This window comes from Pseudoalteromonas umbrosa, assembly GCF_030125375.1.
Taxonomy (GTDB): Bacteria; Pseudomonadota; Gammaproteobacteria; order Enterobacterales; family Alteromonadaceae; genus Pseudoalteromonas; species Pseudoalteromonas umbrosa.
On record NZ_JASJUU010000005.1, the window covers coordinates 127,102 to 242,444 of the forward strand.

109 protein-coding genes, 3 tRNA genes and 2 riboswitches (1 of these 114 running past the window's edge) are annotated in these 115,343 nt (G+C 43.3%); of the genes, 38 read left to right on the plus strand and 74 right to left on the minus strand.

Going from position 1 to position 115,343, the window contains the following annotated elements:
- Window positions 1-125: 125 nt before the first annotated feature.
- The 4 genes from QNM16_RS17680 to orn form a co-directional block, all read right to left on the minus strand.
- Window positions 126-201: transfer RNA gene (locus QNM16_RS17680), tRNA-Gly, on the minus strand.
- A 37-nt stretch (window positions 202-238) separates the two neighbouring features.
- Window positions 239-314 (minus strand) — tRNA-Gly (locus QNM16_RS17685).
- Window positions 315-425: 111 nt separating this feature from the next.
- A tRNA-Gly gene (locus QNM16_RS17690) sits at window positions 426-501 on the minus strand.
- Window positions 502-616: 115 nt separating this feature from the next.
- Window positions 617-1,162 (minus strand): oligoribonuclease, encoded by a 546-nt coding sequence (gene orn, locus QNM16_RS17695; RefSeq protein ID WP_023397748.1) that lies wholly within the window; start codon window positions 1,160-1,162, stop codon window positions 617-619.
- A 174-nt stretch (window positions 1,163-1,336) separates the two neighbouring features.
- Here orn and rsgA point away from each other — a divergent pair, with 174 nt between their 5' ends.
- Complete coding sequence (rsgA, locus tag QNM16_RS17700; RefSeq protein WP_063368189.1) at window positions 1,337-2,389, plus strand: small ribosomal subunit biogenesis GTPase RsgA; 1,053 nt, start codon at window positions 1,337-1,339, stop codon at window positions 2,387-2,389.
- Window positions 2,390-2,476: 87 nt separating this feature from the next.
- A complete protein-coding gene (gene asd / locus QNM16_RS17705) occupies window positions 2,477-3,343 on the plus strand; it encodes an archaetidylserine decarboxylase (RefSeq protein ID WP_284021717.1) in 867 nt (288 codons plus the stop codon).
- 62 nt (window positions 3,344-3,405) lie between these two features.
- Here asd and QNM16_RS17710 read toward each other — a convergent pair whose 3' ends face one another.
- From QNM16_RS17710 to QNM16_RS17745, 8 genes are all read right to left on the minus strand, one after another.
- On the minus strand, window positions 3,406-4,158 hold the full coding sequence (locus QNM16_RS17710) for a HesA/MoeB/ThiF family protein (RefSeq protein ID WP_284021718.1): 753 nt from the start codon (window positions 4,156-4,158) through the stop codon (window positions 3,406-3,408).
- A complete protein-coding gene (gene thiE / locus QNM16_RS17715) occupies window positions 4,158-5,675 on the minus strand; it encodes a thiamine phosphate synthase (RefSeq protein ID WP_284021719.1) in 1,518 nt (505 codons plus the stop codon). Before thiE ends, QNM16_RS17710 begins: the two co-directional genes overlap by 1 nt.
- A gap of 17 nt (window positions 5,676-5,692) precedes the next feature.
- A complete protein-coding gene (locus QNM16_RS17720) occupies window positions 5,693-6,490 on the minus strand; it encodes a thiazole synthase (protein WP_284021720.1) in 798 nt (265 codons plus the stop codon).
- A complete protein-coding gene (gene thiS, locus QNM16_RS17725) occupies window positions 6,491-6,688 on the minus strand; it encodes a sulfur carrier protein ThiS (protein ID WP_284021721.1) in 198 nt (65 codons plus the stop codon).
- Window positions 6,685-7,707, minus strand: a complete 1,023-nt coding sequence (locus QNM16_RS17730) for an FAD-dependent oxidoreductase (RefSeq protein ID WP_284021722.1) — start codon at window positions 7,705-7,707, stop codon at window positions 6,685-6,687. The genes thiS and QNM16_RS17730 overlap by 4 nt, the downstream gene beginning before the upstream one ends.
- Before the next feature lie 50 nt (window positions 7,708-7,757).
- Window positions 7,758-9,710, minus strand: a complete 1,953-nt coding sequence (thiC, locus tag QNM16_RS17735) for a phosphomethylpyrimidine synthase ThiC (protein WP_039607610.1) — start codon at window positions 9,708-9,710, stop codon at window positions 7,758-7,760.
- 172 nt (window positions 9,711-9,882) lie between these two features.
- Window positions 9,883-9,984, minus strand: a riboswitch (TPP riboswitch).
- Window positions 9,985-10,016: 32 nt separating this feature from the next.
- A complete protein-coding gene (locus QNM16_RS17740; protein WP_284021723.1) occupies window positions 10,017-10,424 on the minus strand; it encodes an META domain-containing protein in 408 nt (135 codons plus the stop codon).
- Between the two features lie 97 nt (window positions 10,425-10,521).
- Complete coding sequence (locus tag QNM16_RS17745) at window positions 10,522-10,911, minus strand: acyl-CoA thioesterase (protein WP_063362876.1); 390 nt, start codon at window positions 10,909-10,911, stop codon at window positions 10,522-10,524.
- A gap of 107 nt (window positions 10,912-11,018) precedes the next feature.
- On the opposite strand from QNM16_RS17745, the gene QNM16_RS17750 reads away from it, so the two are divergent.
- Entirely contained in the window at window positions 11,019-13,133 is a 2,115-nt protein-coding gene (locus tag QNM16_RS17750; protein WP_284021724.1) for a TonB-dependent receptor, read from the plus strand.
- A 46-nt stretch (window positions 13,134-13,179) separates the two neighbouring features.
- On the opposite strand, the gene speD is transcribed toward QNM16_RS17750, so the two are convergent.
- From speD to QNM16_RS17790, 8 genes are all read right to left on the minus strand, one after another.
- On the minus strand, window positions 13,180-13,989 hold the full coding sequence (speD, locus tag QNM16_RS17755) for an adenosylmethionine decarboxylase (protein ID WP_039607607.1): 810 nt from the start codon (window positions 13,987-13,989) through the stop codon (window positions 13,180-13,182).
- An 86-nt stretch (window positions 13,990-14,075) separates the two neighbouring features.
- Entirely contained in the window at window positions 14,076-14,489 is a 414-nt protein-coding gene (locus tag QNM16_RS17760; protein ID WP_063368107.1) for an OsmC family protein, read from the minus strand.
- A 68-nt stretch (window positions 14,490-14,557) separates the two neighbouring features.
- Window positions 14,558-14,896 (minus strand): DUF3802 family protein, encoded by a 339-nt coding sequence (locus tag QNM16_RS17765; protein WP_187301397.1) that lies wholly within the window; start codon window positions 14,894-14,896, stop codon window positions 14,558-14,560.
- 195 nt (window positions 14,897-15,091) lie between these two features.
- Window positions 15,092-16,564 carry a succinylglutamate-semialdehyde dehydrogenase gene (astD, locus tag QNM16_RS17770; protein ID WP_284021725.1) on the minus strand — a complete coding sequence of 491 codons (1,473 nt, stop codon included), beginning with the start codon at window positions 16,562-16,564 and terminating at the stop codon, window positions 15,092-15,094.
- Window positions 16,565-16,577: 13 nt separating this feature from the next.
- Window positions 16,578-17,606: an arginine N-succinyltransferase gene (astA, locus tag QNM16_RS17775; protein ID WP_284021726.1), complete on the minus strand. Its 1,029-nt coding sequence runs from the start codon at window positions 17,604-17,606 to the stop codon at window positions 16,578-16,580.
- 85 nt (window positions 17,607-17,691) lie between these two features.
- Window positions 17,692-18,903, minus strand: a complete 1,212-nt coding sequence (locus QNM16_RS17780; protein ID WP_284021727.1) for an aspartate aminotransferase family protein — start codon at window positions 18,901-18,903, stop codon at window positions 17,692-17,694.
- Window positions 18,904-19,226: 323 nt separating this feature from the next.
- Window positions 19,227-20,402 carry an HDOD domain-containing protein gene (locus tag QNM16_RS17785; protein WP_284021728.1) on the minus strand — a complete coding sequence of 392 codons (1,176 nt, stop codon included), beginning with the start codon at window positions 20,400-20,402 and terminating at the stop codon, window positions 19,227-19,229.
- A gap of 45 nt (window positions 20,403-20,447) precedes the next feature.
- Window positions 20,448-21,029, minus strand: coding sequence for an anthranilate synthase component II (locus QNM16_RS17790; protein ID WP_284021729.1), 582 nt, complete (start codon window positions 21,027-21,029; stop codon window positions 20,448-20,450).
- Window positions 21,030-21,303: 274 nt separating this feature from the next.
- On the opposite strand from QNM16_RS17790, the gene QNM16_RS17795 reads away from it, so the two are divergent.
- Window positions 21,304-21,459: a hypothetical protein gene (locus tag QNM16_RS17795; RefSeq protein WP_284021730.1), complete on the plus strand. Its 156-nt coding sequence runs from the start codon at window positions 21,304-21,306 to the stop codon at window positions 21,457-21,459.
- Between the two features lie 46 nt (window positions 21,460-21,505).
- Here QNM16_RS17795 and QNM16_RS17800 read toward each other — a convergent pair whose 3' ends face one another.
- The 4 genes from QNM16_RS17800 to QNM16_RS17815 form a co-directional block, all read right to left on the minus strand.
- Entirely contained in the window at window positions 21,506-22,021 is a 516-nt protein-coding gene (locus tag QNM16_RS17800) for a DUF2489 domain-containing protein (protein ID WP_284021731.1), read from the minus strand.
- A complete protein-coding gene (gene yihI, locus QNM16_RS17805) occupies window positions 22,018-22,596 on the minus strand; it encodes a Der GTPase-activating protein YihI (RefSeq protein ID WP_284021732.1) in 579 nt (192 codons plus the stop codon). Before yihI ends, QNM16_RS17800 begins: the two co-directional genes overlap by 4 nt.
- A gap of 26 nt (window positions 22,597-22,622) precedes the next feature.
- Window positions 22,623-23,273 carry a class I SAM-dependent methyltransferase gene (locus QNM16_RS17810; RefSeq protein WP_284021733.1) on the minus strand — a complete coding sequence of 217 codons (651 nt, stop codon included), beginning with the start codon at window positions 23,271-23,273 and terminating at the stop codon, window positions 22,623-22,625.
- Window positions 23,274-23,909: 636 nt separating this feature from the next.
- On the minus strand, window positions 23,910-24,542 hold the full coding sequence (locus tag QNM16_RS17815) for a c-type cytochrome (RefSeq protein ID WP_284021734.1): 633 nt from the start codon (window positions 24,540-24,542) through the stop codon (window positions 23,910-23,912).
- Window positions 24,543-24,894: 352 nt separating this feature from the next.
- On the opposite strand from QNM16_RS17815, the gene yihA reads away from it, so the two are divergent.
- Complete coding sequence (yihA, locus tag QNM16_RS17820) at window positions 24,895-25,539, plus strand: ribosome biogenesis GTP-binding protein YihA/YsxC (protein WP_284021735.1); 645 nt, start codon at window positions 24,895-24,897, stop codon at window positions 25,537-25,539.
- Here the strand turns inward: yihA and QNM16_RS17825 are convergent.
- The 3 genes from QNM16_RS17825 to polA all read right to left on the minus strand — a co-directional run bounded on the left by QNM16_RS17825 (window position 25,536) and on the right by polA (window position 29,839).
- Window positions 25,536-26,075: a DUF1285 domain-containing protein gene (locus tag QNM16_RS17825; protein ID WP_284021736.1), complete on the minus strand. Its 540-nt coding sequence runs from the start codon at window positions 26,073-26,075 to the stop codon at window positions 25,536-25,538. The genes yihA and QNM16_RS17825 overlap by 4 nt on opposite strands.
- The gene (locus QNM16_RS17830; protein WP_284021737.1) at window positions 26,065-26,631 is read right to left on the minus strand and encodes a YceI family protein; all 567 of its coding nucleotides are present in this window, start codon (window positions 26,629-26,631) and stop codon (window positions 26,065-26,067) included. The genes QNM16_RS17825 and QNM16_RS17830 overlap by 11 nt, the downstream gene beginning before the upstream one ends.
- A gap of 457 nt (window positions 26,632-27,088) precedes the next feature.
- Window positions 27,089-29,839, minus strand: coding sequence for a DNA polymerase I (polA, locus tag QNM16_RS17835; protein WP_284021738.1), 2,751 nt, complete (start codon window positions 29,837-29,839; stop codon window positions 27,089-27,091).
- A 421-nt stretch (window positions 29,840-30,260) separates the two neighbouring features.
- Here polA and elbB point away from each other — a divergent pair, with 421 nt between their 5' ends.
- The 3 genes from elbB (at window position 30,261) to QNM16_RS17850 (ending at window position 34,240) form a co-directional block, all read left to right on the plus strand.
- Window positions 30,261-30,914, plus strand: coding sequence for an isoprenoid biosynthesis glyoxalase ElbB (gene elbB, locus QNM16_RS17840; RefSeq protein WP_284021739.1), 654 nt, complete (start codon window positions 30,261-30,263; stop codon window positions 30,912-30,914).
- Window positions 30,915-31,121: 207 nt separating this feature from the next.
- Window positions 31,122-31,511: a c-type cytochrome gene (locus QNM16_RS17845; RefSeq protein WP_284021740.1), complete on the plus strand. Its 390-nt coding sequence runs from the start codon at window positions 31,122-31,124 to the stop codon at window positions 31,509-31,511.
- A 158-nt stretch (window positions 31,512-31,669) separates the two neighbouring features.
- On the plus strand, window positions 31,670-34,240 hold the full coding sequence (locus QNM16_RS17850) for a diguanylate cyclase domain-containing protein (RefSeq protein ID WP_284021741.1): 2,571 nt from the start codon (window positions 31,670-31,672) through the stop codon (window positions 34,238-34,240).
- Here the strand turns inward: QNM16_RS17850 and rep are convergent.
- Entirely contained in the window at window positions 34,229-36,241 is a 2,013-nt protein-coding gene (gene rep, locus QNM16_RS17855; protein ID WP_284021742.1) for a DNA helicase Rep, read from the minus strand. The genes QNM16_RS17850 and rep overlap by 12 nt on opposite strands.
- 188 nt (window positions 36,242-36,429) lie before the next feature.
- Between rep and ubiK the strand changes: the two genes are divergently transcribed.
- Window positions 36,430-36,693, plus strand: a complete 264-nt coding sequence (ubiK, locus tag QNM16_RS17860; protein ID WP_284021743.1) for a ubiquinone biosynthesis accessory factor UbiK — start codon at window positions 36,430-36,432, stop codon at window positions 36,691-36,693.
- A 65-nt stretch (window positions 36,694-36,758) separates the two neighbouring features.
- Here the strand turns inward: ubiK and can are convergent, their stop codons facing one another.
- From can to ilvG, 8 genes are all read right to left on the minus strand, one after another.
- Window positions 36,759-37,451, minus strand: a complete 693-nt coding sequence (can, locus tag QNM16_RS17865; RefSeq protein ID WP_284021744.1) for a carbonate dehydratase — start codon at window positions 37,449-37,451, stop codon at window positions 36,759-36,761.
- 14 nt (window positions 37,452-37,465) lie between these two features.
- The gene (locus tag QNM16_RS17870) at window positions 37,466-38,650 is read right to left on the minus strand and encodes a methyltransferase (protein WP_284021745.1); all 1,185 of its coding nucleotides are present in this window, start codon (window positions 38,648-38,650) and stop codon (window positions 37,466-37,468) included.
- Window positions 38,651-38,728: 78 nt separating this feature from the next.
- Complete coding sequence (locus tag QNM16_RS17875; RefSeq protein WP_284021746.1) at window positions 38,729-39,778, minus strand: ABC transporter substrate-binding protein; 1,050 nt, start codon at window positions 39,776-39,778, stop codon at window positions 38,729-38,731.
- A gap of 71 nt (window positions 39,779-39,849) precedes the next feature.
- Complete coding sequence (gene ilvA, locus QNM16_RS17880; protein ID WP_284021747.1) at window positions 39,850-41,391, minus strand: threonine ammonia-lyase, biosynthetic; 1,542 nt, start codon at window positions 41,389-41,391, stop codon at window positions 39,850-39,852.
- 2 nt (window positions 41,392-41,393) lie between these two features.
- On the minus strand, window positions 41,394-43,250 hold the full coding sequence (ilvD, locus tag QNM16_RS17885; protein WP_284021748.1) for a dihydroxy-acid dehydratase: 1,857 nt from the start codon (window positions 43,248-43,250) through the stop codon (window positions 41,394-41,396).
- Between the two features lie 70 nt (window positions 43,251-43,320).
- Window positions 43,321-44,244 (minus strand): branched-chain amino acid transaminase, encoded by a 924-nt coding sequence (locus QNM16_RS17890; protein WP_039607581.1) that lies wholly within the window; start codon window positions 44,242-44,244, stop codon window positions 43,321-43,323.
- Window positions 44,245-44,264: 20 nt separating this feature from the next.
- Window positions 44,265-44,507 carry an acetolactate synthase 2 small subunit gene (ilvM, locus tag QNM16_RS17895; RefSeq protein WP_063356859.1) on the minus strand — a complete coding sequence of 81 codons (243 nt, stop codon included), beginning with the start codon at window positions 44,505-44,507 and terminating at the stop codon, window positions 44,265-44,267.
- Window positions 44,504-46,153 (minus strand): acetolactate synthase 2 catalytic subunit, encoded by a 1,650-nt coding sequence (gene ilvG / locus QNM16_RS17900; protein ID WP_284021812.1) that lies wholly within the window; start codon window positions 46,151-46,153, stop codon window positions 44,504-44,506. The genes ilvM and ilvG overlap by 4 nt, the downstream gene beginning before the upstream one ends.
- Window positions 46,154-46,667: 514 nt before the next feature.
- On the opposite strand from ilvG, the gene QNM16_RS17905 reads away from it, so the two are divergent.
- Window positions 46,668-47,546, plus strand: coding sequence for a TraB/GumN family protein (locus QNM16_RS17905; RefSeq protein ID WP_284021749.1), 879 nt, complete (start codon window positions 46,668-46,670; stop codon window positions 47,544-47,546).
- Window positions 47,547-47,601: 55 nt separating this feature from the next.
- On the opposite strand, the gene QNM16_RS17910 is transcribed toward QNM16_RS17905, so the two are convergent.
- Entirely contained in the window at window positions 47,602-49,356 is a 1,755-nt protein-coding gene (locus QNM16_RS17910) for a response regulator (protein WP_284021750.1), read from the minus strand.
- Between the two features lie 170 nt (window positions 49,357-49,526).
- Window positions 49,527-49,703, plus strand: a riboswitch (Lysine riboswitch).
- A gap of 123 nt (window positions 49,704-49,826) precedes the next feature.
- Here QNM16_RS17910 and dapA point away from each other — a divergent pair.
- The 5 genes from dapA (at window position 49,827) to QNM16_RS17935 (ending at window position 54,174) form a co-directional block, all read left to right on the plus strand.
- Window positions 49,827-50,711: a 4-hydroxy-tetrahydrodipicolinate synthase gene (gene dapA / locus QNM16_RS17915; RefSeq protein ID WP_284021813.1), complete on the plus strand. Its 885-nt coding sequence runs from the start codon at window positions 49,827-49,829 to the stop codon at window positions 50,709-50,711.
- Window positions 50,712-50,720: 9 nt separating this feature from the next.
- Window positions 50,721-51,461, plus strand: coding sequence for a 2,3,4,5-tetrahydropyridine-2,6-dicarboxylate N-succinyltransferase (locus QNM16_RS17920; protein ID WP_284021751.1), 741 nt, complete (start codon window positions 50,721-50,723; stop codon window positions 51,459-51,461).
- Window positions 51,461-52,666: a PLP-dependent decarboxylase gene (locus QNM16_RS17925; protein ID WP_284021752.1), complete on the plus strand. Its 1,206-nt coding sequence runs from the start codon at window positions 51,461-51,463 to the stop codon at window positions 52,664-52,666. The genes QNM16_RS17920 and QNM16_RS17925 overlap by 1 nt, the downstream gene beginning before the upstream one ends.
- Window positions 52,667-52,668: 2 nt before the next feature.
- The gene (locus QNM16_RS17930; protein WP_284021753.1) at window positions 52,669-53,781 is read left to right on the plus strand and encodes a succinylglutamate desuccinylase/aspartoacylase family protein; all 1,113 of its coding nucleotides are present in this window, start codon (window positions 52,669-52,671) and stop codon (window positions 53,779-53,781) included.
- Between the two features lie 198 nt (window positions 53,782-53,979).
- Window positions 53,980-54,174 (plus strand): hypothetical protein, encoded by a 195-nt coding sequence (locus QNM16_RS17935; protein ID WP_237135646.1) that lies wholly within the window; start codon window positions 53,980-53,982, stop codon window positions 54,172-54,174.
- Between the two features lie 72 nt (window positions 54,175-54,246).
- Here QNM16_RS17935 and trpS read toward each other — a convergent pair whose 3' ends face one another.
- Genes trpS through rpe form a run of 3 tightly spaced genes read right to left on the minus strand, consistent with a single transcriptional unit; the run spans window position 54,247 to window position 56,626 of the window.
- Complete coding sequence (gene trpS / locus QNM16_RS17940) at window positions 54,247-55,251, minus strand: tryptophan--tRNA ligase (RefSeq protein WP_063362829.1); 1,005 nt, start codon at window positions 55,249-55,251, stop codon at window positions 54,247-54,249.
- Between the two features lie 14 nt (window positions 55,252-55,265).
- Window positions 55,266-55,934 carry an HAD family hydrolase gene (locus tag QNM16_RS17945; RefSeq protein ID WP_284021754.1) on the minus strand — a complete coding sequence of 223 codons (669 nt, stop codon included), beginning with the start codon at window positions 55,932-55,934 and terminating at the stop codon, window positions 55,266-55,268.
- Window positions 55,934-56,626 (minus strand): ribulose-phosphate 3-epimerase, encoded by a 693-nt coding sequence (gene rpe / locus QNM16_RS17950; RefSeq protein WP_284021755.1) that lies wholly within the window; start codon window positions 56,624-56,626, stop codon window positions 55,934-55,936. The genes QNM16_RS17945 and rpe overlap by 1 nt, the downstream gene beginning before the upstream one ends.
- A gap of 172 nt (window positions 56,627-56,798) precedes the next feature.
- On the opposite strand from rpe, the gene QNM16_RS17955 reads away from it, so the two are divergent.
- Together QNM16_RS17955 and QNM16_RS17960 are read left to right on the plus strand one after the other, a co-directional pair.
- Window positions 56,799-57,092: a hypothetical protein gene (locus QNM16_RS17955; RefSeq protein WP_284021756.1), complete on the plus strand. Its 294-nt coding sequence runs from the start codon at window positions 56,799-56,801 to the stop codon at window positions 57,090-57,092.
- A gap of 19 nt (window positions 57,093-57,111) precedes the next feature.
- Entirely contained in the window at window positions 57,112-57,312 is a 201-nt protein-coding gene (locus tag QNM16_RS17960) for a DUF2970 domain-containing protein (protein WP_336620311.1), read from the plus strand.
- Here QNM16_RS17960 and QNM16_RS17965 read toward each other — a convergent pair.
- The 9 genes from QNM16_RS17965 to QNM16_RS18005 all read right to left on the minus strand — a co-directional run bounded on the left by QNM16_RS17965 (window position 57,309) and on the right by QNM16_RS18005 (window position 66,267).
- On the minus strand, window positions 57,309-58,154 hold the full coding sequence (locus QNM16_RS17965) for a Dam family site-specific DNA-(adenine-N6)-methyltransferase (RefSeq protein ID WP_284021757.1): 846 nt from the start codon (window positions 58,152-58,154) through the stop codon (window positions 57,309-57,311). The genes QNM16_RS17960 and QNM16_RS17965 overlap by 4 nt on opposite strands.
- Before the next feature lie 46 nt (window positions 58,155-58,200).
- Window positions 58,201-59,640, minus strand: a complete 1,440-nt coding sequence (locus QNM16_RS17970; RefSeq protein ID WP_284021758.1) for an SPOR domain-containing protein — start codon at window positions 59,638-59,640, stop codon at window positions 58,201-58,203.
- Entirely contained in the window at window positions 59,640-60,710 is a 1,071-nt protein-coding gene (gene aroB, locus QNM16_RS17975) for a 3-dehydroquinate synthase (RefSeq protein WP_284021815.1), read from the minus strand. The genes QNM16_RS17970 and aroB overlap by 1 nt, the downstream gene beginning before the upstream one ends.
- A gap of 27 nt (window positions 60,711-60,737) precedes the next feature.
- Window positions 60,738-61,256 carry a shikimate kinase AroK gene (aroK, locus tag QNM16_RS17980; protein WP_036975093.1) on the minus strand — a complete coding sequence of 173 codons (519 nt, stop codon included), beginning with the start codon at window positions 61,254-61,256 and terminating at the stop codon, window positions 60,738-60,740.
- Between the two features lie 151 nt (window positions 61,257-61,407).
- Window positions 61,408-63,441 (minus strand): type IV pilus secretin PilQ, encoded by a 2,034-nt coding sequence (locus tag QNM16_RS17985; protein WP_284021759.1) that lies wholly within the window; start codon window positions 63,439-63,441, stop codon window positions 61,408-61,410.
- A gap of 18 nt (window positions 63,442-63,459) precedes the next feature.
- Entirely contained in the window at window positions 63,460-63,999 is a 540-nt protein-coding gene (locus QNM16_RS17990; protein ID WP_284021760.1) for a pilus assembly protein PilP, read from the minus strand.
- Complete coding sequence (locus QNM16_RS17995; protein WP_284021761.1) at window positions 63,996-64,601, minus strand: type IV pilus inner membrane component PilO; 606 nt, start codon at window positions 64,599-64,601, stop codon at window positions 63,996-63,998. The genes QNM16_RS17990 and QNM16_RS17995 overlap by 4 nt, the downstream gene beginning before the upstream one ends.
- The gene (locus QNM16_RS18000; protein ID WP_284021762.1) at window positions 64,598-65,200 is read right to left on the minus strand and encodes a PilN domain-containing protein; all 603 of its coding nucleotides are present in this window, start codon (window positions 65,198-65,200) and stop codon (window positions 64,598-64,600) included. Before QNM16_RS18000 ends, QNM16_RS17995 begins: the two co-directional genes overlap by 4 nt.
- The gene (locus QNM16_RS18005) at window positions 65,188-66,267 is read right to left on the minus strand and encodes a pilus assembly protein PilM (protein WP_284021763.1); all 1,080 of its coding nucleotides are present in this window, start codon (window positions 66,265-66,267) and stop codon (window positions 65,188-65,190) included. Before QNM16_RS18005 ends, QNM16_RS18000 begins: the two co-directional genes overlap by 13 nt.
- A gap of 226 nt (window positions 66,268-66,493) precedes the next feature.
- On the opposite strand from QNM16_RS18005, the gene QNM16_RS18010 reads away from it, so the two are divergent.
- Window positions 66,494-68,941 carry a penicillin-binding protein 1A gene (locus QNM16_RS18010; protein WP_284021764.1) on the plus strand — a complete coding sequence of 816 codons (2,448 nt, stop codon included), beginning with the start codon at window positions 66,494-66,496 and terminating at the stop codon, window positions 68,939-68,941.
- Between the two features lie 58 nt (window positions 68,942-68,999).
- Here QNM16_RS18010 and metL read toward each other — a convergent pair whose 3' ends face one another.
- The gene (metL, locus tag QNM16_RS18015) at window positions 69,000-71,348 is read right to left on the minus strand and encodes a bifunctional aspartate kinase/homoserine dehydrogenase II (RefSeq protein WP_284021765.1); all 2,349 of its coding nucleotides are present in this window, start codon (window positions 71,346-71,348) and stop codon (window positions 69,000-69,002) included.
- Between the two features lie 4 nt (window positions 71,349-71,352).
- Entirely contained in the window at window positions 71,353-72,576 is a 1,224-nt protein-coding gene (gene metB / locus QNM16_RS18020) for a cystathionine gamma-synthase (protein ID WP_284021766.1), read from the minus strand.
- A 328-nt stretch (window positions 72,577-72,904) separates the two neighbouring features.
- Between metB and metJ the strand changes: the two genes are divergently transcribed.
- Window positions 72,905-73,225: a met regulon transcriptional regulator MetJ gene (metJ, locus tag QNM16_RS18025; RefSeq protein ID WP_063362813.1), complete on the plus strand. Its 321-nt coding sequence runs from the start codon at window positions 72,905-72,907 to the stop codon at window positions 73,223-73,225.
- A 54-nt stretch (window positions 73,226-73,279) separates the two neighbouring features.
- Here the strand turns inward: metJ and QNM16_RS18030 are convergent, their stop codons facing one another.
- Both QNM16_RS18030 and rpmE read right to left on the minus strand, forming a co-directional pair.
- Window positions 73,280-74,521 carry a malic enzyme-like NAD(P)-binding protein gene (locus QNM16_RS18030; RefSeq protein WP_063362812.1) on the minus strand — a complete coding sequence of 414 codons (1,242 nt, stop codon included), beginning with the start codon at window positions 74,519-74,521 and terminating at the stop codon, window positions 73,280-73,282.
- Window positions 74,522-75,135: 614 nt separating this feature from the next.
- Window positions 75,136-75,351: a 50S ribosomal protein L31 gene (rpmE, locus tag QNM16_RS18035; protein WP_081216524.1), complete on the minus strand. Its 216-nt coding sequence runs from the start codon at window positions 75,349-75,351 to the stop codon at window positions 75,136-75,138.
- 253 nt (window positions 75,352-75,604) lie between these two features.
- On the opposite strand from rpmE, the gene priA reads away from it, so the two are divergent.
- From priA to QNM16_RS18060, 5 genes are all read left to right on the plus strand, one after another.
- Window positions 75,605-77,776, plus strand: a complete 2,172-nt coding sequence (gene priA / locus QNM16_RS18040; RefSeq protein ID WP_284021767.1) for a primosomal protein N' — start codon at window positions 75,605-75,607, stop codon at window positions 77,774-77,776.
- A 5-nt stretch (window positions 77,777-77,781) separates the two neighbouring features.
- Complete coding sequence (locus QNM16_RS18045; protein ID WP_284021768.1) at window positions 77,782-78,321, plus strand: SPOR domain-containing protein; 540 nt, start codon at window positions 77,782-77,784, stop codon at window positions 78,319-78,321.
- Between the two features lie 74 nt (window positions 78,322-78,395).
- A complete protein-coding gene (hslV, locus tag QNM16_RS18050) occupies window positions 78,396-78,914 on the plus strand; it encodes an ATP-dependent protease subunit HslV (RefSeq protein ID WP_023398436.1) in 519 nt (172 codons plus the stop codon).
- An 11-nt stretch (window positions 78,915-78,925) separates the two neighbouring features.
- Window positions 78,926-80,254: an HslU--HslV peptidase ATPase subunit gene (gene hslU, locus QNM16_RS18055; RefSeq protein ID WP_284021769.1), complete on the plus strand. Its 1,329-nt coding sequence runs from the start codon at window positions 78,926-78,928 to the stop codon at window positions 80,252-80,254.
- A 36-nt stretch (window positions 80,255-80,290) separates the two neighbouring features.
- A complete protein-coding gene (locus tag QNM16_RS18060) occupies window positions 80,291-80,665 on the plus strand; it encodes a gamma-butyrobetaine hydroxylase family protein (protein ID WP_284021770.1) in 375 nt (124 codons plus the stop codon).
- A 97-nt stretch (window positions 80,666-80,762) separates the two neighbouring features.
- Here QNM16_RS18060 and QNM16_RS18065 read toward each other — a convergent pair whose 3' ends face one another.
- The 3 genes from QNM16_RS18065 to QNM16_RS18075 form a co-directional block, all read right to left on the minus strand.
- Window positions 80,763-82,643 (minus strand): methyl-accepting chemotaxis protein, encoded by a 1,881-nt coding sequence (locus tag QNM16_RS18065; protein ID WP_284021771.1) that lies wholly within the window; start codon window positions 82,641-82,643, stop codon window positions 80,763-80,765.
- A 107-nt stretch (window positions 82,644-82,750) separates the two neighbouring features.
- Window positions 82,751-83,797, minus strand: coding sequence for an MJ1255/VC2487 family glycosyltransferase (locus tag QNM16_RS18070; RefSeq protein ID WP_284021772.1), 1,047 nt, complete (start codon window positions 83,795-83,797; stop codon window positions 82,751-82,753).
- Complete coding sequence (locus QNM16_RS18075; RefSeq protein ID WP_284021773.1) at window positions 83,794-84,315, minus strand: phosphatase PAP2 family protein; 522 nt, start codon at window positions 84,313-84,315, stop codon at window positions 83,794-83,796. The genes QNM16_RS18070 and QNM16_RS18075 overlap by 4 nt, the downstream gene beginning before the upstream one ends.
- Before the next feature lie 160 nt (window positions 84,316-84,475).
- On the opposite strand from QNM16_RS18075, the gene rraA reads away from it, so the two are divergent.
- Together rraA and QNM16_RS18085 are read left to right on the plus strand one after the other, a co-directional pair.
- Window positions 84,476-84,979, plus strand: a complete 504-nt coding sequence (rraA, locus tag QNM16_RS18080; protein WP_063362804.1) for a ribonuclease E activity regulator RraA — start codon at window positions 84,476-84,478, stop codon at window positions 84,977-84,979.
- Window positions 84,980-85,065: 86 nt separating this feature from the next.
- The gene (locus tag QNM16_RS18085; RefSeq protein WP_284021774.1) at window positions 85,066-86,121 is read left to right on the plus strand and encodes a formimidoylglutamase; all 1,056 of its coding nucleotides are present in this window, start codon (window positions 85,066-85,068) and stop codon (window positions 86,119-86,121) included.
- On the opposite strand, the gene QNM16_RS18090 is transcribed toward QNM16_RS18085, so the two are convergent.
- Window positions 86,118-87,896: a GGDEF domain-containing phosphodiesterase gene (locus tag QNM16_RS18090; RefSeq protein ID WP_284021775.1), complete on the minus strand. Its 1,779-nt coding sequence runs from the start codon at window positions 87,894-87,896 to the stop codon at window positions 86,118-86,120. The two genes, QNM16_RS18085 and QNM16_RS18090, sit on opposite strands and share 4 nt — an antisense overlap.
- An 86-nt stretch (window positions 87,897-87,982) precedes the next feature.
- Complete coding sequence (hutI, locus tag QNM16_RS18095) at window positions 87,983-89,164, minus strand: imidazolonepropionase (RefSeq protein WP_284021816.1); 1,182 nt, start codon at window positions 89,162-89,164, stop codon at window positions 87,983-87,985.
- Between the two features lie 154 nt (window positions 89,165-89,318).
- On the opposite strand from hutI, the gene hutC reads away from it, so the two are divergent.
- Window positions 89,319-90,029 (plus strand): histidine utilization repressor, encoded by a 711-nt coding sequence (gene hutC / locus QNM16_RS18100; protein ID WP_284021776.1) that lies wholly within the window; start codon window positions 89,319-89,321, stop codon window positions 90,027-90,029.
- Window positions 90,030-90,040: 11 nt separating this feature from the next.
- Here the strand turns inward: hutC and QNM16_RS18105 are convergent, their stop codons facing one another.
- Window positions 90,041-90,805 (minus strand): NAD-dependent epimerase/dehydratase family protein, encoded by a 765-nt coding sequence (locus QNM16_RS18105; protein WP_284021777.1) that lies wholly within the window; start codon window positions 90,803-90,805, stop codon window positions 90,041-90,043.
- A 256-nt stretch (window positions 90,806-91,061) separates the two neighbouring features.
- Between QNM16_RS18105 and QNM16_RS18110 the strand changes: the two genes are divergently transcribed.
- From QNM16_RS18110 to QNM16_RS18125, 4 genes are all read left to right on the plus strand, one after another.
- Window positions 91,062-93,092, plus strand: coding sequence for a methyl-accepting chemotaxis protein (locus QNM16_RS18110; RefSeq protein WP_284021778.1), 2,031 nt, complete (start codon window positions 91,062-91,064; stop codon window positions 93,090-93,092).
- 324 nt (window positions 93,093-93,416) lie between these two features.
- A complete protein-coding gene (locus QNM16_RS18115; protein ID WP_284021779.1) occupies window positions 93,417-95,348 on the plus strand; it encodes a HAMP domain-containing methyl-accepting chemotaxis protein in 1,932 nt (643 codons plus the stop codon).
- Between the two features lie 122 nt (window positions 95,349-95,470).
- Window positions 95,471-96,841 carry an oxygen-independent coproporphyrinogen III oxidase gene (gene hemN, locus QNM16_RS18120; RefSeq protein WP_284021780.1) on the plus strand — a complete coding sequence of 457 codons (1,371 nt, stop codon included), beginning with the start codon at window positions 95,471-95,473 and terminating at the stop codon, window positions 96,839-96,841.
- A 123-nt stretch (window positions 96,842-96,964) separates the two neighbouring features.
- Entirely contained in the window at window positions 96,965-97,246 is a 282-nt protein-coding gene (locus QNM16_RS18125) for a hypothetical protein (protein ID WP_284021781.1), read from the plus strand.
- A gap of 7 nt (window positions 97,247-97,253) precedes the next feature.
- Here QNM16_RS18125 and QNM16_RS18130 read toward each other — a convergent pair whose 3' ends face one another.
- The 12 genes from QNM16_RS18130 to rpsJ all read right to left on the minus strand — a co-directional run bounded on the left by QNM16_RS18130 (window position 97,254) and on the right by rpsJ (window position 103,068).
- On the minus strand, window positions 97,254-97,943 hold the full coding sequence (locus tag QNM16_RS18130; protein ID WP_284021782.1) for a hypothetical protein: 690 nt from the start codon (window positions 97,941-97,943) through the stop codon (window positions 97,254-97,256).
- Between the two features lie 160 nt (window positions 97,944-98,103).
- A complete protein-coding gene (gene rpsQ, locus QNM16_RS18135) occupies window positions 98,104-98,361 on the minus strand; it encodes a 30S ribosomal protein S17 (protein WP_023398452.1) in 258 nt (85 codons plus the stop codon).
- Window positions 98,361-98,552 (minus strand): 50S ribosomal protein L29, encoded by a 192-nt coding sequence (gene rpmC, locus QNM16_RS18140; RefSeq protein ID WP_039607538.1) that lies wholly within the window; start codon window positions 98,550-98,552, stop codon window positions 98,361-98,363. Before rpmC ends, rpsQ begins: the two co-directional genes overlap by 1 nt.
- On the minus strand, window positions 98,552-98,965 hold the full coding sequence (gene rplP, locus QNM16_RS18145) for a 50S ribosomal protein L16 (protein WP_023398454.1): 414 nt from the start codon (window positions 98,963-98,965) through the stop codon (window positions 98,552-98,554). Before rplP ends, rpmC begins: the two co-directional genes overlap by 1 nt.
- Before the next feature lie 13 nt (window positions 98,966-98,978).
- Window positions 98,979-99,680, minus strand: coding sequence for a 30S ribosomal protein S3 (rpsC, locus tag QNM16_RS18150; protein ID WP_023398455.1), 702 nt, complete (start codon window positions 99,678-99,680; stop codon window positions 98,979-98,981).
- Between the two features lie 12 nt (window positions 99,681-99,692).
- Window positions 99,693-100,025 carry a 50S ribosomal protein L22 gene (rplV, locus tag QNM16_RS18155; protein ID WP_010386167.1) on the minus strand — a complete coding sequence of 111 codons (333 nt, stop codon included), beginning with the start codon at window positions 100,023-100,025 and terminating at the stop codon, window positions 99,693-99,695.
- Window positions 100,026-100,037: 12 nt separating this feature from the next.
- Window positions 100,038-100,316 carry a 30S ribosomal protein S19 gene (gene rpsS / locus QNM16_RS18160; protein WP_010367084.1) on the minus strand — a complete coding sequence of 93 codons (279 nt, stop codon included), beginning with the start codon at window positions 100,314-100,316 and terminating at the stop codon, window positions 100,038-100,040.
- 16 nt (window positions 100,317-100,332) lie between these two features.
- The gene (gene rplB / locus QNM16_RS18165) at window positions 100,333-101,157 is read right to left on the minus strand and encodes a 50S ribosomal protein L2 (RefSeq protein ID WP_023398456.1); all 825 of its coding nucleotides are present in this window, start codon (window positions 101,155-101,157) and stop codon (window positions 100,333-100,335) included.
- 17 nt (window positions 101,158-101,174) lie between these two features.
- A complete protein-coding gene (rplW, locus tag QNM16_RS18170) occupies window positions 101,175-101,477 on the minus strand; it encodes a 50S ribosomal protein L23 (RefSeq protein WP_023398457.1) in 303 nt (100 codons plus the stop codon).
- Window positions 101,474-102,076 (minus strand): 50S ribosomal protein L4, encoded by a 603-nt coding sequence (gene rplD / locus QNM16_RS18175; RefSeq protein ID WP_023398458.1) that lies wholly within the window; start codon window positions 102,074-102,076, stop codon window positions 101,474-101,476. Before rplD ends, rplW begins: the two co-directional genes overlap by 4 nt.
- Before the next feature lie 17 nt (window positions 102,077-102,093).
- The gene (rplC, locus tag QNM16_RS18180) at window positions 102,094-102,729 is read right to left on the minus strand and encodes a 50S ribosomal protein L3 (protein ID WP_010376387.1); all 636 of its coding nucleotides are present in this window, start codon (window positions 102,727-102,729) and stop codon (window positions 102,094-102,096) included.
- A 27-nt stretch (window positions 102,730-102,756) separates the two neighbouring features.
- Window positions 102,757-103,068, minus strand: coding sequence for a 30S ribosomal protein S10 (gene rpsJ, locus QNM16_RS18185; RefSeq protein ID WP_005495349.1), 312 nt, complete (start codon window positions 103,066-103,068; stop codon window positions 102,757-102,759).
- Window positions 103,069-103,591: 523 nt separating this feature from the next.
- On the opposite strand from rpsJ, the gene plsB reads away from it, so the two are divergent.
- On the plus strand, window positions 103,592-106,018 hold the full coding sequence (gene plsB / locus QNM16_RS18190; protein ID WP_284021783.1) for a glycerol-3-phosphate 1-O-acyltransferase PlsB: 2,427 nt from the start codon (window positions 103,592-103,594) through the stop codon (window positions 106,016-106,018).
- A 21-nt stretch (window positions 106,019-106,039) separates the two neighbouring features.
- Here plsB and tesB read toward each other — a convergent pair whose 3' ends face one another.
- On the minus strand, window positions 106,040-106,897 hold the full coding sequence (tesB, locus tag QNM16_RS18195; RefSeq protein WP_284021784.1) for an acyl-CoA thioesterase II: 858 nt from the start codon (window positions 106,895-106,897) through the stop codon (window positions 106,040-106,042).
- Window positions 106,898-106,971: 74 nt separating this feature from the next.
- Here tesB and QNM16_RS18200 point away from each other — a divergent pair, with 74 nt between their 5' ends.
- Window positions 106,972-107,433, plus strand: coding sequence for an EVE domain-containing protein (locus QNM16_RS18200; protein WP_284021785.1), 462 nt, complete (start codon window positions 106,972-106,974; stop codon window positions 107,431-107,433).
- 1 nt (window position 107,434) lies between these two features.
- On the opposite strand, the gene QNM16_RS18205 is transcribed toward QNM16_RS18200, so the two are convergent.
- Both QNM16_RS18205 and QNM16_RS18210 read right to left on the minus strand, forming a co-directional pair.
- The gene (locus tag QNM16_RS18205) at window positions 107,435-107,641 is read right to left on the minus strand and encodes a hypothetical protein (RefSeq protein WP_284021786.1); all 207 of its coding nucleotides are present in this window, start codon (window positions 107,639-107,641) and stop codon (window positions 107,435-107,437) included.
- Window positions 107,638-108,699, minus strand: a complete 1,062-nt coding sequence (locus QNM16_RS18210; RefSeq protein ID WP_284021787.1) for a potassium channel family protein — start codon at window positions 108,697-108,699, stop codon at window positions 107,638-107,640. Before QNM16_RS18210 ends, QNM16_RS18205 begins: the two co-directional genes overlap by 4 nt.
- A gap of 204 nt (window positions 108,700-108,903) precedes the next feature.
- Here QNM16_RS18210 and QNM16_RS18215 point away from each other — a divergent pair, with 204 nt between their 5' ends.
- From QNM16_RS18215 to QNM16_RS18235, 5 genes are all read left to right on the plus strand, one after another.
- Window positions 108,904-109,845: a chemotaxis protein CheV gene (locus tag QNM16_RS18215; protein WP_039607532.1), complete on the plus strand. Its 942-nt coding sequence runs from the start codon at window positions 108,904-108,906 to the stop codon at window positions 109,843-109,845.
- A gap of 149 nt (window positions 109,846-109,994) precedes the next feature.
- Window positions 109,995-112,160, plus strand: coding sequence for a DNA helicase II (gene uvrD, locus QNM16_RS18220; protein WP_284021788.1), 2,166 nt, complete (start codon window positions 109,995-109,997; stop codon window positions 112,158-112,160).
- Entirely contained in the window at window positions 112,138-114,216 is a 2,079-nt protein-coding gene (locus QNM16_RS18225) for a GNAT family N-acetyltransferase (protein WP_284021789.1), read from the plus strand. The genes uvrD and QNM16_RS18225 overlap by 23 nt, the downstream gene beginning before the upstream one ends.
- Window positions 114,182-115,288 (plus strand): ABC transporter substrate-binding protein, encoded by a 1,107-nt coding sequence (locus QNM16_RS18230; protein WP_284021790.1) that lies wholly within the window; start codon window positions 114,182-114,184, stop codon window positions 115,286-115,288. Before QNM16_RS18225 ends, QNM16_RS18230 begins: the two co-directional genes overlap by 35 nt.
- Window positions 115,289-115,326: 38 nt before the next feature.
- Window positions 115,327-115,343 carry the 5' portion of a chemotaxis protein CheW gene (locus tag QNM16_RS18235; RefSeq protein ID WP_284021791.1) on the plus strand. It continues 832 nt past the right edge of the window, so only the first 17 of its 849 coding nucleotides appear in the window; the start codon lies at window positions 115,327-115,329; its stop codon lies off the right edge, out of view.

A 115,343-nucleotide genomic window follows, 5' to 3' on the forward strand; every position in this document is an offset into this window, starting at 1 on the left:
GAGCTAGTGCCGCTTCATAGTTTGCTCTAAATTGTCCGCTGGAGCGCGACAGGTCGCGTCTAACGTTTTAGCAGCTGAGCTAGTGCCGCATCACATTTGCTTATTATTTAATAAGACTTTTTTGTTGGAGCGGCACACGAGGTTCGAACTCGTGACCTCGACCTTGGCAAGGTCGCGCTCTACCAGCTGAGCTAGTGCCGCATCACATTTGCTTATTATTTAATAAGACTTTTTTTGTTGGAGCGGCACACGAGGTTCGAACTCGTGACCTCGACCTTGGCAAGGTCGCGCTCTACCAGCTGAGCTAGTGCCGCTTCATAGTTTGCTCTAAATTGTCCGCTGGAGCGCGACAGGTCGCGTCTAACGTTTTAGCAGCTGAGCTAGTGCCGCATCACATTTGCTTATTATTTAATAAGACTTTTTGTTGGAGCGGCACACGAGGTTCGAACTCGTGACCTCGACCTTGGCAAGGTCGCGCTCTACCAGCTGAGCTAGTGCCGCTTCATAGTTTTGTTTTAACAAAACCCGCTCAAAAAAACTCGCTCTTAGTCTTAAGAGCTTGTCGTTTCAAGCGGGGCAGGATTCTACAAGATACAAAATGCTTTGCAAGCTTTTTTTATAAATTGAAGAATTTTTCTTGATAAACCTTCAACTCCATAATGGAGTCTTTGATATCGTCCAATGCTAAATGCGAGCTTTTCTTCTTGATATCATTTAAAAGTTCAGGTCGCCAACGCCTTGCAAGCTCTTTAATCGTGCTCACGTCAAGGTTGCGATAATGGAAGTATGCTTCAAGTTCTGGCATATACTTGTGAAGAAAACGACGGTCCTGCCCGATGGAATTACCACACATAGGTGATTTACCCGGTGGCACCCACTGCTTCAGGAAGTCGAGTGTTTGTGCTATCGCGTCTGCTTCGCTAAAAGTACTTGCTTTACAGCGCGCTGTTAGCCCTGAGCGGCCATGTTGATTCGTACACCACTCATCCATATTATCAAGCAATTCATCACTTTGATGAATGGCAATCACTGGACCTTCAGCAAGCACATTTAAATCGCAATCTGTTATCACAGTTGCAATTTCGAGAATTTTATCTGTTTTAGGTTCTAGCCCTGTCATCTCTAGGTCGAGCCAGACCAAGTTTGATTCATGAAAAGACATACACTACCTTAACGGTACTTTCCTTTAGATCCAATGCAATTAGATATATCATATTAGCTTCATCACTCGACCAAAAGCTTTTTTTTACAAAGCGGGGCATTTTTATTGAGTTATAGCCTATGAATGGCTTATACACCAATCATTCGCAATAATTCGTCTCGTGAGTTTACAGATATGGCAAAACGAAAAAAACTCAGTCATGGCCAATCCAGACGGATTAAGGCCAACCAACAGAAGCGTTTGGCTAAAGCCAAACATAATGAAACCGCTGAATTACAGTGGCAATCAGACAACCTCGGCCCCACCGAGCCGGCTATCGTTGTAAGCCGTTTTGGTCAGCATGCAGATATTGAAGTAGAAGATGGCGAAGTACTACGCTGTAATATTCGCCGTACCGTGAACAGCTTAGTCTGCGGTGACAACGTTATTTTCCGCCGCGCAAAAGTCAGTGAGGGCGATTTAGCAGGTGTCATTGAAGCCGTTGAAGAAAGGCGCACACAGCTCACGCGTCCAGATTTTTATGACGGTGTCAAAGTCGTGGCCGCCAATATAGACCAAATTCTAATGGTCTCCGCGGTAGTGCCAGAGTTCACGCCACAGATCATAGACAGATATTTAGTGGCCTGTGAAGATATGGGCATCGAACCTATTCTACTGCTTAATAAAATTGACCTATTAGACCCAGAAGGTCTCGAATATGTCGACGAAGTGCTCGATATCTACCGTGAATTGGGCTACCGCGTCTTGCTGGTCAGTAATAAATCAGGGGAAGGCATCGACGAACTCAAAGAGTTATTAAAAGACAAAAACAACATATTTGTTGGTCAATCCGGTGTAGGGAAATCTACGCTGGTTAACACGGTTTTGCCTGATGCAGATATCTTAACTCAGGAAGTATCTGAAAACAGTGGCTTAGGGCAGCATACAACCACAGTATCTAAACTTCATCACTTACCAACTGGCGGTAACCTTATCGACAGCCCAGGGATCCGTGAGTTTGGCCTGTGGCACTTGGAAGTAGAGCGCGTTACTTGGTGCTTTAAAGAATTCAGAGAGTTTATCGGTGGCTGTCGATTTAGAGATTGTAAACACCTTAACGATCCGGGCTGTTTGATCACCGAAGCTGTAGAACAAGGTAAAATCAGTGAACTGCGCTTTGATAGCTATCACCGTATTTTAGAATCAATGGCCGATGGCCGTGCAGGTGCGCGCGCGCCAAGAGTTTGATACTATTCATTATCGGTTTTAGGTAATTTATGTAATTAACGCCAATGGCAGCGACGGTGCAGTTGGCAGGTACTTCAGGAAAATAATGTGAATTTGGATAAAATTAAAATTGCTCTGCAATATGCGCTTCCTAAACATGCAGTATCACGTTTAGTGGGTAAACTCGCTGCAGCCCAAGCTGGCGCACTGACAACTCAGTTAATCAAGCTATTCATTAAGCAATATAAAATTGATATGACCGAGGCATTGCACGAAGATCCTGCGCATTATAAGACGTTTAATGAGTTTTTTACTCGCCCGCTGAAGCCAGGTATTCGTCCGTTAGCCACTGAAGAGCATATCATTGCCCATCCTGTTGACGGTGCAATCAGTCAACTTGGCGATGTAGTCGATGGTCAGATCATTCAAGCAAAAGGCCATGATTACAGCTTGCAAACGCTATTAGGTGGTAACGAGCAAGATGTTGCGCCTTTCCTAGGTGGTAAGTTCGCTACGATTTATTTAGCACCAAAAGATTATCACCGCATTCATATGCCAGTAGATGGCGTATTAAAAAAGATGATCTATGTGCCCGGTGACCTATTTTCTGTTAATCCTCTAACGGCACAAAATGTACCCAACTTATTTGCACGCAACGAGCGAGTAGTCGCCATTTTTGATACCAACATTGGTCCACTGTCGATGGTGTTAGTGGGTGCAACCATCGTAGCAAGCATTGAAACTGTATGGGCAGGCACTGTTACGCCACCAGCTGGCAAAGATGTATTTAGTTGGGATTACCCAACGACAGGGCCACAAGCCATTAAATTGAAAAAAGGCGATGAAATGGGCCGCTTTAAGCTGGGCTCAACTGTAATTCTATCGTGGGGTGCAGACACTGCTGAATTCCTGGCGGATCAACAGCCCGAAACAGTAACAAGAATGGGCACGCCATTTGCGACCATCAATCAATAACAACTAAAAAGGCCCGCTCTGGGCCTTTTTGTTATCTTCACCTGCACTTTGCACAAATGAGTTTAATTACATACCTTACATGCTGGGTCTTTCGCTAATGCAAACCGTCTTTGCATCAGTGTTAATGCGTCAATGCTGACAAAAAAACTTTCCCCTTGTTGCAAACCCAATATCGCATTACACACGGCTTGTGCTTGCATTGAGCCAACCATACCCAGTAACGGACTCATAACCCCAGCATTTTGACAGTTAAGTCCTTCAGTACTTTGCTCCGACTCCGGAAACAAACATGCATAACAGGCGCTGTGCTCGCGGTAATCAAAAAATCCAAACTGACCACTGGTCGCCTGCGCTGCGCCCGAGATCAAAACTTTGCCATTATCAAAGCAATATTGATTGAGTAAATAGCGTGTGGTGAAGTTATCACTACAATCCACCACCCAATCAACGCCAGTTAATTGCGCTTCAATGTTGTCTTTAGAGAGGCGAAGGTTATACGGGTTAAGTTGAATATCATTGTTCAAACTGGCCAACACTTTTTTAGCAGCAAGACTTTTATCCTGCCCCAAGTGATTAACCTTATATAGTATTTGACGCTGAAGATTCGACAGCTCAACCTTATCATCATCATAGAATGACAAGGTGCCAACGCCGCTGGCCGCCAAATAAAATAACACCGGGCTACCGAGTCCTCCGCAGCCAATGACTGCTACATGCGCCGATTTGAGCTGTTTTTGACCCGTTTCTGACACTTTGTCTAACAAGATATGGCGGCTATATCTCAGCCGCTCTCTATCGGTTAATTCTTCGCTCATTACTCGCCTATGGCCTGCTTAAGGTTGATAATAGCTTGCTCTGGTGACTGCGCTTCGGTAATGGCACGAACCACAGCGACACTGCCTACCCCCGTCGCTGCAACTTCACTAGAGCGGGCCAAATCAATACCGCCAATGGCAACTGTCGGGTATTCAGCACGCATCAATGGCACAAAGTGACGTAGTTTTTCCAAGCCTTGGATCTGCCCTGTCATATCTTTTGTGGTTGTTGGATAAATTGCGCCAAAGGCTAGGTAGCTAGGGCGATAATTATGCGCACGTAGCATTTCATAAAAACCATGCGTCGATAGGCCTAATCGCAGCCCAGCTTGTTTTATGGCATTTAAATCAGCAACATTTAAGTCTTCTTGGCCCAAATGCACACCGTATGCACCATGTTTTATTGCCAGTTCCCAGTGATCATTGATAAACACACGACCGCCATAGGTGTTACCAAGCTCAATTGCTTTGGCAATATCCTGCTCAAGGGTCGGAGAGTCAGCATCTTTTATGCGTAACTGGACCGTTTTAACGTCATTTTTTAAACACAGCTCAATCCAATCAACGCTATCCACTACCGCATACAGGCCTAGCTCACCTTCAATGGATGCAAATCCAGCCGCATAGTTGTACTCATCAGGTACTAAAAATTCAAGCTCATCACCCAACCAGCTGCCTGGCTCTATCACCTGAGGGTAATCAGCAATAGACTCTGGGAAATGAGTATGGGCAACAGGCCCAATCCCCTCACCATAGCGTTTAGCAGCTTTAAGCCCAGCATTGATATAGGCTTTACCCAAAATAAAGGCATCTTTAAGTGGATAACCTTTTGCCAAACAAGCCGCAATAACCGAGGACAAGCTACACCCCGTACCATGTGTATGCGGTGTATTAACAGACTCATTGCCAAGCCAGTATTCTTCTTCATGATGCCAGCAGTAATCTATGCAATATCCTTTCGGGTAATCCCAATGGCCGCCTTTAATCACCACAGACTTTACCCCAAATGACAGCAGCTTTTGTGCCGCCTCTCGCACCGCATCAGGTCCAATCAAATAGACGCCCGTCAATAACTGCGTTTCATGGGTATTTGGCGTGATCACATCCACTAAAGGCAGTAAGTGAGTTTTTAGTGCATCAACCGTGTCTTCTTCTGTCAATGAATCACCACTGGTCGCAATTGCCACCGGGTCGTACACAATGACAGGCGGCGTTTCCCAACGCGCCTTATAGCGTGTCAAATGCTCAGCAATCAATTGAATTTGCTGTACATTGGCCAACATTCCTATTTTTATTACCGCAGCCGGCATATCCGACTCAAGCGCCAATAGCTGCGCTTCTATGACCTCTGTTGATACCACATTTAAAGACTCTACACCTAGACTGTTTTGTGCGGTCAATGCCGTAATTGCTGTGCAACCATGTACGCCAAAGCTGTGCATCGCTTTTAAATCTGCTTGCACACCTGCGCCACCACCGGAATCAGAACCTGCAATACTCCATACAACTTTTGACACTTGGACTCCTCATTTTATTAATCTTGATGCCAAAAAGGCATGCCCATAGTAGGCGTTGAAGGCGCTGCGACCTCTTTTTCTGGCATTGCTTGCGCAACATAGCCCATACGACCCGCTTCCACAGCATGAGAAAATGCTGCAGCCATCTTGACCGGATCGCCGGCACCTGCAACAGCACTATTTAATAGCACGGCATCGTAACCTAATTCGAGTGCTTGGCAAGCATGGGAGGGCAAACCAAGTCCAGCATCCACAATCAAGGTTTGCTCAGGTAGGCGTTCACGGATGGTCTTCAAGTTATAGGTATTAATGAGCCCTTTACCGGTCCCTATCGGCGCGCCCCATGGCATAAGTACTTCACAACCAAGATCCGCTAAACGCTGACATAACACTAAGTCATCAGTGCAATAGGGTAATACTTTAAAGCCTTCTTTGAGCAATATATCAGTCGCTTCTAACAAACCAAAAGGATCCGGCTGTAAATTATATTCATCACCGATTAGCTCTAGTTTTATCCAGTCAGTATCAAATACTTCTCGACACATTTGCGCTAAAGTAACGACTTCTTGCACACTATGGCAGCCTGCAGTATTCGGCAGCACTTTAAGTCCCGTTTCTTTTATCAACTGCCAAAAGTCTTCACCTGCAGAAACCGAGTTTTGTCTACGCAATGAAACAGTCACGATTTCTGCTTCTGAGCTTTGTATTGCTTGCTGCATAATTTGCGGCGAAGGGTAAAGCGCAGAGCCAATCAAGAGTCGGCTATTAAAATACTCACCATAAATATTAAGCTGTTCAGAATGTGAATTAATCATCTAACCCCCTTGAATAGGTGAGAGCACTTCAATGCTGTCCCCCTGACTCGGGACGGTATCACCAAGCCTTGCTGAGGGCACAAACTGCCCATTGAGTGCCACTGCAAATGGCGGCTTTGCGCCTTTACTGACGATAATTTGCTGCAAAGACTGCGCGCTTTCAACACGGATAGTCTCACCATTATAAGTTAGATTCATAGTAGCCCCTTTGAAAGTGCTTGTTGTACAACAACTGGCGCAAGTAAATACCCATGACGATATAAACCATTAATTGAAATAACATTATTTTGAACTTCGATATGCGGATGATTATCGACAAACGCAGGCCGCAAACCGGCATTTAAGGACATCACTCTTCCTTCAGCAAAACCACTATGTACCGTATAAGCCGCTGATAACAACTCCAATGTAGAGCGCACAGTAATGTCATTTGCATCTTGAGACTCTATCTCAGTTGCACCAATCACATATTGATGGTTTGGCTTGGGCGCAATGTAAATGGGGTAACGCGGATGCATTAAGCGTACTGGGCGCTGTAAATTCACTTCTGGTGCAAATATACGCGCCACCTCACCACGCACACCGCGTAGCCCAGGCTTATCTTGCTTAGCCCCCACCCCTCGGCAATCAATGATCCAATCGAATGCTTGACCATTGACTTTATCTGCTTCGATGTTGGCTGCTTGAGTAAATTGAAAATCGACACCACGACGGTACAGCGTCTCATAGCTACTTGTAAAAAAAGCGAAATTATCTAATTGCCCTTCACAGGGTAAAAACAGCCCTTGGTTAAATTTGTCGCCAAGCTCAGGTTCTAACGCAGCAATTTCACGTTGACTCACCCGTGTTGCTTGATGTTCATCCAAAGGTTTTAAACGCTGTTCGAAGCTCTGTAGATCGCCTCTATCTTGTTGGTGTGCGACGATTAAACTACCTTGCTGCTGAAAAAATACCGGTGTGTCTAGCTTTTTAAGTAAACTTGGCCACAAAGCAATGCTTTTCAAGCCTTGCTCAGCGAGTATTCGGTCACAAATCACTGATTCGGCCAAAGGCGCTAACATAGCGGCGGCCAAAGTGCCGGCACCCGTTTGCGCATCTTGCGGATCTTTTTCAAAAATGGTGAGCTGATAACGATCCATCAGCTCCAATGCCGCGACTCTGCCAACTAAGCCAAACCCAACGATAGCAACGGATGGTTTTGCTCCGTACTCTGTCATGAGGATTCCAGTTGTTGTGCGCTGCAGCACTAGACTGCAGCGCTATAAAGTTAAATAGCTTTGTGATAAATCTCAGAACCAGAGCTCTTAAACTCTTCTGATTTCGCTTTCATTTCAGCTTCAACATCAACCATTTTAATTTCAATCGCATCACCCACATTATTCGGGTCAATACCACGCGCTTCTAGCTCTTTTGCATAGTCACGAACGTCTTGGGTAATTTTCATCGAACAGAACTTGGGCCCACACATTGAACAGAAATGTGCTACCTTGCCTGACTCTTGTGGCAGTGTTTCATCGTGGTAAGACAAGGCTCTTTCAGGGTCAAGACTCAAGTTGAATTGATCGTGCCAGCGGAATTCAAAACGCGCTTTAGATAACGCATTATCGCGTATCTGTGCACCACGATGGCCTTTTGCTAAATCAGCAGCATGTGCGGCAATCTTATAGGTAATTAAGCCTTCTTTCACATCCTCTTTATTCGGTAAGCCCAAGTGCTCTTTTGGTGTCACGTAACACAGCATCGCTGTACCATACCAAGCAATCTGCGCCGCGCCGATACCAGAAGTAAAGTGATCATAACCAGGGGCAATATCCGTTGTCAGTGGGCCAAGCGTATAGAAAGGCGCCTCATGACAGTGCTTTAATTGCTCGTCCATATTCTCTTTGATCATATGCATTGGCACGTGGCCTGGGCCTTCAATAAAGACCTGTACATCATGCTCCCACGCAATTTTTGTCAGCTCACCTAATGTGCGTAGTTCAGATAACTGTGCGTCATCATTGGCATCTGCAATAGAACCCGGACGCAGACCATCACCTAGAGAGAAACATACATCATACTGCTTCATGATTTCACAGATATCTTCGAAGTGCGTATATAAGAAGTTTTCTTTATGGTGTGCAAGACACCACTTCGCCATAATTGAACCACCACGAGATACAATGCCGGTTACACGCTTTGCCGTCATAGGCACATAGCGCAGCAATACACCTGCATGGATGGTAAAGTAGTCAACACCCTGCTCAGCTTGCTCAATTAAGGTATCGCGGAAAATTTCCCACGTCAGATCTTCTGCAACCCCGTTTACCTTTTCAAGCGCTTGGTAGATAGGCACGGTACCAATTGGTACTGGCGAGTTACGCACTACCCACTCGCGGGTTTCATGGATATAGCGACCTGTAGAAAGGTCCATCACGGTGTCAGCGCCCCAGCGCGTTGACCATACTAGCTTTTCTACTTCTTCTTCGATTGATGAGGTGACCGATGAATTACCAATATTGGCATTCACCTTTACCAAAAAGTTACGACCCACAATCATAGGCTCAGATTCAGGGTGGTTAATATTATTTGGAATTATCGCTCTACCACGCGCCACTTCTGAACGAACAAACTCAGGTGTGATGAAGTCTGGGATCTCAGCGCCAAAAGACTGACCCTCATGCTGCTCTGCCAGTAGCTCTTCACGAATTTTTGCACGACCCATGTTTTCACGGATAGCAACAAATTCCATTTCAGGTGTGATAATCCCCTGGCGAGCATAGTGCATTTGCGTTACGTTTTTGCCCGGCTTTGCACGGCGTATCTTAGGTAGATTTTCAAAACGGATATGATCTAAACCTTCATCAGCCATACGTTGCTGAGAAAACTTTGAGGTTACTGAGTCTAACAACTCTGTGTCGTCACGATTTACGATCCAATTCTCTCTATACTTTGGTAAGCCTTCACGGACGTTTAGCGTAAACTCAGGATCTGTATAGGGACCTGATGTATCGTACACTCGAACTGGCTCATTTTTTTCATAGATAGGTTCTTCTTCTGTGCCCCCAACAAAAGAGTCGTTCAATGAGATCTCTCTCATTCCAACACGAACACCATCTTGCTCTCCATCCACATAGATTTTCTTTGAATTAGGAAAGGGTTGGCCTTTAAGGTTATAGATAAATTCTGAAGCCGCTTCGCGTGACTCGCGACGTGACAACTTGCTACTGTTATTTGACATGACATGCCTCATTGTTAGTTAAGGTGTCTTGTCAGAATTCCGAAAGGAAGAGATAGGGTTCACTTCTCTAAACCATATAAAAAGTATAGCTAGGCAGTGATGTTGGTGGAAAAATTTATTAGCACGACACTAACAAACTTGGCAGCCTTAACATCCATACACTTTGGTACAACCATCAAGGCAGCTTGTTCCCTACGCAGGCATTAACCTGATCAGGTCCACGGATCCCGCAATACAGCGATCTCAGCCCAAAAGGGCACTCCGACAAGTAACGAATTGAGACAAAGTCTACTGAATGTCATCTCATTAGTCAAAGCGACCTTCAACCAATTTAAAGCGCCATTCAAGGTCTGAACTTAAAATCAACTCACTTTGTGTATGCTGCATAGGCGCACCAATTTGGAGCATGTTTAAAAATGCATCCTCTCGCTTGTTGGTCGCTGCATCACATAACTTTCTGGTCATACCAATATTAGATACAAATAATTGTCCGTCTTTGATTTCAGCTTGGCCAAAAAAGCGATTGCAACCAGCAAAACCATTAACACGAAAAGCATCTAAAAATTCGATACGGATGGGGTTATTTTTGACGTTCGTATCATCTGATATAAACTGCCAGCTTGAATATTTGAGTGTGTCTGCGTTTACCGTCCCTGTACTTGAGCATCCCATCAAAACCACACTCAACAAGCATAATAAAAAGGAATATTTCATGGTAAACCAATCGTTTGATAATCATTGCTAATTATAACGCTTGGCAGCACAGAATAGGCAGTAAAAATATGTAATAAATTGCCTATCCTGTTAAAAATTACGAAAATAGTTGCTCAATTTCCTGAGGTAGGAACGGACGGCCGCGCTCATTGACAGATGTACCTGTTACGATCGCATCCAACATCAATTTATCATCTCGGCTTCTTAGTACTTTTTGATGAAATGCAAACTTCAGTTTACTGACTTTTTCTACTTCAACTTCAACATAAAACGCATCACCTGGTCGAAGTGAATCTTTGTAATTCATCTCAGAGCGGATCACAACCAAGTTCACTTTTTGCTCAGCCAATGCTGCGAAATCGATATTTTTATGCGCTAGAAATTCATGACGCGCATGCTCTAAATAGTTAAAATACACACTGTTGTTCACGATCCCCTGCAGGTCACATTCATAATCTCTTACTTTAAAGTCAACTTTAAACGTCATCATTCGTCCTCAAATTAGATTGCAAAAGTTTATAACACAATTTTTCAGTCATCTGGTCGGGCTTTTGCTAAACTAGTGCGCAACTAACACGGGACATATATAAACGAATGAAATTAAAACTCTCTTTACTCACCATGGGTCTGATGGTGGCATTTTCTAGCTTAGCGAATGAGACAAACTCTAAGGCAACAAATAGCATTGAAACCATTGAAGTTAGTGGCGACTTTCAGCAAGAATCACTACAAACATTAAGTGCAAGTGCCTCTGTCTTTGGTGAAACGCAAATTACTACACGTGGCGCTAGCTACTTAGATGAAATCCTAAACAGCGCAGCCAATGTCAACTTTACTGCTGGCGCTTCTCGTGGACGTTTTGTGCAAATCCGCGGGGTTGGCCTGCGCTCACAATTTGTTGATCCAATCACACCCAGTGTGGGCGTTTTAATCGACAACATTAACTATTCTGGCCTAGGTGGCAGTGCGTTGCTATTCGATACAGATCAAGTCGCCATTTATCGAGGTCCTCAAGGCACTAAATTTGGTGCAGACGCCATGGGCGGGATCATTGATATTCACTCAAATTCACCCACCCAAGAGCCCAGCCTCAACCTTAAATTAGGCGCTGCAAATTATGGTACACACGAAGCGGGCGTCGCGGTCGGTGCAGGTCTGACTGACACGGTTGCCGCACGTGCCAGTATTTATCAAAAGCAATCTGATGGCTTTGTAGAGAATGTGTACTTAGACGAAGACACTCAGGATTTAGATGAAAGCATCGCAAGATTTAAACTCAATTATGCTACGAGCGACGATTTAAACCTAGCCTTTGCCTATCACCACATTGATATTGAGAATGGCTATGATGGCTTTACTTTAGACAATACACGTCAAAGTGTTGCAAGCCAGCCCGGTCAGGATACACAACAAAGTGATGCATTCTCTTTAACCGCTGACTACACAGGATTATCTTCTGTCGACATTGAAGTACTTACCAGTGGTCTGCAAGCTGATACCGTATACAGCTATGATGAAGACTGGGTTTGTGCAGATTTAGCACAACCGTCACTGTGTGAAGCTGGCCTTCACCCAGATCATATCGCTTACTATGGCCAGTACTTTGACAAGTATGCGAGAGACCATGAGAGAGGCTCGGCCGAAGTAAGAATTAAAAGCAAAGATAAGTCTTGGGTTATTGGCGTAGTGAGTCGCAGACATGATGTCGATTTAGACCGTAGCAGAGGTAAACATGGTGACTTCCCAGCACAGTTTAAATCTAACTTCGAAACACAAAACCATGCCTTATTTGCACACAAGGTCACACAGCTACAAGATGATGTCAGACTAATCACAGGTATTCGCGTTGAGTCATATTCAAGTGATTACATGGACAGCAATGCATTCGACCTAGATACAGATGATACTATGATCGGCGGTAAAGTGGCGCTTGAGTACCAAGTTGTGCCACAAACAATGATCTATACCAGCTTAAATCGCGGTTACAAAGTGGGTGGTGTGAACGGTGAAGCACTCGCCAAAGCAAAAGATGATGGCATTACAATTCCACAATCAGGCTTCACCTTCGACCCAGAGTACCTCTGGAATCTTGAGTTTGGTGTTAAAGGCCAATCTGAAGACAAGCGCCATACTTTAAGCCTTAGCGCATTTTATATGCACAGAGAAGACATGCAATTAAAGCAATGGCAATTAGAAGGCGTGCAATTTGCCGGCTTTATTAGCAATGCTGGTAAGGGCACAAATTATGGCCTTGAAATCGAGGGCAGCAGCCAACTGCTTGATGCGCTGTCACTGCAATATAGTGTGGGTTATTTAGATACCAAGATTGAGGATTTTATTACTGTTAATGGCGACGATTTTGATGGCCGCGAACAAGCACAGTCACCTAAGTATCAATATGCCTTTAGCTTTGTCTATGACGTTACCAACAACATCAGTGCACAATTAGGATTTGAAGGTAAAGATGACTACTTCTTCTCTGATAGTCATGACTCTCAAGCACCAAACCAGAACCTGGTCAATGCCAGCGTATCCTACTACAGTGAAAGCTGGAGCTTAACGGCATGGGGGCGTAACTTAGCTGACAGAGACGTACCTGTACGGGGCTTCCAATTTGGTAATGACCCAAGAAATGGCTGGGCAACGGATACTTATGTGCAGTATGCTGAGCCTCGTGTATATGGCTTAACATTCAATTATACACTTTAATAAAAAAACGGCGCTTAAAGCGCCGTTTTTACTGTTATCTGTGACTTTATTCTGGATCCGGTAAATTTCTACCGTAAAAGACTTCTTGAATTTCACGATTTAATTTATTACGGATCTCTTCTTCTTCCTCGTCAGTGAGCTCATCCGTTGTAATACCAAATAGATAGGTATTCAAATCAGTTTCTTTAAGCATCATCTTAGTGTGAAACAAGTTCTCTTGATACACGTTCACGTCGACCATTTGGTAAGCGTCTTTTGTATCTTCAGTCATAAAATTCTGAATTGAGTGAATTGGGTGATCAATATAATGTTTTACACCATTCACATCACGGGTAAAGCCACGTACTCGGTAATCGATTGTCACCACATCTGACTCAAGCGAGTGAATTAAGAAATTCAGCGCTTTAAGCGGAGATATAATGCCACAGGTAGAGACTTCAATATCCGCTCTAAACGTACAGATCCCATCGTGAGGGTGCGCTTCAGGATAAGTATGAACACAAATATGGCTTTTATCCAAGTGGGCCACAACTGAATCAGGTAAAGGTCCAGGTGTTTCCTGAGAGTGCGGCATCGTCCCCTCAACTGGCTCCTCAGATACCAAAATAGTCACACTTGCGCCCTGCGGGTCATAATCTTGACGAGCAATGTTCAAGACATTCGCACCAATAATATCGACAACTTCCTTAAGAATATCCGTTAAACGCTCAGCGCTATACTGCTCGTCAATATATTCGATATATTCTTTTCGCTGTTGCTCAGTTTTGGCGTAGCAAATATCGTAGATACTAAAGCTTAAACTCTTTGTTAAGTTGTTAAAGCCGTGGAGTTTAATTTTATTAAAGGGCTTGTTCACGATAGACCCACCTTAAAACAAGAAAATCTGCGCTGCAGAACTAAAAGTTCGCGGATTTTATACGAAAAGTAACAGCTTAAAAAGCGTTATTTTTCTTCGCTTTGTACAACCTCGTGGGTATGCGTAATTTCCACTGCTTTTTCAAGCATTAAGGCAACTGAGCAGTACTTTTCGGCAGACAAATTCACGGCGCGCGCAAGATGCTTCTCAGACACATTGTCACCCGTAACTACAAAGTGTAGATTGATTTTGGTGAATACTCTAGGCGCAGACTCTGCACGCTCTGCAGAAAGTTTGACTTCCACACTCTCTACAGATTGCTTTGCCTTCTTAAGAATGCTGACAACATCCACAGATGCACAACTGCCCGCTGACATTAATACCATCTCCATCGGACTAGGTGCTGCACTATCAGCACCCGCATCAAATACCACATTATGACCAGAGTGAGAGCGGCCTAAAAATGTATCACCACCAACCCATTTTACACTTGCTTGCATAGTACACCTTCTAAAACCAATAACACCGCCATAAGGCGGTGTTATTAAAAATATTAATCTATTCCAGTTTACTGAATGGCAGAATCAAATAAATTTTTAACCAAACCAGCAAACTCTTCGATAAACTCTTGTTGTTCTTCTGTCACACGTTGATCAACAACACTTGATAACACTTCCTGTAGGTCGTACACAATGCCATCAACTTCACGTACGATCAAGCCGCGCTGCTCGGTTGATAAGCCAGTGTGCTGTTCACACAAACGGATCACATGTTCAGCGATAACGTCTTCAATTAATTCAACGACCTTAGGTGCATTCGGCTTAACCACACCCGGCTTTTCAAACAAGGCTAAATTTTGTGTCAGATACATGACTAACTCATCATATCCTTGTTTATCTAAAACCATATATTGCCCACCTGAGTTTACCAATGACATCTCCTATTGATTTAAGCAGAAACTCGATCTGATTGCTACTTTTGAGCGACCCTGAAAAATAAAAAAAGCAGCAAATGCTGCTTTTTAAGAATAAAGCGTGAGACTTAATCTCCGCATCACAACATTGCATTTAGCCATATTGTGAATTACCTAATGCAGGTAATTTTAATCTAATGATAGGCCTGGACTCAAGCTTCCTGGTAATGTAACTTTTTCAAGTTCAACAGAAGCAACTGGGTATGCGCAGTAATCTGCTGCATAATATGCACTTGCTCTGTGGTTACCAGATGCGCCAATACCACCAAATGGTGCGGCACTTGATGCACCCGTGATTGGACGGTTCCAGTTAACAATACCCGCACGAATACGACGTAAGAAATGGTCATAATCTGCTTCATTGTCACTCAATAGACCTGCTGATAAACCAAAGCTGGTATCATTCGCAAGCTCAATAGCCGCGTCGAAGTCAGTGTAACGGAATACTTTCAATAGCGGACCGAAGTGCTCATCATCAGGGAAGTCAGCAACCTTTGTACATTCGATGATGCCAGGTGTAACAAAGCCAGTACCCGCTGTGTGCGTCAGCTCAAGTAAGCTCTCTGCGCCAAGGTCGATAAGTTGCTGCTGTGCTGCAACCATACCAGCCGCCGCCGCTTCAGAAATCATAGAGCCCATGAAAGGCTGATCAGCATCGTCAAAGTTACCAATCTTAATCGCTTTCGTTGCACGTAATAGCTGCGCTAGGATTGCATCGCCCTGCTCACCTTGAGGCAAAAACAGTTTACGCGCACAGGTACAGCGCTGACCACTTGAAATAAATGCAGACTGGATAATGTCGTGTACAACCGCTTTAGTGTCTGTCACGTCTTTAACGATTAATGGGTTATTACCACCCATCTCAAGCGCTAAGATTTTGCCAGGCTGACCGGCAAATTGCTCATGCAGGAAATGACCTGTGCGAGATGAACCCGTAAAGAATAAACCATCGATACCTTTGTGTGATGCAAGTGCTTTACCTGTGTCTACTTCACCCTGTACTAGGTTGATAACACCTGCTGGTAGACCCGCTTTTTCCCAAAGCTTTAATGTCAGCTCAGCAACAAATGGCGTTAATTCAGACGGCTTAAATACCACAGTGTTACCAGCTAACAATGCAGGTACAATGTGGCCATTAGGCAAGTGACCAGGGAAGTTATAAGGACCAAATACCGCAACAACACCATGTGCTTTATGGCGAATAACAGCACGACCTACAGGCATTGCATTTTCTACTACACCTGTACGCTCATGATATGCTTTTTCTGAAATGGCGATCTTACCGACCATTGCACCCGCTTCAGTACGCGTTTCCCAAAGTGGCTTGCCTGTTTCTTTGGCAATTGCGATTGCAAGCTCTTCGCTATGCTCTTTCAAAACCTCAGCAAAACGTTTAACTACGTCTAAACGTGCTTCAAAGCTCAGGTCGCTCCACAGGTAATAAGCTTCGCGTGCTGATTTTACTGCGCTATCAACCTGCTCTGCGGTTGCTGCGTTTGCTGACCAAATCTGTTCATTATTTGCTGGGTTTACAGATGCAAACTCTGCACCTTCACCCGCTGACCATTTACCATTGATAAATTGTGCTGCATGTGTTGTCATAATTCTTTCCCGATTAAAGAGTTGCGATGCTTACAGTGTCGCCTTCAGTCACCTGAAGCGCATTTGCCAATTCAGCCGAAATGGTGATTTCCTCACCGCTTTGCGGCACATCTAGCTCAACTGCCGTAGCACGATAGCCTGCTAGTTTATCATTAGCAATAAGCACTGGGGAACCATTTGTCTGTGCTGGTACATTTTCAGCAATACGCACCTTAAAGAACTGCGTTGCACGAATAGTACGAATATTATCGACTTTAGCTTCTACCGTTGGACCCGCATCAAAAATATCGACATAGCCATTAAACGTGAAGCCTTCGCTTTTCAGTAATTCAATGGCAGGTCGTGTATTGTCATGCACTTCACCAACCACCGCCTGCGCTTCTTCACTGAGCAGGTTTACATAAATCGGATACTTTGGCATCAGCTCTGCAATAAATACTTTCTGACCAATACCAGTTAGGTAATCTGCTGTAGGGAAGTCCATTGAAAAGAAGTGTTCTTCCAACCACTTCCAAAATGGGCTACTACCATTTTCATCAGATACACCGCGCATTTCCGCAATGACAGTTTCTGCAAAGCGTGATTTATGTTGATTGATAAACATAAAACGAGATTTAGATAACAGCTTGCCGTTGAAGCCTTTACGGTACTTATCTTTTAAGAATAAAGTACATAATTCTGTCGCACCGGTATAGTCGTTACACAGCGTCAGAATATCCACTGCTTTATAAACATTTAAAGTGCGAGAAGAATGGATAACTTTACTTAAATGATAGTGATAAAACGCGTCATCTAACCCCACTGCAGCTTCAATTGCACTGGTACCGACAACCTCGCCCGTCTCTAAGTCTTCAAGTACAAATAGGTAACCCTCATCAAAAGGGACATCTGTTTCTTTACCAAAAGACGTCATAGAACGTTCAATTTTGTTTTGTAACAACTCTTCATTTAGAGGTAATGAAGTAAAACCATGCCCCGACTCTTGGGCAATGTTCAAAAGCGCTGGATAATCGCTTTTTTGGATTGGGCGAAGGATCATCATGAGCCCGCTTACTCCTCAGTAAACCTTTAGACAGGTGACGCTCTATCGAGCGTCACGTTGGTTATCGCTTGGTTTGTGCGACAACTTATGCGTTATTTTCTACAACGCGAGCAACTGCTTTTTCAAAGCGTGCCATACCTTCACGGATATCCGCATCAGAAATAACAAGCGATGGTGTAAAGCGCACTACGTTAGCACCAGCAACCAGTGACATAACGCCTTCTTTAACACCTTCAGTTAAGAACTCTTTTGCTTTACCAGCATATTTTTCAGTTACAACACCACCGATCAATAAGCCTTTACCACGAATTTCAGAGAATACGTTGTATTTGTCATTGATTGCAGTTAGTAACTCACGGAAAAGTGCTTCTTTTTCTTTTACGCCATTTAATACTTCAGGTGTATTAACTGTATCGAATGCAGCTTCTGCAACCGCACAAGCCAGTGGGTTACCACCGTATGTTGAACCATGAGTACCAATTTTAAGGTGCTGTGCAATTTCAGTTGTTGTGATCATGCCACCGATTGGGAAACCGCCACCAAGTGCTTTTGCTGTTGTTAAAATGTCAGGTGTTACACCTAAACCTTGGTATGCATATAACTCACCCGTACGACCTACACCGGTTTGTACTTCATCAAAAATAAGTAGTGCATTGTGCTTGTCACACAACTCACGAACACCTTTAGCAAATTCAGTTTCAGGTGAAACAATACCACCTTCACCTTGTAAAGGTTCCATCATTACAGCACAGGTATTGTCAGAAATAAGTGCTTCAAATGCAGCTAGGTCATTATAGTCACAGTGAACAACATCGCCTGGCTTTGGACCGAAACCATCAGAGTATGCAGCTTGGCCGCCTACTGTAACCGTGAAGAAAGTACGACCGTGGAAACCTTTGTTAAATGCGATAATTTGTGACTTTTCAGCGCCAAACTTGTCTAGTGCCCAACGACGAGCAAGTTTAAGTGCCGCTTCATTCGCTTCTGCACCAGAGTTTGCAAAGTAAACTTTATCTGCAAACGTTGCATCGGTTAGTTTTTTAGCCAATCTAAGTGCTGGCTCGTTAGTCATGACATTTGATAAGTGCCAGATTTTTTCGCCTTGCTCTTTTAATGCAGATACAAGTGCAGGGTGACAATGACCCAAACAGTTTACAGCGATACCACCTGCGAAATCGATGTATTCACGACCTTCTTGGTCCCAAACGCGAGAGCCTTCACCTTTGACAGGGATAACAGCAGAAGGTGAATAGTTAGGTACCATTACTTGATCGAATAATTCACGATTAATAGTCATTTTAAATCCTCATTTTAGCGAGTTCAGCACTGACACATGGGTACTCGGAATTACAAAGAATTACCTTCAGCAACACTGTAAAAGATCCGAAATTACCCAAATCGGCGCAAATTTCATACGCACATTATTCCAAAAAAATGCCGGAATGTCTCATATAAAACACTCCTGTAACCCTTGATATTCAAGGCTTTAATATATTCTTTCAAGAACAGTGAATAACTATTAACGTCGTGATTGGATACGACCCCACCATACAAGGATTTTAGTCGATCCTTACCAATGGGGCGAATGAATGAATAAGCGTGAAAAAATTTCCAGTTTTTTTACAAAATTGTCAGCTGGAGGCTTTGTAATGACGTTTTGGCCAACAATTTTTCTTCTTGAGCGGTTAAACCTAAGTAAGTAAACCAATCTTTGGCTTCATCCTGCTCAATCAAATGACTGTCTTTCAAAAGCTGATATTGTGCATACCCATACGCTTTTTTCAGAACCTGCGTTAATGGCAGTAACTCAACTGGATTGTTATTCATGTTTGGCAGATAACTTTGCGCAAATTCCGACATAGCGGCATTAAATGGCAAGTATTTAAATGACATCTGTTCAATCAAACGCTGAGAAACCACTGGGGCATGCTCAATTAACAAGTTACGTAAAAACAGCGGATCAGGACCCAACTCTAATAACGCAGTGTGTAAGTCTTTTTGGCTTTTGTCTCTGGCAATTTTAACTTTTCCTTGCCAAACACGTTCATAAGTTCTCAAATATAAGCGTGTCAGGGCAATTTTTCCTAAATCTAATAACATTCCCAGTGTAAACGCATGTTGCTCTTTCACATCATATAGAGGGGCTAATGCTTTTGCAGCAATTGCGCTCGCCATACTCACATCTCTAAGCTTTCTTTTAAGCAGTGGAAATGGCTCGGTTGAATGTGGCATCCAATGGCGCACGGCAAACGTTGGGATAACCATCTGTAGATTTTCCAAGCCTAGATAGCGAAGCGCTAATGCTGGCGTATCAACTTTAACAGAGGTACCTTTACTATTTACTTTTCGGTATTGGGGCAAATTCACCAGGGAAACAAGGTCCCGGCCAAGCCATGATAAATCATTTACTAACGGCTCTAAGCGCCCCACTGATGCAGACTTTACGGCTAAAATATCCAATACCGTTGGCACTGCATCTTGAATGCCAACCACATCAGTATAGATCGAATCTAAATCACTTAGTTGAGTTTCTATCCCACTTTCAATAACTTGATGTAAATGATTACTTGCCTTAGCGATATATTTGTGATGACTGGTGCTTTTCTCTTGACGTTTAGCAGCTGCTGCCAGCTCGACTTCGAGCATAGTACGTTGTGGGATAGATTCCCCGAAATTCATGTCAAATGTATGGATATAACCTATCTGCTGCTGTGCAAAATTATGGCTAATTAGAACGTCATGTGCACGCTGAGCGATAGCTTGAGCAATGTGCGACTGCCTAATATCTTGTGTCATCAATTATAATCTTTTTCGGTATATTAAAAGAAAGCTCTTTAAAGGTTAGAAGCGAGCAATAAAGTTATCAAGTAGTCTTAAACCATACTCGGTTAAGATTGCCTCGGGATGGAACTGCACGCCTTCTAATGCAAGGTCAGTATGACACAAGCCCATTATTTCATCTAGCTCATTAGAGCTGGTTTGCGTCCAAGCAGTAATCGCTAAGTTGTTTGGCAAGGTCTCTGCATCCACGGCTAAAGAGTGGTATCTACAGACATTGAACTGGCTTGGTAGCCCTTTAAACATCCCTTGATCTGCATGGTAGATACGTGACACTTTACCATGCATCACAGATTTAGCTTTCTGTACTCGTGCCCCCATTGCCTGTGCGATTGTTTGGTGACCAAGGCACACACCTAGAATCGGAAACTGCCCTTTTAACTGTTGAACGACTTGCAAAGATATTCCAGCTTCATTTGGGCTGCAAGGACCCGGAGAAATCACGATATGTGCAGGGTTTAACTGCTTTATCTGAGCAATGGACACTTCGTCATTACGCTTCACAACAACATCTTGATCTAACTTTTGAAAATACTGGACAAGGTTAAACGTGAACGAATCGTAGTTATCTATCATTAATAACATTCCGTCTTTACCTCTAAACTTTTTAGACTCACCATTTTACTTACTACATTAAACTCAAAGTACTTCTTCACTACGACTAACACCGTAGTAAGATGGCTCACACCCCGCTATTGGCTGCATCATAACACAATTTGTAATTTCACTGGCATAACCTCTCTCACCATAACCCCCTATCATATAGAGGGTCGCACATACGCTGTTACATAAGAAAATAGACAACAGAAGGCAAATAAAAATAGTATGGAAGAGCACTAAAACAATAAGGAATTAAAAAATGAAATTCACAATCAAAAAGAAACGCATTAAGAACCTATCTAGTGAGCACGCAATCAACACCCAAAAAACCAAACAGGTAGCTGGCGGTGCAGTATTCCAATCACCTGATAACGACTTTTCAATCGGTCAACAAAATACTTGTAAAACGGCTTAAACACCAAACTCAGCTGGGCCGTAGTCAGCCCAGCTGCAATATGTCATTATTGAAACACAACGTTTTCACTGCCCGGTAGAGCTTTAAACTCTTCTAGCAATTTGTCGCAATCTTTTAATATTTGTGCCTCAAGTCGCTCTTCAGCACGCCAGCGCTGCGTATCCATTTTGAAGATTTCCTTTTTTGAATACTTTTTGCGAGCATCGTGTGTCGGCATTTCTTTAACTTCATCATACATCTCAAAAACACCTGGATAGGTTTTTTCTAAAGCAACTTCAGAATCAAAGCTATATTGAGATATCAATACCCAAACACGTAAACACCCTTCAGAGTACTCACACTGCTTTTGCTTCATTGCTTTTGCAATCAAATTAATGCTATCTGCTAATTTACCATTGCGCTCTTGTCTGGATTTTTCCAGCTTCTTCACCTGCTCTTCTTTCAATTTAGCAATCGTGTCCTTTTGAACTTTTAGTTGCCATAATAGTTTGCCTGCATAAAATGCCAGACCTGCAACAATTAAAGCACCAACGACTAATGCGACCACCCAAATCGTGCTCATCGCTCATCCTCGTCATCATCTAACCACTCATCCGCCAGATCATTACTGACAAAATCAGCTAATGGATCAGCCTCAATCATATCTTCTTCTTCAAACTCATCATCTATGCCAAGAATTTCGCATAACTCTTGGTGACGAGCGATCGCGCGATTGAAGAACTTGGCATCTTTGCCTGTCAGTAACTCCCCATGTTCATGACGCTCTAATAGCTTCATTAAACGCTCATCATTTTCTAGCTGCTGTAGCTCTTCTTCAAATGTTAGCTCTGGCTCATTCGCCTTGCTGAGTATGACTTGTGGCGTCAAATGACGTTTCAACTGCGGCTCAGCCTTAGGTGTTTGTACTTCAGGCGTCAGTGCAATTTTTTTCTTACTGCCTACACGCGGATCTGTTTGCGTTCCAGTTTGAGATTTAATCTCAATCTTGGCTTCCTGGGCATTACGAGACCCTGCCTTATTCCCTTTATTCTTTTTTGTGCGTTGCTCTTTCATAGCACGCAATTCACGAAGCTTTTCCTTACTTAATCTCGGTGTGCCATTTTCACCTAATTTGCGTGATTTCTTCTTTCTAGTCATGCTTCTCTACCATCTACTTTAACCGACTATTGTTTACTTAGAATGATCACATCATTCCCAATAAACTCTAGCTTGGTGCCAAATTGCTTTGCTACATACTCAAACGTTTCGCGACTAAAAAATGAAATATGTGTTTGGTCATTTTTATAATGCCAAGATGCAAAACGTGTTGGATCTATGACAAGCTTGGTCATCATTGCAAGGGGTGCTTGAGGCTTCAACATCGCCACTAGCTGTTCAAATACAGCTTTAGGCCGCGCTATATGTTCAATCACTTCTGTACATGTGATGAAATCATATTGCGCATTTAAAACCATCGGGGTATTTGCATAATATAAATCATACAAGGCGACTGAGTGCCCCGCCTCTTGAAACATCTTGGCCAATAAAGGTCCTGGACCACAACCAAAATCAAGCCCTTGTTGATGATTTGGCAAACGCGCGTTAATCGGTTCGAATACCCGCGACAGAAAGCGACGATAACCCATATCATGCAAATCATTTTCATGACTATCATAAATGGCTTTTTCTTCTTGCGGTGATAATCTGTCACATGGCGCGACACTGACTAACTTACAGTGCTGACACTGCCAATAATCACGAAATTTGTCTCGATGATAGTGTTCTAGCGACTCTGATTCACAGAGGCCACACTGAAGCGTTTGTGGATTTTGCAAAGATGATGAACCAAACCTGCTTAAAAGGAGTATTGTAACAGCAATTAAAAAGTGTACAAATAAAAAGACGGCAGAGATTGCTCTCTACCGCCTGCTAATCTGAGCGTCTCAATCTGGACACTTCTCCCTTCGACTTTTAGTCTTTATTTTTCTTATTATTTATCATCCATTTTGTTTTTATTGTTACTTCCGTGGTGCTATCCATATTGTTTTTGTTATCAAACTTCCATTGCTTTTTTTATTTTCGGTCTTCCTAACGCTTTTGTACTCATCCTTGTTTAAGTGTATTCAAATGAATACTTAACATTGCCGCCTACGCTTCCATTACGAATTGTCCCTGTTTTTATGTTGTCTCGACGACAGGGATTAATCTACGCTTATTTTAAACAGTTACAACTAATCAATAACAAAATTATTACCTAAGTAACAGAGGATAAATTAAAAACAAAACAAATACATTAACTTACAAAAAAATACACATGTAATTTGCGTTAAGTCCTACAAATTAGGAACGCTACTATCTTACAATCAAAGTGAGATATATCTCACACGGAACAGATCAAAAAAAGGCAACGATCTCGTTGCCTTTTTCAATAATCAGAGTTTACGTTATATCACGAAAAACCAAATACGACTTTAGTGCAAGCCACCTAAGTACTTAGATAAAACTTCAATATCCTTGTCTGTTAACTTCGACGCAATATCCCGCATCATACCGTTCGCATCATTACCACGAGTACCATCACGGAACTTCATCAGCTGTGCTTTGATGTATTCAGGGTGTTGAAACGAAATTTTAGGGAATTGTGCCAATGATGTCCCATTGCCTCTTGGGCCATGACACGCCATACACGAGGGGATCCCTCGCTCAGCATCACCTGCTCGATATAATTTTTGACCCGTTTGAACAACATCTTCAGGGGTTGTACCTGCACTCATTGGCATACTTGCAAAATAGGCTGACAGATCTTTCATGTCTTGATCAGAGAGCGGCATTGCCATGCCACTCATCACAGGGTCCATACGACCCTTAGCACCACCTGATGTCATACCCAATTTAAACTCTTTGAGCTGTTTATACATATAATCAGCATGCTGACCTGCAATTTTTGGATACATGGTTACAGGGGCGTTGCCATTTGGTCCATGACATGCTGCACACGTTGCCGCTTTAGCCTTACCAGCCTCGGCGTCCCCATCGAATGCTACTGCGCTGTTGAATGACAGCGTGCCAAGCAGCATAGTTAAAGATAATGCTATTTTTTTCATGGTAAATTCTCTGTTTCGACCCTGTAACTATCTGCTTAAATGAAATACGCTAAATTTCACAATAATAAGCAGATACTAATCTGTGCACATTGACTTAAAATTTTTAAGTGACGCTCAATGTTTGTTGCTTTACCTTGTAATATTTAAATACTACACGATAAAAAAAGCCCCGCCATGCTTAGTGGCTATTATAAAACTGCTAATTTATAGGTAATTGACATAGATTAAACTTAGTCCAGAAATTCTCTTGACGCTGCTAAAAATTGTCGACTTTCTCAGCTTTTGCATTGTGTGCCAGATGTAATAAAATAGGTATGAATTAAAGAATCAAGCAATCCGCCTAGGAGTTAGAGTGTTAAAATCTCGTATGCCATATAACCGCGCTACTTTCATCACCAGCGCACCTGATATTACCCGCCTACCTGCAGACAGTGGCATAGAGGTCGCATTTGCTGGGCGTTCTAACGCTGGCAAGTCTAGTGCTTTGAATACATTGACAGATCAAAAATTGGCGCGTACCAGTAAAACCCCTGGCCGTACTCAATTGATCAATACCTTTGCTCTGGATGAAGACAAGCGCCTAATTGACTTACCTGGTTACGGTTTTGCTAAAGTCCCCATTGAGATGAAGAAAAAATGGCAAAAGTCTCTGGGCGAATATTTGCAAAAAAGACAGAGCCTAAAAGGCATTGTGGTGTTAATGGATATCCGCCATCCTATGAAAGACTTAGATATGGATCTCATCAATTGGGCAGTAGGAAGCGATATCCCTGTACTTGCACTGCTGACAAAAGCAGACAAATTAAAGCAAGGCAAACGCAAAGCCGAAGTCTTACAAGTACGAAAAGCCCTTTCTGAACTAGATGGCGATATTACTGTTCATGCCTTTTCATCATTAAAAGGGCTTGGACTAAAAGAGCTTGCTTGGCAGCTAGATGACTGGTTCCTCGGACCTTATGTCAAAGAAGAAGCGGACGATAACACGCCAAACGACTAGGTTAGCTCATACGCCTGACCAGCGGAGTGCAATGTCATCGACTGTCGTTGCTCATTGTACTTCGCAATCTCTGCCCATTGATAATAAACATTGCGCTCAATACGCGCGCACAACCCATAATTTAGCTGTAAATGCGGAACTTGCTGGTCTTTATACTCAGCCATGTACAAGGGAAATGCCTTACAAATAGGCCATAACCTGCCCAAATTATCTTCGCAAATAATCGTTGGCTCAAGGTCATATTGCTGAGCAACCTCAGAGACATGCCAAGCTACAATAATAAATGGACTTTCCTCTACAGTGACTGCACATGTTTCAGAGGGCGTTTTTAACGTATATTCACCCTGCTCACAACTGAGCACACTGGCAAATAAGCGCACCAATGTGAGGCGTTTAATCTCATCCCCTTGATGAAACCAACGTCCTGCACCATCAATTAAAAATGTGCCTACACCACACTCACCAGCTTGCCAACGTTCAGTCGGTGAATGTGCAGATACATAGTGCGCTATTAACTGTTCCAGTTTATCTGTCATGAAAAACCAAATTAAACGTCACAGGGACTGTTTGTGCGATGCTATTTAGGCCTGCTAATTTGCGTAAAGCTTCAATCCCATCAGTTAGGTCAAAATCACGGCTATTAATGAGTACTGCACGCAGTGGCGATACTTGCAGTGTTTTAGCCTGATTATTCACCATAAGGTCCAGCTTTAACACCAAGCTTTTACCATGCAAATTAAGTGTAACTGGTACTGCTTTGAGCACTTGAGGACCCGTATCAAGCTGGGATAACCATGGCTTAATGTCAGCCTTAATGGTTGCTGTTTGATATTGAGAAACATCAAACAGCACTTTTTTCATGCGCTCATTTCTGATTGGGATTAGGGATTCAATACTGCTTAAGTCAATCTCTATACTCAACTGGCCTGACTCAGTGATCTCACCAGACAGTGATGTGAAATGATGATTTTCAGCGACACTATTTAATTTTATAGAGGTGAAGCTCAGATCACTCAGCTCACTATTTAGCTGCCAAGCGGACACAGCTTGAGACATTAAACATAAGCTACCAACAAGAAAAGGCTTAAGCATGACATATTCCTATTTGTAAAATTTTTCACATCTTAACAAATAAATATGGAGAGAGTTAGATTTACACCTACTGATCAATATTTGATATGTCGAAATTTAAAAGACTGACAGATATATTATGAAGAGAAAAGCCGGCTCGTATAAACCTTTTACGAGCCGTTATAGCAATCTGGGGAGAAGCTATCAATACACAGTATCCTCTTTCGAGAGATACATCATCAACAGGATGTCCTACAGGATGAGGACGCCGCGAACTGTAGCAAATAGCCATCTAGAAATAAACAGCACAAAGCAAATAACGAGCCAATTTGATAAATGATAAACAAGCAGGCCACACTTATTACATTAAAGTTACATATAACCGATGAATTCGGGACGTATACAGCATTTTATGCAATACAAATAAAAAAGCATGACTAAGTCATGCTTTTATCTGTAAATACTAAGAGGTGTTTAATTAATGGGCTTGTTCCCAGTTTTCACCATGATCAGCTTCAACCACAAGTGGCACATCTAATTGTGCAGCTTCACTCATTAATCTGCAAATTTGTTGACTAAATTCAGCCACCTTATCGGCACTGATTTCAAAAACCAATTCATCATGTACTTGCATTAATAGCTTAATTTCATCTTGGCTATGTGTTTGCAACCACTGATGTACTTTGATCATGGCTTTTTTAATGATATCAGCAGCGGTTCCCTGCATTGGAGCATTGATTGCCGCACGTTCAGCAGCTTTACGACGCGCACCATTGCGCGCCTTAATATCAGGTAAATAAAGACGACGACCAAACAAGGTCTCAACGTACCCTTGCTCAGCCGCCTTTTCACGCGTGCTTTCCATATACTCTAAAACACCTGGGAAGCGCTCAAAGTATTTATCCATGTAATGCTGAGCTTCATTACGTGGAATATCTAGCTGGCGCGCAAGGCCAAATGCACTCATACCATAGATCAAGCCAAAGTTTACCGCTTTCGCTTTACGACGCATATCCGAGGTCACTTCTTCAAGTGGCACTGAAAATACTTCTGAAGCCGTTGCACTATGGACATCTTTGCCTTGCGCAAATGCGCTTAACAAACCTTTATCCTGAGATAAATGCGCCATAATTCTCAGCTCAATTTGGCTGTAGTCGGCCGCTAAAATCACATGCCCTTGATCTGCAACAAATGCTTGGCGGATCCGACGCCCTGCTTCATTACGAATTGGAATGTTTTGCAAGTTAGGATCGCTGGAGCTTAAACGACCTGTTGCTGTAACAGCTTGATGATATGAAGTGTGTACACGCTGCGTATCCGCGTTAACCAACTTTGGTAATTTGTCTGTATAGGTCGACTTCAGCTTTGCCAAGCCGCGATGTTCGATGATGAGCTTTGGCAAAGGATAATCATGTGCTAATTCCTGTAGCACTTCCTCAGCGGTAGAAGGTGCACCTTTTGGTGTTTTCTTCAAAATTGGCAGTCCAAGCTTTTCAAACAAGATTGTTTGTAATTGCTTTGTGGAGCTTAAGTTAAACTCTTCTTCAGCCAAGGTATATGCTTCTTGTTCCAGTTCTGCTAAGCGCTTTTCAATTTCTAAGCTTTGTTCACCTAGCATAGTGCTGTCAATTTGAACGCCCGTTCGCTCCATATCAGAAAGGACATTAATTAATGGCAATTCAATATCCTTAAACACACTCACTAGACTCGACTCTTTTTCTAGTAGCGGCCATAAATGCTGGTGCAAACGAAGCGTAATATCGGCATCTTCAGCAGCATAAGGCGCCGCCTTATCAAGCTCTATTTGGTTGAATGTAAGTTGCTTTTTGCCTTTGCCAGCGATATCTTCAAAGCTGATATTTTTGTGACCTAAATACTTCAGTGCCAATGAGTCCATATCATGTCTGGTACCCACACTGTTAAAGACATAAGATTCGAGCATAGTATCAAATGCGATACCATTTAATGTGATACCCGCACGGGCCAGTACGCTTTTATCATACTTTAAATTTTGCCCTACTTTTTTAATGCTTTCATCTTCTAAGATCGGCTGTAAATGTTCAAACACCAAACCTTTATCTAACTGTTCAGGCGCCCCCATATAGTCGTGGGTTAAAGGTAAATATGCCGCTTCACCAGCTTCAACCGCGAAGCTCATACCAACCAAGTCAGCCTGCATGTAATCTAGACTGGTGGTTTCAGTATCAAAGGCGAACACATCTGCGCCCTTGAGCTTCTCAACCCAAACTTTTAACTGCTCAACCGTTAAGATTGTCTCATAGTTGCCTTCAATCTCAGGTTGTTGTGCTTCGACAGCCGTTGGCGTTTTGCTATCAGCTGCTGATTTACCATCGAGTAGTTCACTCAACCATCGTTTGAATTCACATTGACCGTATAGCTCAACCAAGCGATCTTTGTCCATCGGTTGGATCTTGAATGTATCGAGATCTTCTTCAACATCACAATCAAGTTTGATGGTCGCTAGCTCATATGAAAGCTCAAGCTGTGCTTTATGCTCTTCTAGCTTTTTCGCCATGCTTTTTGAGCCACGAAAACCAAGTGGTGCAATTTCATCTAGGTTATCGTAAAGCGTGGTAATTGAGCCTAGGCCCTGTAACATTGCCAATGCCGTTTTTTCACCAACGCCCGGCACGCCTGGAATGTTATCGACCTTGTCCCCCATTAAGGCAAGGAAATCAATGATCAGCTCAGGACCGATACCAAACTTATCCACTACACCTGCCGGATCTAAAACCGTATCAGTCATTGTATTGATTAACGTCACATGCTCATTAACTAACTGAGCCATGTCTTTATCGCCTGTACTTATCAGAACATGGCGCTTTTGCTCAGAAGCAATACGAGAGAAAGTACCAATTACGTCATCTGCTTCAACCCCTGCAATACTGACCAGTGGCAGACCCATTGCTTTTATGATTTCATGAATCGGCTCAATCTGCGTACGCAAATCATCCGGCATCGGCGGTCGGTTTGCCTTGTACTCAGAGTACATGTCATTTCTGAACGTTGGCCCTTTAGCATCAAATATCACGACCATATGGCTAGGATCAAATTGCTTAAGTAAGCTCTTAAGCATATTGATTACCCCATAGATTGCGCCAGTGGCTTCCCCCTGAGAATTAGTCAAATGCGGTGGCGCATGATAAGCGCGGAATAAATAGGAAGAACCATCCACTAAAATTAAAGGGTTTTCTGGGATCTGAGGCATAATATTTTTGGATCCTAATAAATGAAATTGAATAACTCGCTAAGGATGCCACAAGGCATAGCATAAAACGAGAGGAGTGCAATGAAACTTAACAAGGAAAAACTGTGGATAACTTTGTAGATAAACATAAGAAAGGCACCAGCAATAAATTAAAGCTAGTGTTCTAATACATACAACGTAATGATAAATATAGTAAAATACACAAACTAAATTTCATACAATAAAATACGAATTTGTGGAAATGTATTAACTCATGTATTTTTCACCATAGAAAACTGGTGATAAAACGACCCGTTATTTCGAGCGGACGCGTATACTAACATAAATGATCAAAGATCAAAGCAGATCCTTTATATTTTTTTTCACAGTTGGTCGTCTTACATTGAATATAGCAGGCACAATAAGCCTTAGGAGATAAGAAATGAAACAAGTAGCAATCATTTTTAGTGGTTGTGGAGTATTTGATGGTGCAGAGATCCATGAATCTGTATTGACCATGCTTCATCTAGCACAGCAAGGCATTGCATACCGCTGCTTTGCCCCAAATATTGAACAGCACCATGTTATTAATCATATAACAGGTGAAGAGCAAGCCGAATCTCGCAATGTATTAACTGAAGCTGCGCGTATTGCACGTGGAGAAATTCAAGATTTAGCAGAGCTTAACGTGGATGATTTTGCTGCCTTAGTGATCCCGGGCGGGTTTGGCGTTGCTAAAAACTTATCTGATTTTGCGTTCAAAGGCGCAGAGTCACAAGTGCTTGAATCACTCAAGTCAATCTGTCAGCAATTTAACAGCAAAAATAAGCCGATAACGTATTTATGTATCGCACCAGCTCTGATTGGCCATATTCATCAACCAGGTACAAAAGCCACCATTGGTACAGATGCTGACACTGCCGCTGCAGTGAATGCACTCGGCGCTGAGCACGTAGAATGTGCTGTTACCGACATCGTTGTAGACGAGCTGCAACTAGTAATTAGCACCCCTGCTTATATGTTGGCAAGTAACATCGTTGAAGCGTCAGCAGGCATAGAAAAAGCAATAAAACGCCTCGCACAACTGATCGATTAAACGCGCAATTACTTGCTCACAAAAAATTTGCTTGGTTTTAAGCATAAACGACCAAATCTTTGCCCTAACGCAATAAAAGATGTTTTTTATACGCTTAAGATCAAGTTTAAATTTTAACTAATTTGGTGGTGACGTTATACTCAATTAGGAACCGTCATCCGTCGTGCTTCGTGATCGAAGACATTAAATTTGAAGTGAGCAAGGTAAATGAAGAAACTGTCAGCAGCACTCTTAATGCTATCCACGGCCGCCGTTGCCCAGCCGTATGATAATTCTCTAACCGAAGAAGCCATCAAAAAGCGATTAGCGCCGATAGGTTCAGTCTATTTAGCGGGTGCACAAGACACTGCAGCCGCAGTACCATCCGGACCACGCTCTGGTGAGCAAATCTACCAAGCTTCTTGCTTTGCTTGCCATGGGACAGGTGCATTGGGTGCGCCAAAAACAGCGGATGATTGGGCTGCACGTTTAAGTAAAGGTTCAGACGTGCTGCTTGACCACGCCATCAATGGATTCAATGCAATGCCGCCAAAAGGCACTTGTATGGACTGTAGTGACGAAGAAATTCAAGCCGCTATCGACTTCATGCTTAAATAAAACCGTTTAAAAAATAGAGACAAATACTCGCATATTTGTCTCTATTAGGGCAAAATGTTTGTCTAGTAACTGAATTAACATTTTGCACTTGACCCCTCTAGTCAAAAGTGAAAATATAAAGTTTAATAAATAAACAATAATAGCCTTTGGTTTTATCATTGGAAGATCCAAACGACGTTGCAATTCGCAAGCTGACTCGTAAGAATCGACGCTTAGAGTCCTTGTTGAGAAAATACAAACAAAACTATCACTTGCAACATGCCTTGATACAGCTTTCTGAGCAGGCTAGTACAGTTGCCGAGCTAACCCTTTTATACCCCGCTATTCATAGTATTTTAGAGCAACATCTACCCAGTAAAAGCTTCTATGTTGTGTTGCAGAACCAGTTTACCCAGACACTTGAGCTCTCTTATTTTGTTGATGAAAAGGATGGTATTTCTGTGCCATTACATGAATCACATCATTTTGATCAAGGGGTTACTGGCTATGTTTTTAATACCAAAAAGGTGCTGTATTTAACCAAATATGAAATGCAGCAAATGATCGATGACTGCAAATTTAAAGCCCTAGGTAGTCCTGCTGAACATTGGGTAGGTGTACCTATATTCCGAGATAAAAACATCATTGGCGTAATGGTATCTCAGAGCTATCAACCTCAACAAGCTTACAGTGAACACCAAATTGAGCTTCTTGAGGTGATGTCTTTATACCTAGCAACGGCAATTGAACGCGTAAAAAAACGTGAGCTACTCGAATCAGAAGTAAAGATCCGCACACGTGCGCTGATGCAGAGTAACGATGCACTCAATAAAGAGATTGAGCAACGTAAACGCGCCCTAGAGCGACAGCAAATCTTATTTAAGATTTCTGAGTTGGCAACTCAGTTTAGCGACATTGATGATGTGTACAAGCAAGTACATAAAATCATTCGTTCCATTACCTTTGCCAACAATCTCTATATCGCTTTACACGATACCGGCTCAAATTGGTTGAGCTTCCCCTACTGTGTCGACGAAGTCACTGAATATCGCCCGAGGCCTTTTGCCAAGGGGTACAGTGAACTGGTGATCACCACCGAGCGCAGTCAGCTTATCGACACCAATCGTGCAGCAATCTTAATTGAAGGCGGTGTAGTAAAACGTCCACCTGATTACGACGACTTAGAAACCGCAACAAGTTGGCTAGGCGCACCTCTGAAAACGGCCAAAGGGGTGATCGGTTTAATTGCTTGCCAAGCATATAACCATGAATACGAATACAATCATGAAGATGTTGAGCTGATCTCTTTTGTATCAAATCAAATCGCCTCAGTACTACAAACTCACTTAGCTAACCAAGCACTCAAAGCCAGTAACCAAGAACTTGAGCATCGCGTTGCAGAGAAGACAAAAGCGCTCAGACAAACCAATTTGCACCTACAAATGCAAATTGAAGAGCGTAAAAAAATTGAACAGCAACTCTATCATGACGCACATCATGACCCACTCACATCATTGCCTAATCGCAGTTTATTTTTGACTCAACTAGAAAAAACATTGCAAAAATATCAACGTTATCCTGAGCATAACTTTGCAGTATTATTTATCGATCTAGACAAGTTTAAAGTGATCAATGATGAGCTGGGGCACCAAGCTGGCGATCAGTTTTTAATCTGGGTCAGTACCGCATTTGCAGAATGTATTCGTGAACACGATTTACTTGCGCGTCTCGCTGGTGATGAGTTTGTTATATTATTGGACCACCTGACTGATAAACAGCAAGCTGAAGACGTAGCAAAGCGCCTCATTCGCGTTATGCAACAGCCGTTTTGTATGAAAGGTGTTTGCATGCAAAGTGGTGCCAGTATCGGTATTACTTACAGCAATAAGAAGTACAAAAATACCGACGAGATCATTCGTGATGCCGATGCTGCGATGTACTACGCAAAAAATGCTGGGCGAGGTCGCTATGAGTTTTATCATCCATTATTAACTGCGTCTACAAGTAACAACAACAAGCCTGAAGAGCAACACCATTTAACAGCGCTACCTACGCACTTTAGAAGTACAGAGGTGGTCGATTTTACCAACCACTCAACACAAATAATTACCTTAGAAGCATTTGGTGAGCATCCGGTGCTTGGTAGCACAAGTTTTGATGTACTAAAAAAATTTGCAGCTGCTAAAGATGAGCATTTAGACATTGAATTAGGCTTGCTGGAAAAAGCACTCAAAATAGCCCAAAACTATGATCAAGACGTGTTATTCGCGTGTTCAACCATTGTTCTAGAATCATCTGCATATGCGACACTTAAACAGATGCTTGCTCACAACAGTACCCAGCTTTGCCTTATGTTTGATGAAAGTGAAGTCCGTTATGCATCTAGTGTGCAATTAGAAAATCTCAAAGAACTGCCACTATTAGGGGTAAACATTGGCCTTAATGATTTCGCCAAAGAGCGCTGTGACCTCGCTTTCTTAAGTAGTATCGATTTTAAATATGTCTTATTGAGTTCTGTATTTAGCAAACGTGTTTTACAGCAAAACAGCTATGATATTCAGCTACAAGGGATATTGGCGATCACCAAATTAAAAGCCATACAAGTGATTGCTAAGGGACCAGCCATCTTAAACTTCAGAAGTTTATTGGAAAAACATGGCCTAAAACTGTTTTTTGGCAAGCAACAAAATTTAAAGAGCGCTCGCCAAAACAGCACAGGCATTGACGAGCAAGAAACACTAACGTTTTAACATCGCGCGTAAGTTAGCGACACGCGCTTGACCTTTCTCCATCCGTTCAGACTGAGATACCACTGCTTTTTTGCCTTCAAATTGCAAATCATCTTGTGGCAGCTCTTGTACAAAACGGCTCAGCTCTGGGGTGATCTGTTCACCAAATTGACGGCGGCTTTTGGCATAGGTCATAGTCAAAGTTTGCTGTGCTCGGGTGATCCCGACATACGCTAAACGTCTTTCTTCTTCGACGTTATCTTCATCAATACTGGTTTGATGCGGTAATAACCCCTCTTCCATACCCACCATAAAGACATGCGGATATTCCAAACCTTTTGAAGCGTGCAAAGTCAGCAGTTGTACAGCATCACTTTCATCTTCTTCTTCATTACGCTCTAGCATATCTCTGAGGGTTAACTTCGTTACTACTTCAGATAATGTCATCGGCGGATTATCTGCATCGCCCGTCAGCATATCACTGATCCAACGATACAGTTCAGAGACATTCTTCATGCGCATCTCTGCCGCTTTCGCACTGGTTGAAGACTCATATAAATAGGTCTCATAATTGATTTCGCGGATCATATCCTTCACAGCTTCGAGCGTATCACCTCTTACAGCGCGGTCACTCAACTCCACGATCCAACGTGCAAAACCTGCCAAGGCGTTAAAACCTTTACCCGTCAAACGCTGTGTCAATTCAGGGTCAAAACACGCCTCAAACAAACTAATATGTTTATCGTTGGCTAAGCTGCCTAACTTTTCGAGCGTCACAGGACCAATTTCGCGTCTTGGTGTATTGACGATACGTAAAAATGCATTGTCATCATCTTGGTTTACCAATAGTCGTAAATAAGCCATGATGTCTTTAATTTCACTGCGAGCGAAAAATGACATGCCACCACTGATCTTATAAGGAATACGGTTAGCCATAAGGGCTTTTTCAAACACACGCGCCTGGTGGTTGCCGCGATATAAGATGGCATAATCTTTATAGCTAGTACGCTTCATGAATTTATGTGAAATAATCTCAGCCACCACCCGCTCGGCTTCATGTTCTTCGTCACGGGTTGCTATTACACGCAGTGGATCACCATAACCCAATTCACTGAATAGCTTTTTATCAAATTCATGGGGGTTATTGGCAATTAGGATGTTAGCAGATTTCAATATGCGCCCAGCGCTTCGGTAATTTTGCTCTAGCTTAATTAACCTCAACCCCGGATAATCTTTACTCAATAACACCAAGTTTTGCGGCTTGGCACCACGCCAAGAATAGATTGACTGATCATCATCACCTACCACAGTGAAGCGAGCGCGCTCGCCTACTAGCAACTTAACTAGCTGATATTGACTGGTATTGGTATCTTGATATTCATCCACCAGCAAGTATCTAAACTGATTCTGCCAGCGTTCTCTCACCTCTGCGGAGCTGCCAAGGAGCAAGGTTGGGATCATGATCAGATCATCAAAATCCAGGGCATTATATGCGCGAAGCTGAGTTTGATAACGTGCATATAATTGTGCAAACAACGCTTTTTGCGGTTCACGCGCTTCCCTAATGGCGCGCTCAGGTAAGATCAAATCATTTTTCCAGTTACCAATTTGCATTTTCAATAAATTGAGCAAATCTTTATCTTTTTCGAGTTCTTTTTCTGTTAGCTCTGATAGCAATTGGTTGGTGTCTTGGTCATCAAACAATGAAAAGCCAGGTTTGAAGCCCAATGTTTTGACTTCTTTTTTAATGATGTTCAAACCCAAGGTATGAAACGTAGAGATCCACAGTCCTTTTGCGTCTTGCTTCCCAAGTGTTTGAGATACTCTCTCTCGCATCTCTTTGGCCGCTTTATTGGTGAATGTTACCGCAGCAATATTGCGTGCTTTATATTCACACTGCTGTACTAAGTACGCTATTTTATTCGTGATTACACGGGTTTTCCCCGAGCCTGCCCCTGCTAATACGAGGCATGGGCCACTAATATACTTAACGGCTTCATCTTGTTTGGGATTGAGTTTCATAAAAGGCGTGTACCCTGAGCAACTGGAGCCGCTTAGTTTATCTTATTCATGTCACAATACCAATTTGCAATGTTTTGATCGTGATTAAACGTAAACATATTTAGATACGTAACAGAGATTAAAATGCATTTATCGATATTCTTGTTTACGGTAAGATATTGCCTATCAACTAGCTATAAGGCACTGACATGATAAATCCAGCAAAAATCGAAGAGATCGCAAAGCAGATCTCAAGCAACATGCCACAAGGTGTGCGTAATTTAGCAGAAACTTTCGAAGCGAAAACCAAACAGGCAATTCAAACAAAATTGACCGAAATGGATTTTGTCAGTCGTGAAGAGTTTGATATTCAAAGTAAAGTTTTAATCAGAACACGCGAAAAGCTCACTGAGCTAGAAGCCAAAGTAGCAGAATTAGAAGCAAAACTAGACAAGCAAAGCGACGCTGAGTAAGACTTTAAGTTTTGAAAAGTACATCAAGCACGTTTTTAAACGTGCTTGGCGTTAATGCACCCGCATTACCCAGTTTGCTCAGACGGCTTATCTAAATGACGTGTGACTAACGAAAGCAAGGCCTGCTCATAGCTCATTGCCAAACAAGATTGAGAGCTCACATCTGGCACCAACTCATTCAGTAGACCATCTGCCAATCCATACACCCAGCCATGGACCTTTAGCTGTTGTCCACGCTGCCACGCATCTTGCACTATACTTGTGCGACAAACATTGCGTACTTGTTCGATGACATTCAGCTCGCACAATACATCACTGCGCTCAGCCTCTGTGACTTCACGTAACAATGCTTGATGCTTTTCTTTAATATCAACGACATGTCTCAACCAATTATCTATTAGGCCAAACTTAGCTTCTTCTAGCGCCGCTTTAACACCACCACAGCCGTAATGACCTACAACCATAATATGGCTAACTTTTAATACCTCGACCGCATATTGCATCACTGACAAGCAATTATGATCCGTGTGCACCACCACATTGGCAACATTACGGTGAACAAACAGCTCACCGGGCAATAGGTCAACAATTTCATTTGCGGGCACTCGCGAGTCAGAGCAGCCAATCCACAAGTAATCGGGATTTTGTTGCATAGATAAAGTCTTAAAAAACTCAGGATCACGTATCCGCGTGCGCTCTGCCCACTGACGATTATTTTCCAATAAGTGTGCTAAGTGATTGCTGTGTTTTTGGCACATTCTTTTTCCTCATGCTACTGGCGTTTGGTTGCCTGTATCAATAAATTCCTTGGTGTCAGTGACTTTTCACAAAACTGCTCTAGCGTCACGTCATACCCCTTTGCATGCAAATATAACACTCTATCTAGCACAAGCCACAATTCAATCGCACGCCGAAAACCATGGCGAACTAACTCAATGCGCTCGGTCACTTTTTGCCTTGTTTGTGCCTGTAATAAATAGCGCTGATAATCTATCTGCTCAGGCAATTCGATACCTTTTTTGTTTGCTGCCCACACACAAAAATCAGAAAACTCTCCAGAAAAAATAGCCTTATTGACTGACGGCACACTGACATAATGATCTGTCTGAGTAATGTCCCGTCGCAGCGCATCAAAAGCTAATCGCCACAGTACTTCTTTTTTACGTACCTTTGCCACTCTACTCGGTGCGGTCACAGTCTCCTGTAACGCTAGCTTCATGTCATTATGTGTTAAACGCAGCGCACTTTGTTGCCCCTCTTCACTCATTGGTTGGTATTCATCACTGGTAAACAGGTGATAACAACAAGGCGATAAGCTAATTTTCTCACAGCCCACCTTAGCAGCTTCACGCATAAAGTTCTGATGTAGTTTGCCACAAGCGTGCAGAGCCACCGCATGTTGCGCGGCTTTAAAATGATGACTCACAGGGTCACTCAACACATCAGCGCAGTGAAACGTCATATCGAGTTTTTGATGCGCAGCACTCTGTGCTCCTTGCTCACATAAATGTGCTTGTAGTTCAATACTGTCCACATGCGGTACACCCGTATAAGCTAAGATCCGGCCCAAGTGCCCTTTTCCTGCACACCACTCCAATACTGGAAGTTGCTGTTCATTCAGTGCAGAAACAAAATCTTGCAACTGTCCAACTTTACGTCCTTTGATACCATTACTTAACCAAAAAGGCAGCTCAGTGCGTGGACGTTCAGTCAATGTGATCTGTGTTAACTCACTTATCTCGGCTAACTGCGGAATGTAATTTGCCAAAGTTTGCTGTAATGCACCTTGATCCATGTCCAGTGTAGTGACCGTTTGCTCATCTAATTGCGATAAATACTCATCTAATTCAGGCCAAGGCGTGACCAGATGGTCAAAGGCTAATAATTGCCAATACTGGCGTGTTTCATGGAGCAGTCTATCAAGCGACTGAAAATGTGTTATATAAGACGAGATCATGGAATTTAGTAGTTACTACAAGTAGTCTTATTGTAATCTATCATCATGATGATAGAAAACCTCTAGCTCGCTTTCTCGTCAGTCCGTCAAACTATAGTTTTTTCTTTGCAGTGCCAAGCCAACATACATAGGGATGCAAAGTACACTCATCACGATAGCTAAAATGAGCATCCAAGACCAATTGATATCATTGATGCTCTCTTCGGAATATAAAAACGCATTTTTATGCTCATGAAAAGCCACAATATCTAAATGATATAGCTGCGCTATCCACTGCCACCTAGCCAGAGACATATTGCCAATTGGGATCCCGGGCGCTTTTATAAAAGGGACTAATTTATCTGCTTCATTAGCCAACTCCTCAAAGCTTTTTTGTGTCGCGTAAAGCTTAGTGATTTGCAAGGCTTCCTCTAAATTCGCCAGCGCATAGCGCCACCCTCGCAAACTTGCACTGCGAAATTTAGAGACCATTTCAGGTCGATACTTATAAACATCTTCAGAGGTAAATAAAATATCCGCATAAACATTGATGCCATAATGCTTTGGACATATCTGACGTGTTGCAATACCTTGCTGTGCCATTTTAAATGGCTCATTAGACACATACACTTGCAACGCATCAAACTGACCTGATTTAAAATCTTTCAAAGGAGACAAACCTGAATAAATAGGCAATTGGTTCACATCTATACCTGCACGCTCTAGTATCAATACCAACTCAGCCCCCTCAGTACGCCCCAAGTGACTAATTTTTTTGCCTTGGAAATCTTTTGGAGAGTAAATATCACTGTCAGCGCGAACCATCCAGCAATAAGGCGAAGATTGAAAAATCGCAGCCAAAGCAATTAAAGGCTTTCCTTGCATACGCTGATCTAACAACCCCGAATGTGTAACACCGAATTGAGCTTGGCCTGAAAGTACTTTGAACTGTTCATCAGGCTGGTGTTTCTGTGCAGGGACAATATTCACGTCTAACCCTGCTTGTCGATAAAAGCCTTTTTGTTTGGCAACATAATAACCAGCAAATTGAAATTGGTGGACCCACTTAAGTTGAAGTGTGACAGGCTCTAGTACAGATGCATGGACACTGGTGCAAATGAAGGCAAATAAATAAAAGCAACGAAGCATAGGCTGTCCTTAGAGAATCTATCAATGAATATAGAAGTCAAAGGACAGAAAGAACAGGAGTTGTAATTAATTCATCCCACTTTACGTGCAAAATCTTGTTCAGATTTAAGGTATTGAGAAAAACATGGGTTACTTGTTTCATCTCGGTAATCGTATCCCAGACGCCCAAGATGCTCCTCAAATTTAGCATACTCTTGCGGTGCCATTTCAAACCCTGCCAAAACATGACCTTTCGCAGCTCCATGATTACGATAGTGGAACAAAGTGATGTTCCATTCGCTGCCTAAAGTCTCTAAAAACCTGAGCAGTGCACCAGGGTACTCTGGAAACTCAAATCGTAATAATCGCTCTTGGATCTCAACAGGCGGCTTGCCACCGACCATATAACGAATATGCAATTTGGCCAGCTCGTTATCCGACAAATCGGTAAACTCATATCCATTTTCAGAGAGACTTGATGTCAACTCTTGTAGCTCTTGCTCTGCATTTCTTAGTCCAACCCCGACAAATATTTGTGCTTTTGTGCCACCGGCAAAACGGTAGTTAAACTCAGTGATCGCTCGCCCACCCAATGTTTGGCAGAACTGCTTGAAACTACCTCTTTGCTCGTCAATGGTCACGCCAAATAACGCTTCACTTTTTGCACCCAGCGCTGTGCGCTCAGCAATATATCTCAAACGATCAAAATTGAGATTTGCCCCAGAAAGTACAGCCGCTAAAGAAAGTTCAGAATCGCTCTGTGCCATACTCCACTTTTTTAGCCCAGCTAACGCAACCGCACCTGATGGTTCCGCGATTGCCCGCGTTTCAACGAAGATATCTTGTACTGCGGCGCAAATTTCGTCGGTTGAGACCAGTATCACTTCATCGCAATACGTCTGCGCAAGTCGAAATGTTTCTTCACCGATCCGCTTCACCGCGATCCCGTCAGCAAAACAACCTACTTGATCCAACTCTACCGGTTGACCCTGCTGCATTGCGGCATGCAAACACGCGCTTTCCGTTGCTTCGACGCCAACTACGCGTATATCCGGACGCAAAGATTTAATATATACCGCCATGCCGGCTAGTAGCCCCCCGCCGCCAACTGGGATAAACACCACATCTAACTTGTCTAATTGCTGCATCATTTCACGTGCAACCGTTCCCTGACCAACAATCACATCTTTATCATCAAACGGTGGCACAAACACGCCCCCTTCTTGCTGACATAAAGATTGCGCATACGTATTCGCTGCATCAAAGTGGTGACCATGTAATACAACATGTCCGCCCAAATTACGCACTGCATTCACTTTTATTTCAGGGGTCGTGACAGGCATAACAATGGTTGCCTGATGACCTAGGTGAGCAGCACTCAGTGCCACCCCTTGCGCATGATTACCTGCTGATGCCGTGATCACATGAGAATGCGCAGGCAGTTGGCGCAACTTATTGAATGCGCCTCTGAGTTTGAAAGAATAAACAGGTTGTTGATCTTCCCGCTTAAGCCAAACTTGGTGCTTGAGCCGTTCCGATAACCCTTTTAAGTGACTCACATCCGTTTGCTTCACCAGAGGGGCCATATTCGCTTGGATAATAGCCCGAAAGTAATCTAGCTCTTGTGCCACCATAGCTAACTGAGCTCCTCTAATTTCTCTAAATCACGCACAGCTCCTTTGTCTGCACTGGTTGCAAGCAATGCGTATGCTTTTAATGCAGGCGTCACGACTCGTTCGCGATCAACAGGCTTATATGCCTCTTTACCACGCGCAAGTTGCTTCTCTCTGCGCAGTGCAAGTTCAGTGTCATCGAGTAACACATCAATGCCACGTGTATGTATATTAATCGCTATCAAATCGCCATTTTCAATCAATGCCAATGTGCCTTCGCTCGCAGCTTCCGGTGATACATGACCAATTGATAGACCTGAAGTGCCCCCAGAAAAACGGCCGTCGGTAAGTAACGCACAATCTTTATCAAGGCCCATAGATTTTAAGTAACTGGTTGGATAAAGCATTTCTTGCATGCCCGGACCACCTTTTGGCCCCTCATATCGTATCACCACGACATCGCCCTTTTTAACTTGGCCACCCAAGATCCCTTCAACCGCATCATCTTGTGATTCATACACCACAGCAGGGCCTGTGAATTCCAACATTTCATCTACCACTCCAGCGCTTTTAACGATACAGCCATCAGGGGCAAGGTTGCCGGTTAAGACCGCAAGGCCACCATCTTGACGAAATGCATGCTCAGCACTGCGAATACACCCGCCTTCTCGGTCCAAATCTAATGTATCCCAGCGGTATTCTTGGCTCATTGCTTGCGTTGTACGGATCCCCGCTGGGCCTGCACGATAAAACTTTTGCGCTTTTTCATTATTGCTGTCATTAGCATCCCAACGCGCTAAGACATCACCTAATGTACCACCCGCCACGTGGCCCACACTCAGATCTAACTTACCTGCTTTTGCCAGCTCATTTAAAATCGCCATGATGCCACCAGCACGGTGCACATCTTCAATGTGATACTGCTGCGTAGCTGGTGCTACTTTACATAGGAAAGGCGTATTTCTTGATAACTGGTCAATGTCCGCCATATCAAAATCAACACCCGCCTCTTGCGCGGCAGCCAAAATATGTAATACCGTATTTGATGAGCCTCCCATCGCAATATCGAGTGTCATCGCGTTATTAAACGCCGCTTGATTGGCAATATTACGCGGTAAAACCGCTTCATTATCTTGACGGTAATATTCATCACACAGCGCAACAATACGTTTTGCGGCACCGTTATATAGTTGCCCTCTGTCTTTATGCGTCGCAAGGGTCGTGCCATTGCCTGGCAATGCCAAGCCTAGAGACTCAAGCAGACAGTTCATTGAGTTAGCGGTAAACATACCTGAACACGAGCCGCATGTTGGGCACGCAGAACGCTCAACCTGCTCAGAATCTTCATCACTGACCGTTGGATCCGCGCCTTTTACCATGGCATCCACTAAGTCCAACTTTAAGTCAATGTCTGCAAGACGGGTTTTACCCGCTTCCATTGGCCCACCCGATACAAAGATAACGGGAATATTTAACCTCAAAGCCGCTAATAGCATGCCCGGTGTGATCTTGTCACAGTTTGAAATACACACCATGGCATCCGCGCAGTGTGCATTTACCATATATTCTACCGAGTCCGCGATGAGGTCCCTTGATGGTAGAGAGTACAGCATCCCGCCATGACCCATGGCGATACCATCATCAATCGCGATGGTATTAAATTCACGAGGTACGCCACCAGCTTCACGGATGGCATCCGCCATCAAATCACTCAGTTGGTTGAGGTGAACATGGCCAGGTACAAATTGTGTATACGAATTGACGACCGCAATCATCGGTTTGTGAAAATCTTCATCCGTCATTCCTGTCGCACGCCAAAGCGCTCTTGCGCCTGCTCGTTTGCGTCCTTCAGTCGTTGTTTTACTACGTAACTTAGCCATGTTGACCCCTTTTTATTTAAATACCGATGCTCGGTAAACCCTCATTCCCAAAAAATATATACTCTCAGTACTAGCTGTTTACGTAATCTAACCAGCCCTGAGGATCGCTTGATTGCCCTTTAACTAAATCAAAATAGGCTTGCTGTAATTCTGCTGTGATAGGACCACGTTGACCTTCACCCACTTGAATTTGGTCAACACTGCGCACAGGTACCACCTCTGCCGCAGTCCCTACCATGAAAAATTCATCAGCAAGATACAGTGCTTCACGGGCAATCGGCTCTTCACGTACTTCATAACCTCGCTCTTTGGCTAGATGAATAATCGTGTCGCGCGTCAGACCTGGTAAAATACAAGCGGTTGTGGGCGGTGTATAAAGCACGCCTTTTTTAACCACAAATAAGTTCTCGCCCGCGCCTTCACTCAGATAGCCATTCACATCTAGCGCAATACCTTCTACATAACCGTTGCGCTTTGCTTCACCTGAAATCAGCTGAGATGATAGATAGTTACCGCCGGCTTTTGCCGCTGTCGGCATTGTATTTGGGGCAAGTCGACTCCATGAAGACACACAAACATCAACACCTTGTGCCAAACTATCTTCACCTAAATAAGCGCCCCACTCCATTGCTGCCACAGTGACATCCGCACGATGCGATTTTGGATTAAGCCCTAAACCAACATGCCCTAAGAAGGCAAACGGTCTTAAATACGCGTTGCTAAAACCATTTTCTTTTACTGCCTGCTTGCACGCTGTTTTGATCTCTTCTTTTGTAAAAGGGATCTCCATGCGATAAATTTTTGCTGAATCAAATAAACGTTGGATATGATCATCTAGGCGAAAAATAGCCGGACCATTAGGCGTTTCATATGCGCGGATCCCTTCAAAAACCGAACTGCCATAATGCAGAGCGTGGCTCAATACGTGCGTTGTTGCTTCTTGATAAGGGATCATTTCGCCGTTGTGCCAAATTAATTCAGATGTTTGTGTCATTCTTATAAACCTTAATTTTGTTATATTGCCTGCTGCTGTAATGTATGCAAATCAACCGATTGCACATCCACTAGCTTATTTAATTGTGACGTTAATAGATAGATAGGCTTGTCACTATCTACCGTCATTTTGACATGAAAGAGTTCATCCTGGCCCTCTAATTGAAGCTGCATCAAACGAAACCCACGGTGACGTGCCACACGCAAGAAACGCTCAACAGCCACGCTTTGATTTTTTACAGCTACAGTTAATTGATGTTTCATTGTGTATTCTCCGTTAACATTTCATCGTTTGCCGCACCCGGCGGAACCAGTGGCCATACATTTTCTTTATCATCAATACACGCGTGTAAGATGTAAGGCCCTTCACTATTTACGAGTTGTTCAATTGCACCATCGACTTCAGATGCGTGAGTAATGGTTTGCCCTGGAATGCCAAATACAGCAGCAAGTTGCACAAAATCAGGGTTGTCAGATAAATTTGTTTCACTATATCGCGCTGAGAAAAATAGCTCTTGCCACTGCCTCACCATACCTAGTCTTTGGTTATCTAAAATCACAATCTTAACCGCAAGATTGTTTCTTCTGATGGTGGCCAGCTCCTGAATATTCATCATGATAGAACCATCGCCAGATACGGTGATCACCATGTTGTCTGGACGCGCTATTTTTGCGCCAATGGCTGCTGGCAGGCCAAACCCCATGGTGCCTGCGCCACCGCTGCTAAGGTGATTACTCGGATGGGCAAACTTCATATGCTGCGCGACCCACATTTGATGCTGACCAACATCGCAGCAAACTACAGTATCTCGAGGGACATCCTGACTGAGCTTATTCAGTAAATACGGTGCAAATACTTTCTCCCCTGGGTAATCATATCGCCAAGCATGCTCTTGTTTCATGCGGCTGATGTGTGCTCGCCATGCTGCTGGTGCTAATGTGCCTTTGAGTAAAGGTAAGGAGGTATTCAAATCGGCCACCAATGACGCTGCCGCTGGCTTACGCTTTCCGATTTCAGCCGCATCAATGTCGAGGTGTATCACCTTTGCTCTCGAGGCAAATTTAGCCAAATTACCAGTAACTCGGTCGTCAAAGCGCGCGCCGATACACACCAATAAATCACACTCTTGTACGGCTAAGTTCGCTGCTTTAGTGCCGTGCATACCAAGCATACCTAAGTCATATTCGTATTCAGGCAACACACTGCCAAGGGCTTTTAAAGTCGATACAGCTGGCATATTGGTCTGTGCTAAAAATGCCATCAAAGCAGGCTGAGCATCGGCGCTGTGAACACCACCGCCAACATAAGCAACTGGTTTTTGCGCTTGTTGTAGCAATTCATTGGCTAAACCCAATTCATGCAAAACAGGTTCGTCTTGAGCCTGTACTTGCGCAGTCCATGGCGAAAACGGCACCAAGGCTTGTTGTATATCTTTTGGAATATCAACCAATACGGGACCTGGGCGTCCAGAGACAGCCAAGTGCATCGCTTGCTGAAGCACTTCAGCGAGCTCTTCCGGGCGCTCGACCATAAAGCTGTGTTTGGTGCAAGACAGCGACATGCCTAACACATCCACTTCTTGAAAAGCATCTGAGCCAATCGCCGCTGTGGGTACTTGGCCTGTAATAGCTAGCAAGGGCACAGAGTCCATCATGGCATCTGCCAATGCGGTCACCAAATTTGTAGCCCCTGGCCCTGAGGTGGCAAAACACACCCCTAACTTACCTGTACTGCGTGCATAACCGACCGCAGCAAATCCAGCACCCTGCTCATGGCGCGTTAAATAATGCTTCAGTGGTGCACCATAAAGCGCATCGTAAATCGGCATAATTGCCCCACCGGGGTAACCGAATACGTCTGAAATACCTTGTTTAACAAGGATATCAATCACCATTTGTGCGCCTGTCATTGTTTTGCTCATTGCCCTTTGCTCTGTTTTTTTGCCCTAAAACGAAAAAGCCCCCCGAACTTTTCAGTGCGGGGGGCTCTCAGCTGATTCTTTTCTTACAGCACTACGAAGCCCCCGCGGTAATAATAATCACCACGTTGATAATCACGACTAGTAGCGTTGCTGTTAGTAACATAAATCTAAATCCAAAATTAAACTGTGCTTGATGCCATTTTCGGCAGAACGATTCTTACTGCCTGTGCTTTATTCTATTAGTAACCCGCGATAGCCGACAAGTCAACCATAAAAACTATGCTAAATAAATGTCACAAAACCACAATAAAGAAAAATAAAACCTAAAAAACAACAAAAAAAGGATTAAATATTTAACTCGACTTGAATAACTTTGGATATGGCAAGGCGTCTCAAAAATATCGAAGACAATTATGCGCATCATGTTTTTGTATTAAATTTTTGTGATTTACATCAGCAATTGATTATGATGTTGACTCCAAGATTAAAAAGGACCGCCGCAGTGAAACAAATTTTGCCTTTCAAGTTACTTATCTCATTTTGCTTATTAGTGCTTTTTAGTACCATGAGTTACGCCTCTCCTGCGCTTTGGAGTGTCGAAAAAAATGGCGTAACATCTTACCTATTCGGCACGGTACATGTTGGGGATCCAAGTATGAAGGGTCTACCTGATAAAGTTAAAACCGCAATAGAGCAATCTGACCATACTGTTGTTGAACTTAATATCAGCGCACTCTCACCTTTTGAAATCCAAAATAGAACAGCAGCATTTATCGCCAACTCAAGTAGCAGGCCCTTGCCACAAGCACTTTCTAAAGAGGTCTATCAGCAGCTTAAGGCTTATTTCTCCAAACGCAATATCAATATAGCACTTTTCGATAGTATGCCGGCATGGACTGTTATCTTAACTATGGTGCAACTTGAATACCAAAAGTCTGGATTTAGTGACACATATGGAATTGATAAACAGGTAATTGCCTATGCCAATCAACATAATAAAAAGATTAAAGAGTTAGAAGTATTTGAACAACAGCTGGAAATGTTCAGTCATGTCGCCATATTCAGTGATGAAATGGTCACACAAACTCTATCGCAAATGCAGGATTCCGATAGTTTTATAAAAGAAATGATTAACGCATGGAAAACAGGTAACGACAGCAAATTGGCGAACTACTATGAATTAAGCTTTGATGGCTCAAAATATGCACGCCTCGCAGAGCAAGTTTTAGTGATCGACCGTAATCATACTTGGGTGCGGACGTTACTGCCGGACATGAAAAAGAGCTCACATTTCATTGCTGTCGGTGCTCTGCATTTACCAAAAAAAGACGGTCTCATCGCACTTCTAAGAGCGCAAGGCTTTACTATTAAACGAATTTAAACCAGATAAGGTGGGTGCGACCTTGTGCACCCGCCGCTATGTTTTAGCAACAGCTTTAAAGTGTATTACTAGCCATTGAAGGCATAGTCAGAATTTCAACTTTCTCTTGCAGTGCTTGTAGATCTACTGGTTTAAACAAATGTGTATTGGCTCCGAGCTCATAGACTCGACTAACCGCTTGCTCTGACGTGTTCGCTGTAAGCACTAATATCGGCACTTCAAGCCCGAGATTATGTCTGATCATTTTTATCGCCGTAAAACCATCCATGATAGGCATATTTAAATCCATCAGAACTAGGCTAAAGTCTTGTTTTTGCAGTTCAGACAACGCCTCCTGCCCATTCACTACATGCACGACTGATAATCCCAACTTTTCAAGTAAAGTCACGACAACGCGGGCATTAAGTAAATTATCCTCCACCAACAAAACAGGTATTTTGCATCTCTCTATGGCTGAATTTGCCGGTGATGGTGTAGCGATATCAACAGGCAACTCAAGCAAAACCTGCGTACCATGGGGCACATTGTCGTTGAATACAATTTTCCCGCCAAGCATAGTGACAATTAATTGCGCACGCGTTAGACCTAATTGCATGCCTTGAAAGTTTTCCTCTTCATCGATTTTAGCTTGTGACTGCGCAATACCCGGGCCTGTGTCAGAGATGATACATCTAAAAATGCCTTCGCCACTTTTTGTCACAATACAATCAGCTTCTAAGCTAACTTCGCCATATTCCGTATATTTCACGGCATTATCTAAAATTTGTCCAACCAACCAAGCGGTGCGATTATGATCACACATCACAGGTCTTGTGAGCCCTTCACCTAAGTCAGTGTTAAACAAAAGAGACTTTTGTTGCAGCAGCGGCTTATAAATCGCCACAGCATGGGAAATGGTCTCTGACAGACACGCCACTTTGCTCTCTAACTTAATGTCTTTATGCTCCGATAGCACGTTATAATCATCTATCGACGATAATAAAATATTAAGCTGCTTAGCCGCATGCTCAACAACTTCCAAATGCGCGGCTTTCGCCGATTCTTTAAACAACGTTAAATAGCCAATTATCGCTTGCAATGGCGTACGCATTTCATGACTTGCTCTGGCCAAAAACTCGCTTTTACTACGCTTTAAACGGTTTGCTTCTAAGCGTAACTTCTGTAAATGTGCAATCTTATTTTGAATGCTTTGCTCCATGGGGTAAAAAATCCAACGCGCTTCTAATATCAAGATTAATAAGCCAAAAATCCAAATAAAGAGTTCAACATTTTGTAACTTTTTAACCTTATCTGTCGCAACCAGTTCATGCAGCGTCACCGCTTGATCTAAATACACCAAGAGCTCACTAGCACGAGTTTGGACCTGGATCAGACGCTCTACTTTTAACTGACCTAATAAAGCTTGTTTATGTGCAGATTCAACCAATACAATAAACTGTTCTACGCGCGTAGCTAAAGCAGCGGGTTGCTGAAAATAAAACGCCTGTAAATCACGTGATAAATGGACATATCTTTGCTCAGATTGCTGCAGTAAAAAAGCTTGATTCTCAGCCATCGTACTCAATGTGTCATGCAGCAATTGCTGCTCATCAAATGTGCCGGGATGCTGCCTGATGTATTCAGCACCTAATAGCAATGCAGCTTTTTGCGATAGCATTCTCTGCATCCCAGCAGTATTAATTACCCGAGCACTGGCCGCTTGTTGGGATAACAGCACTTGCATCGTAGCCATAGCAGTTGTGATCACTATCATCATGATAGAAATGGCAAGAATGTATCTAAAACGAAAGGTTTTCAGTATTTTAAGCAACCGATTGCCTCCTTGTAGGATGCAAAAAACAATAATGTAGCACACAGCTTTTATATCCAAGTGTAGCTTAATTTTCATCTTTTACAGATTGATACTTGACACCTAGATGGCCAAAATGTTTCAATTTGCGCTGACCCTAATATCGCAAAATAGCTTTACAAGCTGTTTTGAGGGCTGGAAGAGGTGCGTTATTCAGGTAGCTAGGTTGAGGAGAGCAAACTCCGTCGACATCTAGTGAGGGGAAGTAACGCCGAGAAGAGATCATTTTTGCTGACTGATTTTTTCGGGCGCATGGGCTGAATCCCTGCGACTGTCACCAACATATTTGGTGGAGAGCTTCTGGTCTTAGAAAGATTAAGGCCAAGCCTTTTTCTATTTTAAGTCCATTGCTCTTCGAATTTTAATTGTTCGGAAGCTGGACTTCATATCTTATGTCCCACGTCTCCGAGCAGCATTTAAGTTCGGTAGAGATGAAATCTAAATACAACTTATCTGACTACCCGTTATGGACCGCGCTTGTTACGCCATTCGACGATAATAATCACGTTGATTATGCAACATTAACGCAGCTGGTGCATGCACAACAAGCAGCTGGCAACGGTATTTTGTTACTTGGCAGCACAGGAGAAGGTCTTGCACTTTCTCAACAAGAACAACGTGATATCGTACGCTTTGTCTGCGATCTTTCACCCAGTGTTCCATTGATGGTCGCTATAGGCGGTTACGATCTCGCACTCCAATTAGAGTGGGTTGAATTTTGTAATGCGCAACCTGTCGATGCATTTTTAGTTGGTTCACCTTTATACGCAAAACCCGGCAACGTCGGCCTGACTCACTGGTTCAAAACCCTGTTAGATGCGAGTAATCACCCTTGCATGTTATATAACGTACCGAGTCGAAGTGCCGTTTCAATTAGCCCAAATGTAATTGAAAACTTGTCTTCACATCCAAATCTATGGGCACTCAAAGAAGCAAGTGGCGACATTGCCACATTTGAATCATTCAGAAAGGCCTCTCCAGAGCTTGCTATTTATAGTGGTGATGATGGCTTGATGCCTTACTTTGCGCAAGCGGGAGCTACTGGTCTTGTGTCTGTTGCTGCCAACGCGTGGCCACAGCAAACTGCGGAATTTGTAAAACGCTCTTTGGCGGGCACCTTTCCAAATTTATTTACCACCTGGACAGATGCTGTAAATAGCTTATTTAGCGTTGCTAACCCGGTCCCTATCAAAGTGTTAATGCACTTACAGGGTCAGCTAGAAACACCGCGCCTGCGCCCACCACTGACACACTTAGAACTCAGTGACACCACATTTATTAAAACCGCAAATTCAACAATTTTATCTTGGAGTTAAAGAAGTATCATGAGCTGGTTAACCCTATTAAATAATCTAGAAAACGGCACTGTTCGCGCAGCAACACAGGATGAGCAAGGTAATTGGCATGCAAATGTCGAAGTCAAAGAAGGAATTTTAGAAGCTTTTAGAAATGGCACAAACACCGAGTACCCAGGTGGCTTTGTTGATAAAGATAACTTAGCACCACAAGGCTTTGCTGCTGACGCTGGCGTACGAATGGTGCCAGGTGGGAGCAGTGTTCGCCGTGGTGCATACGTCGCAGCAGGCACCATCATCATGCCACCAGCCTATGTTAATATTGGCGCGTACATCGATGAAGGCACTATGGTAGACAGTCATGCCTTGGTTGGTTCATGTGCGCAAATCGGTAAAAATGTTCACTTAAGTGCGGCAGTACAAGTAGGCGGTGTACTGGAGCCAGTTGGTGCCAGCCCTGTTGTTGTCGAAGACAATGCATTCATTGGCGCGGGCTGTGTACTTGTTGAGGGTGTAGTCGTTAAAAAAGGGGCTGTACTAGCACCTGGTGTTCGCCTCTCAGCCAGCATTCCTGTTTATGACTGTGTTAACGAACGCACGCTAGACAAAGGTGAAGCGATCCCTGAAAACGCCATCGTCATTCCGGGTTCTCGCCCTGCGAAAGGTGAGTGGGCTCAACAGCAAGGCCTCAATCTTTCGTGCGCATTGATTGTTAAGTATCGCGATGATCAAAGTGACGCAGCACTTGAGCTAGAAGAGGTGCTTCGCTAATGCCTGCTTTGAGTACGCCAGTAAAAAGTGCCATTACCACTCTGACACAGAGCCAGCATGAGCCATTCTATCTTTATGACTTAGATGCTTTGCGCAGTCACCTGCAGCAATTAACCGACCAATCCGTAGTGAAGCTATGGTATGCCGTTAAGGCAAACCCGCTGTCAAGTGTTATCCAAACACTAGATCAGGCTGGGTTTAACTTTGACGTTGCAAGCAGCGGTGAATTACAGCAAGTGCTCGCACAAGGTATCGACCCAAAGCGCGTACTCAACACAGGACCTGCAAAGTCCAAACGTCAAATTGAGGCCTTCTTAACCCAAGGTGTCAACACCTTTGTCGCCGAGAGCCTCAATCAAGTGGCTTGGTTGCAAGAAGCAGCCAAGCGACACAATACAAGATTGCGTATTTTACTTCGCGTTCAACTGCGCTGGCCTGATAACGAGAAGAACCCACTAGGTGGAGATAGTTTGACGCCCTTCGGTTTAGGCACACAAGAATGGTCTTCACTTGTGGTGACTGACTTTCCAAATTTAGATGTTGTCGGTTTACACATTTTCCAATGGGGAAATATGCTTGACGCTGAAAAATTATCCTCGCTTTGGCAGCAAATGGTGGATCCACTACTAACCCTTGCTCAGCAGCTTAATATTCATTTGCGTGTGCTCGATCTCGGTGGTGGTTTAGGTATCCCGTATCGCGAAGATCAGCCTGATATTGATTGGCCTGCAATATTAACCAGCTTAGAACACATAAAAACACAAACTAAAGTTGATGAGCTATGGATGGAACTTGGCCGCTACGCAGTCGGAGAATGTGGCTACTATGTTAACCCAGTCGTCGAGCAAAAACAGAACTACGGCAGTAATCAATTGATTTTGGCTGGGGGGATCAACCATATTTTACGCCCAGCGGTTACTACACAGGCGTTTCCAGCCAAACTCTTGCGTGACAGTGAACATGATTCAGTGCCTTTTACTTTACATGGCCCTCTTTGCACTGCACTAGATCACCTCGGTGAACATGTATTGCCAGAGGATATCAATGAGCATGACTGGATTGTATTTAGCCAATGTGGTGCTTACGGCTTCACTGAAAGTATGCCTTATTTTTTGTGCCACACGCTGCCCAGCGAATACGTTTATCAATCAGGTCAAACTCGATGTGTTAGACCACCATTAACGCCTGAAAATTACTTGAGGTAACCATGAATCAGATCAATCAAACATCAATTCAAGTTGCCGAGCTTGCAAATGGTCAAGCTATGTCTATCCCTGTGTTTACAGTTGGCGATAGAAATACTGGTCCTCATGTTTATATACAAGCCAATATGCATGGTGCAGAAGTGCAAGGTAATGCCGTGATCTATGCACTTTTAGAAAAGCTTAAAACAGTGCGTCTATCAGGCTCTATCACCTTGGTTCCCTACGCAAACCCAATTGGCTGCAATCAAAAGTCAGGAGAGTTTACCTTAGGTCGCTTTGATCCAATCACAGGTGAAAATTGGAACCGCATGTATCATGACCATACGCATCTGGTAGAAGAGTTTGCGATACATCATGCACAGTCTTCTGAGCAAGAGATCCGCAATGAATTTAAAAATTTATTAATTAAAAAAACGGATGAACTACTTAACCAGCCCTTGCATACAATGAATACAGGTATGCGTATCGCGGTTAATTTACAGCGCCTCGCCCATGAAGCTGACTTCGTATTAGATTTACATACGGGCCCTGTCTCTTCAAAACATTTATATTGCCCTGAGTACGCGCAAGCCAGTGCAGCCTATTTCAATATTCCACATACATTACTGATCCCCAATGAGTTTGACGGGGCGATGGACGAAGCCTGTTTCTGCCCTTGGTGGGCATTAAGTGAAGCCCTCAAAAAACAAGGTCGGCAATTCGATGTGATCAACGAAGCTTTTACTGTAGAGCTAGGTTCTCAAGAGCAAATCGACTTACAAGATGCGCAACTTGATGCAAACAGCATACTCAGCTACCTAACCTACAAAGAGGTTATTCTAGAAGGTGACTATCAACCAGCATCAATGAACCGTTATGCTTGTTACTTAAAAAACTATAAAACTTTTTACGCCCCTATGGGTGGTATGGTTGAGTATGTTGCACCTTTGGGCGAGCACATTAACGCGGGTGATACCTTAGTGAATATTTTACGGATGGACAAATATGTGCAAGGTGAAGCTCTAAACCCAATTAAGTTTGAACATGATGCCATTGCTATCTTGCATTTTGCCTCAGCAAGCGTCAATCAAGGCACTGAGTTATATAAACTATTTACTAACTATTTTGAACTTTAAAAAATTGCGTGAGAGTAGGTAGGTCTGAGACTTACTTGCTAAAGAGTGGTGAAGTCTCGCCACTCTTTTTTCCCCCGATAAGATTTCTATTATTTCTCAAAACCACTTCTCTATAGCTCTTTGAATTTATATCATTTTACTTTAGTCTAAATTTCAACCAATCTAGTGCTCTTTTGATACAACTAAATAAAGGAAATAATGATGAAACTAAATAAAAAGCACCTAAAGGCACTATCACAAGATAAACGATTACTACCTAATGAAAACACGCCGCATATCGCGGGTGGTACAGGTTCTTGGCCTACTCCTGCAACAACGACCTTTAGAAATAGAACATGTCCAACAGGAGATGCATGTAAAACTAATCAAGGTATCTACTGCGTAACACGCTAATTAATGCCTAAAACTAAAAAAGCCAAAGTACGTTATAAACACTTTGGCTTTTGATCTCGATTGTATATCGTTTTATGGGCGTGGAATAAATCCTACTGCGTCATAAACGGCCTTTAACGTTTTTTCAGCACGCTCGCCTGCTCTTTCTGCGCCGCTGCGCATGATATTATCGAGTAATGTCTGATCAGCTCGGATCTCACGAAAACGTGATTGAATAGGCTCTAGCATTTCAACAACCGCTGCAGCTGTATCCTTTTTCAAGTGCCCATACATTTTATCTTCATACTCTGGTACCAATGCATCGACCGAACGACCCGTTGCAACAGACAACAAAGTTAATAAGTTTGATACGCCCGGCTTTTCTTGACGATCAAAATAAATGCGCGCCTGCTCGTCAGAATCCGTTACTGCTTTTTTCAGTTTTTTCTCAATTTTTTTCGGTTCATCGAGTAAAAGCACAAATGCATTTGGATTTTCATCTGACTTAGACATTTTCTTTAACGGGTCTTGCAGACTCATTACCCGTGCACCTAACTCTGGAATATACGGCTCAGGTACTTTGAATACATCACCATAAATATTGTTAAAACGTGTCGCAATATCACGAGTTAGCTCAAGGTGTTGCTTTTGATCTTCACCTACAGGCACTTGATCAGCTTGATAAATTAAAATGTCTGCAGCTTGTAATACGGGATACGAAAATAAGCCAACGTTAACATTGTTTGCATGCTTTGAAGACTTATCTTTGAACTGCGTCATGCGGTTCAACTCACCCATCTGCGCATAGCAATTAAGCACCCAGCTTAACTGTGCATGCTCAGGAACCTGAGACTGAACAAATAACGCTGACTTTTCTGGGTCGATACCACACGCTGTATACATTGCGATGCCGTCAAGAACACGCTCGCGCATCAGAGCAGGGTCTTGACGCACCGTGATGGCGTGAAGATCTACTAGCATAAAGAAACAATCGTGATCTTCTTGTAGCTTAAGCCACTGGTTTATGGCACCTACGTAATTGCCTATTGTCATACCACCGGTTGGCTGAATGCCACTTAATACTACTGGTTTTGTCATCTTGTTCCTTTATATCAATTTTGGTTCGTTAAAATAGGAATTATATCTGAGAACTGCTCACAGAGGTACTGTGGATTAAACTGTGATAAAACTTCACCTTGATTATATCCATAATTTACAGCAATCACGGATATCTCGGAGCTTTGCGCAGCTAAAATATCACTTTTGGAGTCGCCCACCATCACAGCTTCTGTTGTGGAGATCCCCAGCTGCTCGCAGGCAAGCTGCAACAAATCAGGAGCTGGCTTTTTGTTTCCATCATCTCCACATACAATAACATCAAAATGCTTTTCAATGTTAAGCTTTTGCAACAACTGTAATGTAAATGCTCTACTTTTATTTGTCACTATAGCTTTTGGCAACGAGCTCAGTTCATATAAACCGACTTCAACACCAGGATAAAGTTCTGCATGTTCTCCGACTAACGCCTGATAATGTACTTTAAAACGTTCAGTTGCCTGCTCAATAAGCGTATCGGATAAGTTAGGGTTAATCTCGACATTACAGCTCAAACCGCGCTTAACTAAAACTTCAATGCCATTGCCAACCCACTGCTGTACTTGCCCTTGTGATACCACTGGAAAAGCCACATCTGATAACGCTAAGTTCAAGGCTAAGTGCATCTCTGTCACGCTATCCACTAACGTGCCATCTAAATCAAATAATATACCTGGTAACTTCATTAGCGCACCTTGGCCAATTCTTGACGCATTGCATCAATTACTGCTTTATAATCTGGTTGATTAAAGATTGCCGACCCAGCAACGAACATATCCGCCCCTGCTGCTGCAATTTCCGCAATATTATCCACTTTAACGCCGCCATCCACTTCTAACCGAATTTTTCTTCCCGAAGCATCTATGCGCTCTCGTACTTGTTTCAATTTATCAAGGGTGTTGGGGATAAAGCTTTGTCCTCCAAAGCCAGGGTTCACAGACATTAATAAAATTTGGTCCACTTTGTCCATGACATAATCTAAGCAATGTAATGGCGTAGCAGGGTTTAACACTAAACCTGCTTCACAGCCCTGCTCTTTGATTAATGCGAGACTTCGATCAACATGCTCACTTGCTTCTGGATGGAAAGTAATGATATCCGCCCCTGCTTTAGCAAAACTAGGAATAAGGGCATCTACTGGCTTAATCATCAAATGCACATCAATCGGCGCCGTAATACCATAATTTCTGAGCGCTTCACAAATCATCGGACCAAACGTCAAGTTCGGGACATAATGATTATCCATGACATCGAAATGCACAACATCTGCACCAGCCTCAATGACTCTCTCTACATCGCTACCCAAACGCGCAAAATCAGCGGATAAAATAGATGGTGCGATTAAAAATTCTGATTGTACATTTTTTGATAAAGACATGAGTTCCCCTAAAAATTAGTTGCGTCGCTACTTTACCCCAATTTATCCAAGAAATACACGAATGCGCTGCTGACAACTTGCGAGTAACTAACATAGAAAATAGATAAATCGATTGTTTAATAAATATCCATAGTGTACTATTAATGAATAGCTAATCGCTGAGGGGATGGTTATGGTAACATGGCTAAAAACACGGACAGTATTGTTAGCATCCGCGGCCATAATTTCAATTGGTGTGTTCTCATTTGGGGATGACAACATTGAACTGGCACAAGCTAATTCATGTGAGTGCGTTGACGTATCTTATAATTATAATAATCAACATTGTAAACGTGAAGCACACACAAGTTGGTACGCTTGGTTAACTGGTGGAAGTAGCAATGCTCAGTTTCACTATCTAGATCTATTAGAGCTTTTAATAGGCTCTAACGATCAACAAGATAGCTCTAGAATTTCTGACATTTAATAAGTTGGCAGGACGCGTTATGATGACTTTATTAAGCATCTTTCAAAGCGTCCTAGCTGCTATGTTCGGTGTTCAGAGCAGCAAAAAATATCAATACGACTTCACTCATACACACTTTTGGCCCTACTTAGTCGTAGGCACACTCTTTGTCATTTTATTCGTTGTCGGACTCATATTACTTGTAAACGGTATTGTTTTAGCCGGTGAAAATGGCAGTTAATCGCGAGATAAAGGCTTATTATACAAGGCCATCAATTCATTCACTTTATTTCGTGCATTTCCCTTTGGACTAATGGTTCTTTTGACCTGTATCACATCCAAATTTGCTTCACTGTAAATTTTTCTCGTCCACACAGTATCATGATTTGAAATCAACACAGGCTTGTCACCATTAAAAGCAGCCTGTTCAGCCAGGTTAGCGAGCTGTGCTTGATCATCTAAATTGAAGCCGCCTTTTGCGTAGCTCGTAAAAGAAGCCGTCTTGCTAAGCGGCACATAAGGTGGGTCGCAATATATCACCGAATTATCAGGTAGGCGTTTAAACACTTTCTCATAGCTTAAGCAAGTAAATGTCGCACTCTGAGCTTTCTCAGCGAAATGGTATAACTCATTTTCAGGAAAGTAAGGCTTTTTATATTTCCCAAAAGGCACGTTGAAGATGCCTTTAAGATTATATCTACATAAACCGTTATAGCCATGTCGATTCATGTACAAAAAGAGGATCGCACGTTCATATACATCGACGCATTCATTGAACTGTTTTCGATACTCATAATATGCATCTGCACAATTATTCTGTTCAACGAATAACTTTTTAGCATCGCCGATAAACTCATCTGGAGCACGCTGAATTTCTTTATACAGATTGATCAGATCAGCATTGATATCATTCAAAATATAATGCTTAAAGTTACTATTTAAAAACACAGAGCCAGCGCCAACAAAGGGCTCTACCAAAGTATCAGCCTCACTGTTTGCACTGTGTAATCGCTTAGTGATCTCTTCCACTAAACTATATTTTCCACCTGCCCATTTAAGAAAGGCTCTGGTCTTTTTTTGCATGATCGATCTAATTACCCAAAAGTAGCGGGATTTTACACTATTTTTTTTACTGTGACTGTTGGATTTGCTGCTTTATTTGAGAGATCTGTTTAAAAAAAGGCTTCGCAGCCAATAAATCCGACGTTAACTTAGCCCGTGCCAATTTTGCATCTTCTAAACTCGCATACGGTGCCAATGTTACAAACCACCATGTACGGCCGTTTCTGAGCACTTCAGCAACCTTAAAATTCGCTAACGCATGCTGACTAATGAAATCACTAGCCACCTTTTTGTCCGTGACGGCGAGAAGCTGTATCGTCCACTCAGAATCAGAGCGAGATAAAAACCATATATTATCGTGTTCTGAGCCACGTATCTGTTTAGTCTTTGTCTCGTAAATAGGCTGAGACACTTCCAACGGGCCATCAGTTACTGTATCCGGCTGATTAATTTTTTGCTTAACTTCATCAGGTATTACTTGTGATTGAATTCCCTCGTCAAAGCTAACATCAACACCTTCTACTTCAGTTTCTGAGGCTTCATTTCCTACAACTTCTCCTTCAATACCAGAACTAGGACTATCAGGTAAAGTAAGAAGCGCGTCCAATATCGCTGTGACAGCTTGGTTATCTGTATGACTTTTCTTATTAGGGACTTCCGCTTGGGTCACCTGTACAACACTCTCTTGCCCATCAAGTACCTCTTTAGCTTCTAACACTGTAGGCTCTGACAGCAATTCTGACGGTTGTTCAGCCACATATTGCTTGATATGCAGCATATCGAGTAATTGTTTGTTATAAAGTAATGCTACTAGACATAAAGCAATGACCAATGAGAATGCACCAATAAAAAAGTGCTTTTGCTTGCCCTTTGAAGGCATATTTTCCCGTAAATCCAGCTGTTGTTCGGCTTGTTGCCAATCGAGCAATACACTCGGATTGCCCCTTGCTTCACTGAGAAATGTTGCAAATATAGGGTCATCTTCGGGAGGCAACTCTGAGAAAAACATTCTCATCAGCTGCTTGGACTCTGCATTAGATAATGGCTCTAAATGAATATCTAACGCATTGGGCAACATATTAGGAGCTTGTGCTGTAACTAATATGTAGAGTGTATTTGGCGCACGAGTCGCTAAGTTTTGCAGTTCAGCTATTAGTTCATCACTGAGATGCCTAGCACCATCAAGCACCCATAAGCATGGCTCCGCTGGTTGCTCACTATTGAGTACAAAAAAGTTTTCAGTCAGAGAAAGCTTTTGATCCACTAATGGTGCACGGAAAGTATGCTCCATGAGTTGGCGAATAATATCTACATCTTTTGAGTGTGCGCTAAGCTGGATAAACGCTTTAGAAAAGTCACTATATTTGTCGGTAATAAAGCTCTCTGCTAAATAGCTTTTCCCTAAGCCTGAATTACCGACCAAACAAATTAAGCTCTGCCCATATTCGAATTGCATTGCAATTCTATCTACCAAGGCAGCGCGACTTGGCAATATTTGAGACTGCATTACCGCCCTATTAAATGACCTACATTATCATCAGATACATCATCTACTAATGCACATTCTCCCATCGAGGTTGGCAAGATAAATCTGATTTTGCCTTTTTTATTCTTCTTATCCTTGCGCATATGATGGATAAACTGCTCAGACGTCATTTCTTCAGGCGGGGCTGTTGGTAGCTCATACTGTTCAAGCAAGTTACATATACGTGTAACTTCGTACTCAGACATATCACCACGCTGCAGTCCAAGCCTCATAGCTAACATTATACCAGCCGCGACTGCTTCCCCATGCAGCCAATTGCCATAACCCATTTGTGCTTCTATCGCATGACCAAATGTATGCCCAAGATTCAGCAGTGCACGCAGCCCTGCTTCTTTTTCATCTTTAGCAACTATCTCTGCTTTAATTTCACAACAGCGGTAAATGATTTGATTTAAACTCTGTGTATCAAGTGCTTTTAACTGAGCCGCACTGTCTTCTAACACCGTTAAAAAGGCAGCATCATAGATCAATCCATACTTTATCACTTCAGCCATGCCGGCAGCGAACTCTCGAGCTGGTAAGGTTTTTAGTGAGTTGGTGTCAATAAATACAGCCTTAGGCTGATAAAAAGCACCAATCATATTTTTGCCAAGAGGATGATTGACCGCCGTCTTGCCGCCAACCGATGAATCCACTTGGGATAGCAATGTCGTTGGTATTTGAATAAAAGGCACACCACGTTGGTATGCAGAGGCAACAAAGCCAGTAAGATCACCAATTACACCGCCACCTAAGGCGATTAAGCAAGTATCTCTACCACAGTTATGTTCAAGTAAAAATGCACAGATCTTCTCAAACCACTCGAGTGATTTGTACTGTTCACCATCAGGGATAATAAAATGTAGAGGGGATAAATCTCTAAGCTGTGATTCAATGACTTCGAGATATAGAGGAGCAATAGTTTCATTGCTTATGATAACTGGGCGACTGTGACCAATATGCTCAATCAACCGCCCTTTATCAGATAGTAGGTTTTGCCCAATATAGATGGGATAGCTCCGCTCGTTTAAATCCACATTCAATTCAAGCATCACTACACCCTCCTTTTATATTAGCAATTAAAAATCTAACTTATCTATAATTTGATTTGCGACTACTTTCGCACTTTGTTCATCAGTGCGTACAACGATATCAGCAACTTCGCTGTATAAGTGGTTTCGTTGCTCAGCTAAATCTTCTAAAATTTTTCTTGAGTCTTCACCAGTCTGTAATAAAGGACGGCGCTTATCTCGCTGTGTTCGAGCCACTTGTTTTTCAATGGGCGTTTCTAAATATACTACAATCCCACGAGCTGACAGTTTGTTACGCACTTCCTTACTGATCACTGAGCCACCGCCTGTTGCCAGAACGATGCCCTGCTTTTCAGTCAAATCTGAAATTACAGTCTCTTCACGCTTACGAAAACCTTCTTCTCCTTCGATATCAAAGACCCAGGCAATATCAGCACCAGTGCGGCGCTCAATTTCCTGATCCGAATCAAAAAACTCAAGGTGTAATTGGTCAGCAATGTGACGACCAATCGTGCTTTTACCAGCCCCCATAGGGCCTACTAGAAATATATTACGTTTCTCAGCCATATCTTTTTAGTACAAACGAACTCTAAAATTTGAAATAAAACCCCGCCTAACGACCTGGCCCCAAAATTAAGGAGGGGATTATCTCAGTAATCTATTCAACATTTCAAGTCAAAAGGCGTAAATTCCACCTTTATTTGTTAATTTATCGCCATTACAAATTATCATTCATAATTCTGGGCGTGACAAAAATCAACAACTCTTTCTTTTCATTAATTTCTTTGGTGTTTCTAAATAACACACCAAGGTAGGGGACATCCCCAAGAAGCGGTACTTTACTCACTGCATTTGTCGTTTCTTGTTGGTATATGCCACCAAGCACCACAGTTTGACCGTTATCAACTAAAACCTGCGTTTGTATCTGCTGAGTATTAATTGCAACAGCTGGACCATTTGCGGTTTGTACTGTATCACCTCGCGTATCTTGAGTGATAATTAAATCTAAAATAATTTTGTTGTCCGGCGTAATTTGCGGTGTAACTTCTAAGCTCAAAACCGCTTTTTTGAACTCTACGGCTGTCGCACCACTGGATGATGCCTCAACAAATGGGATCTCGGTCCCCTGTTCTATGCGCGCTGTTTTTTGGTTCGCTGTTGTAATACTCGGCGTCGCTATGATCTCCCCTTTATTTTCCTGCTCTAATGCAGATAATTCAAGGTCGATCAACGTACCATCAGACAGTTTCGCGATATGCATGCCAATACTCGCAGCCGTTGCTGGTGCTGGTAAATTGACATTTAACCTGTCTTCTAAGCCAGGTATCGTACCACCTGAAAGCAGATCAGCTGCCGTTAAGTTACCCGACAAAGCATCATTCCCTTGCTGATCACTGAATCCCCAACGTATTCCCAAGTCTTCTTGAATATTATCTGTCACTGTGACCATACGAGATTCAATACGCACCTGTTTTACAGGGACATCCAGCTTTTCAACCATACGTCTTATACTTTCAATGCTACGTGCCGTATCTTTTATCAACAAGGTATTAGTTCTGGTATCAACAGAAACGCTGCCACGCAAACTAATTATGGAATTGACATCCGTTTTAAGTAAGTCAGAGAACTCTTGTGCTTTTGCATAATTTAATTGGATATATTCTGTATACAAAGGCTCTAATTCTTCGACTTGCTTTCTTGCCTGTAACTCTTTCGCTTCACGTGCGCTTAATTCCTCAGAAGGTGCTACCATTAAAATAGACCCTTCCATTCTTTTATCCAGGCCTTTAACTCGAAGCACTACATCAAGTGCTTGGTCCCACGGTACGCCATCTAACCGCAAGGTGATATTGCCAGATACAGAGTCACTGGTGACCAAATTAAAATTGTTTGTATCTGCAATGATTTGCAGGACAGAACGAACTGGAATATCTTGAAAGTTTAATGTAATTGGCTGCCCTTGGTAAGATTTGCTTTCACCAAAATTAAACTCTGTCGTGTCTTTTTCAACCGTTAGTGTAAATATGTTATCTAGCTGTTGATAGTTAAATTTAAACGCTGAACTCGGCTCAATAACCATGCGCGTTTTAGTATCTTCTCTAAACGTTTCTATTTTACTTACAACCGTACCAAAATCTGTGACATCTAACTCGTATAAATGTTCATCAGGAATGCTGATATGATGAAAATCTGCGATGATTTTATCGCCAACTTGCTGCACATCAATCGCACTTTGTGCTGACTGTAAAAATGCTAATACTTGTCCCGCACCTTCACTGGTGCGCTTAAAATCAATACTTTGAATGCCATTGATATATTGACTTGTTTTTTCATCAGCGCTTGGGTCAGGAATTGGCTTGTCGGATACTTGCAAATATACCAGATTATTTTTTACGCTGGTTTTATAAAGTTTCAGTTCTTCAAGCATAATGGAAATCCTGAAGCCACCAGCCTCCATATTGCTCTGAATAGCATGGATCCCAGCTTTGCCAATCGACATCTGCTTCAAGCTTTCTTCAAATTCGGCATCTTTAAAAAACAATTCTAAACGCGCAGGGTCATTTAAAACTTGAACTTGAGGCTCTCCTTCAAGCTGCTCATCAAATACCAACTGTAGCTCTGTTTCACCAGAAGCTATCGGATTGTAGCGCACATCATAGAGCATAGGGATCGCATGAGAGCATATTGAAGCCCCTAAAAATACTCCGCCAATCAGTGTTTTCGCAAAACTATTTGCTAGGTTGCGCGTCATAGTCGTATCACCTTTTTATTATTCACTCGCGCCCATTTCACCAGCTTCTGGCATCTCAACTGTTGTGAGTCGCTCTTTCCAACAACCAGAGCCATCAGGGATAAGCTCCATTAACTCAATTCTATCAGAGTGGACACCGACCACTTCACCATGATAAAGCCCCATATATTGTCCTTCTTTAACTCGATATAAACCCTGATCAGCCGCCTTTATCAATGCCCAAGTTGTTATATTAGTTGCAATTATGCCTTTCATGACAAGGTTATCCAATGGGAATTTTTCAAGTGGGTCTCGCATTCTTTCCGGATCAGGATGAAGACAGTTTTTTATTTGCACTAGTCTATTTTCAATTACTTCTGGCTGAGGTGCTACAAATGGACTTCGCAACTCAGATGCTTGATACGGAAAATGCTCAAAGTTCATCATTTCTGGAATGGGGTCAATATAAGGCGTTGCACTGGCCTGTACCCTGTCGATATACTCCTTTTGCTCTGCTGTATCATCATTACAACCAGATAAAAGCAATATCAGAAGCACCAAAGGAGCCAGACGCATCATCGGCTTCCTCCTTGCTCATAACGATATGTCTTGGCTACTACACCAAAAACTAACGAGTTATTGCCAGCATTTTCAATTCTAAAATCATGCAAGCTCACTATCCTTGGTAACTGAGCCACTTTACTCACAAACTCACCAAACTCATGATAACTGCCCACAACTTCAAGATTAATCGGTAACTCCGTATAAAACTCTTTTTTCACTTCCGGTAACCAACCAATCTTTAAAAATGTTAAGCCGCTAGAAGTGCCTACATACGTTAAATCATCTAATAACCCTGGCGTTTCATTCGATGTTGGCAGCTTTCTCAATAGTTGAGAAAATTGATCTTCCATATCGAGCATTTGCTGCCTGTATAACTCTAAATTATTTGCCCGACCATATTTTATACGGTAACTTTTGCGCAGTTCTTCTTCTTTATTTACAGCGGCTTCATAGCGATCGATAGATGAAGAGACAAGCATGGTATAGCCAACAATGAGCATAATAAGGACCACCATGGTGCAGCACAGTATCTTAACGGGTAAAGGCCATTCACCTATATTATCTAACTCAACTTCATTCCAATCGATTTCTTGTAATGATTTGATATCAAGTTTCACGATTCCGGTACTCCTGCCTCTGCATTACCAGCCTGTTGACGCTCCTGCTCCATTTGCTCAAATGACTTAACATAAAAATGCATCATAAAATCGCTAAGGAGTCGGTCATCATTGCTCCCTGCAACAATGCCTTGGATAACCGGTTTTTCCAGTAAATAAGAGGATTCTACTGCTCGGAGCATTTGTGACAATCGATTATTTGACTCGCTACGCCCCACTACTTTAATCATATCTTCGGTGCGTTCTAAACTTGTTAAATAAACACCTGCAGGGACTACCCTGGCCACTTCATCAATAATTTGAGTACCCAAATTACGGTTACTTTGCAACACCTCAATGAGCCGTATTCGACGCTGAAGGTTTTCTTTTTGTTTATTTAGACCTTCAATTTCACCAATACGTTTATCTAATTTGGCTATTTCACCTTGCAAGTAGTGATTTTTAATTTCCTGACCTTGTCTTAATCCGTCGTAAAATGTTCCCATCAAATACATTACAGCCAAACTTGTCGCGACAATCACAGCCAAAATAGACAGAAACTTTTGCTGAGATGCCTGCCTCTGTTGTTCTCGCCATGGAAGTAAATTTATATGTGGCATGCAGAAAAGCTCCTCAAAGCCAGTCCCGTTGCTATCGAGAATTGCGCACTATGACGGTTAAGCACACTTCTATCAACTTTAGGAGCTATTTCCATATTCGCAAATGGATCACCAATGATGCTATGCACACCTAATTCATCGACCAAGAGTCGATCTAAGCCTTCGACTAACGCGGTACCGCCAGTCAAAATAATGTAATCCACTTGATCATGACCACTGGTTGTCATAAACATTTGTAATGCTCTCCTTATTTGCTGAAGGAGAGAAGTTTGAAATGGAGCCAAAACCTCAAAAGTATAGTTAGGTGGAAGGTCCCCTGTCGTCTTTGCTAGCTCAGCTTCATCAAAGGTCTTATTATAATAAGCTACAATACTATTAGTATATTGCTCACCACCGAATACTTGATCTCTTGTATACAGTGTTTTTCCCGACTGTACCACACTAATTAAAGTCACGACCGCACCAATATCAATAATTGCCACAACTTTGTCATAGGCGTCAGATGGTAGCTGCTCGTACAATACATCAACTGAGCGTGCCAGCGCATAGCTCTCAACATCAACAACTTTTGCCTTTAAGCCTGACTCCTCCAACGCACCTACTCGCGCCTGCACACTTTCTGTACGTGCTGCAGACAATAAGACGTTAACTTTAGATGGATCTGCTTCATTGACGGATAATTTTTCAAAATCCAGACTGACTTCATCAAGTGGATAAGGAATTAAGCTATCCGCTTCAATGGCGATTTGTGATTCTAATTCAGCATCTGTTAAAGACACATCCATAAATATCATTTTTGTGATAACGGTTTGTCCAGAAACAGCAACCGATGCAAACTGAGTGCCTTTAGGTAATCTTTTTTTTAGTTTAGCAATAACTCGACCTATTGCTTCAATATCTTGAATCGCACGTTCTTTCATCGCACCTTTTGGCAGAGGCTCAATGGCAACCGCTTCAACTCGGTACCCTGCACTTGACTCAGCAAGAAGCACAGCTTTTACACAGTGCGAGCCGATATCTACTCCAACCATCATAGGGGCGTGCTTTTTAAATATTTGATCGAACATGCAATTTACCCAAGTATAAGTTCTAGTCGTTATATTGGCGCTTTAAATTAGGAATTAACATTTGATACGCCATAAGTATTATGCATTATACTTACCAAACAACAACAGTGCATTATTTAACACCTGTTCGGGTAGAAGAATTTACGCAAAAGTTATTAATCGTTTTTTAATCAGGATATACTAACAGCGTCCATTTGTAATTGGGAGTCTCACTAGGGATAAATTCGTGAATTTATTAAAAAGATTATTACAGACTATTTTCGTTTTTGGCCTTTTTGGCTTGCTGATTCTGGTCGGCTTGTATTTCTATGTGAAATCAGATATTCCCAGTGTCAAAGTCCTTAAAGACGTGCAATTACAAACCCCGATGCAGGTATTCACTCGCGATGGAAAACTGATCAATCAGTTTGGTGAAAAGCGCCGCATACCAGTCAAAATCGACGACGTTCCAGAACCCATGCTCAATGCCTTTTTAGCGACAGAAGATAACCGCTTTTATGAACACTTTGGCATTGACCCTATAGGTATCGTCCGCTCTTTTATTGTCCTAGTCAGTACGGGCCAAAAAAAGCAAGGCGCAAGTACCATCACAATGCAATTGGCAAGAAATTTTTTCTTAACGCGAGAAAAAGCCTATATCCGTAAAGTCAAAGAAATCTTCATTGCTTTACATATAGAGCGCTTACTGAGCAAAGATGAAATCTTTGAGCTATATCTCAACAAAATTGAACTGGGTCATCGCTCATTTGGTATTGGCGCTGCTGCACAAGTTTATTATGGCAAAGAACTTAGCGAGCTCACGTTACCACAAATGGCGATGATTGCTGGCTTACCTAAAGCTCCTTCGGCACTCAACCCAATACGTAACCCAACTCGCGCAAAAGCAAGACGTAATGTCGTATTAGGCCGCATGCTTACTGAAAAGTACATTACACAAGCTGAGTATCAAGACGCTATCAATGCGCCAATCACGGCAAAACGCCATGGTGCTGAAATTGAGTTATATGCCCCTTACATTTCTGAAATGGTTCGCGCTTATATGGTTGAAAAATATGGCGCAGATACAGCTTATAACTCAGGCTTTCGCGTTTACACTACAGTCGATGCCAGTACACAAGCTGCTGCGCAACAGGCGCTTGTTAATAACTTGCATAATTATGATATGCGACATGGCTTCAGGGGACCAAGTGCTCGATACTGGCAAGCAGAAGAAACCCCATGGACTACTTCACAAATCACTGAACGACTTAAAAAAGTCAAAGCAATTGATCCGCTTCATGCGGCAGTCGTCACAGCACTTGGGGAGCAATCTGCAGAGGTTGTCCTTAAATCAGGTGAAACCATTACATTAGACTGGCAATCCATAAGCTGGGCGCGTGCATACATTTCCGAACGTCGTCAAGGCCATGCTCCAAAAACTGCGGCAGATATTTTAACCCCAGGGATGCAAGTATGGGTTCGTCGCATTGATCAAACATGGATGCTAAGCCAATTACCACAGCCTGCCAGTGCACTTGTTTCTCTTAACCCGCAAAATGGGCAAATCAAAGCGCTTGTAGGTGGATATAGTTTTAAGCAAAGCCAATATAACCGAGCTGTTCAGGCCAAACGCCAAGTTGGGTCTAACATTAAGCCATTCATTTATTCAGCTGCTTTCGAAGGTGATTACACACTTGCAACCATTATAAATGATGCACCTATCAATCATTGGGACAATAGCTTAGGCGTTGCTTGGCGGCCAAAAAACAGCCCAAATGTCTACAGTGGACCTATTCGTATTCGCAGAGCCTTAGCGCAGTCTAAGAACGTCGTATCAATTAGGCTTATGCGTGGTGTCGGGCTAAATAATACCGCAGACCACATTCTTAAATTCGGTTTTAATGATGCTGATCTCGTGCGCAGTGAATCTCTTGCATTGGGGAGTGCTGCTTTGACACCATTGGAGATGGCAAGGGGCATGAGTACCTTTGCCAATGGTGGCCACTTGATTGAGCCCTACTTCATTGACAGACTTACAGATGCATTTGGCAATGAGCTTGGTACTGCAACACCATTACATGTATGCAGCGATGAGGAGTTAGAGACCGACCCATATCAATGCGCCCCAAGAATCATCTCCGAAAAAAATGCATTCTTAGTGGCTGATGCACTAAAAAGTGCTATTTGGGGCGGAGGCAGCTGGCGGCATAAAACGGGCTGGACAGGTACAGGCTGGCGCGCTCAATCGTTAAAACGTAAGGACCTAGCAGGCAAAACAGGCACGACCAATAATGCTGTTGATACTTGGTTTACAGGCTTTAACCGCAATCTGTTAACTACAGTATGGGTGGGCTTTGATGATGCCAGCAAGCCTTTGGGACGAGCCGCCTACAATAGTAACCTTGGTAAAAAGCAAATCGTCGGCGCAGAAGCAGGCGCAACCACCGCGCAACCGGCATGGGTAAGCTTCATGCGACATGCACTTAAAGATGAACCCCTAGCACCAATTGAGCCACCTCCAGGACTGGTTTCAATTCGAATTGATTTGAAAACAGGGTTATTAAGTGAAAGAAATGACCATACCAGTCGCTTTGAATATTTTGAGCGCGGCACTGCACCGACAAAATATGTCCTCGATTCTGGTAGCAGTACCCCATTTGAAGACTCCTTACCAGCCACAGAAGAGCTCTTCTAACCGCATAAAAAAGGCCATGCTAAGCATGGCCTTTTATTTAATAAATCACAAGGTACAGCTATTTGAGCTTTTGAGTTAACCAGTACAAGTCTGAATGTATGCCCGCAGCTGTCACCTCTTTACCAGCACCAGGACCTTGGATGACCAATGGATTACTTTCATACCATTGGCTGGTGATCACAAATATATTATCACCTGGCGTTAGGTTCGCGATCGCACTACCAGCTTCAGCATAGGCAATACCTACTTTCGCACTGACTTTACCTTGTGCATCAACCTCTAGTGCGCCGGTATAGCGTAAAGCTTTACCTTGAGACTGTGCTTGCTCATAACGTGATTGGTAGAACTCATCTAGCGCCTCACGCTTGGCTAAAAACGAATCCCAATTACCGTCAGCCAGATGCACTGGCATTAAAGGCTCCAAAGCGATGTCGTCAACATCAAGCTGCAAACCTAAGTCTCTCGCTAAAATAAGCAGTTTGCGCTGCATATCTCGTCCAGATAAATCTTCTCGAGGGTCTGGTTCCGTATAACCCATTGACTGTGCTTCTAAAACCAGTTCTGAAAACGCTTTACTACCATCAAAACTGCTACATAGCCACGAAAGCGTGCCAGAGAATACCCCCTCAATACGAGTCACTGTATCTCCACTATTTTGAAGATCTGCTAGGGCAAAGTTAATGGGTAATCCAGCACCAACGCTGGTGTTATACCGCCAATGTAAATTGCGTTCTTGCAACTGCTCAAGTAACTTACCATACCAAGTTTGCTCTGCTGTACCTGCATATTTATTGGCACTGATCAGGTGACAATCATGTGCGACAAAACTTGGATACATGTTGCTAAAGGCGTCGCTGGCAGTAATATCTATCACCACCTTATTTTCGTAATCAAGCTCACCAATACGCTCTAGTAAATCTTCTGGCTGATAGGCTTGTGCTTCACTACGCCACTGCTGCTGCCAACTTCCAATGTTAATACCACTTGGGCAAAACAGCATTTCTTTCGAGCGAACCAATGCCACAACTTTAAGATCAAATGTTGCCTGGAGCTTTTCAACTTGCTTTTGGCACTGCTCAACAAATACCTCTCCAACATTGCCAAGCCCAGCAATAATCACAGCAAGTTCTCGGCCTTTGTTCACTAATTTATCATGTAAAATAGCCAGTACATCACTGTCTATCGATTGATCTGTTAAAAACAAGGCATAGCTACCATCACTGTGAGTAAAACGTACAACTACATCTTGCTGTTCTAACACAGTCGCAGCCTGCTGGGTTAAATGCGCCGTTTCATGACTCGGCGAAACAATTGCTAGCCCTCTGAGATGTGACTCAACAATATTACCTCGTCCGGCTAAATGACTCGCAACAGCGTGGGTGTCCTTGCTTGGCACAAGCAAATAATCCTCACCACCTTTGTTAAAGTGATGAATACTATGCTGTATTAACTGACTCAAGGTGCGCACTTCGCCAACAGCTAGCCCTTCAACACGGATCAAGTCTAACTCATCAAAAGTGGTGATAAAGCGTTTGTCTTTGCTGTAACCTTGCTTGACGATTTCCGTACCAACCACTTCTGGGTCAAAGCTGCTGCGCACTTGTAATTTTATATTGGTGTCTTTTAATGGTGAGAGTGTCTTAGCATGCAGTACAGGGTTGCCAAGGCGTGCTAATAAGTTGGCCTGAACACGGCACACTTTTGGATATTTTATTGCAGAGCTCACTTTACGAGGGTCCGTGCTAAATACGCCCTGAGTATCAGTCCAAATTGAAACAGCTTTGGCATCAACATAGTTGGCGAGTAAAGTTGCGCTATAGTCACTGCCATTGCGTCCAAGCGTAATCGTTTTTCCATCGCAATCAGAGGCAATAAAGCCAGTCACAACGTAAATCTTATCCGCCTTAATTTGCGCAAGACAGGCTTGCTTATTTTGTGCATGCAATAACTGACCTTGGTGCTGTGTGAACAGTGTTCTTGCATCCACATCCTGTGATTCCACATTTAAGGTACTGAGCAATCGAGCTAATAATCTTGCTGACCAAATCTCACCATGTGCTAACAGTGTCGCCTCATGCAATGAGTCACCCTTTGCCGCTTTAGCAATGCTCTGCAATTCATCTTTTAATTGGCTTGATAATGCATTCGCTTGTTGACTATCAAACAGCTCACTTAGAAGTTGATTTTGATGATTTTCTACCTGCAATAAGATGTCGTTAAATCCGTTGTCATCTTTTTGCACATAGCTTTGCCATAGCTTGACCAAAGTATTAGTCGTTTTACCAGCCGCAGAAACAACAACACAATCACCTGCTTGGCATTGGCCCAAAATGATATTTGCAACCGCTTGATAGCGCGCTGCTGAGCTCAGGCTTGAGCCACCAAATTTATGTACTACTTTTGTCATGTTCTTACCATAAAACCGTATGTGCAGGTGATAATTTAAAATCTTTGGCACTGTCTGAGCAGCCTGATTCTGGGCTATTTACTTTTTGAAAAGCCAGCTCTAGATCAGCAAGTAAATCTTCTACATCTTCAATACCGACCGAAATCCGGATCAATGTGTCTCCAACGCCAGCTTCAAGACGAGCTTGTGGGTCCATCCCTGCGTGGGTCATAGTCGCAGGATGACAAATTAAGCTTTCAACACCACCTAAAGACTCTGCGAGCGAGAACTGAGATAGTGAGGTTAAGAATGTCGCAGAATCTTTCAAAGTCCCCTTAATATCAAAGCTCACCATGCCACCAAAGCCATGCTGCTGCTTTTTTGCAAGTTCGTGCTGAGGGTGAGAAACAAGGCCAGGATAATATACCTGCTCAACATATGGCGATGCCTCCAAATATTGTGCAATCGCCAACGCATTTTGTTCGTGTTGCTTTAAGCGTACTTTCAACGTTCTCAAACCGCGCAGCGTTAAGTAGCTATCAAACGGCGAGCCTGTGATCCCGATATTATTCGCCCACCAAGCAAGTTCATCACCAAGCTCTTGAGTGCGTGCGATCACAGCACCACCAACAACATCTGAGTGTCCGTTAATAAATTTAGTGGTTGAATGGACAACGATGTCTACACCAAACGCAATTGGGTTTTGCAATGCAGGAGATAAAAACGTATTGTCCGCCGCAACCAAAGCTCCACACCCATGTGCAGCATTAACGACAGCTTCAATATCTGTTAAACGCAAAATCGGGTTACTCGGTGTTTCTATCCAAACAATCTTAGGTGCAATCTCTGCAATTTGCGCAAGGCTGTCAGGCTGAGTCAAATCAAGTACTTTTACTTTTAATAAGCCACGCTTTTCAAGCGATGTAAATAAACGATAGCTTCCACCATAACAGTCATGTGGAATAACCAATGTATCATCGTGATTTAACAACTGTGTGACTAAATGAACTGCGGCCATGCCAGTTGCCGTGATAATGCCTTTTTCACCGCCCTCAAGTTGAGTCAGCGTATCGGCTAATATATCGCGATTTGGATTACCACTGCGACCGTAGTCATAATCTCGCTTCTTATCAAAATCAGCAAAAGAATAGGTCGTGGATAAATAAAGAGGAGGCACAACTGCACCATGATGCTTGTCAGCATCAATACCATTTCTTACGGCAATCGTTGACTTTTTACTTTGGCTCATAGGTCACCTAGATACTTGGATGTTTAGACGTCTAAAAGGTTAGATGAACAATTTAAAGATGTCAAAACATTTATCCTTCTATATGGCCAAATAACTAGTATTTGACTATCTTATTCAAACCGATAAAATTTCGCCACGAAAGCGATATAGGATGTCAATAAGACTGGATCTTTGACCTAATATGGCAAAAGACCGAGTATTCTGCCAATTTCCTGTACAATGCACATGTATAAACTTTGTGCAAAGTACACACCGTCTGCAGTTCACTCAGCGCGCAAAATACAGTCTTATTTGCATCCAAGGTAAACACTGAGGCAAGTACACAATTATGGCTAAATGGAACGGTGAATATGTTCACCCTTATGCAGAACACGGTAAAAAATCAGAACAAGTCAAAAAGATCACGGTTTCAATTCCTCTGAATGTACTTAAAGTACTGACAGATGAAAGGACTCGTCGACAGGTCAATAACCTGCGCCATGCAACAAACAGTGAATTATTGTGTGAAGCTTTTCTTCATGCTTTTACAGGGCAACCTTTGCCAAACGATGAAGATTTAAGAAAAGATAATCCTGAAAAGATCCCTGCGGAAGTTCGTGAAATCATGGAAAAAATGGGCTTAGAAATCCCAGAGATCAATGAAGACTAAGTTTTTTCAAGCAAAAAAAGCCTCACTAATGTGAGGCTTTTTTGTATCTGGTGATTAGGCCATGTAATTTTCTGGCATATCAATTTGCGCTACACCCGAATCGATTGCAGCTTGTGCCACCGCTTTCGCTATGCGAGGTAGTAAACGTGGGTCCATTGGTTTTGGAATAATATACTCTGAACCAAACTCTAGCGTATCCACTTCTGCTGCAACCAATACTTCTTGAGGCACAGGCTCTTTAGCAATGCTGCGGATCGCTTCCACTGCGGCAATCTTCATTTCATCATTAATAGCGGTCGCACGCACATCGAGCGCACCACGGAAAATGAATGGGAAACACAGTACATTATTAACCTGATTAGGATAATCAGAACGGCCAGTTGCCATGATTAAATCATCACGTGCACCATGTGCCACTTCTGGACTGATCTCTGGATCAGGATTAGAACATGCAAACACAACTGGCTTATCAGCCATCAACTTCAGGTCTTCCGGTGATAATAAGTCTGGGCCAGATACACCAACAAACACATCAGCTTCAGCAATGACATCTTGCAGCGTACGCTTATCCGTATTGTTGGCAAACAGCGTTTTGTATTCATTTAAGTCATCGCGACGTGTATGGATAACGCCTTTACGGTCTAGCATATAAATATGCTCGCGTTGTGCACCACATTTAATCAATAGCTCCATACATGCGATAGCAGCAGCACCTGCGCCTAAGCAAACAATGATTGCTTCTTTGATGTCTTTGCCTTGAATTTCAAGCGCATTTAACATGCCCGCAGCCGTTACAATCGCTGTACCGTGTTGATCATCATGGAAAACTGGTACATCACAACGCTCAATCAAAGCTTTTTCGATCTCAAAACACTCTGGTGCTTTGATATCTTCTAAGTTAATGCCACCGAATGTATCTGCAATATTTGCAACTGTATTGATAAAGTCTTCAGTTGTATTGTGCTTCACTTCAATATCAATTGAATCTAACCCAGCAAAACGCTTAAATAAAAGTGCTTTACCTTCCATTACAGGCTTAGACGCCAATGGACCTAAATTACCAAGGCCTAGAATAGCAGTACCATTACTAATTACAGCTACCATATTACCTTTACCTGTATAACGGTATGCATTAGCTGGATCTGCTGCAATTTCACGTACAGGTTCTGCAACGCCTGGACTATAAGCTAGGGCAAGATCTTTCACTGATTCAGCTGGCTTTGTCAGCTCAACACTGATTTTACCTGGGACGGGGTGTGCGTGGTAATGTAATGCTTTTTCACGTAAATCTGACATGACGCGATTTTTTCCTACGAGAAGTTAAAAGTGAGAGTGAGATAAAAATTCGCTAACTGCTTTAAACAATACCTTTTTTGAAAATTAATTCAAGCACTATCAGGTCTATCCTGTTAGCCGATATTTTTTGTAATTTAGCGACTTTTAAGCCACTTTTCATCAATATTTAATGCAACAAATTAACGCATATACAAACTAAATAGGGCTACAATAGATCAATTTATATGCAAAAAAACCAATAAAATCCCCTTAGAACAACAATTACAACATTAATCTAATTTTAAAGAAATATAGCAGCATTTAGTGACATTTAAATGACTTTAATAACAAATTCAACTCGCATAACTATTCATAACCAAGGTGAATTTAAACACTCAATACTAACCTAGTAATAATAAAAACTAGGTCACAGATGCGATGATTTATTATGCTAACAATCTATTGTTTTAACTATGTTATAGAACAAATATGGCAACTTTTTAATACAATACCAAGTTGAGAGTGATTTTTAATACAAGAGAAAAAGGTGAAGGTAATTATTATAGGGAATAATTGAGTGACTCTAAAACAAAAAAAGCACCCGTAGGTGCTTTCTCTTGCTGACTAAGTCGTTATTAACGCTTAGCAGATAGCGCACCGAAGCGCTTGTTGAAGCGATCAACACGACCACCTGTATCAAGGATCTTCTGCTTACCAGTGTAGAATGGGTGACATGCAGAACATACGTCTAGGTGAATGTCTTTACAAAGAGTTGAACGCGTCTCGAATTTGTTACCACAAGAACAAGTTGCTGAGATCGTCTCGTACTTAGGATGAATACCGTCTTTCATAGGAAACCTCTAGTTAAGGCCGTATCGCTCTCCAAACCCGAAGTTTGGCACCATACGTCGTTATACAAATAAATTGGACGCGTATTTTAGGACTTTCATGTACAAACTACAAGCAATAAATTAGTTATTATGGGGATTTTTATTATTCCTGTTCGCTCTCCACAATTTAGCCTCACAAGCATAGGACGATAAGGTATAATCAGCCCAATTCACTTTCATGCTTTACGCAATAGGCGGATCACTTGGAGAGCACATGCCATTTGCAGCGGTCGCAATAAAAGTCCCTTTACACAAAACCTTTGATTACACCTATCAAACCACGATGACCCCTTGTGTTGGTGGTCGCGTATGGGTCAAGTTTGCGAATCGACGTTGCATAGCGGTAGTGACCGAGCTCAAAACGCACAGTGATGTTCCTGAAGATAAAATAAAGCCGATTGAGTCCGTTATCGATAGCACGCCTATTTTAGATGACTCGCACTTAAAATTTTTAGAATTTATTAGTCACTATTACTGCTACCCTTTCGGAGAAACCTTATTTACCGCTTTGCCGGGCGCGCTGCGTGATGGCCAAGATGTCGATAAAACGCAAGTTCCCATGCTGACATTAACTGATGAAGGGCGAGAAGTAGGAAACCTGAGAGCCAAAAAGCAACAAGCACTGCTTGAACAGCTGCGCACCGCTGGAGATGCGACACACACGGAGCTCAAAACGCTGGGCTTTACACAAGCACAAATCAAGGGCTTGCTAGAAAAACAGCTGATCCGCGAAGAGTTGCGCACAGATACGTCATGGCAAAACACGGCACTGTCTGTTGGTAGCAAACCCCTACTTAATGAAGAACAAGCAACAGCTTGCAGTGCCATCAATCATACAGACGGTTTTCGTACTTTCTTAATCGAAGGGGTCACAGGCAGTGGTAAGACCGAAGTCTATTTGCAGTGTTTAGAAAAAGTCCTCAGTGCTGGTAAGCAAGCCTTGGTACTAGTGCCTGAAATTGGTTTAACCCCACAAACAGTCAACCGATTTAAACGCCGTTTCCCAGGACTGCCTATTGATTTGTGGCACTCTAACTTGACTGATAATGAGCGATTACATACTTGGCGTCGTGCACAACAAGCGACAACAGCACTCGTCATTGGTACCCGTTCAAGTATCTTTTTGCCTTTTAAATCGCTTGCCATGATAGTCGTCGATGAAGAACACGACCATTCATTTAAACAACAGGATAGTTTGCGATACCATGCCCGTGACTTGGCAGCATATCGAGCACACCAAGCGCAATGTCCATTGCTCTTGGGCACCGCAACCCCTGCGCTTGAGACATTAAAAAAAGCGTTAGATAACAAGTTTCAACTGCTCACACTCAGTAAGCGTGCACAAACAAGTCAAGATAATCAGTTTTTATTAGTGGATATGAAAGCACAACAAACCCAAGGCGGGTTTGCTAATACCAGCTTAAAAGCCATTGAACGCACCTTATCAATGGGCAAGCAAGCCATGGTGTTTCTTAACCGTCGAGGCTTTGCGCCTACGCTTATCTGCCATGAGTGTGGCTGGTTAAGCGATTGCCACCATTGTAGTACCAGTGCAACGTATCATAAGACCATGCAACGTTTAGTGTGCCATCATTGTGGGGAACAACAATATGTCCCCCATCAATGCCCTGATTGCGGTAGCACCCAAATTATGCCAACAGGGTTGGGTACCGAGCAGCTCGAAGAGTTTGTGACTGCACAGTTTCCCGACGTGCCTGTGAGTCGGATTGATAGAGATTCAACTCGGCGTAAAGGCAGCTTAGAAAGCGCCCTTGAAAAAATACATCAAGGTGGCGCACAAATTTTGATTGGCACGCAAATGCTGGCTAAAGGACACCATTTCCCTGATGTCGCCTTAGTCATTATTCTAGATGTAGACAGTGGCCTGTACTCCAGCGATTTTAGAGCCACAGAGCACATGGCACAATTAATCACACAAGTGTCAGGCCGCGCAGGAAGAAGTGGCGAGCCAGGCACTGTGATATTGCAAACACACTTTCCTGAACACCCCCTGCTGCAAGATTTAGTTAACAATGGCTATCAGGACTTTGCTCGATATGCGTTAACAGAGCGCCAAGAAGCCATGCTGCCTCCTTATACACATCTGGCATTAATCAGAGCAGAAGCAACATCGGCACACTTAGTCATGACATTTTTATCTGATCTGGTTCCTGCTCAGCCATTCTCTGGTATACAATTGCTGGGGCCGATCCCTGCGCCTATGGAACGTCTCGCAGGAAAGTATCGCTATCAATTACATATACAAGCAACACAACGTAATGTTTTGCATCAATATCTCATGCAATTAAAGGAATATATAAGCAACCACAAGCTTGCAACACGCGTGCGTTGGAATATTGATGTTGATCCTATGGATACCTATTAACTGTTATGGCACAACACGATTACATAAATAAAACGCCCAAAAAAAAGGGCCAAAAAAAACCACAGCCAAAAGTACAAAAACCATTTCCTAAAGTCCTTGCTGTTTTTGCTCTGCTGCTTATAGGAGGCTTTGGTTATGGTCTGTGGTTTATCAAAGAACATGCAGATCCTGCCAAAGTACAGCAGGCACAAAAAGCGGCTGAACCTGTCGCTGTAGTCGAAGAGAAAAAAGAGCTACCACGCCCGCCCTCTTTTATCGATGACATGAAAACAGCTGAAGTTGAAGCTGAGGTGAAAGTCATCAAATCAAGAGGCCCTTTTCAAATGCAATGTGGTTCATTTCGAACCTACGAGCAAGCAGAGAAACGCAAGGCCCGCATCGCATTTGCTGGATTATTATCTGAAATACGCCGTACCGAAGGTAGCAATGGCGTGTGGTACCGTGTTCGTTTAGGTCCTTATGATAAGAAGCGTGATGCTGAAAGCGACAAGAATAGACTACAGCGTATTAAAATCGTTGATTGTGGAATTTGGGGCTGGACTTGAATTTAGCCCAACAGCCCTCATCTATGCATTTATTGATATAATTATCCGAGGCAAAGGCCTCTTTAAGGAATACTATGACTACTATCGTAAGCGTTCGTCGCGATGACAAAGTTGTTATCGGCGGTGACGGCCAAGTGTCTCTTGGCAATACGGTGATGAAAGGCAACGCAAAGAAAGTGCGTCGCCTTTACAACGGTAAAGTACTAGCTGGTTTTGCTGGCGGTACAGCCGATGCGTTTACATTATTTGAGCGTTTCGAAACTAAATTAGAAATGCACCAAGGACACCTAACACGTGCGGCTGTGGAAATGGCCAAAGATTGGCGTACAGATCGCGCACTGAGAAAACTAGAAGCGCTCCTTGCTGTTGCGGATGAAACCGCATCATTGATCATCACAGGTAATGGTGATGTGGTGCAGCCAGAGCATGACCTGATCGCTATCGGCAGCGGGGGTAACTTTGCCCAAGCAGCAGCCACTGCTCTAATTGAAAATACTGATTTAAGTGCACGCGAAATCGTCGAGAAAAGCTTGAAGATTGCCGGTGACATTTGTGTATTCACTAACAACTTCCAGACCATCGAAGAATTGTAATAGGAAAATCCATGACAGCAATGACACCTAGAGAAATCGTTCATGAGCTAGACCAGCACATCATTGGTCAAGACAAGGCTAAAAAAGCGGTTGCTATCGCACTTCGTAACCGCTGGCGTCGCATGCAACTTAATGACGATCTTCGCGCTGAAGTCACCCCAAAGAACATTCTGATGATTGGTCCAACTGGTGTTGGTAAAACCGAGATAGCTCGTCGCCTAGCCAAGCTTGCCAACGCGCCTTTTATCAAGGTGGAAGCGACTAAGTTCACCGAAGTGGGTTATGTGGGTAAAGAAGTTGAAACCATTATCCGCGACTTAGTTGAAGTGTCATTCAAGATGACCCGCGAGCAGCAAACTAAAAAACACAAGCACCGTGCAGAAGAAGCGGCAGAAGAACGCATTCTTGATGCGCTATTGCCACCAGCAAAAGACGCATGGGGCGAAGCACAGCCAGCTGAAAATAGCTCAACACGTCAGGTTTTCCGCAAGAAACTACGCGAAGGCCAGTTAGACGATAAAGAAATCGACATCGATATTGCTGAAACATCACCGCAAGTTGAAATCATGGCTCCTCCTGGTATGGAAGAAATGACCAACCAACTGCAAGGCATGTTCCAAAACTTATCAGGCGATAAGAAAAAGAATCGTAAGCTGAAAATCAAAGAAGCATTCAAACTGCTTATTGAAGAAGAAGCTGCAAAGCTGGTTAACCCTGAAGAGCTTAAAGAACAAGCAATCTTCGCGGTTGAGCAAAATGGTATTGTATTTGTTGATGAAATTGACAAAATCTGTAAGCGTGGTGAAGCATCTGGACCAGATGTCAGCCGTGAAGGTGTACAACGTGATTTACTACCGTTAATTGAAGGCTCAACAGTCAGTACCAAGCACGGTATGGTGAAAACGGATCACATCTTGTTTATTGCTTCAGGTGCTTTCCAAATGGCAAAGCCTTCAGATCTTATTCCTGAACTACAAGGCCGTTTACCTATTCGTGTTGAACTAGAAGCGCTGACAGCTAAAGACTTTAAACGCATTCTAACAGAGCCTCACGCTTCACTGACTGAGCAACAACAAGCTCTGTTAAAAACAGAGCAAGTGTCTGTCGATTTTACTGATGATGCAATTGAGCGCATTGCAGAAGCTGCATGGCAGGTCAATGAGAAAACAGAAAACATCGGTGCACGACGCCTTCACACTGTGATGGAAAAACTGATGGAAGAAATCTCTTTTGACGCGTCAGAGAAATCAGGTCAGTCACTGACCATTGATGCTAAATATGTTGAACAGCACCTAGACATACTCGTCCAAGATGAAGACTTAAGCCGCTTCATCCTATAAATTGGAGACAAGGCCAGCAAAGCTGGCCTCATTTTTATGTATCAAGTCACTAAACTCCATTATCACCGTCAGAGCAAACTGCTCGACATTACATTCGACGATGATCTTCACGCCTCTATGAGTGCTGAATTTTTGCGCACCCATTCCCCCTCTGCCGAAGTACAGGGCCATAGTCCAGAGCAAACGCAGCTGGTATTAAATAAACAAAACGTCACAATCGTGACCATTGAGCCAGTTGGTCACTACGCCGTTAGGCTGTGCTTTGATGATGGCCATAACTCAGGCCTGTTCAGCTGGCAGTATCTACGTAAATTATGTAATAACCGCGAGCAACTCTGGCAGCAATATCAAGATAAAGTAGCAGCACACCTACAAAGTAAAGACAGTGTACCCATCAAGTTTGTACCTTAGGGTAACAGAATAAACAGCAATATAATCATCGCTTTAAAACTTTAGAAATGGTCAAAGGTAGGTGATGCGCCTAAATCCACTTTAGGCGCTCGCGAGGTTATACTTTATATTTGTCAATGGCGTCATGCAGTGCACGGGCCTGCTCAGATAACTCTTCACTACTTTGCGCATTCGAAGCAGCATGCTCAGAAGCACCCTGTGCGATGTCTCTAATCTTCACAACATTCTTATTCACTTCTGATGCAACCTGATTTTGCTCATCAATTGCCGTCGCAATATGCGTGCTCATATCCATGATGTTTTGTACATCTTCAGTAATAAGCCCCAGCAATTCGCCAGCACGCTCTGCCTGCTCGACACTCTCATTACTCTGTCCACGGCACTCTTCCATAATACTCACTACGTCTTGAGTACGCTGTTGTAGTGTTGAAATAATGCTTTCAATTTCTTGTGTTGAGTCTTGTGTGCGCTGCGCAAGTGAACGAACTTCATCCGCAACCACGGCAAAGCCTCGACCTTGCTCACCAGCACGTGCCGCCTCAATTGCCGCATTGAGTGCCAGTAAGTTTGTTTGCTCTGCAATACCGCGAATAACATCCAATACAGAACCAATGGTTTCCCCATCTCGCTCTAGTTGACCGACCACTTCAGATGCCCCACTAAGAGAATGAGATAATGCCATAATATGGTCAATGGTTGAGGTTACTTCGCTGCGCCCTTGCTGCGCATTGCTATTTGTCGACTCCGCTTTTTGCGCAGCGGCTTCTGTATTATGTGAGATATCTTGAATGGTGGCCTGCATTTGTGTCGCAGCAGTTGCTACCATATCCGCTTCGTGAAGCTGCTCATTCATGCCTGCACTGGTTTGCGCCGTTGTTGCAGATAAATGCTCTGTTGCATCGTTAATCGTCACTAGTGCACGATTTACATCTGAAATCAGGTTTTTAAAGTCTTCGATTAAGCTATTGAAGTCACGAGTCATAATGGTAATTTCATCATTGCCACTTTGCTCTATCAATATACCTAGATTATTCTCACGTCGAATACGCTCAATAGTTTGATATACACGCTCCACCGGGCGAATAATAGAACGACTCGTCGACCACACTAAAATCATCACGATTGCAGCCGCGGCAACAAAAATAAGAATAGCGACCGTTTTAGCAAATTCAGCATTGTCAGCGATTTCTTGCTTAGTTTGCTCAACAATGGCGACAACAACTGCATCACTTTCTTTAACCACTTTGCGCATATCACCCAATGCGCCGCTGTTCAAATCTACCCCAAGTTCAACTTGTGCATCAATCAGCCCTTTAAACTTCGTCTGATATACACCCAGCAATCTAATTAGCTCCTGTTGATAGGCACGGTCGTGGCTTGATTCTCTAATTTGGGATTCGAAAGTGTCTATATGTTTGTTGAATTTTCCTAGATACTTAGTATCTAATCGCAGCATAAAATCTTTTTCGGCACGTCGTAACTGTAGCATGGTGGTCAAAAGCTTATAATCTTCTTTTTGCTTTAATAATGTCTCTACTCCATGTACTGCTTTTCTTAGCTCGCCGTAAAGCGCATCTTTTGGATGCAAACCAATGGTCTTTTGCAGCTCAACGACGCGATTAAATTCTTTATGATATTGCGTCACCAGCCCTTCGAACTGATCAAGCTGTCCTAAATCAATATTAAAGTTGATAAACACAGCTTCAAGCTTGGCTTTTTTCTCTTTAAGTAAACGATATTCTTTTTCGTATTTATCCAGTGCAGCTACATCTTTATAAAAAAGAAAGTTTTTTTCATACTTGCGCATGGATAACTCATGAACATCCAGTTCTTCTGCATATTGAATAGTCTCATTCAATTGGCGCATTGTATTAGCTTCAGTGATGATCACAGCCAACATCACCAGTAATGCCACACCAACAACAACGGCGTTAAGTTGCAAACGCCTTTTAATGGTTAGATTTTCAAGTAGAGCCATACAGTTACCTAATTATTACAGAACCTGCAATATAGTATAGCCAAACTCATCACCCGCCGAAATCGAATCTACATGTTTAAGCAAAAATATTTCAAAGATTTTACATGTTATGCAACTTTGTTCCTGTTATAGAGGATTGGCTGCCATAAACTATCGTGCAAACTCCCGTAATCTTGCCATTGACCATTAGCTAACCACTTAGCTAAAGGAGTGGCATCAGACGGAAAATCAATTATTTGGCCTTCTGGATGTTCAAGCCACTCGCCTAATGCTTCCGAATTTAGATAATTCATCACTTCCGCCAATCCAAGAGATTGCAACGTCATCGCATTACTCAACTGCTCAAATTGTCCCTGTAATGGTTTTAATAACAGCTTTTTCCCAAACTTAAGCGCCTCACTGGATAATTCAAAGCCCGCATTGGCAACCACACCCGACGCACTGGCTAAATCATCTAAAAACCTTGTACGTGAAGGGGCTCGTAAATGGATATGATTTAATGATTTGTCTGTTGCATCAGGGTGATAGCAATAAAACTCTCTATCGGGAAAGTCACCCAATAACTCAACGATGCTATTTAAGTCTTCAAATGGTAAATATACCAGCACCTTATTTGCAATAGATGCCCTATTACAGCCATGAAATGAAATAAAAGGAGGCAAAATATTTTTCGCAAAAGGCTGCCAGTGCACACCTAAATGCACGTTGGCAGGCGCGAACCAGCGGATCAACGCGCGCTCCATATATCCCGCACCAAATAAGGGCACCTCAGGAGATAAAAAAGCAGCCTGATGACTCATCGCCACCACAGGTACTTTAGCTAATTTAGCCGCCCATGCAGACACAGGCTCAAAATCATTAAAAACCAAATCGTACTGTTTAATATTCAGTTGCCTTACATCACGAATGAATGTCATAGGCCTGAGCTGTTTTGCCGTTTCACGATAATTTAATTTGCCGTTTTTTGTGACAAAACTTAAGCCTCGGCGCACCTGATATTGGCCAAATACGTCCATGTCAAAGTAATTACTTTCGTCTCGTCCAGAAAATAAATAGTCAACATCAATACCGAGTTTAGTAAAACACTCAGCCATCACACGTGCGCGTGTAATGTGACCATTACCAGTCCCCTGGATCCCATATAGAATTCTCATAAATCTCCTAACATACCAATGGCCAACATGGCGCATCCACTGCCCATCAACGCCCCAAGTATGACATCTATTGGATAGTGCACCCCGACCAACACTCGAGATAAGGACACACCGGCTGCCCACACACATAATGGAATAGTGAGAACAGGATAGACTTCCATCAAACAGGTTGCGTACAGCCAAGCACCCGCACTGTGCCCTGATGGCATACTGAATTTATCACTCGGTGTAAGCATGGCTTTAACTGCCAAGCAATCACAAGGCCTCACTCTGGCAAAATATTTTTTCAATAAAAAATACAAAGGCCGTTCTATGGTAAATGCCAGCAATACCGTCTGCACAAAAGTATTGCCAACCTTTCCCATAAAATAGGCATTTAATAACGCTAAAATGACATACAGCCCGCCATTGCCACTTTTAGATAGCATTAACATCAACCAGTTAAACCACTTGCGCCGTTTTGGCTTATACAGCGCAAAATATAAGGCTGTATCTAGTTTAATTATTTGTGCTTTCATCTTAGTTGCTTACATTTGTTCACAATTTCAGCTTAGAAGAGCTTAATAACAATAACGCGACATTTTTGTGACACAATTATGTAAGTTGATTCAAAGCATTGCGCAGCTTCTTAATGGGAGTATACTGACAACAGTTTAGCCATTCTCTGAGGATACTATGATGGATTACAGCACGTCTGATCTATGTGATCACTTCGCCGACGCCGTTGACGTACTTGAGCCAATGTTTATTAACTTTGGTGGCCAGCACGCTTTTTGTGGTCGAATTAAAACGGTTAAGTGTTTCGAAAACAATGAAATGATAGCTGAGGTACTGCAACAAGATGGAACTGGGCAAGTATTATTGATTGATGGGGGTGGTTCAACACGCCGCGCATTAATCGATATTGATCTTGCTGAATTGGCCTTAGAGAACAACTGGCAAGGTATTGTTGTATATGGTGCAGTCCGTCATGTAGAAGAGCTAGAAGAGTGTGAAATCGGTATACAAGCCATTGCATCCATTCCTGTTGGGGCAGATAGCGAAGGTGCTGGAGTACAAGGTATCCCTGTTAACTTTGCTGGCGTATCTTTCTTTGATGACGACTTTCTTTATGCTGACTCGACAGGCATCGTTATCTCTGCCGAAGAGCTCTTACTCGAAGTAGACGAAGACGACGCTTAACTTCAACTTTTCCATCATCAAAAGGGGGCCTATTTAGTGCACCCTTTTGGCGCTTTAACTTAACCAGCTTTAACACTCGAATTACCATGACTGCACATAATTGGATTAAGATTTACAACGAATCAAATATCAACCACTACACCGCAACTAGAGAGAATGAAACGCGATTTTGGCAATCACTGTCTTTTTTAAAGTCACAGTCTCCTCTACCAGAAGCCTTAAAAGATGCCTCAGAGTTTGGCATTAAATACGTGCTGGTCGCCGTCAACGAAGACATTGGTCCTCGCGGTAATTGTGGTAATGGTGGCGCGACTGATGGCTGGCAGGCATTTTTAAAACGTTTTCTAAATTTACCCTGCAATCAGTTTCTCACGCCTAGCAATGTATTGCTATTGGGGGAAATCATTACACATGATCTGCAAGCGCAGAGCGGATCAGCAGATAACGCCACGCCTGATGGACTAGCTCAATTAAGAGCGCTTTGCGAAACGCTAGATGAACGTGTAAGTGCAGTCCTTCAAGCCATTTTTGATGCTGGCCTCGAACCTATATTAATTGGCGGCGGTCATAATAACAGCTACGGCTTACTCAAAGCGCTATCCACCAGCTCACAAGGCGCATGCCAAGCAATTAACTTCGACCCTCATGCCGATTTTAGAGCCATTGAAGGTCGACACTCAGGTAACGGGTTTAGCTATGCATACCAATCAGGATATCTTGCAGATTACCACGTCGTAGGCATGCATGAGCAAAAAAACAATGACACCATCATCGCATCACTGCAAAATGCGGGATTTACTTACACCACATACCAAGACATTCTAGTGACTCGGGAAACCTCATTAACGGATGCAATAAAGGTCGCAACAAGCCGCTTCAAGCAAAGCTTACCTTTAGGTATTGAAGTAGATGTTGACGCAATTTCAGGTATGCCGGTAAGTGCTTACACCAACTGTGGGTTTAGTGTGAATGATGCTGAACACTTTGTTTATCATAGTGCCAAGCAGGCAAACACGCGATATTTACACTTATGCGAAGCGGCCCCAAAAAACCACCCTCAAGGTGAGCAACAAGGTGTTATTGAAGCAGGGCAAGTGCTATCTGGGTTGGTCTGCAGCTATCTCAAAGCACGACAAAGCTAGTTAGTATCAAAGGTGCTGGAGTTATCTTCTAAAGGATGTTCCCAGCGCCACTGCTTCAGCCAACTTATCATACCTATACTACTCAAAGGCCGAGTAAACAAATAACCTTGCGCTGCGAATGCATTAAGATTTTGCGCGAACTGTAGCTGCTCCTGTGATTCGACGCCTTCACAGATCACCTTACACTCTTGGACATTTTGCATCTCGACAATGCCCCGCACAACAGCTTTAAAATTCCCTTGGTTTTGATTTGGCGTCGTTAATGAGCGTCCAAGTTTCACATAATCCACTTCTAATTTAGGTAGTTTTGCCAGCAGCAAAGGTGATTCACCGAAACCGTCCACACACAATCTTACGCCCATAGTGCGTAACCTCGCCACCATGGCAACGCCTTGTTGATCAAGTGTGGTAAACATTTGCGATGGGCACTCGATGATAATATCGCTAGGCATTAATTGGTGTTCTACTAAGATCCTATCAACAAACTCAATAAACTCTTCATGTAGCATTTCAGGGCCAAATAAATTAATGCCCAGTGGCATCTGGATCCCTTCAACTCTAAGTGCCAGTGCAATTTCAGCTGCACGCTCTATAACATACTGTGCTAAAGGCAACGCAAGCCCCGCAATACGAATATCCTCAATAAACTTACTTGCAGCTAATATCCCCTGCTTGGGGTGCTGCCATCGCAACAGTAATTCTACATATTCAATATCGCCATCACCATTTCGCACCACAGGCTGAAAATACAACTCCAACTCATTTTTAAAATCTATATGTGCCAACTCTGCAAGTCTCGCTTGTTGCTCTAAACGATCTATTTGCATTTTTTGCTGATACGGTGCAATGGTATTTTCTGGGCTGCTGTCCAATGCTAAGAACACGCACGTCAATAAATCATCAAATTGACCAAGCTCTTCATCGCAGTTGACATAACTCGCTCTAGCACTGACTTCAATAATGCAGTTACCAACATTGAAAGGTTTAAGCGTGCTTTCTATTATTTCCGCACATAAATGCTCATGGAGATGTTGTTGATGTGCCAAGCTGCATACGAATACAAAATGCAAGCCGCCTAAATGCGCTAAACGCTCTACGTCGTTGCCCATGGCAATAGGCATAACATCATGACTTTGCAGGTGCTGCTTCATGCGATTTGCTGATTGCGCAAGTAACAAATCCCCAAACTCACGACCAAGATGGAAGTTAACCTGCTGAAACCCTTCTAATCTCACCATCACCAGCATGGCAGTACCTGCCTCTCTAGCACGATATTCATTGAACGCTTCTCTTATACCTGCGCGGTCAGGCAATCCTAAGATATCTGTATTGGCAACATTATTAGGCTCAATAGGCGCCTTATCATGACTCTGAGGCGTATCAATAAATAGTTCACTGATGAAAATGGGTAACAGAGCAAATACCACATAAATGCTGGGGGAGTGCCACCAAAAGTGACTTACGGTTAACAAGGTTGCTGCAACCGCGCACAAGGCGCAAATGACAATATGCCTTCCTTGCCCTATTCGGTCGCTTTGCCATATATTTACTAACAATACGAATACAAGGCAATAAAGCGCGCCATCACCCTCTGCTGCCAATACAGCTAAACCGCCAGCACCAAGCAAAGCATGTAGTATTCGATTGATAGCAAAATTAGAGCATGCAACCGCAACCAGACTCAAACTCACCACTATACCTGCCAAAAATGCCACAGACAGGGGTGAGTTTAAGAGGTGACTTGTAGAGAAGTCGGCTAGCGTTGTTGCACTCAAAGCAGGAAAAACCCAGCATATGTTCGATATAAAAATAAGCGAATTTAACAACAAAAATCTAGCCATCACACGACCACTACAGACCATTAATATTGAATAAGTCTACCCGATATCCACAGATTTAACAGATCGTTTACGCCAAACTGATAACTTAATTCTGACGGGTGCTGAATTTGCCACATCGCAATATCCGCTTTTGCCCCCACTTTAAGCACACCTCTATCAGATAAACCGAGTGCCTTCGCAGCATGTCTCGTCACGCCTAATAACGACTCTTCTGGTGTCATTTTAAATAGTGTACATGCCATATTCAGCATCAAACGTAATGAACATAACGGCGCAGTACCTGGGTTAAAATCACTGGCAATGGCGATCGGTACGTTATGCTCACGCAATAACTCGACTGGTGGGTGCTGAGTTTCTCTTAGGAAATAAAACGCCCCAGGTAGAATCACTGCAACCGTGCCTGATTTAGCCATTGCCATCACACCGCGCTCATCTAGGTACTCAATATGATCTGCTGATAATCCACCAAACTCAGCAACCAACTCGCTACCGTGCTGATTAGAGAGCTGTTCCGCATGACATTTCACTTTCAAACCTAATTCAGTGGCCCGTTCAAATACGCGCTTTGTTTGTGCATGACTAAAGCCAACATTTTCACAAAATACATCAACTGCATCAGCAAGACCGCTCTGTGCTACCAAAGGCAACATTTCGTCACAGACAAGGTCGATATAGCCATCACTATTGCCTTTATACTCTGGAGGCAGGGCGTGAGCACCTAAAAACGTACTTTGAATTTGGATAGGATGGTGCTCATCCAAAATTTGGTTTACTTCGAGTAATTTAAGCTCACTTTCTGTATCAAGACCATAACCCGATTTGCTTTCAACCGTTGTGACCCCTTCTTTCAACAAAGCATTTAAGCGTGACTTAGCAACCACGAATAAATCTTCTTTCGAGGCCTGACGTGTCGCTTTCACTGTTGTTGCAATACCACCGCCTTGCTCCGCGATTTGCTGATAAGATACTCCATTCAAACGCTGCTCAAATTCTTGTGCACGAGAGCCTGCAAATAAAATATGAGTGTGGCAGTCAATCAAACCAGGTGTCAGCCACGCCCCTTTTGCGGATGTTACTGGGGTCGCTAATGCGTCAAACTCTGGCATCTCAGATGTTTTACCAAGCCATATAATCGTATCGCCTTTTAACATGATAGCCGCATTTTCAATCACGCCATACGCGCCTGCGATCTGCTCATCCATTGTGGCAATATTTGCATCAGTTATTACTAAATCTACTTCAATCACTGTCTACACTCAGTTGGAGAAAATTAATACAAGTTTAGCAAGAATACTTGTATATACAAGATGACTGTGCCACCTTTATGACTAACCTTTTATTACACGGTAGCAGACAGTGACTGAACAGCCTAAATTTGCACAGATCAAACAGCATATTATTGAACAGATCCGAGCTGGAGTGTGGCTAGAACATCAACGTGTCCCCTCTGAAAATGAGCTATCCGATCAATTTAAGGTGAGCCGCATGACCGCGCGACGAGCACTGAGTGAACTCACTGAAGTAGGCATACTTACCCGAAGTCAGGGCTTAGGCACATTTGTCGCCAGTTTTAAATCTCAGTCTTCTCTATTGGAAATACGTAACATTGCTGATGAAGTTGCGCAGCGCGGTGGTGACTATACCTGTGTGGTATTATCTCTGGAGTCAATCTTTGCAATTGCTCCGATAGCTATCGCACTTGGGGTTGAAATTAACAGTCAAGTATATCGTAGCGTGATAGTCCACCATGAAAACGATGAACCACTTCAGGTTGAGGAGCGCTTTGTCAATCCGGCTCTGGCACCTGAGTACTTACAGCAAGACTTTACCGCATTAACGCCGCACGAATACCTAACCCAAGTAGCACCGCTGACCGAAGCAAGGCATACCGTCGAAGCGATTATGCCTAATGAAGAAATATGCCAATGGCTGAATATGTTTAATGAGGAGCCTTGCTTACAAGTCATTCGCCGGACTTGGTCATCTCAAGGTATTGTCAGTTTTGCTCGACTGATCTCTCCAGGCAGTAAGTATCGGCTTGGAGGCCATCTAACATTCAAAAAGTAAAGCGAAGCTGCTTAAATATCGTGTCGATACTCAAAACCCAACTCTGTGATTAGCGCACCATCAATCACCCTTGCCACAGACTCGTCACTGGCAAAGCTGGGGGGCTCACTGCCATATTGCGTACAGTGTTTCTGATAATAATCTTGTTTAGTCGGATGAGCTGGATGGCATATATTGTAGATAGGCTTTGCTGCCTGCCAATTAGATATAATACACAAAAGTCCATTAACCACATCTTGCTGATCTACCATATTAACCAGCGCCTGCGAAGAGCTTGATAAGTGTTTTCCTGAGATGAACCTGCCCGGCTCCCTACTTGGACCGACCAAACCCGCTAAACGCGCGATTTTACCATTTTGTTCACGAACCATTTGCTCTGCAGTTTGCAATATCTGCTGACGTGTGGTGTCTTTTAGTGCCAGTGGCGATTGCTCATCAAAATGACCCGATTCTGTACCATAAACTGCGGTTGAGGAACATAACAAAAAACCACGACATTTCAGTGATGCCGCAGTTTCCAGTGCTAAACGCAATGTTTCTAGATACAAGGTTTCACTTTGACGCATCCGCGGTGGTATAGCACACACCCAATATGCATCATCCAATGTAATCGAGTGATGAAGTACTGAGTCAGTCACGCGAAATACTTTGATGTCCTCGTCGATATGTTCTTCTGTGCGTGTCGCTTGAACCTGCCAACCGTTCGCTTTAGCATCTCGAACTAATGCGCTACCAAGCCAACCTGCACCTAAAACGACTAACTTATTATTCATCATATTTTCTTAATTTTACCTAAATTAGGTCATAATGTTAGTACAGCATAATTAAAAATACCATCAACATCTACTCAGCTTTTGGTTATAAATTAGCTACTGCAATATGATGATTCTTTACTATTTTTTTATGTTTTTAGGAACGATATGATGAAGGCTACTTATCTCATCGTACACGTACCTTGCCCAAATTAGCTAGATATATCAAATGAGATATGGTTTTATTACCTTAGCGCTGTCCCAATAAAAAGAATATGTCATGTTTGAAAACTTATCTCTTCGTAAAAAAATTCTCATACTAATCGGTGGCACAATTTCTGTGTTATTGATGCTGGCTTCCACTTATTTTGTTAATCATATCGCAACAATCTCACGTCAAGGTATTGAACGTGAAGCACAGAGTTATATCTACTCTGAAAAACTATCTATGGAGTCATTTTTCGCTCAATATGGCAAAGTGGTCGAAACCTTTGTCACCAACCCTCATAATGTCAACTGGTTTGATAGCTACTCAGTTAGAGAGCAAAGTCTAGCTGGTGACAAAGGCTATGATGAAGTCAACGAGGACTTTCAGCGTATCAGTAAAAGCGATGAAAACATTCTGTCTGCATTTATGGCGTCAGCACGCACTGGTGAGTACTTTAAGGAAAACGAACGTACTTCAAACTTCTCTGATGGCCGACCTTATTACGCATACAAACGTCCATGGTGGCAAGATGCCCTGAATCACGGCAAGCTATATGTTGGCGCACTGTCTGTAGATATCAACACAGGTGATGTATCTGCCGTTGTTCAACAGCCGGTTTATAATAAGCAAGGCGAGCTGGTCGCTGTCGGTGGTGTCGACTTACAAATAAACAAAATCAATGCCATGGTCGAAGAGATCCAATTTGATGGTGAAGGCTACGGCTTCTTACTCGATAACGAACTCAAAGTAGTTCACTTATCAAAACGTACTGGGCACAACCTATCTACAACAGACGCAGGCCCTCGCGGTAAAGAAGGTTTAGCAGGTCTTGAACAGCAATTTCAAGATACACTCGGCTTTACCGAACTAACACGTTTAATTGATCGCCAAGACGCAGGCAATGCCACCGTGACATTGCAAGGTCAAGAATATTATGTTGTGTTCAACAGCGTAAAATTGGATACACCGGTACTTGATTGGCATGTGGGTATTCTAATTCCAGTAAGTCTAATTGAAGAACCCGTAAATGAAGCAGTAATGAGCACAGTGACAGCAGTGATAGTCATTTTAGCTATCATTGTCGCCATGATTTTACTTGCTGCACAGATGATCACACGCCCTATCATTACTTTAACAGACACTATGCGTGATATTGCCTCTGGCGAAGGTGACCTAACTCGTCGCATCAATATTGAAAGTCAAGATGAAGTGGGGCAGCTAGCTATGCATATGAACACCTTCATCGATAAGTTGCGTGCCATGATGATCGACACCGCAGCGCAAGCAGAACAACTTAGCGGTGCCTCAGCTCAGCTGCGTGATGTCTCAAATAATACCAATGATGAAATCCAGCAAGAAAAAGAGCAAGTAGACAGCGTTTCCGCAGCTGTAACGGAAATGGCCGCAACGGTAACCGAAATATCTCGTAATGCCCATGAAACAAATCGCGCATCCGACTTAGTGCAGAGTATGACCAACGATGGTGCTCAGCGCTCAAGTCAAGCTCAAGAAGTGATGACGGAGCTCGCCAGCCACATTGGTGAAGCAGCCAAAGTTGTTGCAGGCTTAGAGCAAGAGACCAGTAATATCGGCGCAGTCATTGATGTTATCAATGGTATTGCCGAGCAAACGAACCTGCTGGCTTTAAATGCAGCGATTGAAGCGGCTCGTGCTGGCGAGCAAGGGCGCGGGTTTGCGGTTGTTGCGGACGAGGTTAGAAGCCTTGCAAGTCGCACTCAAGAGTCAACAGATGATATTCGTAATATGATCTCGCGATTGCAGCAAATTGCACAGCAAGCGTCAACCATGATGCAACAGGGTCAGGAGCGAGCGCAAAGCTCAGTTGAGCAAACTCAAGAAGTGTTAGATGCATTGCGTAATATCACTGAGTCGGTTAACACGGTACAAGATCAGAGTCACCAAATCGCGACTTCAACAGAAGAGCAAACTGTGGTGGCGGAAGACATTAATAACAGCCTGACCGCGATTAATGACTTAGTTAATAGCACGGCAAATCATGCTCACCTACTGGCTGATGAAGCTAGAGACTTAAATGACTTAGCCAAAGCCCTCAACGCGACGGTCAATCAGTTTAAACTTTAACCATTTTAAGTACGGTGCATAAAATGCGCCGTACTCGCCCACCTTAAATTTTTTTCAAGTTAACGCCCAAGTATTGTGAATAAAATACATACTAAAATGAGTAATTATCCCCTCACCTGCAACGAAACTCACTAAATATCAATCGTTAATGAATTAAAGATAACTGTTGATCATAATCAAACAATTTCACCTAAAACGCTTTACATGGGTATTTTTTTTCGTCAAATTAATAATAAAATCGTAGAAAACAAGTATATTAATATGTGGCACTGTGTATTTCTGTGCAGATCAACTCATAGCTCAATGTAGCTTCTAGGGTGTTATATGATAAAAAACTGGCGACTCAGCCAACAATTAAACGGCGCCTTTGGCGTGATGATATTGATGATAATCGTATTATCTATTACCGCCTTCTGGGGACTAAACAGCGGGTACAACAACTTTGTCGAATATCGTACCAAAGCAAGGGACAGCAATTTAGCAGGACGAATTCAAGCAAATTTATTAGAGGTAAGATTACAGGCCATAAAATATTTAAAACACCAAAGCGATGCCAATATAGCCCAGTTTGACAAGCGACTCGAGCTACTTAAATCCCTCCTCGACACCGCGCAAGCACAGTATACTAACTCCTCTCAACTGAACATCATCACACACAGCCAAAAGCAAATGGAAAAATATGAAGGCAGCTTTAGACAGGTTATTAGCTTGTATGAGCGACGCCATCAAATTGTTCATAACACATTGAACAAATATGGCCCTGAGCTAGATGGTAAACTGCGGACCATGATGGATAATGCCCAATCTATCGAAGAGGTGAATAAAATCAGTGCGCTTAGAAGTCTATTACAACAAGGCCGGCTATCAACAAACCAATTCTTAGTGGCCAATGCTGAGCGAGACTACCGATTAGCAAAAGATACCTTGGGCACGTTAAACCGCCAAGCTAAGCAGTTTTTTCAGCTATCCCAAACAGGTCAATCTCAAGGGTTCATCACCCCCCTTGAGGCCTATCAAGCAGGTTTGGAAGAGGTGTATCAAGTCATCATAAAGCGTAATACTGAAATTACCCAAGTACTTGATAAAATTGGCCCTGACGTCGCCGCCCAAGTTGAAAATATCAAACTCGATATCAAGTCTTCCCAAGATGAACTTGGACCGATTGTGCAAGCAGCCAGTGCCAATGCCAAATTTACTGTGATCACCCTTGCTATACTTATCATTGTCTGCGGGCTATTCTTTAGCTGGTTTATCAGTAAAATCATCAAGCAACCTATTGGTGGTGAACCACGAGAAATCGAAGCCATGGCAAGAAAAATTGCCTCAGGCGATCTCACTGTGCACTTCGATCACAGTCAAAATAGCAGTGGCATTTACCAAGCCATGTCCGAAATGGTGACCAACCTGAGGGCTTTTATTGAGCAAATCCATCAATCTACCGATACATTGACCGCGACCGCACATAATATGAGCGCCATCACCACACAAGCCATGCAAGGTGCAGAGCAACAAATGTCGCAGTTAGAAAACACCGATAGAGCAATGGATGAGATGGCGCAAACCGTCGCAGATATTACGCAAAGTACGCAGTCTGCTGCAGATACCGCCACTACCGCAGAAGAATCCTCTCAGCATGGGTTAAATGCAGTGGCACAAACCACCACGTCAATCACAACGCTCAAAGCCGACATTGATAATGTAAGCCAAACGATTTCAAAGCTTGCCGAGGAGACTCAGTCTGTCGGCTCTATCCTAGATGTGATCAGAGGCATTGCCGATCAAACCAACTTGCTTGCACTCAATGCCGCAATTGAAGCGGCGAGAGCTGGTGAGCAAGGTAGAGGCTTTGCCGTTGTTGCTGATGAGGTGCGCAGTCTTGCTAGCCGCACTCAGCAAAGTACCGAAGAAATCCAGGCCATGATTTCTCGTCTGCAACAGGAGGCACAGCGCTCAGTTGAGCTCATGGGCAGTAATGTAGAGAATGCAGAAACCACGGCCGAGCAAATTCACCAAGCGGGAGAAACCCTTCAGCAGGTTTCCGATTCTGTGATTGCGATCCGTGACATGAGCATTCAAATTGCCAGTGCCACTGAGCAACAAAATGCTGTGACACAGCAGGTCTCACAAGGCGTACGTGATGTCACCGGCACAGCAAAAGAAACCGCACAAGGGGCAGAAAAAGCCTCAAATGATGCGACATTGCTGGCAACATTAGCAGATGAACTTGCTACCACCGCCAAGCGTTACCAACTTTAGCTACTCATTAGGCAATACAGCACACGTTGTATTGCCTAATAAACACCCGGTTGCGTCAGATCAAACTCTGCTGTTGTACTAACACCTATAATTAGGCTGTGTAATTTTATTTGAGTGCGATCGTGATTAAACTACCTCATTGGGAAGACTCCCTGATCCAGAAATACAATATTTCTGGTCCAAGATATACTTCTTATCCCACCGCTTTGTCATTGGCTTCCGGGTATACACAAAGTGATTTAACCAACGCCATTGCCAGTTCTGCCAATCGCGCACTGTCGCTGTATATTCATATCCCTTTTTGCCATCAGTTATGCTATTACTGTGGCTGTAATAAAATCATTACGCGCCATCAGTCTAAAGCCGATGTGTACCTTGACCATCTACTTCAAGAAATTGCTGCTCAAGCGCCCCTATTTAAGGACTATCAAATTGAGCAATTGCATTTAGGTGGCGGCACACCGACATTTTTAACTGCTGAGCAAATGAATCGGCTCATCGACGCTCTTGAGCAACATTTTGACTTTACTCATACTGCGCAACGCGGCATTGAAATAGACCCTCGCTCTTTAACTGAAGGCATGCTGGAGTCACTCAAAGCACTTGGCTTCAATCGTGTATCTTTTGGCGTGCAAGACTTTAATGACCAAGTACAAGCTGCGGTGAATCGTCCACAGCAAATAGATGAAGTACTCACGGTCTTGCACAAAGCAAGAGCCCTCGGATTCAAGTCCATCAATATGGACATGATATACGGCTTGCCACACCAAACTCCCGAGACCTACCAAGCCACTATAGAGCAACTTATCGAGTTAGCGCCAGATCGTGTTTCGCTCTTCAATTACGCCCATTTACCAGACAGATTTGCCGCTCAGCGTAAACTCAAAGAGCATGATATGCCTACACCAGAACAAAAGTTGGCCATCTTCAAAGCGACACTTGAGCGCATGACACAGGCAGGATACCAATACATTGGTATGGATCACTTTGCAAAACAAGATGATGAGCTTGCAATTGCACAGCGCGAAGGTCAACTACACAGAAACTTTCAAGGCTATACCACCCATGGTAACTGTGATTTATTAGGTTTAGGCGTGTCATCTATTTCTCAGATAGGTAATGCCATATTACAGAATGAGAAAGATCTTAAGCCATACTACCAAGCGGTGTCTGAACAAAAAAATGCCATCAGTAAAGGGATATCTTTACACCAAGATGACCTCATACGTGCCGCCGTGATAAAGCAGCTTATTTGCCATTTCGACTTAGATAAAACAGCAATCAATGCCCAGTTTAATATCGATTTTGATGAATACTTTGCGCAGGCACTGCAAGCTCTCGAACCTTTGGAAACAGATGGCTTAGTGATCAACGACCAAAACGCCATCACTGTCACAGCCAAAGGCACCTTATTCATTCGGATCATTTGCATGTGCTTTGACGCCTATTTACAGCAACAAATTAAGAATACTCGCTTTTCACGAGTGATATAAAAACTCGGCCTACAGCAACTGTGGGCCCCCTATTCCACTTCATTGCCTCACGTTCATGCGAAAACGATTGCACTCACAGTCGCACTGTTTCACACTGGCAAAAAAGCAATGCAAGGAAAAAGTATGCTCAGACCTAAACGTTATTTAGCATTATCTGTGATCTTTGCAATCATTGCGATTGCGCCTATTCTCAGTATGCTCTTTGCACAGCTTTTATCCAACTCACTGACGTGCGTCGTCAATGAGCGGGGCGATACACCTTGTATACTTTTCAACTATGATATCACCATGATATTGGTGGGCTTTTATGTTAGTGGCTGGGTTGCACTGCTCACGCTTCCAATTGCAGGATGTGTATCAGGGTGGTTTTATCTGAGTTACCTCAAGTTAAAGTCAAAAAGTTAACACTTACTTATTTAAGATACTTATCCAGTGCTTGCTTTAACATCACTTCATTATTAGAGAGTTCACCTGGACAAGGCCTCCCTGAAGAGGAAGGCAAACCTGCTTGTGCCATCTCCGACGAATCATCAAATAAATAACACTTGCCTTTCCATTTCACCAAGCGTTTATTTTGACTGCGATAAATCACCTCGGTTTCACCGGATAAATACTGTGTGTGCGCTTTTGGCGTGCTCATTCTTAGAGCTGGCGATCCAGTCTGTTTATCAAACTGACGAGAGCCAAAAAAAGCTTCTTGCTCTTTTTGCTTTAGCTGTTCAATACCTTTATAGGGGTTGACCTTAATCACTTTTACTTTATTAGCTGTAGGAGTATTTTGCTCATGAATTGATTCGAGTGAGGGTTGGTCTTGCACACTCTTCGGCTGCGCGGATGCTTGCTCCGCAATGACCTCTTCAGCTTGCTCAGGCCCGATTATTTTCTCTTCAACAGGAGGGGTATCTACGACTTCGCTCACATCAGCGTCAACAACCTCTTCTTCTGTAGCTGATTTATCCGGTTCATTCATTGTCACCATATAAACTTTAAGCGATTTATCATTTTTTACTACAGGCGCTGTCGGGGCGACTAAAAATAACAAACACCCAATAACACCATGAATGGTCAAAGAGCCCAACACAGCCACTCGCGTAGAGTGCATTACATAATCCTTTAATTTTCTATCGTTGTTTATGTTTGGAGGTTTATTTTCTAAAAAAGTTCAGCACCTTAGAATGAAACTAAGAAGGTATAAACGCAAGTCTTAAAACGAAAAAACCCCGGCTTTAGCCGGGGTTTTTATAAGTCAACTTAATTAAAAATTAAGCTTTCTTAGGACGTTCAATCACGTCAACTAGCGTCCAAGATTTTTTCTTAGAGATTGGCGCACATTCGCGAATAGTCACGACGTCACCTGCTAGTGCTGTGTTGTTCTCATCATGTGCGTGCAACTTAGTTGTACGCTTGATGAATTTACCGTAGATCGGGTGTTTAACCTGACGCTCGATAGCAACAACGATTGACTTATCCATTTTGTCGCTAACTACACGACCTTGAAGAGTACGGATTTTATCGCTCATTATGCACCTGCCTTCTGGTTGATAACCGTTTTAACACGCGCAATATTGCGACGTACTTTTTTCAGCTCGTGAGTTTGAGCTAGCTGACCAGTGCTCGCTTGCATGCGCAGGTTGAACTGCTCACGAAGAAGCTCTAGAAGTTCAGCTTTAAGCTCTTCTACGCTTTTGTCTTTCAATTCGCTAGCTTTCATTACATTACCGTCCGAGTTACAAATGTTGTTTTGAAAGGTAATTTACGAGCAGCTAGGTCGAATGCTTCACGAGCAAGCTCTTCTGAAACACCTTCCATCTCGTAAAGTACTTTACCAGGCTGAATTTCAGCAACCCAGTATTCAACAGAACCTTTACCTTTACCCATACGAACTTCAAGCGGTTTTTCTGTAATCGGCTTATCTGGGAACACACGGATCCAGATTTTACCTTGACGCTTGATATGACGCGTCATAGCACGACGAGCTGCTTCGATTTGACGAGCAGTCATACGGCCACGGCCAGTCGCTTTCAAGCCGAAAGAACCGAAGCTAACTTTGTTACCGCTAGTAGCAAGACCACGGTTGCGGCCTTTGTGTACCTTGCGGAATTTTGTACGTTTTGGCTGTAACATTAGTCGCTACCTCTTACTTAGCACTTTTTTTAGCTTTCTTCGGTGCGCGTTTAGCTGGCTTCTCTTGCTCTTGTTTCAGTGGAAGACCACCGATAACTTCGCCTTTGAAGATCCAAACTTTAACACCGATGATGCCGTAAGTAGTCAAAGCTTCTGAAGTTGCGTAATCGATATCAGCACGTAGAGTGTGTAGAGGTACACGACCTTCACGGTACCACTCAGAACGTGCGATTTCAGCGCCGCCTAGACGACCGCTAACTTCAACTTTGATACCTTTAGCACCTAGACGCATTGCATTTTGTACTGCGCGCTTCATAGCGCGGCGGAACATAACACGACGTTCTAGCTGTGAAGAGATACCGTCAGCAACTAATTGAGCATCTAGCTCAGGCTTACGTACTTCTGCAATGTTGATTTGTGCAGGTACACCAGCAAGCTTAGTTACAGCTTGGCGAAGCTTTTCAACGTCTTCACCTTTTTTACCGATAACAACACCAGGACGAGCTGTGTGAATTGTTACACGGATAGATTTAGCTGGACGCTCGATAACGATTTTAGACACAGAAGCGTTTTTCAATTCCTTAGTAAGGTATTGACGCACTTTGTGATCGCCAAAAAGCTGCTCAGAGAAATCTTTTGTATTCGCGTACCAAGTAGATACCCAAGGCTTTGAGATACCTAGGCGAATACCAGTAGGATGAACTTTTTGTCCCATTACTTATATCTCCTAGCTATCTGAAACCACAACAGTGATGTGGCTTGAACGCTTAAGGATGCGGTCTGCGCGTCCTTTAGCACGTGGCATAATACGTTTCATTGTAGGACCTTCGTCTACAAAAACTTTAGCCACTTTAAGCTCATCAATGTCAGCACCTTCGTTGTGCTCCGCGTTAGCGATAGCAGACTCAAGTACTTTTTTAACCAATACAGCCGCTTTCTTTGGGCTATACGCTAGGATTTCTAGCGCGCGATCAACCGGAAGTCCGCGGATCTGATCAGCAACTAGACGTGCTTTTTGCGCCGAACCAGAGGCGAATTTGTGTTTAGCTAATGCTTCCATCATATCCTCCGATTAACGCTTTTTAGCTTTCTTATCCGCAGCGTGACCGCGGTAAGTACGTGTAGGTGCAAATTCACCTAGTTTGTGACCGATCATTTCGTCTGTAACGAATACAGGTACGTGCTGACGACCATTATGGACAGCGATGGTCAATCCGATCATGTTAGGGATGATCATTGAACGACGGCTCCAAGTCTTGATAGGCTTCTTGTCACCGCTTTCCAACGCCTTCTCTACCTTCTTCAGCAAGTGTAGGTCAATGAATGGACCCTTCTTGAGAGAACGTGGCATGGCAATTCCTCAACTATTACTTAGTACGACGACGTACGATAAATTTATCAGTACGCTTGTTCTTACGTGTCTTAGCACCCTTAGTAGGCTTACCCCATGGAGACACAGGGTGACGACCACCAGATGTACGACCTTCACCACCACCGTGTGGGTGGTCAATCGGGTTCATGGCAACACCACGAACTGTAGGACGGATACCACGCCAACGGTTAGCACCAGCTTTACCTAGTGAACGTAGCATGTGTTCAGCGTTACCTACTTCACCGATAGTTGCGCGACAATCCGCTTCAACTTTACGCATTTCACCTGAACGTAGACGTAGAGTCACGTACTGGCCTTCACGCGCTAGGATCTGTACATATGCACCAGCAGAACGTGCAATCTGAGCGCCTTTACCAGGCTTAAGCTCAACATTGTGTACTGTAGTACCTACTGGGATGTTACGCATTGGTAATGTGTTACCAGCTTTGATTGGTGCATCAACACCAGACTGGATTGCATCACCTGCTTTAACACCTTTAGGTGCGATGATGTAACGACGCTCACCGTCTGCATATAATACAAGAGCGATGTTTGCGCTACGGTTTGGATCATACTCTAGACGCTCAACAACAGCTGGAATGCCGTCTTTAGTGCGTTTAAAGTCGATTACACGATAGTGATGCTTGTGACCACCACCGATGTGACGAACCGTGATACGACCGTTGTTGTTACGACCACCTGATTTAGAGTTTTTCTCTAGTAGCGGAGCGTATGGCTTACCCTTGTGTAGATCAGGGTTAACCACTTTAACGACGTGACGACGACCCGCAGAAGTTGGTTTACACTTTTGAAGTGCCATAATTCTAACTCCCCTTATTACTCGGCGCCGCCGACAAAGTCTAGCTCGCTGCCTTCTTTAAGAGTAACGTAGGCTTTCTTCCAGTCTGAACGACGGCCGAAACGCATGCCTGTACGCTTTGTTTTACCCTTAACGTTTAGAGTGCGAACACCAGTTACTTCTACTTCAAAAAGCTTTTCAACAGCTGCTTTTACTTCAGCTTTGTTTGCATCTTTTGCTACTTTGAACACAATAGTGTTGTTCGCTTCAGCAGAGATAGTGCTTTTCTCAGAGATGTGTGGAGCAAGAATTACTTTTAAAAGACGTTCTTCACTGATCATGCTAATGACTCCTCAAGTTGCTTCACAGCACCAGCAGTAATTAGAACCTTATCGAAAGCGATTAGGCTTACTGGGTCGATGCCAGCTACGTCACGAGTATCAACCTTGTACAGGTTACGAGATGAAAGGAATAGATTCTCATCTACTTCTTCAGTCACGATTAATACGTCTTTTAGCTCAAGCTCTTTAAGCTTAGCTACTAGCTCTTTAGTCTTAGGTGCTTCTAAACCGAAGTTTTCAACAACAACAAGACGTTCTTGACGAACTAGTTCAGATAAGATGCTCTTGATCGCACCGCGATACATCTTACGGTTAACTTTTTGGCTGTGATCTTGCGGCTTAGCTGCAAAGCTCACACCACCGCTGCGCCAGATTGGGCTGCGGATTGTACCAGCACGTGCACGGCCAGTACCTTTTTGGCGGAATGGTTTCTTACCACCACCACGTACTTCAGAACGCGTCTTCTGAGCTTTAGTACCTTGACGAGCACCTGCTGCGTAAGCAACAACTACTTGGTGTACTAATGCTTCGTTAAACTCACGTCCAAAAGTAGCTTCGGAAACTTCAAGCGCACCAGCGCCTTTAATTGCTAATTCCATCACTAAATCTCCAGGACTTATGCTTTAACAGCAGGTTTAACGATAACGTCGCCGCCGATAGCGCCAGGTACTGCACCTTTAACTAAAAGCAGGTTACGCTCAGCGTCAACACGAACTAGTTCAAGGTTCTGTGTCGTAGAACGAACATTACCCATTTGACCGGCCATTTTCTTACCTTTGAAAACTTTACCAGGAGACTGGTTTTGACCGATTGAACCAGGAGCACGGTGAGATAGAGAGTTACCGTGTGTAGCGTCTTGCATGCTGAAGTTCCAGCGCTTAACACCACCTTGGAAACCTTTACCTTTTGAAGTACCAGTAACGTCTACTTTTTTCACTTCAGTGAAAAGTTCAACAGTTAGTTCTGAACCTACTTCAAACTCACCTTCTCCGCCGTTAAGACGGAATTCCCACAGGCCACGACCCGCTTCAACGCCAGCTTTTGCGAAGTGACCCGCTGCTGGTTTGTTTACACGGCTTGCTTTTTTCTCGCCTGCAGTAACTTGAAGCGCGTTATAACCGTCTGTAGCGTCAGATTTGATCTGAGTTACACGGTTAGGCGTCGCTTCGATAACTGTCACAGGGATAGATACACCATCTTCAGTGAAGATACGTGTCATACCCACTTTACGACCGACTAGACCTAATGCCATTTTCCTAAAACCTCTCTAATCTTTCGATTAACCCAGGCTGATTTGAACATCAACACCAGCAGCAAGGTCTAGGCGCATTAGAGCGTCTACAGTCTTGTCAGTTGGTTCTACGATGTCGATCAGACGTTTATGGGTGCGGATTTCATACTGATCACGCGCGTCTTTGTTTACGTGCGGAGAGATCAATACAGTGAAACGCTCAAAACGTGTAGGTAGTGGGATTGGACCACGTACCTGAGCACCAGTGCGCTTCGCAGTTTCCACGATTTCCGCCGTTGATTGGTCAATCAAACGGTGGTCAAAAGCTTTTAGGCGAATACGAATGCGTTGATTTGACATTCTTAAACCTCAATTAAAAGAGCATTTAAAAAGAGCATAAAAAAACCGCCGAAACTATCTTAAAATACCTAAGAAGTCGGTTGTTCTTTTATTTCTACCATCGAACTCCAAATCGGAGTTCCTGTTTAATAGTCTGAAATCCAGACTTTCATTTGTACTTTCAGCGGCCAGAAGCCGAGAAAGTTCGCACATTATAATGATACTGGTGATAAATGCAACAATTAAATGCAATAAATTTGTCGCATTGTGATATCTTATTTTTTCGCCAAACTCAGTGCTACGACAATGCCTTAACCAAGTGCTTAGTTAAAGTTCATTAAAAGGCTAACGTCATAATAAATAACTGTGTTTAAACTCGCCTTAGCTATACTTAACAACGTTTAGCGTACCTTGGTTTCATATTGGTGGTACCTCAAACATCGTAACTCGGCTACAGGCGATACAACGCAGGGCAGCACTGGACCATGGTCAGTCCAGTGAATCCTTGATATTCTATTACAAAAATTATTATTTGGTACTGTATATGCGCTTTATATCCCAAAGTCTCAACGTGCTTGCACGCTGGACTAATTGGCTTTTAGTTAAAAGTAAGCTGTTGCCAGAAAACCCAATCGAGCAATTTGGCCTTGATCCGAACCTGCCAACTTTTTACGTGACGAGATTAAACTCCCATTCCGATCTCGCAGCCATTGATCGCATGTGCCAACAGCTTGGTCTGCCAAGCCCGATGCAATCGCAAAATATAGGCAATACCGAAGTGCCGCGTTTTATTGCGATGCAAAATCCAACGCCGTTGTTTTCTAAATCTGCCAAACCTAGTAACGCACTACAACTCAGCAAAGACATATTTCACGCACTTAAGGCCAATCCCGAAATCAAAGCACAAATCCTGCCTGTTTCGGTATTTTGGGGTCGAGATCCAGGTAAAGAAAAACCAGGACTTGGGACGCTATTGAGTCATTCACTGACGCCTAGTTGGCTTCGTAAAGGTTTGGTCGTTTTGTTTTCAGGCCGAGATAGTCTTGTGCGCTTTTCGGCACCCATTGCCGTTGAGCAATTAATGAATGATAAAGCCGATGTAGAAGAGCTACCGCAAAAACTACTACGTGTAGCCCGTGTCCACTTCCGTCGTCAGCAACTTGCCGCCACTGGACCTAAGCTCCCATCCAGAGAAGCCCTGTTTAACTCTATTCTCGCCGCGCCCAATATCAAAAAGGCCATTGCTGAAGAAGCGAAAGCAAAAGGCTTAAGCCATCATGAAGCAAGACTCAACGCCCAAGAGCTACTGGATGAAATCGCAGCTAACTACTCTGATGCCATGGTGCGTGTCGCCGACCGTGTACTGACTTGGCTTTGGAACAAGTTATACAACGGGATTGAAGTCAAAAACGCCGATGAAGTGAGATCGCTGGCAGATAAGGGACATGAAATCATTTACGTACCATGTCATCGCTCTCACATGGATTACTTGTTACTAACTTATGTCATTTATCACCAAGGCTTGGTGCCACCTCATATTGCCGCTGGTGTCAATCTGAACTTTTTCCCAGCAGGCGGTATTTTCCGTCGCTCAGGCGCGTTTTTTATTCGCCGCTCATTTGCCGGTAATAAGCTCTATTCTGCGGTTTTCAAAGAGTATTTGAGTCAGTTATTTATTAAAGGCTACTCAGTCAAGTTTTACACTGAAGGCGGCCGCAGCCGTACAGGTCGATTGCTACCACCCAAAACAGGTATGTTAGCCATGACCATGCAATCTATGCTTAAAGGCATAGATAGACCTATTTCGATTGTGCCTGTTTACATCGGTTATGAGCACGTTATGGAGATCAACACCTACCTCAAAGAGCTCGCTGGTAACAATAAAAAAAATGAATCTGTGTTAGGCGTATTCAAAGCCATTAAGAACTTACGTAACTACGGACGTGGGTATTTAAACTTTGGCCAGCCCATCAATCTAAACCAGTATTTAAATGAACACCAACCCGATTGGCGCCAAGCAATCAGTGCTGAAGACGCACCAAAACCACAGTGGCTTAACAACCAAGTCGCCAACGTCGCCGACCAAATCATGACGAACATCAACGCCAGTGCTGCTTTGAACGTGATTAATGTACTTGCGACCATCTTACTCAGTAATGAGCAATTTGCTTTGAGTAAGCAAAAGCTGCTGGAGCAACTACGCTTTTATTTGGCACTGCAACAGCGCGCCAAATATAATGCACATGTTACCCAACCAGATGAAGATGCTGAAGCGCTGCTGGCCCATGCGCTTAAACTCGATAAATTTGAAGTACTGCAAGATGGGTTAGGTGACATCATCACCATCAAAGAGAAAGAGCGTACACTGTTCAACTATTATCGTAATAATATTTTGCATCTATTTGCAGTACCTAGTGTACTGGCACAAATGCTATTTAATCGCTTTAGTATGACCACGCAAGAGTGTGAGCAAAAACTTTCAAAGCTTTATCCGCTATTTGCAAAAGAGTGGTTTTTAACCCCTATGCCAAGTGGCTATGTTAAGGATATCCTAGCAAGCTTTGCGCAGCATGATTTAATTACTTTTGACGGTGTTCAGGCGGTTGCAAGTAAAGACAATCGCGCGCTCGCTAAGCTAGAAATGTTAGGTAAGGTGTGTCACTTAACCCTTGAGCGCTATGCCATCACCAGCAGTCTCGTGATCAATAATCAAGGCATCAAACGTCCTGATTTAGAGAAGGAAAGTGACATCTTAGCCAATCGTTTAGGGACCCTGCATGGGATAAAGAGCCCTGAGTTTTTTGACAAAAAAGTACTGAGCAACTTCATCAACGCATTGCGTGAACAAGGCTTTATCAGTATTTCAGAGCAGCAGACCATCAATGCAGAACCCGAGCTTGAAGAGTTGCAAGCATTCCTCACAGAGCTACTGCCGGCGCGGATCTGGCAATCTATTAACGATACCGTTTAAATTCGTTACCGATGCGCCGATTTATCGTTGGCGCATCACCCCTTCTTGTATCGTGGATGCCACAAGTTCACCCTGACGATTAAAGAACTGCCCACGTACCAGACCGCGACCATTGCTTGCGCTTGGACTATCTACACTGTAAAGCATCCAATCGTCTAATCTAAATGGACGGTGAAACCACATCGCATGGTCAATCGTCGCAACCTGCATATTCGGCTGCATAAATGATAGACCGTGAGGTTGCAAAGCTGTTGGTAAAAACTCAAAGTCAGACGCATAAGCCAACAAATAATTATGAATACGCCTTTCATCTGGCATGGTGCCATTAGCCTTAAACCACACGTGACGCTTAGCTGCCGCCTTTTGTGGCTGAAACGGATTTTGGAAATTAACTGGGCGCATATCCAACGGCATTTCTTGGGTAAACTTAGGTCTCAGTGCCTTTGGGATCAACTCAGCATTATCTTGATAAAACTGCAGCGCAGATTTCAGAGTTTCAGGCTCTGGCACAACCGGCATTTCAGATTGATGGGATAAACCTGGTTCATCACCTTGAAACGACGCCGTCATATAAAAAATCGGTTTCCCGTATTGGATTGCACTCACTCGTCTTGTGCTGAAGCTGCGTCCATCACGAATATTTTCTACATCATATACAATGGGTTTACTGGCATCGCCTGGGCGCAAGAAATAAGAATGCAGAGAGTTGACATAACGGCCCTCGGGTAACGTGTATTTCGCTGCAGACAAGGCTTGTCCCATCACTTGCCCACCAAAGACCTGTGGGAACCCTAAATCTTGGCTTTGACCGCGATAGATCCCCTGTTCAATTTCTTCCAAACTCAATAAATCAAGTAAATCCTGTAAAACCTGACTCATAAGTCACCTCACCATTGTAGTTACTGCGATTAGTGATAATAATACACTAATCTACTTTTAATTGAGTACTTATAATGGCTTATTGGTTATTCAAAACAGAACCTGATGCATACTCTCTCGATGATTTAAAAAACGCACCTGAGCAAAGCACATTTTGGGAAGGAATTCGCAACTACCAAGCGCGTAACTTTATGCGCGACCAGATGCAGGTGGGCGATAAGGTCTTTATTTATCATTCAAGTTGTAAAGTACCAGCCGTTGTCGGTATCGCTAAAGTGACCGAGGGGGCGCAAACAGACCCGTATCAATTTGATGCCAGTAGTGATTATTACGACCCTAAATCATCCCCTGAGAACCCAAGATGGATAGGTGTCACCGTGCAATATGTCGAACAATTACCTTCTCAAGTGACCCTAAAAGCCATTAAAGCAGAGGATGCCATCACTGAACTGGCACTCAAAAAAGCCGGTAGGCTTTCCATCATGCCAGTCACAGAAACTGAGTGGCTTCACATCATCGCGATGTCTAAAAGATAAGTTAACTGTGTTTTTTGCGGCGAGTTTTCACTCGCCCAGTTTTTGGGATCATTGTAACGTACAGTAGCAATGCAACCCATGAGAAAAACAAGGTGCCTATCAACCAGCCGTTTTTCTCGTGTCCTTTAGAGCGTTTACTACCAGCCACCATCGCAATAGGCACTAAGTAAAGGCATACCATCCCAACCATTAACATCAACTCGGTCATAACTGCTCCCAAGCCACCTCTTTTTCTAACACCCGCTGCGGCGCAATATAGTGAATAAAGTCCCCACCTTTGAGGGCATAATTTAGCGGTGGGTTTAAATCCATATCCTGACCACTTCGGTCATGGGCAACCCCTAATAAAGTTGCATTGTGATGCTCTTTGAAAAACATAAACAACTGACCAAATTCACACGCAGCCAGCGAGCGCGGAATTTGCAAACTAAATTGCGTGTCACCTCGCAAAGTCGATAACAGCTCTTCCTGTATACGACTAGAGCCGGGATCTTGCATAGAGCGCACCAATATTTCAGCAGACATAGCCGTTGAGCACTCGACATTCGCACAGTGCACGCGCAGTAATTGTGCTTTGGTTTCATCAATAAAATGGGCACTGATATGTGCTGTGTCTTTCACCATTGGGCTGAGCTTTAGCGCAGTGGTGAATGTATGATCATCATCTTTACCATCCACAATGATCTTATCGGCTTCCTGAATAGCGGCGCGAGATAATTCTGTATCATCTGTAAAGCTTGCTAAGCGCACAAAATCTACTTGAGGGTAACGTAATAATGGGTGCTCCATTTCCTCTTGTACGGCAAGAATGATCCGTCGCTCAATACGCTTATTATCTGCCAAGATAAATTCAATCATCTTTTCCGTTCTGGTTGAATGCCAACCAAAAATAATGATGTGGTCATGTAGATGTGAGAAATCTTTATCGCCCTTCATTGCTTTTTTCACCCATATTGTAATTTCTTGTCCAACTTTCCCTAATAAAACGCCAAACAGCGCTAAACCAAATGGGATCTGCACCAAGGTTACAACCCATCGTCCAAACTCAGACGCAGCGCTCAAGTCCCCATAGCCCACCGTAGAGGTAGTCACGACATAGTAATAAACGAATGTACTAAAAGGTAATAACGCTTGCTCTTGTGCCAGCCATAACAGCCCCCACGTCAATAACATATGGCTGACTGTTGCCAACACTAGGACTTGCCAGCTTGCTCGGTTGATGTGACTTTGGATTTGTAGCAGCATGCGCTTCATGACAATTGGCATTAGTTATCCTGATCCTATCTTTTTATCCCTGCATGACATCATCTATCAGTAAATAAACAAGTCAATGCTTTACAGGCAAAAAATTAATTTATCCTATATTTTTCAGTAAATACGGCATTTGTACGTTGACTGAGGTAAAGAACTCGTAATTTTTACTGTTATATGTGTATACTTTGAAAAGCAGCAAGATGATGAGGTGAAAGTATGGCGGGTGTGTTAGCTTCAGTTGATCAACGCACACAGTTGGTAGGTGAAAACCGGCTTGAATTATTGCTATTTCATTTACACAGTAGACACCTGTTTGCACTGAATGTATTTAAAGTAAAAGAAGTCGTTAAACTACCTCATTTAAACAAAATGCCTAACGCCCACCCTAAGGTTGCAGGTGTCACCAATATACGCGGAGAATCCATCCCCGTTATAGACTTGCGACAAGCGATTTGCATGCCACCTACTGAATACGACGATGACAGCAACCTTGTAATCACCGAATATAATCGTACCGTACAAGCGTTTTTAGTCGGTAAAGTGGATCACATCGTCAATACCACTTGGTCAGACATTATGCCAACTCCAAAAACGGTCGGCCGAAATCATTATTTGACGGCATTAACCAAGGTCCAACGTGAAGGGGTCGAACACATTGTGGAAATTATCGATGTGGAAAAAGTGCTTGCTGAAATCATTGACTACGATATCGAGATCCCAGAGGGCGTACTCGACCAGAGTATCTTAAATCAATTTAAAGGACGCAAAATTCTTCACGCAGATGATTCGGCCACTGCTCGCCGTCAAGTCTCTGATACTTTGGCGCAAATTGGCATAGAGATCATTCCGGCAACAGATGGCCAAGAAGCACTTAATCTGCTTAAGCACTGGGCAGATGAAGGCATTGACGTTAACAAAGAACTGATGGCAGTGATCACTGATGCTGAAATGCCGGTCATGGACGGCTATCGACTTACCTATGAAATACGCAATGACGAAAGGCTCAAAGATCTCTATGTCATACTCAATACGTCATTGAGCGGCAGTTTCAACCAAGCTATGGTGGAGAAAGTCGGGTGTAATGCATTTTTATCTAAGTTTCAGCCCGACTTATTAGTCCAAGAAATGCAAAAACGTTTAAAGCAAATTCTAGGCTAAAAACTGTATAAAAAGACAGTGAAGTGGAAATTAAATATAATTAATTTTCAATTAGTTATATTTTAAGCGATTGAAATACTCGCTGAAAACTGGGCTTTAAATGCGACGCTAGGTATACTTTGCCCTCACTTTTCGAAATAGGCGCAAAGATGGACGTATCTGAATTACTTGACGGCTTGAATGACAAGCAGCGTGAAGCGGTTGCTGCACCGCTCAGCAATATGCTTATTCTGGCTGGCGCAGGCTCTGGTAAAACACGAGTGCTGGTGCACCGTATCGCTTGGTTAATGCAGGTAGAGCACGCCTCTCCTTACAGCATTTTTGCTGTAACCTTTACCAATAAAGCCGCCAAAGAAATGCGTACTCGTGTTGAAGAAACACTGCAAAGTCCAGTTGGCGGTATGTGGATTGGCACCTTCCACGGCTTATCACATCGTATTCTACGCGCCCATCACAGAGAAGCGAACTTACCTGAGTCATTTCAAATCCTAGATTCAGACGATCAGCAGCGCATGATCAGACGTCTACTCAAGGCAATGAATATTGACGAGAAAAAATGGCCTGCCAAGCAGCTTAGTTGGTATATCAGTGCCCGAAAAGATGAAGGTTTACGCCCCAAAGACATTCAAGCCTATGATGCCAGTGAGCAACTCATGCTGAACGTTTATACGGCCTATCAAGATGCCTGTGATAGAGCTGGTTTGGTCGATTTTGCCGAAATCCTGCTGCGTTGCTACGAATTACTTCAGCAACAACCGACACTGCTGCGCCACTATCAACAACGCTTCAAGCATATGTTGGTAGACGAATTCCAAGATACCAACAGCATTCAATACCAATGGCTGCGCCTGCTCGCCGGTGGTGACAACAACATAATGATCGTCGGTGATGATGACCAAAGTATCTACGGCTGGCGTGGTGCGAAAATTGAAAACATCAAACGTTTCTTAAAAGACTTTGATGCCGATACCATTCGCCTTGAGCAAAACTACCGCTCGACAGGCACTATTTTGAAAGCCTCCAATGCCCTCATTCAAAATAACTCAGAACGAATGGGGAAAAGCCTATGGACAGATGGCACACAAGGGGAGCCAATCTCCATTTATGCCGCTTTCAATGAATTAGATGAAGCACGCTTTACCGTAGGCAAAATTAAATCTTGGCTACAAGATGGCAATGCACTGACAGACTGCGCCATCTTGTACAGAAATAATGCGCAATCTCGTGTACTGGAAGAAGCCCTTTTACAAGAAGGCCTAAAGTATCGCATTTACGGCGGTATGCGCTTCTTCGAGCGTCAAGAGATCAAAGATGCGCTCTCTTACTTGCGCCTGATCAGCAACCGTAACGATGATGCCGCATTCGAGCGTGTGATCAATACACCGACTCGTGGTATTGGCGACAAAACGCTGAGTCATATTCGTGACTGTGCACGCAATGAATCTCTACCACTATGGTATGCGGCCAAAGCTGTCATCGAGCAGCAACATCTGACAGGGCGTGCAGCCACAGCAGTAACACGATTTATTGAATTAATTGAACAGCTAGATGAAAAGCTGGTTGAACTCGAACTGGCTGAACAAGCCAAAACCACTATCGAACACTCAGGCTTATTAGCCATGTATCAAGCTGAAAAAGGTGAAAAAGGCCGTGCCCGAGTAGAGAACTTAGAAGAATTGATCAATGCGTGTGGCCAATTTGAGCTGCCGGTAGAAGAAGAGTTTAGCTCGCCACTGCAAGGCTTCTTAGCCTATACCTCACTCGAGTCTGGTGAAGGTCAAGCTGATGAACACGAAGATGCTGTGCAAATGATGACGCTGCACTCGGCCAAAGGTCTAGAATTTCCACTGGTCTTTATGGTGGGTGTAGAAGAAGGCATGTTCCCGTCACAGCAAAGCCATGAAGAGTCTGGGCGCTTAGAAGAAGAACGCCGACTGTGTTATGTCGGAATGACTCGCGCAATGCAAAAGCTGTATATCAGTCATGCTGAAAGTCGTCGTTTGTATGGCCAAGAGAAATACCATAGCCCATCTCGATTTTTGCGTGAACTACCTGAAGACTGCACTGAAGAGATCCGCATTAAAACTCAAGTATCTAGGCCAGCTGCCACCAATCGCTTCAGCGCATCGGTCAGCCACGCCGCGTTTGAAGACAGCGACTTCAACCTTGGGCAGCGTGTGCTGCATGCAAAATTTGGTGCAGGTACCGTACTCAATTACGAAGGCGTTGGTGCGCAATCTCGTATTCAGGTCAATTTTGACGACGTCGGTACTAAGTGGCTGGTAACGGCTTATGCAAGACTGCAAGCCATTTAATCTCGACTCATTACTCCTTGCGTTGCAAAACGCAAGGCACCGCCAACTGCTGCTACTTTGTGGCAGCAGAAGCTGGGGGCAAGCGTACTTTCAACGCCTTGCTCACTCTACTGAACAGCTTATTTTGAGTGATGATAGCACCTTGGACAATGCTGTTTGGCCACAGCACTTGCACCAAATCCTAGGTCAGGAGTTCGATTTTGTACTGTATGATGGATACAGCGGCGTAGTCCCTAATAAGCTCGCAGCATGCACTGGCACAGTCAGATCCGGTGGGCTGCTAGTACTGTTGCTGCCAGAATTATCAACTCTAGCATCTTGGTGTGATCCAGCGCTGACACGCTGGCTCTCTGAAGGCGAACAGGCTACACAAAGCCCCTTTTTAAAACGCTTTGCACACCAAGTCCAACAACAAAACTGCTGGCTAATTAATGAATCAGGCGAGGCGAATCTTCCCGCTCAATACTGCGCAGATAAATCCACTTTAGACCTACAATCTCAAACACACCTAGTCGCACTCATCACAGCACATTTTCAACGCGAATCCAATACGCCAGTATTACTCAGTGCGGACAGAGGACGCGGCAAGTCAGCAACACTCGGATTAATTGCCGCCGCCTTCGCTGACAAACAGGTTATCTTATGCGCACAGCAACGCCGAGCAGTACAAAATGGCTTTAAACACTATGCGCAGGCCCTTGACCTCACTGTGCCAGCGGTGAATCAAAACCATTCTCAGACATTATCCTACATACCCCCTGATATTGTGCTCACAACCAAGCCTCAGTGCGACCTCTTGCTCATCGATGAGGCTGCTGCGATACCGGTACCAATTTTAAAACAGTTACTCACTTTATATCCCAATATTATATTTGCCAGCACCTTAGTAGGTTACGAAGGTAATGGCCGCGGCTATACACTGCGTTTTAAAGCGCATCTCAAAGCCAAGCATCCACACTTTTTAGACTTGCATCTCCAAGAACCTATTCGCTATGGCGCAGGTGATCCATTAGAGCAACATATGCGCCAACTGCTGGCACTCGACAGTCAATATTCAGCGATAGAACCTGCACTGAGCACACTCGAATACAGCGAAATCAGTCGCGACACGCTTATTCACAATGAAACCTTGTTGCAGCAAATCTTTGCTTTACTGGTCTTGGCGCATTATCAAACATCAGTCAATGACTTGAGGCAGCTATTAGATAGCCCCAATCACCGACTGTTTGTCGTCAACCAAAATCAGCACCCCGTCGCAGTATGTTTAGTCGGTTTAGAGGGTAACTTAGCACCTGAGCTTGCCAGTAAAATTGCACTGGGTGAGCGCCGACCAGCAGGTCATTTAATGGCGCAACAGCTTACTCAACTCTTAGGCAACACCCAGTTTTGCACCGCACAAGGCGCACGCATCGTGCGTATTGCGGTGGCACCATCACACCAAAAATTGGGCATTGGTAGCGAGCTAATTCGCTTCGTCATGGCACAGCTAAACAGCCAAGTTAGTTATTTTGGCAGCAGCTTTGGCGCGCAGTCTCAGCTTCAAAATTACTGGCAACAGCTGGGCTTTAAACCAATGAAGTTAGGTTTTAAGCAAGATAAAGCCAGCGGTGAGTTTGCAGTGTTGGTTGTACATGATAATAGCAAAATTGCGCTTAACGCAGAGCAAGATGCTTTTGCTGAGCAATTTTTCTTTGCACTGAGCAGTCTATACGCTAAGTTACCTTGGACGCTTGTTCGCAGCTTACTAACCACGCTTCCCGACAGAGAGCTGCCTGAACAGCTGAATAAGCAAGTGGCATACCTGGCCACTAAAGCAGCCACAGAGCAACAAATTGCACCAGCAATACAGCAAGTTATAAAAACACAGCCCAGCATCATAAATTCGCTTTCAAGGATTGCTCAACAGCAGGTAATTCAACTATTATTACAACGACATCAGCCAAAAGAATTAGCCAAAGCACTTAAATTAGAGTCTAAAAAACAATTACAGCTGGCCTATCAGTCACTGTTATCGGAAGTTTATGCTGAAATTACTCGTAAAAACGGCCCTTATTAGCACGTTATTCATTGTATCCGCGCAGATTGCGGCACAACCCAAAACACACATTAAATTAGGCATGAGCGTCGCATTGAGCGGACCTGCCAGTCATATTGGCCAGCAACTTAAGCAAGGTCATGAGCTCTACTTTAATTACGCCAATCAACAATCCGATACGAAGCAACCCCATATTCAACTCATTGCACTCGACGATGGCTATGAGCCGAGCCGCGCGGTTGATAATACGCAGTACCTTATCAGGCATCAGCACATCGATGCCCTGATCGGCAACATGGGGACGCCCACCACACATGCAATCAAAGAGATTTTAAAACGCCACCAGCTGCCATTATTGATGCCGTACACTGGCGCCGAATTCTTATATCAAAACCCGGGGTTCCCTATTTTTAAACTCCGAGCAAGCTACTTAGATGAAGCCCAAGAGCAAGTTCGCTATCTTGTCGATGAACTTGGACACACAAAAATTGCGTTGTTTATTCAAGCAGATGAATTTGGCCTCACATTAGAAAAAAGTCACCGCCAAGCGCTTAAAGACAAAGGCATTGAACCTGTTGTCATCGCACGTTTTCGTCGCAATACCAATGATGTCGCAAAAGCGCTGACACAGATATTAACCACACAAGCAACAGCCATTGCCATGATTGGCACCTACGAGCCGCTTGCTGCGTTTATCAATCAAGCGCACAGAGGTGGTTTTAGAGGCACCTATACCAGCGTTTCGTTTGTATCATCTGCCTCTCTGTTTGCTGACATCACGGTGCCCGCTCATGTGATGGTGACCGAAGTCTTGCCCGATCCCAATACGTGTCATGGAGACATTTGCAACTTATTTCGCAGCTTATCAAAAACACATCAGCAAACCGTGACTTACCAATCCTTTGAAGGGTTTGTAAATGCCTACTTATTTTCAAAATCGCTTCAGCACTGCGACTACACCAAACTATCCGCGTGTATCGCCACCGCGATGCCCCATACGTTAAGCACAGATAAAGCGCTCCAATCGCTGTTAAACCAGCAACAAAAAAGCACCTCACAGCGCCCGGTATTTAGGTCTTATTTAAAATATTGATCTATGCTTAGCTCAAGCAATTAATGTTTGAGGCAAACATGGACCTGATCAATTT

Excerpts from the sequence above, each read along its gene's own strand:
- thiS (WP_284021721.1), bottom strand. The coding sequence starts at position 6,688 with ATGAATCTAACTTATAATGGTGAGACTATCCGTGTTGAAAGCGCGCAG.
- thiC (WP_039607610.1), bottom strand. The coding sequence starts at position 9,710 with ATGTCAAATAACAGTAGCAAGTTGTCACGTCGCGAGTCACGCGAAGCG.
- QNM16_RS17930 (WP_284021753.1), top strand. The coding sequence starts at position 52,669 with ATGAATCAGATCAATCAAACATCAATTCAAGTTGCCGAGCTTGCAAAT.
- QNM16_RS18225 (WP_284021789.1), top strand. The coding sequence starts at position 112,138 with ATGCAAGACTGCAAGCCATTTAATCTCGACTCATTACTCCTTGCGTTG.
- QNM16_RS17985 (WP_284021759.1), bottom strand. The coding sequence starts at position 63,441 with ATGACGCGCAACCTAGCAAATAGTTTTGCGAAAACACTGATTGGCGGA.
- QNM16_RS17960 (WP_336620311.1), top strand. The coding sequence starts at position 57,112 with ATGATGACTTTATTAAGCATCTTTCAAAGCGTCCTAGCTGCTATGTTC.
- hutI (WP_284021816.1), bottom strand. The coding sequence starts at position 89,164 with ATGGATGAGCAGATCGCAGGCGCGTATGGCGTGATTGAAAATGCGGCT.
- QNM16_RS18210 (WP_284021787.1), bottom strand. The coding sequence starts at position 108,699 with ATGCCAATTGTCATGAAGCGCATGCTGCTACAAATCCAAAGTCACATC.
- QNM16_RS18200 (WP_284021785.1), top strand. The coding sequence starts at position 106,972 with ATGGCTTATTGGTTATTCAAAACAGAACCTGATGCATACTCTCTCGAT.
- aroK (WP_036975093.1), bottom strand. The coding sequence starts at position 61,256 with ATGGCTGAGAAACGTAATATATTTCTAGTAGGCCCTATGGGGGCTGGT.
- rpsC (WP_023398455.1), bottom strand. The coding sequence starts at position 99,680 with ATGGGACAAAAAGTTCATCCTACTGGTATTCGCCTAGGTATCTCAAAG.
- QNM16_RS18065 (WP_284021771.1), bottom strand. The coding sequence starts at position 82,643 with ATGGCTCTACTTGAAAATCTAACCATTAAAAGGCGTTTGCAACTTAAC.
- QNM16_RS18060 (WP_284021770.1), top strand. The coding sequence starts at position 80,291 with ATGTATCAAGTCACTAAACTCCATTATCACCGTCAGAGCAAACTGCTC.
- QNM16_RS17945 (WP_284021754.1), bottom strand. The coding sequence starts at position 55,934 with ATGAAGTTACCAGGTATATTATTTGATTTAGATGGCACGTTAGTGGAT.
- QNM16_RS17825 (WP_284021736.1), bottom strand. The coding sequence starts at position 26,075 with ATGACAGATAAACTGGAACAGTTAATAGCGCACTATGTATCTGCACAT.
- rpsQ (WP_023398452.1), bottom strand. The coding sequence starts at position 98,361 with ATGAGCGATAAAATCCGTACTCTTCAAGGTCGTGTAGTTAGCGACAAA.
- QNM16_RS17970 (WP_284021758.1), bottom strand. The coding sequence starts at position 59,640 with ATGCAGTCTCAAATATTGCCAAGTCGCGCTGCCTTGGTAGATAGAATT.
- QNM16_RS17710 (WP_284021718.1), bottom strand. The coding sequence starts at position 4,158 with ATGAGCGAAGAATTAACCGATAGAGAGCGGCTGAGATATAGCCGCCAT.
- QNM16_RS17750 (WP_284021724.1), top strand. The coding sequence starts at position 11,019 with ATGAAATTAAAACTCTCTTTACTCACCATGGGTCTGATGGTGGCATTT.
- QNM16_RS18205 (WP_284021786.1), bottom strand. The coding sequence starts at position 107,641 with ATGACCGAGTTGATGTTAATGGTTGGGATGGTATGCCTTTACTTAGTG.
- ilvM (WP_063356859.1), bottom strand. The coding sequence starts at position 44,507 with ATGAAACATCAATTAACTGTAGCTGTAAAAAATCAAAGCGTGGCTGTT.
- rplB (WP_023398456.1), bottom strand. The coding sequence starts at position 101,157 with ATGGCACTTCAAAAGTGTAAACCAACTTCTGCGGGTCGTCGTCACGTC.
- metB (WP_284021766.1), bottom strand. The coding sequence starts at position 72,576 with ATGAGCCAAAGTAAAAAGTCAACGATTGCCGTAAGAAATGGTATTGAT.
- ilvD (WP_284021748.1), bottom strand. The coding sequence starts at position 43,250 with ATGGCTAAGTTACGTAGTAAAACAACGACTGAAGGACGCAAACGAGCA.
- polA (WP_284021738.1), bottom strand. The coding sequence starts at position 29,839 with ATGCCTCAGATCCCAGAAAACCCTTTAATTTTAGTGGATGGTTCTTCC.
- QNM16_RS17990 (WP_284021760.1), bottom strand. The coding sequence starts at position 63,999 with ATGATGCGTCTGGCTCCTTTGGTGCTTCTGATATTGCTTTTATCTGGT.
- QNM16_RS17955 (WP_284021756.1), top strand. The coding sequence starts at position 56,799 with ATGGTAACATGGCTAAAAACACGGACAGTATTGTTAGCATCCGCGGCC.
- rplC (WP_010376387.1), bottom strand. The coding sequence starts at position 102,729 with ATGGCATTAGGTCTAGTCGGTCGTAAAGTGGGTATGACACGTATCTTC.
- ilvG (WP_284021812.1), bottom strand. The coding sequence starts at position 46,153 with ATGACAGGCGCACAAATGGTGATTGATATCCTTGTTAAACAAGGTATT.
- elbB (WP_284021739.1), top strand. The coding sequence starts at position 30,261 with ATGAAACAAGTAGCAATCATTTTTAGTGGTTGTGGAGTATTTGATGGT.
- rplW (WP_023398457.1), bottom strand. The coding sequence starts at position 101,477 with ATGATCAGTGAAGAACGTCTTTTAAAAGTAATTCTTGCTCCACACATC.
- rplD (WP_023398458.1), bottom strand. The coding sequence starts at position 102,076 with ATGGAATTAGCAATTAAAGGCGCTGGTGCGCTTGAAGTTTCCGAAGCT.
- QNM16_RS17730 (WP_284021722.1), bottom strand. The coding sequence starts at position 7,707 with ATGACAGAGTACGGAGCAAAACCATCCGTTGCTATCGTTGGGTTTGGC.
- yihI (WP_284021732.1), bottom strand. The coding sequence starts at position 22,596 with ATGACTAGAAAGAAGAAATCACGCAAATTAGGTGAAAATGGCACACCG.
- QNM16_RS18075 (WP_284021773.1), bottom strand. The coding sequence starts at position 84,315 with ATGAAAGCACAAATAATTAAACTAGATACAGCCTTATATTTTGCGCTG.
- hslU (WP_284021769.1), top strand. The coding sequence starts at position 78,926 with ATGACAGCAATGACACCTAGAGAAATCGTTCATGAGCTAGACCAGCAC.
- rpsJ (WP_005495349.1), bottom strand. The coding sequence starts at position 103,068 with ATGTCAAATCAACGCATTCGTATTCGCCTAAAAGCTTTTGACCACCGT.
- rsgA (WP_063368189.1), top strand. The coding sequence starts at position 1,337 with ATGGCAAAACGAAAAAAACTCAGTCATGGCCAATCCAGACGGATTAAG.
- QNM16_RS18070 (WP_284021772.1), bottom strand. The coding sequence starts at position 83,797 with ATGAGAATTCTATATGGGATCCAGGGGACTGGTAATGGTCACATTACA.
- rpe (WP_284021755.1), bottom strand. The coding sequence starts at position 56,626 with ATGTCTTTATCAAAAAATGTACAATCAGAATTTTTAATCGCACCATCT.
- QNM16_RS17830 (WP_284021737.1), bottom strand. The coding sequence starts at position 26,631 with ATGCTTAAGCCTTTTCTTGTTGGTAGCTTATGTTTAATGTCTCAAGCT.
- hslV (WP_023398436.1), top strand. The coding sequence starts at position 78,396 with ATGACTACTATCGTAAGCGTTCGTCGCGATGACAAAGTTGTTATCGGC.
- dapA (WP_284021813.1), top strand. The coding sequence starts at position 49,827 with ATGAAATCTAAATACAACTTATCTGACTACCCGTTATGGACCGCGCTT.
- QNM16_RS17740 (WP_284021723.1), bottom strand. The coding sequence starts at position 10,424 with ATGAAATATTCCTTTTTATTATGCTTGTTGAGTGTGGTTTTGATGGGA.
- rpmE (WP_081216524.1), bottom strand. The coding sequence starts at position 75,351 with ATGAAAGACGGTATTCATCCTAAGTACGAGACGATCTCAGCAACTTGT.
- rraA (WP_063362804.1), top strand. The coding sequence starts at position 84,476 with ATGGATTACAGCACGTCTGATCTATGTGATCACTTCGCCGACGCCGTT.
- ilvA (WP_284021747.1), bottom strand. The coding sequence starts at position 41,391 with ATGGTGGCACAAGAGCTAGATTACTTTCGGGCTATTATCCAAGCGAAT.
- QNM16_RS17965 (WP_284021757.1), bottom strand. The coding sequence starts at position 58,154 with ATGCAAAAAAAGACCAGAGCCTTTCTTAAATGGGCAGGTGGAAAATAT.
- rep (WP_284021742.1), bottom strand. The coding sequence starts at position 36,241 with ATGAAACTCAATCCCAAACAAGATGAAGCCGTTAAGTATATTAGTGGC.
- QNM16_RS18030 (WP_063362812.1), bottom strand. The coding sequence starts at position 74,521 with ATGTCAGATTTACGTGAAAAAGCATTACATTACCACGCACACCCCGTC.
- orn (WP_023397748.1), bottom strand. The coding sequence starts at position 1,162 with ATGTCTTTTCATGAATCAAACTTGGTCTGGCTCGACCTAGAGATGACA.
- QNM16_RS17785 (WP_284021728.1), bottom strand. The coding sequence starts at position 20,402 with ATGACACAAGATATTAGGCAGTCGCACATTGCTCAAGCTATCGCTCAG.
- astD (WP_284021725.1), bottom strand. The coding sequence starts at position 16,564 with ATGACAACACATGCAGCACAATTTATCAATGGTAAATGGTCAGCGGGT.
- QNM16_RS18105 (WP_284021777.1), bottom strand. The coding sequence starts at position 90,805 with ATGATGAATAATAAGTTAGTCGTTTTAGGTGCAGGTTGGCTTGGTAGC.
- QNM16_RS17815 (WP_284021734.1), bottom strand. The coding sequence starts at position 24,542 with ATGAAAAAAATAGCATTATCTTTAACTATGCTGCTTGGCACGCTGTCA.
- QNM16_RS17890 (WP_039607581.1), bottom strand. The coding sequence starts at position 44,244 with ATGACACAAACATCTGAATTAATTTGGCACAACGGCGAAATGATCCCT.
- QNM16_RS17795 (WP_284021730.1), top strand. The coding sequence starts at position 21,304 with ATGAAATTCACAATCAAAAAGAAACGCATTAAGAACCTATCTAGTGAG.
- QNM16_RS17875 (WP_284021746.1), bottom strand. The coding sequence starts at position 39,778 with ATGCTTCGTTGCTTTTATTTATTTGCCTTCATTTGCACCAGTGTCCAT.
- rplV (WP_010386167.1), bottom strand. The coding sequence starts at position 100,025 with ATGGAAGCATTAGCTAAACACAAATTCGCCTCTGGTTCGGCGCAAAAA.
- priA (WP_284021767.1), top strand. The coding sequence starts at position 75,605 with ATGCCATTTGCAGCGGTCGCAATAAAAGTCCCTTTACACAAAACCTTT.
- QNM16_RS17925 (WP_284021752.1), top strand. The coding sequence starts at position 51,461 with ATGCCTGCTTTGAGTACGCCAGTAAAAAGTGCCATTACCACTCTGACA.
- rpmC (WP_039607538.1), bottom strand. The coding sequence starts at position 98,552 with ATGAAAGCTAGCGAATTGAAAGACAAAAGCGTAGAAGAGCTTAAAGCT.
- rplP (WP_023398454.1), bottom strand. The coding sequence starts at position 98,965 with ATGTTACAGCCAAAACGTACAAAATTCCGCAAGGTACACAAAGGCCGC.
- QNM16_RS18045 (WP_284021768.1), top strand. The coding sequence starts at position 77,782 with ATGGCACAACACGATTACATAAATAAAACGCCCAAAAAAAAGGGCCAA.
- QNM16_RS18215 (WP_039607532.1), top strand. The coding sequence starts at position 108,904 with ATGGCGGGTGTGTTAGCTTCAGTTGATCAACGCACACAGTTGGTAGGT.
- QNM16_RS17765 (WP_187301397.1), bottom strand. The coding sequence starts at position 14,896 with ATGGTTTTAGATAAACAAGGATATGATGAGTTAGTCATGTATCTGACA.
- QNM16_RS18115 (WP_284021779.1), top strand. The coding sequence starts at position 93,417 with ATGATAAAAAACTGGCGACTCAGCCAACAATTAAACGGCGCCTTTGGC.
- QNM16_RS17920 (WP_284021751.1), top strand. The coding sequence starts at position 50,721 with ATGAGCTGGTTAACCCTATTAAATAATCTAGAAAACGGCACTGTTCGC.
- tesB (WP_284021784.1), bottom strand. The coding sequence starts at position 106,897 with ATGAGTCAGGTTTTACAGGATTTACTTGATTTATTGAGTTTGGAAGAA.
- QNM16_RS17760 (WP_063368107.1), bottom strand. The coding sequence starts at position 14,489 with ATGCAAGCAAGTGTAAAATGGGTTGGTGGTGATACATTTTTAGGCCGC.
- rpsS (WP_010367084.1), bottom strand. The coding sequence starts at position 100,316 with ATGCCACGTTCTCTCAAGAAGGGTCCATTCATTGACCTACACTTGCTG.
- QNM16_RS17780 (WP_284021727.1), bottom strand. The coding sequence starts at position 18,903 with ATGACTATTAATCGTGAATTATTCGATCAAGTAATGGTACCTAACTAT.
- aroB (WP_284021815.1), bottom strand. The coding sequence starts at position 60,710 with ATGCTTGAATTGAATGTGGATTTAAACGAGCGGAGCTATCCCATCTAT.
- ubiK (WP_284021743.1), top strand. The coding sequence starts at position 36,430 with ATGATAAATCCAGCAAAAATCGAAGAGATCGCAAAGCAGATCTCAAGC.
- uvrD (WP_284021788.1), top strand. The coding sequence starts at position 109,995 with ATGGACGTATCTGAATTACTTGACGGCTTGAATGACAAGCAGCGTGAA.
- QNM16_RS18110 (WP_284021778.1), top strand. The coding sequence starts at position 91,062 with ATGTTTGAAAACTTATCTCTTCGTAAAAAAATTCTCATACTAATCGGT.
- astA (WP_284021726.1), bottom strand. The coding sequence starts at position 17,606 with ATGATGATCCTTCGCCCAATCCAAAAAAGCGATTATCCAGCGCTTTTG.
- QNM16_RS18230 (WP_284021790.1), top strand. The coding sequence starts at position 114,182 with ATGCTGAAATTACTCGTAAAAACGGCCCTTATTAGCACGTTATTCATT.
- QNM16_RS17745 (WP_063362876.1), bottom strand. The coding sequence starts at position 10,911 with ATGACGTTTAAAGTTGACTTTAAAGTAAGAGATTATGAATGTGACCTG.
- QNM16_RS18085 (WP_284021774.1), top strand. The coding sequence starts at position 85,066 with ATGACTGCACATAATTGGATTAAGATTTACAACGAATCAAATATCAAC.
- QNM16_RS18125 (WP_284021781.1), top strand. The coding sequence starts at position 96,965 with ATGCTCAGACCTAAACGTTATTTAGCATTATCTGTGATCTTTGCAATC.
- QNM16_RS17720 (WP_284021720.1), bottom strand. The coding sequence starts at position 6,490 with ATGATTAATTCACATTCTGAACAGCTTAATATTTATGGTGAGTATTTT.
- QNM16_RS17935 (WP_237135646.1), top strand. The coding sequence starts at position 53,980 with ATGATGAAACTAAATAAAAAGCACCTAAAGGCACTATCACAAGATAAA.
- QNM16_RS17800 (WP_284021731.1), bottom strand. The coding sequence starts at position 22,021 with ATGAGCACGATTTGGGTGGTCGCATTAGTCGTTGGTGCTTTAATTGTT.
- plsB (WP_284021783.1), top strand. The coding sequence starts at position 103,592 with ATGCGCTTTATATCCCAAAGTCTCAACGTGCTTGCACGCTGGACTAAT.
- QNM16_RS18130 (WP_284021782.1), bottom strand. The coding sequence starts at position 97,943 with ATGCACTCTACGCGAGTGGCTGTGTTGGGCTCTTTGACCATTCATGGT.
- QNM16_RS17845 (WP_284021740.1), top strand. The coding sequence starts at position 31,122 with ATGAAGAAACTGTCAGCAGCACTCTTAATGCTATCCACGGCCGCCGTT.
- QNM16_RS18005 (WP_284021763.1), bottom strand. The coding sequence starts at position 66,267 with ATGTTCGATCAAATATTTAAAAAGCACGCCCCTATGATGGTTGGAGTA.
- metJ (WP_063362813.1), top strand. The coding sequence starts at position 72,905 with ATGGCTAAATGGAACGGTGAATATGTTCACCCTTATGCAGAACACGGT.
- trpS (WP_063362829.1), bottom strand. The coding sequence starts at position 55,251 with ATGACAAAACCAGTAGTATTAAGTGGCATTCAGCCAACCGGTGGTATG.
- QNM16_RS18000 (WP_284021762.1), bottom strand. The coding sequence starts at position 65,200 with ATGCCACATATAAATTTACTTCCATGGCGAGAACAACAGAGGCAGGCA.
- QNM16_RS17790 (WP_284021729.1), bottom strand. The coding sequence starts at position 21,029 with ATGTTATTAATGATAGATAACTACGATTCGTTCACGTTTAACCTTGTC.
- can (WP_284021744.1), bottom strand. The coding sequence starts at position 37,451 with ATGTGCCAAAAACACAGCAATCACTTAGCACACTTATTGGAAAATAAT.
- metL (WP_284021765.1), bottom strand. The coding sequence starts at position 71,348 with ATGACAAAAGTAGTACATAAATTTGGTGGCTCAAGCCTGAGCTCAGCA.
- QNM16_RS17870 (WP_284021745.1), bottom strand. The coding sequence starts at position 38,650 with ATGATCTCGTCTTATATAACACATTTTCAGTCGCTTGATAGACTGCTC.